The 115,343-nt window shown below is 44.5% G+C and carries 105 protein-coding genes, 4 tRNA genes, 3 rRNA genes and 1 other annotated feature (2 of these 113 running past the window's edge); of the genes, 50 read left to right on the forward strand and 62 right to left on the reverse strand.

All coding sequences use genetic code 11. The annotated features are described in order from the left end of the window. From lepA to acpS, 7 genes are all read left to right on the forward strand, one after another. Positions 1-635, forward strand: the end of a protein-coding gene (gene lepA, locus SNR28_RS11725; protein WP_375752600.1) for a translation elongation factor 4. It extends 1,159 nt beyond the left edge of the window; the window shows 635 of its 1,794 coding nt (coding positions 1,160-1,794); the start codon falls outside the window, past its left edge; the stop codon is at positions 633-635. A gap of 116 nt (positions 636-751) precedes the next feature. Further along, on the forward strand, positions 752-1,648 hold the full coding sequence (gene lepB, locus SNR28_RS11730; protein ID WP_375752602.1) for a signal peptidase I: 897 nt from the start codon (positions 752-754) through the stop codon (positions 1,646-1,648). A gap of 10 nt (positions 1,649-1,658) precedes the next feature. Beyond that, the gene (gene rnc, locus SNR28_RS11735) at positions 1,659-2,336 is read left to right on the forward strand and encodes a ribonuclease III (RefSeq protein ID WP_375752604.1); all 678 of its coding nucleotides are present in this window, start codon (positions 1,659-1,661) and stop codon (positions 2,334-2,336) included. After that, positions 2,329-3,309 (forward strand): GTPase Era, encoded by a 981-nt coding sequence (gene era / locus SNR28_RS11740; RefSeq protein ID WP_375752607.1) that lies wholly within the window; start codon positions 2,329-2,331, stop codon positions 3,307-3,309. The genes rnc and era overlap by 8 nt, the downstream gene beginning before the upstream one ends. Before the next feature lie 106 nt (positions 3,310-3,415). Continuing rightward, positions 3,416-4,153 (forward strand): DNA repair protein RecO, encoded by a 738-nt coding sequence (gene recO / locus SNR28_RS11745; protein ID WP_375752609.1) that lies wholly within the window; start codon positions 3,416-3,418, stop codon positions 4,151-4,153. A 7-nt stretch (positions 4,154-4,160) separates the two neighbouring features. Then, entirely contained in the window at positions 4,161-4,892 is a 732-nt protein-coding gene (gene pdxJ, locus SNR28_RS11750; RefSeq protein WP_375752611.1) for a pyridoxine 5'-phosphate synthase, read from the forward strand. 240 nt (positions 4,893-5,132) lie between these two features. Beyond that, positions 5,133-5,519, forward strand: coding sequence for a holo-ACP synthase (gene acpS / locus SNR28_RS11755; protein WP_375752613.1), 387 nt, complete (start codon positions 5,133-5,135; stop codon positions 5,517-5,519). 76 nt (positions 5,520-5,595) lie between these two features. Here acpS and barA read toward each other — a convergent pair whose 3' ends face one another. Beyond that, a complete protein-coding gene (gene barA, locus SNR28_RS11760; RefSeq protein ID WP_375752615.1) occupies positions 5,596-8,373 on the reverse strand; it encodes a two-component sensor histidine kinase BarA in 2,778 nt (925 codons plus the stop codon). A gap of 116 nt (positions 8,374-8,489) precedes the next feature. Here barA and rlmD point away from each other — a divergent pair, with 116 nt between their 5' ends. The 11 genes from rlmD (at position 8,490) to SNR28_RS11815 (ending at position 22,542) form a co-directional block, all read left to right on the forward strand. Beyond that, entirely contained in the window at positions 8,490-9,806 is a 1,317-nt protein-coding gene (gene rlmD, locus SNR28_RS11765; RefSeq protein ID WP_375752617.1) for a 23S rRNA (uracil(1939)-C(5))-methyltransferase RlmD, read from the forward strand. Positions 9,807-9,988: 182 nt separating this feature from the next. Continuing rightward, positions 9,989-12,211 (forward strand): GTP diphosphokinase, encoded by a 2,223-nt coding sequence (relA, locus tag SNR28_RS11770; RefSeq protein ID WP_375752619.1) that lies wholly within the window; start codon positions 9,989-9,991, stop codon positions 12,209-12,211. A gap of 170 nt (positions 12,212-12,381) precedes the next feature. Beyond that, positions 12,382-13,176 (forward strand): nucleoside triphosphate pyrophosphohydrolase, encoded by a 795-nt coding sequence (mazG, locus tag SNR28_RS11775; RefSeq protein ID WP_375752621.1) that lies wholly within the window; start codon positions 12,382-12,384, stop codon positions 13,174-13,176. Between the two features lie 185 nt (positions 13,177-13,361). Further along, positions 13,362-15,002: a CTP synthase gene (locus tag SNR28_RS11780; RefSeq protein WP_375752623.1), complete on the forward strand. Its 1,641-nt coding sequence runs from the start codon at positions 13,362-13,364 to the stop codon at positions 15,000-15,002. Between the two features lie 79 nt (positions 15,003-15,081). Next, positions 15,082-16,380, forward strand: coding sequence for a phosphopyruvate hydratase (gene eno / locus SNR28_RS11785; protein WP_375752625.1), 1,299 nt, complete (start codon positions 15,082-15,084; stop codon positions 16,378-16,380). 175 nt (positions 16,381-16,555) lie between these two features. Next, positions 16,556-16,921 (forward strand): YacL family protein, encoded by a 366-nt coding sequence (locus SNR28_RS11790; protein ID WP_375752627.1) that lies wholly within the window; start codon positions 16,556-16,558, stop codon positions 16,919-16,921. 219 nt (positions 16,922-17,140) lie between these two features. Continuing rightward, positions 17,141-17,479 (forward strand): P-II family nitrogen regulator, encoded by a 339-nt coding sequence (glnK, locus tag SNR28_RS11795; protein ID WP_375752629.1) that lies wholly within the window; start codon positions 17,141-17,143, stop codon positions 17,477-17,479. A gap of 18 nt (positions 17,480-17,497) precedes the next feature. Then, positions 17,498-18,727, forward strand: a complete 1,230-nt coding sequence (locus SNR28_RS11800; protein ID WP_375752631.1) for an ammonium transporter — start codon at positions 17,498-17,500, stop codon at positions 18,725-18,727. 148 nt (positions 18,728-18,875) lie between these two features. Next, positions 18,876-19,889: a Fe(3+) ABC transporter substrate-binding protein gene (locus SNR28_RS11805; protein ID WP_375752633.1), complete on the forward strand. Its 1,014-nt coding sequence runs from the start codon at positions 18,876-18,878 to the stop codon at positions 19,887-19,889. Further along, positions 19,889-21,511, forward strand: a complete 1,623-nt coding sequence (locus tag SNR28_RS11810; RefSeq protein WP_375752635.1) for an ABC transporter permease — start codon at positions 19,889-19,891, stop codon at positions 21,509-21,511. Before SNR28_RS11805 ends, SNR28_RS11810 begins: the two co-directional genes overlap by 1 nt. Further along, the gene (locus SNR28_RS11815; protein ID WP_375752637.1) at positions 21,511-22,542 is read left to right on the forward strand and encodes an ABC transporter ATP-binding protein; all 1,032 of its coding nucleotides are present in this window, start codon (positions 21,511-21,513) and stop codon (positions 22,540-22,542) included. Before SNR28_RS11810 ends, SNR28_RS11815 begins: the two co-directional genes overlap by 1 nt. Positions 22,543-22,646: 104 nt before the next feature. On the opposite strand, the gene SNR28_RS11820 is transcribed toward SNR28_RS11815, so the two are convergent. The 14 genes from SNR28_RS11820 to hemL all read right to left on the reverse strand — a co-directional run bounded on the left by SNR28_RS11820 (position 22,647) and on the right by hemL (position 45,452). Then, positions 22,647-24,059: a phosphoglucomutase/phosphomannomutase family protein gene (locus SNR28_RS11820; protein WP_375752639.1), complete on the reverse strand. Its 1,413-nt coding sequence runs from the start codon at positions 24,057-24,059 to the stop codon at positions 22,647-22,649. A gap of 207 nt (positions 24,060-24,266) precedes the next feature. Continuing rightward, a complete protein-coding gene (locus SNR28_RS11825) occupies positions 24,267-26,672 on the reverse strand; it encodes a GH36-type glycosyl hydrolase domain-containing protein (RefSeq protein WP_375752641.1) in 2,406 nt (801 codons plus the stop codon). A 12-nt stretch (positions 26,673-26,684) separates the two neighbouring features. Then, positions 26,685-28,661: a beta-N-acetylhexosaminidase gene (locus tag SNR28_RS11830; RefSeq protein ID WP_375752643.1), complete on the reverse strand. Its 1,977-nt coding sequence runs from the start codon at positions 28,659-28,661 to the stop codon at positions 26,685-26,687. Beyond that, positions 28,654-29,574 (reverse strand): BadF/BadG/BcrA/BcrD ATPase family protein, encoded by a 921-nt coding sequence (locus SNR28_RS11835; protein ID WP_375752645.1) that lies wholly within the window; start codon positions 29,572-29,574, stop codon positions 28,654-28,656. Before SNR28_RS11835 ends, SNR28_RS11830 begins: the two co-directional genes overlap by 8 nt. Then, positions 29,574-31,325, reverse strand: a complete 1,752-nt coding sequence (locus tag SNR28_RS11840) for a glycoside hydrolase family 9 protein (protein ID WP_375752647.1) — start codon at positions 31,323-31,325, stop codon at positions 29,574-29,576. The genes SNR28_RS11835 and SNR28_RS11840 overlap by 1 nt, the downstream gene beginning before the upstream one ends. A gap of 195 nt (positions 31,326-31,520) precedes the next feature. Continuing rightward, positions 31,521-32,516 carry an ABC transporter ATP-binding protein gene (locus SNR28_RS11845; RefSeq protein WP_375752649.1) on the reverse strand — a complete coding sequence of 332 codons (996 nt, stop codon included), beginning with the start codon at positions 32,514-32,516 and terminating at the stop codon, positions 31,521-31,523. A gap of 59 nt (positions 32,517-32,575) precedes the next feature. Further along, the gene (locus tag SNR28_RS11850; RefSeq protein ID WP_375752651.1) at positions 32,576-33,559 is read right to left on the reverse strand and encodes an ABC transporter ATP-binding protein; all 984 of its coding nucleotides are present in this window, start codon (positions 33,557-33,559) and stop codon (positions 32,576-32,578) included. A 4-nt stretch (positions 33,560-33,563) separates the two neighbouring features. Then, positions 33,564-34,586 carry an ABC transporter permease gene (locus tag SNR28_RS11855; RefSeq protein WP_375752653.1) on the reverse strand — a complete coding sequence of 341 codons (1,023 nt, stop codon included), beginning with the start codon at positions 34,584-34,586 and terminating at the stop codon, positions 33,564-33,566. A 2-nt stretch (positions 34,587-34,588) separates the two neighbouring features. Beyond that, positions 34,589-35,575 (reverse strand): ABC transporter permease, encoded by a 987-nt coding sequence (locus SNR28_RS11860; RefSeq protein ID WP_375752655.1) that lies wholly within the window; start codon positions 35,573-35,575, stop codon positions 34,589-34,591. Between the two features lie 159 nt (positions 35,576-35,734). Then, the gene (locus SNR28_RS11865; protein WP_375752657.1) at positions 35,735-37,408 is read right to left on the reverse strand and encodes an ABC transporter substrate-binding protein; all 1,674 of its coding nucleotides are present in this window, start codon (positions 37,406-37,408) and stop codon (positions 35,735-35,737) included. A gap of 616 nt (positions 37,409-38,024) precedes the next feature. Next, a complete protein-coding gene (locus SNR28_RS11870; protein ID WP_375752659.1) occupies positions 38,025-41,417 on the reverse strand; it encodes a response regulator in 3,393 nt (1,130 codons plus the stop codon). 147 nt (positions 41,418-41,564) lie between these two features. After that, complete coding sequence (rsmC, locus tag SNR28_RS11875) at positions 41,565-42,587, reverse strand: 16S rRNA (guanine(1207)-N(2))-methyltransferase RsmC (protein ID WP_375752661.1); 1,023 nt, start codon at positions 42,585-42,587, stop codon at positions 41,565-41,567. A gap of 86 nt (positions 42,588-42,673) precedes the next feature. Continuing rightward, entirely contained in the window at positions 42,674-43,759 is a 1,086-nt protein-coding gene (locus SNR28_RS11880) for an AI-2E family transporter (RefSeq protein WP_375752663.1), read from the reverse strand. Between the two features lie 403 nt (positions 43,760-44,162). Beyond that, on the reverse strand, positions 44,163-45,452 hold the full coding sequence (hemL, locus tag SNR28_RS11885; protein ID WP_375752665.1) for a glutamate-1-semialdehyde 2,1-aminomutase: 1,290 nt from the start codon (positions 45,450-45,452) through the stop codon (positions 44,163-44,165). 245 nt (positions 45,453-45,697) lie between these two features. On the opposite strand from hemL, the gene erpA reads away from it, so the two are divergent. From erpA to SNR28_RS11900, 3 genes are all read left to right on the forward strand, one after another. Continuing rightward, positions 45,698-46,039 (forward strand): iron-sulfur cluster insertion protein ErpA, encoded by a 342-nt coding sequence (erpA, locus tag SNR28_RS11890; RefSeq protein ID WP_375752666.1) that lies wholly within the window; start codon positions 45,698-45,700, stop codon positions 46,037-46,039. 118 nt (positions 46,040-46,157) lie between these two features. Beyond that, positions 46,158-47,258, forward strand: coding sequence for an efflux RND transporter periplasmic adaptor subunit (locus tag SNR28_RS11895; RefSeq protein WP_375752668.1), 1,101 nt, complete (start codon positions 46,158-46,160; stop codon positions 47,256-47,258). Positions 47,259-47,272: 14 nt separating this feature from the next. Continuing rightward, complete coding sequence (locus SNR28_RS11900) at positions 47,273-50,395, forward strand: efflux RND transporter permease subunit (protein WP_375752670.1); 3,123 nt, start codon at positions 47,273-47,275, stop codon at positions 50,393-50,395. A 58-nt stretch (positions 50,396-50,453) separates the two neighbouring features. On the opposite strand, the gene SNR28_RS11905 is transcribed toward SNR28_RS11900, so the two are convergent. The 3 genes from SNR28_RS11905 to ettA all read right to left on the reverse strand — a co-directional run bounded on the left by SNR28_RS11905 (position 50,454) and on the right by ettA (position 53,703). Further along, a complete protein-coding gene (locus tag SNR28_RS11905; RefSeq protein ID WP_375752672.1) occupies positions 50,454-51,494 on the reverse strand; it encodes a peptidoglycan DD-metalloendopeptidase family protein in 1,041 nt (346 codons plus the stop codon). A 9-nt stretch (positions 51,495-51,503) separates the two neighbouring features. After that, entirely contained in the window at positions 51,504-51,872 is a 369-nt protein-coding gene (locus tag SNR28_RS11910) for a PilZ domain-containing protein (protein ID WP_375752673.1), read from the reverse strand. 163 nt (positions 51,873-52,035) lie between these two features. After that, a complete protein-coding gene (gene ettA / locus SNR28_RS11915) occupies positions 52,036-53,703 on the reverse strand; it encodes an energy-dependent translational throttle protein EttA (protein ID WP_375752675.1) in 1,668 nt (555 codons plus the stop codon). Between the two features lie 274 nt (positions 53,704-53,977). On the opposite strand from ettA, the gene SNR28_RS11920 reads away from it, so the two are divergent. Both SNR28_RS11920 and trpR read left to right on the forward strand, forming a co-directional pair. Then, complete coding sequence (locus tag SNR28_RS11920; RefSeq protein ID WP_375752677.1) at positions 53,978-55,906, forward strand: transglycosylase SLT domain-containing protein; 1,929 nt, start codon at positions 53,978-53,980, stop codon at positions 55,904-55,906. Between the two features lie 70 nt (positions 55,907-55,976). Next, entirely contained in the window at positions 55,977-56,282 is a 306-nt protein-coding gene (gene trpR / locus SNR28_RS11925) for a trp operon repressor (RefSeq protein ID WP_375752678.1), read from the forward strand. Positions 56,283-56,311: 29 nt separating this feature from the next. On the opposite strand, the gene yjjX is transcribed toward trpR, so the two are convergent. From yjjX to SNR28_RS11950, 5 genes are all read right to left on the reverse strand, one after another. Next, on the reverse strand, positions 56,312-56,845 hold the full coding sequence (gene yjjX, locus SNR28_RS11930; RefSeq protein WP_375752679.1) for an inosine/xanthosine triphosphatase: 534 nt from the start codon (positions 56,843-56,845) through the stop codon (positions 56,312-56,314). Beyond that, positions 56,846-58,024 (reverse strand): prephenate dehydratase, encoded by a 1,179-nt coding sequence (gene pheA / locus SNR28_RS11935; RefSeq protein WP_375752680.1) that lies wholly within the window; start codon positions 58,022-58,024, stop codon positions 56,846-56,848. Between the two features lie 14 nt (positions 58,025-58,038). Continuing rightward, positions 58,039-58,160 (reverse strand) — a sequence feature (Phe leader region). Between the two features lie 105 nt (positions 58,161-58,265). Then, positions 58,266-58,607 carry a ribosome hibernation-promoting factor, HPF/YfiA family gene (hpf, locus tag SNR28_RS11940; RefSeq protein ID WP_375752682.1) on the reverse strand — a complete coding sequence of 114 codons (342 nt, stop codon included), beginning with the start codon at positions 58,605-58,607 and terminating at the stop codon, positions 58,266-58,268. Between the two features lie 365 nt (positions 58,608-58,972). After that, positions 58,973-60,406 (reverse strand): transglycosylase SLT domain-containing protein, encoded by a 1,434-nt coding sequence (locus SNR28_RS11945; RefSeq protein ID WP_375752684.1) that lies wholly within the window; start codon positions 60,404-60,406, stop codon positions 58,973-58,975. 164 nt (positions 60,407-60,570) lie between these two features. Beyond that, a complete protein-coding gene (locus SNR28_RS11950) occupies positions 60,571-61,296 on the reverse strand; it encodes an outer membrane protein assembly factor BamD (protein WP_375752686.1) in 726 nt (241 codons plus the stop codon). 176 nt (positions 61,297-61,472) lie between these two features. Here SNR28_RS11950 and rluD point away from each other — a divergent pair, with 176 nt between their 5' ends. The 11 genes from rluD (at position 61,473) to SNR28_RS12005 (ending at position 72,469) form a co-directional block, all read left to right on the forward strand. Beyond that, positions 61,473-62,444 carry a 23S rRNA pseudouridine(1911/1915/1917) synthase RluD gene (gene rluD, locus SNR28_RS11955; protein WP_375752687.1) on the forward strand — a complete coding sequence of 324 codons (972 nt, stop codon included), beginning with the start codon at positions 61,473-61,475 and terminating at the stop codon, positions 62,442-62,444. 2 nt (positions 62,445-62,446) lie between these two features. Next, positions 62,447-63,169 (forward strand): peptidoglycan editing factor PgeF, encoded by a 723-nt coding sequence (gene pgeF / locus SNR28_RS11960; RefSeq protein WP_375752689.1) that lies wholly within the window; start codon positions 62,447-62,449, stop codon positions 63,167-63,169. Positions 63,170-63,301: 132 nt separating this feature from the next. After that, positions 63,302-65,893: an ATP-dependent chaperone ClpB gene (gene clpB / locus SNR28_RS11965; RefSeq protein WP_375752690.1), complete on the forward strand. Its 2,592-nt coding sequence runs from the start codon at positions 63,302-63,304 to the stop codon at positions 65,891-65,893. Between the two features lie 496 nt (positions 65,894-66,389). Beyond that, positions 66,390-67,941 (forward strand): 16S ribosomal RNA (locus tag SNR28_RS11970). Positions 67,942-68,016: 75 nt separating this feature from the next. Continuing rightward, positions 68,017-68,093: transfer RNA gene (locus tag SNR28_RS11975), tRNA-Ile, on the forward strand. Positions 68,094-68,130: 37 nt separating this feature from the next. Then, positions 68,131-68,206, forward strand: a tRNA-Ala gene (locus tag SNR28_RS11980). Between the two features lie 312 nt (positions 68,207-68,518). After that, positions 68,519-71,408: ribosomal RNA gene (locus tag SNR28_RS11985) — 23S ribosomal RNA — on the forward strand. Between the two features lie 92 nt (positions 71,409-71,500). Then, a 5S ribosomal RNA gene (rrf, locus tag SNR28_RS11990) occupies positions 71,501-71,616 on the forward strand. The 16S, 23S and 5S rRNA genes sit together here with 4 tRNA genes alongside, the layout of an rRNA operon. Positions 71,617-71,647: 31 nt before the next feature. Then, positions 71,648-71,724: transfer RNA gene (locus SNR28_RS11995), tRNA-Asp, on the forward strand. A 36-nt stretch (positions 71,725-71,760) separates the two neighbouring features. Beyond that, positions 71,761-71,837 (forward strand) — tRNA-Trp (locus tag SNR28_RS12000). Positions 71,838-71,923: 86 nt separating this feature from the next. After that, entirely contained in the window at positions 71,924-72,469 is a 546-nt protein-coding gene (locus tag SNR28_RS12005) for a hypothetical protein (RefSeq protein WP_375752691.1), read from the forward strand. 210 nt (positions 72,470-72,679) lie between these two features. Here the strand turns inward: SNR28_RS12005 and SNR28_RS12010 are convergent, their stop codons facing one another. The 22 genes from SNR28_RS12010 to SNR28_RS12115 all read right to left on the reverse strand — a co-directional run bounded on the left by SNR28_RS12010 (position 72,680) and on the right by SNR28_RS12115 (position 83,387). Further along, complete coding sequence (locus SNR28_RS12010; protein WP_375752693.1) at positions 72,680-73,090, reverse strand: hypothetical protein; 411 nt, start codon at positions 73,088-73,090, stop codon at positions 72,680-72,682. Next, positions 73,087-73,518 carry a M15 family metallopeptidase gene (locus SNR28_RS12015; RefSeq protein ID WP_375752694.1) on the reverse strand — a complete coding sequence of 144 codons (432 nt, stop codon included), beginning with the start codon at positions 73,516-73,518 and terminating at the stop codon, positions 73,087-73,089. Before SNR28_RS12015 ends, SNR28_RS12010 begins: the two co-directional genes overlap by 4 nt. Before the next feature lie 47 nt (positions 73,519-73,565). After that, positions 73,566-73,739, reverse strand: a complete 174-nt coding sequence (locus SNR28_RS12020; protein WP_375752696.1) for a hypothetical protein — start codon at positions 73,737-73,739, stop codon at positions 73,566-73,568. Between the two features lie 2 nt (positions 73,740-73,741). Next, positions 73,742-74,473 carry a hypothetical protein gene (locus tag SNR28_RS12025; RefSeq protein WP_375752697.1) on the reverse strand — a complete coding sequence of 244 codons (732 nt, stop codon included), beginning with the start codon at positions 74,471-74,473 and terminating at the stop codon, positions 73,742-73,744. After that, positions 74,473-75,228, reverse strand: a complete 756-nt coding sequence (locus tag SNR28_RS12030; protein ID WP_375752698.1) for a hypothetical protein — start codon at positions 75,226-75,228, stop codon at positions 74,473-74,475. Before SNR28_RS12030 ends, SNR28_RS12025 begins: the two co-directional genes overlap by 1 nt. Continuing rightward, entirely contained in the window at positions 75,225-75,653 is a 429-nt protein-coding gene (locus SNR28_RS12035; RefSeq protein ID WP_375752700.1) for a hypothetical protein, read from the reverse strand. Before SNR28_RS12035 ends, SNR28_RS12030 begins: the two co-directional genes overlap by 4 nt. Next, on the reverse strand, positions 75,643-76,032 hold the full coding sequence (locus SNR28_RS12040) for a hypothetical protein (protein ID WP_375752702.1): 390 nt from the start codon (positions 76,030-76,032) through the stop codon (positions 75,643-75,645). The genes SNR28_RS12035 and SNR28_RS12040 overlap by 11 nt, the downstream gene beginning before the upstream one ends. Beyond that, positions 76,020-76,247, reverse strand: a complete 228-nt coding sequence (locus SNR28_RS12045) for a hypothetical protein (RefSeq protein WP_375752704.1) — start codon at positions 76,245-76,247, stop codon at positions 76,020-76,022. Before SNR28_RS12045 ends, SNR28_RS12040 begins: the two co-directional genes overlap by 13 nt. After that, on the reverse strand, positions 76,244-76,426 hold the full coding sequence (locus SNR28_RS12050) for a hypothetical protein (RefSeq protein ID WP_375752706.1): 183 nt from the start codon (positions 76,424-76,426) through the stop codon (positions 76,244-76,246). Before SNR28_RS12050 ends, SNR28_RS12045 begins: the two co-directional genes overlap by 4 nt. Further along, positions 76,423-76,587 (reverse strand): hypothetical protein, encoded by a 165-nt coding sequence (locus SNR28_RS12055; RefSeq protein ID WP_375752708.1) that lies wholly within the window; start codon positions 76,585-76,587, stop codon positions 76,423-76,425. Before SNR28_RS12055 ends, SNR28_RS12050 begins: the two co-directional genes overlap by 4 nt. 53 nt (positions 76,588-76,640) lie before the next feature. Beyond that, positions 76,641-76,946, reverse strand: a complete 306-nt coding sequence (locus SNR28_RS12060) for a hypothetical protein (protein WP_375752710.1) — start codon at positions 76,944-76,946, stop codon at positions 76,641-76,643. Between the two features lie 10 nt (positions 76,947-76,956). Next, positions 76,957-77,862 (reverse strand): major capsid protein P2, encoded by a 906-nt coding sequence (locus tag SNR28_RS12065; RefSeq protein ID WP_375752711.1) that lies wholly within the window; start codon positions 77,860-77,862, stop codon positions 76,957-76,959. 2 nt (positions 77,863-77,864) lie between these two features. After that, positions 77,865-78,011, reverse strand: coding sequence for a hypothetical protein (locus tag SNR28_RS12070; RefSeq protein ID WP_375752712.1), 147 nt, complete (start codon positions 78,009-78,011; stop codon positions 77,865-77,867). A 271-nt stretch (positions 78,012-78,282) separates the two neighbouring features. Then, positions 78,283-78,951, reverse strand: a complete 669-nt coding sequence (locus SNR28_RS12075) for a hypothetical protein (protein WP_375752713.1) — start codon at positions 78,949-78,951, stop codon at positions 78,283-78,285. Then, entirely contained in the window at positions 78,941-79,384 is a 444-nt protein-coding gene (locus SNR28_RS12080) for a hypothetical protein (protein WP_375752714.1), read from the reverse strand. Before SNR28_RS12080 ends, SNR28_RS12075 begins: the two co-directional genes overlap by 11 nt. Further along, the gene (locus SNR28_RS12085; RefSeq protein WP_375752716.1) at positions 79,381-79,974 is read right to left on the reverse strand and encodes a hypothetical protein; all 594 of its coding nucleotides are present in this window, start codon (positions 79,972-79,974) and stop codon (positions 79,381-79,383) included. Before SNR28_RS12085 ends, SNR28_RS12080 begins: the two co-directional genes overlap by 4 nt. After that, on the reverse strand, positions 79,958-80,230 hold the full coding sequence (locus SNR28_RS12090; protein ID WP_375752717.1) for a hypothetical protein: 273 nt from the start codon (positions 80,228-80,230) through the stop codon (positions 79,958-79,960). Before SNR28_RS12090 ends, SNR28_RS12085 begins: the two co-directional genes overlap by 17 nt. 65 nt (positions 80,231-80,295) lie before the next feature. Continuing rightward, positions 80,296-82,173 (reverse strand): replication endonuclease, encoded by a 1,878-nt coding sequence (locus SNR28_RS12095; RefSeq protein WP_375752718.1) that lies wholly within the window; start codon positions 82,171-82,173, stop codon positions 80,296-80,298. A 212-nt stretch (positions 82,174-82,385) separates the two neighbouring features. Beyond that, the gene (locus tag SNR28_RS12100) at positions 82,386-82,568 is read right to left on the reverse strand and encodes a hypothetical protein (protein ID WP_375752719.1); all 183 of its coding nucleotides are present in this window, start codon (positions 82,566-82,568) and stop codon (positions 82,386-82,388) included. After that, positions 82,561-82,836: a hypothetical protein gene (locus tag SNR28_RS12105; protein WP_375752720.1), complete on the reverse strand. Its 276-nt coding sequence runs from the start codon at positions 82,834-82,836 to the stop codon at positions 82,561-82,563. The genes SNR28_RS12100 and SNR28_RS12105 overlap by 8 nt, the downstream gene beginning before the upstream one ends. 7 nt (positions 82,837-82,843) lie before the next feature. Beyond that, positions 82,844-83,083, reverse strand: a complete 240-nt coding sequence (locus tag SNR28_RS12110) for a hypothetical protein (protein WP_375752721.1) — start codon at positions 83,081-83,083, stop codon at positions 82,844-82,846. Positions 83,084-83,162: 79 nt separating this feature from the next. Then, positions 83,163-83,387 (reverse strand): hypothetical protein, encoded by a 225-nt coding sequence (locus tag SNR28_RS12115; protein WP_375752722.1) that lies wholly within the window; start codon positions 83,385-83,387, stop codon positions 83,163-83,165. Between the two features lie 162 nt (positions 83,388-83,549). Here SNR28_RS12115 and SNR28_RS12120 point away from each other — a divergent pair, with 162 nt between their 5' ends. From SNR28_RS12120 to SNR28_RS12130, 3 genes are read left to right on the forward strand one after another with little or no spacing between them, the layout of a single operon-like run. After that, on the forward strand, positions 83,550-83,969 hold the full coding sequence (locus tag SNR28_RS12120; protein ID WP_375752723.1) for an Arc family DNA-binding protein: 420 nt from the start codon (positions 83,550-83,552) through the stop codon (positions 83,967-83,969). A gap of 10 nt (positions 83,970-83,979) precedes the next feature. Then, positions 83,980-84,933 carry a tyrosine-type recombinase/integrase gene (locus SNR28_RS12125; protein WP_375752724.1) on the forward strand — a complete coding sequence of 318 codons (954 nt, stop codon included), beginning with the start codon at positions 83,980-83,982 and terminating at the stop codon, positions 84,931-84,933. Positions 84,934-84,958: 25 nt separating this feature from the next. Then, positions 84,959-85,411 (forward strand): hypothetical protein, encoded by a 453-nt coding sequence (locus tag SNR28_RS12130; protein WP_375752725.1) that lies wholly within the window; start codon positions 84,959-84,961, stop codon positions 85,409-85,411. Positions 85,412-85,860: 449 nt separating this feature from the next. On the opposite strand, the gene SNR28_RS12135 is transcribed toward SNR28_RS12130, so the two are convergent. From SNR28_RS12135 to SNR28_RS12145, 3 genes are all read right to left on the reverse strand, one after another. After that, a protein-coding gene (locus SNR28_RS12135; RefSeq protein ID WP_375751544.1) for an IS630 family transposase occupies positions 85,861-86,884 on the reverse strand; the annotation gives its coding sequence in 2 pieces (ribosomal slippage) (positions 85,861-86,431 and positions 86,430-86,884; 1,026 coding nt in all). Between the two features lie 36 nt (positions 86,885-86,920). After that, positions 86,921-87,923 (reverse strand): IS630 family transposase gene (locus SNR28_RS12140; RefSeq protein WP_375752726.1). Its coding sequence is split into 2 segments (ribosomal slippage): positions 86,921-87,470 and positions 87,469-87,923, totalling 1,005 coding nucleotides; the frame shifts between segments, so codons are not numbered across the junction. A gap of 85 nt (positions 87,924-88,008) precedes the next feature. Next, positions 88,009-88,239, reverse strand: a complete 231-nt coding sequence (locus tag SNR28_RS12145; protein ID WP_375752728.1) for a hypothetical protein — start codon at positions 88,237-88,239, stop codon at positions 88,009-88,011. Positions 88,240-88,612: 373 nt separating this feature from the next. On the opposite strand from SNR28_RS12145, the gene SNR28_RS12150 reads away from it, so the two are divergent. Further along, on the forward strand, positions 88,613-88,741 hold the full coding sequence (locus tag SNR28_RS12150; RefSeq protein WP_375752729.1) for a hypothetical protein: 129 nt from the start codon (positions 88,613-88,615) through the stop codon (positions 88,739-88,741). A gap of 344 nt (positions 88,742-89,085) precedes the next feature. On the opposite strand, the gene SNR28_RS12155 is transcribed toward SNR28_RS12150, so the two are convergent. Further along, positions 89,086-89,430, reverse strand: coding sequence for a hypothetical protein (locus SNR28_RS12155; protein WP_375752730.1), 345 nt, complete (start codon positions 89,428-89,430; stop codon positions 89,086-89,088). Between the two features lie 357 nt (positions 89,431-89,787). Here SNR28_RS12155 and SNR28_RS12160 point away from each other — a divergent pair, with 357 nt between their 5' ends. Further along, positions 89,788-90,816 (forward strand): IS110 family transposase, encoded by a 1,029-nt coding sequence (locus SNR28_RS12160; protein ID WP_375748275.1) that lies wholly within the window; start codon positions 89,788-89,790, stop codon positions 90,814-90,816. A 316-nt stretch (positions 90,817-91,132) separates the two neighbouring features. Here the strand turns inward: SNR28_RS12160 and SNR28_RS12165 are convergent, their stop codons facing one another. The 3 genes from SNR28_RS12165 to SNR28_RS12175 all read right to left on the reverse strand — a co-directional run bounded on the left by SNR28_RS12165 (position 91,133) and on the right by SNR28_RS12175 (position 93,634). Next, positions 91,133-92,098: a phage portal protein gene (locus SNR28_RS12165; protein WP_375752731.1), complete on the reverse strand. Its 966-nt coding sequence runs from the start codon at positions 92,096-92,098 to the stop codon at positions 91,133-91,135. Between the two features lie 17 nt (positions 92,099-92,115). After that, the gene (locus tag SNR28_RS12170; RefSeq protein WP_375752732.1) at positions 92,116-92,388 is read right to left on the reverse strand and encodes a P2 family phage major capsid protein; all 273 of its coding nucleotides are present in this window, start codon (positions 92,386-92,388) and stop codon (positions 92,116-92,118) included. Positions 92,389-92,498: 110 nt separating this feature from the next. Then, positions 92,499-93,634 (reverse strand): IS3 family transposase gene (locus tag SNR28_RS12175; protein WP_375748130.1). Its coding sequence is split into 2 segments (ribosomal slippage): positions 92,499-93,385 and positions 93,385-93,634, totalling 1,137 coding nucleotides; the frame shifts between segments, so codons are not numbered across the junction. Between SNR28_RS12175 and SNR28_RS12180 the strand changes: the two genes are divergently transcribed. Then, the gene (locus tag SNR28_RS12180) at positions 93,635-93,877 is read left to right on the forward strand and encodes a nucleoside hydrolase (RefSeq protein WP_375754072.1); all 243 of its coding nucleotides are present in this window, start codon (positions 93,635-93,637) and stop codon (positions 93,875-93,877) included. A 100-nt stretch (positions 93,878-93,977) separates the two neighbouring features. On the opposite strand, the gene SNR28_RS12185 is transcribed toward SNR28_RS12180, so the two are convergent. After that, positions 93,978-94,976, reverse strand: a complete 999-nt coding sequence (locus SNR28_RS12185) for a succinylglutamate desuccinylase/aspartoacylase family protein (protein WP_375752733.1) — start codon at positions 94,974-94,976, stop codon at positions 93,978-93,980. 91 nt (positions 94,977-95,067) lie between these two features. Here SNR28_RS12185 and SNR28_RS12190 point away from each other — a divergent pair, with 91 nt between their 5' ends. The 3 genes from SNR28_RS12190 (at position 95,068) to SNR28_RS12200 (ending at position 99,034) form a co-directional block, all read left to right on the forward strand. After that, the gene (locus SNR28_RS12190) at positions 95,068-95,487 is read left to right on the forward strand and encodes a GNAT family N-acetyltransferase (RefSeq protein ID WP_375752734.1); all 420 of its coding nucleotides are present in this window, start codon (positions 95,068-95,070) and stop codon (positions 95,485-95,487) included. 163 nt (positions 95,488-95,650) lie between these two features. Next, positions 95,651-98,110, forward strand: a complete 2,460-nt coding sequence (locus SNR28_RS12195; RefSeq protein ID WP_375752735.1) for a bacteriohemerythrin — start codon at positions 95,651-95,653, stop codon at positions 98,108-98,110. A 153-nt stretch (positions 98,111-98,263) separates the two neighbouring features. Beyond that, on the forward strand, positions 98,264-99,034 hold the full coding sequence (locus SNR28_RS12200) for a hypothetical protein (protein ID WP_375752736.1): 771 nt from the start codon (positions 98,264-98,266) through the stop codon (positions 99,032-99,034). 72 nt (positions 99,035-99,106) lie between these two features. Here SNR28_RS12200 and SNR28_RS12205 read toward each other — a convergent pair whose 3' ends face one another. The 3 genes from SNR28_RS12205 to SNR28_RS12215 are packed head-to-tail and all read right to left on the reverse strand — an operon-like array spanning position 99,107 to position 101,926. Then, the gene (locus SNR28_RS12205) at positions 99,107-99,496 is read right to left on the reverse strand and encodes a GtrA family protein (protein ID WP_375752737.1); all 390 of its coding nucleotides are present in this window, start codon (positions 99,494-99,496) and stop codon (positions 99,107-99,109) included. Next, positions 99,483-100,904, reverse strand: coding sequence for an ArnT family glycosyltransferase (locus SNR28_RS12210; protein ID WP_375752738.1), 1,422 nt, complete (start codon positions 100,902-100,904; stop codon positions 99,483-99,485). The genes SNR28_RS12205 and SNR28_RS12210 overlap by 14 nt, the downstream gene beginning before the upstream one ends. Further along, positions 100,901-101,926: a glycosyltransferase family 2 protein gene (locus SNR28_RS12215; protein ID WP_375752739.1), complete on the reverse strand. Its 1,026-nt coding sequence runs from the start codon at positions 101,924-101,926 to the stop codon at positions 100,901-100,903. Before SNR28_RS12215 ends, SNR28_RS12210 begins: the two co-directional genes overlap by 4 nt. 124 nt (positions 101,927-102,050) lie before the next feature. Between SNR28_RS12215 and SNR28_RS12220 the strand changes: the two genes are divergently transcribed. The 3 genes from SNR28_RS12220 (at position 102,051) to SNR28_RS12230 (ending at position 104,577) form a co-directional block, all read left to right on the forward strand. After that, positions 102,051-102,728, forward strand: a complete 678-nt coding sequence (locus tag SNR28_RS12220) for a response regulator transcription factor (RefSeq protein ID WP_375752741.1) — start codon at positions 102,051-102,053, stop codon at positions 102,726-102,728. Beyond that, a complete protein-coding gene (locus SNR28_RS12225; RefSeq protein ID WP_375752743.1) occupies positions 102,725-103,981 on the forward strand; it encodes a sensor histidine kinase in 1,257 nt (418 codons plus the stop codon). Before SNR28_RS12220 ends, SNR28_RS12225 begins: the two co-directional genes overlap by 4 nt. 125 nt (positions 103,982-104,106) lie before the next feature. Further along, complete coding sequence (locus SNR28_RS12230) at positions 104,107-104,577, forward strand: Dps family protein (RefSeq protein WP_375752744.1); 471 nt, start codon at positions 104,107-104,109, stop codon at positions 104,575-104,577. Between the two features lie 79 nt (positions 104,578-104,656). On the opposite strand, the gene SNR28_RS12235 is transcribed toward SNR28_RS12230, so the two are convergent. From SNR28_RS12235 to rdgC, 4 genes are all read right to left on the reverse strand, one after another. Next, a complete protein-coding gene (locus SNR28_RS12235; protein ID WP_375752745.1) occupies positions 104,657-104,914 on the reverse strand; it encodes a YfhL family 4Fe-4S dicluster ferredoxin in 258 nt (85 codons plus the stop codon). A 136-nt stretch (positions 104,915-105,050) separates the two neighbouring features. Then, positions 105,051-105,284 (reverse strand): hypothetical protein, encoded by a 234-nt coding sequence (locus SNR28_RS12240; RefSeq protein WP_375752746.1) that lies wholly within the window; start codon positions 105,282-105,284, stop codon positions 105,051-105,053. 202 nt (positions 105,285-105,486) lie between these two features. Continuing rightward, the gene (gene yegQ / locus SNR28_RS12245; RefSeq protein WP_375752747.1) at positions 105,487-106,839 is read right to left on the reverse strand and encodes a tRNA 5-hydroxyuridine modification protein YegQ; all 1,353 of its coding nucleotides are present in this window, start codon (positions 106,837-106,839) and stop codon (positions 105,487-105,489) included. A 151-nt stretch (positions 106,840-106,990) separates the two neighbouring features. After that, positions 106,991-107,899 (reverse strand): recombination-associated protein RdgC, encoded by a 909-nt coding sequence (gene rdgC / locus SNR28_RS12250; RefSeq protein WP_375752749.1) that lies wholly within the window; start codon positions 107,897-107,899, stop codon positions 106,991-106,993. A 239-nt stretch (positions 107,900-108,138) separates the two neighbouring features. Between rdgC and phoB the strand changes: the two genes are divergently transcribed. From phoB to SNR28_RS12265, 3 genes are all read left to right on the forward strand, one after another. Then, positions 108,139-108,828 (forward strand): phosphate regulon transcriptional regulator PhoB, encoded by a 690-nt coding sequence (gene phoB, locus SNR28_RS12255; protein ID WP_375752751.1) that lies wholly within the window; start codon positions 108,139-108,141, stop codon positions 108,826-108,828. Between the two features lie 23 nt (positions 108,829-108,851). Beyond that, on the forward strand, positions 108,852-110,150 hold the full coding sequence (gene phoR, locus SNR28_RS12260) for a phosphate regulon sensor histidine kinase PhoR (RefSeq protein ID WP_375752752.1): 1,299 nt from the start codon (positions 108,852-108,854) through the stop codon (positions 110,148-110,150). Between the two features lie 65 nt (positions 110,151-110,215). Then, entirely contained in the window at positions 110,216-111,136 is a 921-nt protein-coding gene (locus tag SNR28_RS12265; RefSeq protein ID WP_375754073.1) for a PstS family phosphate ABC transporter substrate-binding protein, read from the forward strand. 39 nt (positions 111,137-111,175) lie between these two features. Here the strand turns inward: SNR28_RS12265 and ppx are convergent, their stop codons facing one another. After that, on the reverse strand, positions 111,176-112,687 hold the full coding sequence (ppx, locus tag SNR28_RS12270) for an exopolyphosphatase (RefSeq protein ID WP_375752753.1): 1,512 nt from the start codon (positions 112,685-112,687) through the stop codon (positions 111,176-111,178). Continuing rightward, entirely contained in the window at positions 112,680-114,782 is a 2,103-nt protein-coding gene (gene ppk1 / locus SNR28_RS12275; RefSeq protein ID WP_375752754.1) for a polyphosphate kinase 1, read from the reverse strand. The genes ppx and ppk1 overlap by 8 nt, the downstream gene beginning before the upstream one ends. A gap of 347 nt (positions 114,783-115,129) precedes the next feature. Here ppk1 and SNR28_RS12280 point away from each other — a divergent pair, with 347 nt between their 5' ends. Beyond that, positions 115,130-115,343, forward strand: the start of a protein-coding gene (locus SNR28_RS12280; protein WP_375752756.1) for an ABC transporter permease subunit. It continues 2,012 nt past the right edge of the window; 214 of the gene's 2,226 nt are visible here — the first part of the coding sequence; it begins with the start codon at positions 115,130-115,132; the stop codon falls past the right edge of the window.

Here is a 115,343-nt window from a genome sequence, read left to right on the forward strand (position 1 = left end):
CAGCTAAGCTTCCGGCAGTAAATGACCTCGAAGAAATTCGTGAGCCGATCGCTCGCTGTAATATTTTGGTTCCATCTGAATATCTGGGTAATGTAATTACGCTTTGTGTTGAGAAGCGTGGTGTTCAGGTTGATATGGTTTATCACGGTAATCAGGTTGCGGTTACTTACGACATTCCAATGGCTGAAGTGGTTCTGGACTTCTTTGACCGTCTGAAGTCAACCTCTCGTGGTTATGCTTCTCTGGATTACAATTTCCAGCGTTTTGAAGCGTCCAACATGGTTCGTGTAGACGTATTGCTTAACGGTGATACGGTGGATGCTCTGGCTATCATTACTCACAAAGATCAGGCGCAGTCTCGTGGTCGTCTGCTTGTAGAGAAGATGAAAGAGTTCATTCCTCGTCAGATGTTTGATATCGCTATTCAGGCAGCAATTGGTAACCATATCATTGCCCGTTCTACGGTTAAGCAGCTACGTAAAAACGTAATCGCTAAATGTTACGGTGGTGACGTGAGCCGTAAGAAGAAGCTACTGAAGAAGCAGAAAGAAGGTAAGAAACGCATGAAGCAGATTGGTAACGTAGAGCTACCACAAGAAGCGTTCCTGGCTATTCTTCATGTTGGTAAAGATTAAACCTGACCAAAAATGTTAGGTTATCTGATCATTATTTTATAAAGATAAGTGAGAGGGTTTCGGCTCTTTCACTTTCGTATTTTTAGAAACGGCTTATTTTTTGACAAGGAAAAGTGATGGCTAATACATTCTCGCTCATTCTGGTTCTGGTCACATTGGTAACTGGTGTTGTATGGGTACTTGAGAAGCTTGTGTGGGCAAAAAAACGCGAACAGAAACTGGCAGACGTTCAGGCTCAAACTAGTGAGCTGGGTGATGAAGTAGCAGCCAAGGTTGTTGCTCAGCCTTGGTGGATAGAGAACAGTGTCTCCATCTTCCCTGTTATTGCCTTTGTATTGGTTCTTCGTTCATTTATTTATGAACCTTTCCAGATCCCTTCCGGCTCTATGATGCCAACTCTATTAGTTGGTGATTTTATTCTGGTAGAGAAATTCTCTTATGGGATTAAAGATCCGGTTTTCCGTTCTCAGCTTGTTGAGACTGGTAAGCCTGAGCGTGGTGATATTGTGGTATTCAAATACCCACCACAGCCAAACATTGACTACATTAAGCGTGTTGTTGGCTTGCCAGGTGATACGGTTCGTTACAGCCCCAAAAAAGAGATTTGCATCAAGCAACAAGGTGAGAGCACATGTAAGCCAGTGAAACTCTCTAATGTAGTCGAAAGTGAATTTTTACAGCGTGGTGTTCCACTGATTCAGCTTAATGAAAAGCTGGGTGAAGTTGAACATCAGGTTCTGGTACATCCTCTGCAAACGGACAACGTCGCTATGTATCAACCTCGTCCGGGTGTCAATGAGTGGGTAGTACCAAAAGGTCAGTACTTTGTGATGGGTGACAACCGTGATAACAGTGCAGACAGTCGCTTCTGGGGGTTTGTACCTGAAGCAAACTTAGTTGGCAAAGCTACCGGTATTTGGATTAGCTTTGAGTTTGAACGTGGCGCAGACAGTGTGCTGCCTTCTTGGATTCCTACCGGTGTGCGTTTCAATCGCATCGGTGGCATTGATTAGTTGAGAGAGCATGAATTCTCCGTTAACAAGACTGGAAAAAAAGCTCGGTTATCAGTTCAATGATATCGAGCTTATCAATCTAGCGCTGACTCATCGCAGCGCCAACAGTAAACATAATGAGCGTCTTGAATTTCTGGGCGATTCAATTTTAAGTTTTGTCATTGCAGATGACTTGTACCACCGTTTTCCTAAGGTAAACGAAGGTGATATGAGCCGTATGCGTGCAACACTGGTAAGAGGTAATACTCTTGCTGAGTTAGGTCGTGAATTCGATCTTGGAGAGTACTTAAAATTAGGTCCAGGCGAGCTCAAAAGTGGTGGTTTCCGTCGTGATTCAATTTTGGCTGATGCCGTTGAAGCGATCATTGGTGCGGTGTATCTGGACAGTGATATTGAGAAGGTTAGGGAGATTGTCCTGAGCTGGTATCAGTCCCGTTTAGATTCCATTAAGCCGGGCGTATCTCAAAAAGATCCTAAAACACGTCTTCAAGAGTTTCTGCAAGGGCGTAAAAAACCACTACCTGTGTATACAGTGACTAATATTAAAGGTGAAGCACACAATCAGGAATTTACTGTTTCGTGTGATGTAGCAGGTGCGGATAAACCTGTAATTGGTAAAGGCACCAGCCGCCGCAAGGCAGAGCAAGCGGCTGCTGAATTAGCACTAGAGCAACTGACTAATGAGTGAAGATAACAACGAATTCGATTTGGATGCATACTTTGCAAACCATGGTAGTGAAAGCACAACGTCTGAAAATCAGCACTGTGGTTTTATTGCGATTGTAGGTCGTCCGAATGTAGGTAAGTCAACGCTTCTGAATCATATCCTTGGTCAGAAGATTTCAATCACTTCCAGAAAGCCTCAGACAACCCGTCACCGCATCATGGGTGTGGACACTGATGGTGATTATCAGGCGATTTACGTTGATACTCCGGGTCTTCATATTGAAGAGAAGCGAGCGATTAACCGTCTTATGAACCGTGCTGCAAACAGTTCTCTAAGTGACGTAAACCTGGTTTTCTTCCTTGTTGATGGTACTCACTGGACAGCAGACGATGAGATGGTGCTGACTAAGCTTCAGAAATCCAACTTCCCGGTTGTGCTTTGTGTAAACAAGGTCGACAACGTGAAAGACAGAAATGACGTGATGCTTCATATGATGGAGTTGTCTAAGAAGATGGATTTTGTGGATGTTGTGCCAATTTCCGCGAAGCATGGCAAGAACACAGATGTTCTGCGTAAGCATGTGCGTGAGCATCTTCCTAAAGCAGAACATCACTTCCCTGAAGAATACGTTACAGACCGTTCTCAGCGCTTTATGGCCTCTGAAATCGTACGCGAAAAACTGATGCGATTTACTGGTGAAGAACTGCCTTACTCAGTAACGGTTGAGATCGAGCGCTTTGACTATAACCCTGAAACAGACGGATTCCATATCAACGCTCTTATTCTGGTAGAACGAAATGGCCAGAAGAAGATGGTGATTGGTAAAGGTGGTGAGAAGATCAAAACCATCGGCCGTGAAGCTCGTTTGGATATGGAAGAGCTGTTTGAGCGTAAAGTCTATCTTGAAACCTGGGTTAAGGTTAAATCAGGTTGGGCTGACGACGAACGTGCACTTCGTTCTCTGGGTTATATCGACGAGCTGGAAAACAAGTAATCTTAAACCTTGTTCTTACGCTCTCAAAGCCTCGTTCCCACGGGGACCGTGGGAACGAGGCTAATTTATACTCAGCAGTAATTACGATTAATTGGAGGACGATACAATGAGTGAAGGGTCTGAACTTCAACGTTGTTTTGTTCTCCATCGTCGTCCATACAGTGAAAGCAGCCTTATTCTAGATGTATTCAGTGAAGAATATGGCCGGCTATCTATCATGTCTAAAGGCTCCCGTAGTAAGCGCTCTAACCTGAAAGGGGCCTTGCAACCTTTTACTCCTCTTCTATTGAAATGGTCTGGTGGTGGCTCAATGAAGACACTGCGTCAGGCTGAACCCATTAGCTTGGGTTTACCTCTGACAGGAGTAAACCTGTATTCGGCCATGTATGTGAATGAGCTACTAGGCAGAGTGCTTGAAAGTGAAACCCCTTATCCCGCGCTTTTTCATGACTACCTGAATGTACTGACTGAACTAGCTCAATCAGATAATCCAGAGCCTGCACTTAGACGTTTTGAGCTCGCTTTGCTTTCTGCTATGGGGTACGGAGTGGATTTTTTACACTGTGCCGGTACGGGAGAATCGATCGATCCTGATATGACTTATCGATACCGTGAGCAGAAAGGGTTTATTGCGAGTGTGCGAAGAGATAACCTTACTTTTCTCGGTAACGAACTGATTGCTATTGCAGAAAGACGATTTATGACAAAAGAGCAGTTGATCGCTGCAAAACGCTTTACACGAATAGCACTTAAGCCTTATCTTGGCGGCAAACCTTTAAAAAGTCGGGAGTTGTTTACGAACAGGGTTCGTAAGCAAATTAATTTATCCCAGAGCACGGAGTAGATAAAAAATGAGCTCTATCCTTCTTGGTGTCAATATTGACCATATCGCAACACTGCGCAACGCCCGTGGAACCAAATACCCAGATCCTGTACATGCAGCAGAAATCGCTGAGCGTGCAGGTGCTGATGGCATTACTATTCACCTTCGTGAAGATCGTCGTCATATTCTTGATCGCGATGTAAGAATCCTGAAAGAAACGATCCAGACTCGTATGAACCTGGAAATGGCAGTAACCGATGAGATGGTTGAAATTGCCGTTAAAACTAAGCCTGAGTACGTTTGTTTAGTTCCTGAAAAGCGTGAAGAACTGACAACAGAAGGTGGTCTGGATGTAAAAGGTCAGCTTGAAAAAGTGAAGGCTGCGACTAAGACACTAACTGAAGCTGGTATTAAGGTCTCTCTGTTTATCGATGCAGACAGAGAGCAGATTGACGCAGCAAAAGCGTGTGAAGCACCATTTATCGAGCTACATACTGGTCACTATGCGGATGCGGAAACTGAGCTGGATCAGCAGAATGAACTTAAGAAGATTGCAGCAGCAGCAAGCTATGCAGATGATCTGGGCATTACAGTAAATGCTGGTCATGGCCTGACTTACCACAATGTAGGTCCTATTGCGGCTCTGCCTGAAATATACGAACTAAATATCGGTCACTCTATTATTGGGCGCGCGGTGTTTGATGGTCTGAGCAAAGCAGTCGCTGATATGAAAGCGGCTATGGCTGCGGGACGTTCGTAAACGCTTTCTTTCTCGTTCTTATTGTCTCTAGCGTAATGCATTGTTTAAATTCGATATGCATTCCTACGTGGAGCGTGAGAACGAGAATATAGCCTGGGAGTTTTGAGGGTATCTGGCTGCTTTGAAGTAAAGCCTACTTTTCAGGGAAGAAAAGTTGGAGCGTACATGGATGTACTTGCAGCGTCTTTACGGAGAAGTAGTCAGGTGCCCGGTTGTTTTTAGTCGTTGGAATTAAGAAATTTGGCAATTATCGGTTTAGGAACAGATATCGCTGAAATAGAGCGAATTGAAAAAGCACTTTCCCGAAGCGGAGAGGCATTTGCTGCGCGGATACTATCTGAGTCTGAGCTTGAAACCTTTCATGCTTTAAAGCAAAAAGGCCGGTTTCTGGCAAAACGATTTGCGGCTAAAGAAGCCGCTTCAAAAGCTCTGGGAACAGGTATTGCTCATGGCGTCACCTTCCATGACTTCGTTGTTAGTAATGATGAGAATGGAAAACCAATTCTTACCTTAAACAATAAGGCCAAAGAGATCTCTGAATCCATGGAGGTTTCGAGCATCCACCTTTCTATTTCAGATGAAAGAAACTACGCAGTTGCAACGGTAGTCATGGAAAATAGGCATTAGGCATTAGGCATTAGGCATTAGGTAAATTTGCATTTATAGCCTGTAGGACGAAGTCCGTGCTATAGCTCATCGCCTATCACAAATACAACTTCGCTGTTTCTTGTACCTTTTCCATCTCGTCCTGAAGTTCAAAGAGCTCTGGCTCAATATCCACTACGCTCATACCAGAACGCAAAGATTTCTCTATTAACGCACAGATGGCTTTAAGCTTTGGAACACCACTGTAAGAACAACTGCCGTGTAGTTTATGGATATGGTGAATCAGGTCATCGACAGGATAGTCATCTTGCTCCAGAGCTTTATCAACAATTTCATTCACCTCGGTAATAAAGTCGATAAGCATCTGCAGCATCTCTTTTGCTAGATCTTCTTTGTTGGCCGCTTGTTTTAGAGCTGCCTGCCAGTCGACAATAACGCTGGTGTTTTTATTCTCTGGTTCGGGCTCGGTAGAAGGCAGTTCAAGCTTATCTACCTCATCACTATTAGCATTTGGGTTCCAGTGAACCAAAACCTGCTGAAGAATATGTTCTTCGATGGGTTTAGTCAGATAATCGTCCATACCCGCATTCAACAACCGGTCTCTTTCCCCCGTCATTGCATGAGCGGTTACCGCGATAACAGGAGTGGATTGGTTAAGTTCTGTTTCCTTGATATATCGACATGCAGTAACCCCATCCATGTGTGGCATTTGAATATCCATCAGAACCATATCGAAGTGCCGTTCAGTCGCTTCGCGCACCGCATCTTTACCGTTCGTATGTGTAACAACAGTTTCCACACGCTCGCGAAGTAACGCAGCAATCAGCTTTAAGTTTGCTGGGTTATCATCCACTGCCATTACAGTCAGAGGCAATTTATGAACAGTGCTTTCTTCAGGTTGCTGAGGTGGAGCCTCGAGCGGGCCACTATTTTGTTGATGCTTAGCCAGTATAGAGAGTAACTTTTTACGTGATAGAGGTTTGGTCATGCACTGAACATCGCACTGATTAATAAGCTGTTCTGCCAGCGCAAGCTCAGTACTTGGAACTCCCACCAGAATTTGCTCTGAATAGTGACTTATCTTGTCGATATGAGACTGTACATCTTCAACCGTATGTTTGTTTTTCGGTGGAAGGCACAGTAGGACACTATCTTGCTGCTCAAAATTATCAGGAGTGCTCGTCTGATATGTTACGCTCAGCCCTTCCTGAATCAGCTGTTGTTGTATGACCGAACCTGCCTGCATATTTGGCTCAATAATCAGAACTTTACGGTGGATTAAGTACTGAGTCTCAGGCTTAGTGCCCATTGGAAGATCAGTTTTATCCAGTTTGAGCGTGAACCAGAATGTGGAACCCTGGTGTAGACGGCTGGTCAGGCTAATCTCTCCGCCCATCTGAGCGACGAGTTTCTGGGTGATGACAAGACCAAGCCCTGTACCACCGTATCGGCGGGAAATACTTGCATCTGCCTGACTAAACGCCTGGAATAGCTGAGATTGCTGACGTTCAGAGATACCAATACCTGTATCTCTGACCATAAATTGAAGTTCTACAGAATCGTCTCGTTGTGCTCTTAGTTCAACGCTGATGTCGATATTACCTCGTTCGGTAAACTTAATAGAGTTACCAACCAGGTTAGTCAGGATCTGTTGTATACGTAATGGGTCACCAATAACACCTGCCGGTATTTTTGGATCGATTCTCAGGGTCAGCTCAAGGCCTTTTTCATGCGCGCTGGTGGCCTGAAGTGCCACAACTTCCTCAAGGCTTTCCTGAAACTCAAACGGAATATTTTCTAGCAACAACTTACCGGCTTCCAGTTTAGAGAAGTCGAGTATGTCATTGATGATATTCAGAAGGTTGTTGGCTGAACGTTCGATAGTTTGAAGATAATCAGTCTGACTCGATGAGAGCTGGGTTTTCAGCATCTGTCGGGTAAATCCGATAACACCGTTTAGCGGAGTACGAAGTTCATGGGACATATTTGCCAGAAACTCAGATTTAACCCTGGCAGCTTCCTGCGCTCTTTTCTTAGCAATATCCAGTTCTACGTTTTGAATCTCCAACTGCTCAAGTGTTTCCCGTAAATCTGAGGTGGCCTGATCGATACTGTTTTGCATCTCTACATGATATTCAGAAAGAGAAACGGCCATTGCGTTGATACCGTTTTTCAACGAGTCCAACTCTCCATGCATCTTGCCTTCGATTCGTGAATCGAGATGACCGCGACGAATTCTGTCGACGGTTCTTTTCATATTTGTGATGGGTTGTGTTACGTCATGCATCAGGCTGTAAGCAAATATACCTGACAGGCCGACACCAAGAACCAGAACCAATAGTGCGGCAAAGATTTCCTGATATTGTTGCAATCGCAGAGGAGACATATCCAACTCCATAGCGATGTAACCCAGTGGCTGATTAGGCTCTGTTTTTGTACCATCTTTTTGAGAGAACTGTCCTTCTGCAATGATAGGTGCTCGCAGGATGAGTTGCGTGTCTTGCCGCTCAATATCAGTAAGCATTGGTATTGGCATGCCTTGCGGAAAGGTAAGTGCCTCAAAGTTTGGGTGGAAGTTAGACGTAACGAATAGCTGATGATCGCTGTCAAATACTGCGATACTGCGAACGATTTCTGAGTTTTTCCTATGCGCGTAGCTGATAAGGCGTCTTACTGCTTCACGGCTTTGAGATGTCATCCCATATTCGCTGGCAATGGCGATAGGTTCCAGAATGCTTGTTCCTGAAGCAACGAGTTGGGTTTCCAGATCGTTGTAACGATTTGAAGTAAAGAATGCACTCAATAAAAGGCCCACAATCAAAGTTGGGGCTAGAGTTAAAGTGATTACGCGGGCGCGTAAGCCGTATCTGGTCATGTTCGTTGATTACAATGGAATCTGGATATGGGAAAATAGTATCAAAGCATTGAATTTCTACAAACATTGCTCATCGAAATAGTGATGTATTGTGACTTTATAATTGGATTACTCAAATGGCTCGTTTCTTTCAACCGAAAAAGAAAACTCAGATAGAGAAAAAGCATCAACAGATTAAAGTTGAAAGGCTGGATCATCATGGTGCCGGGATTGGCTACATAGGTAAAAAGCCAGTTTTTATAGAAGGGGCACTTCCCGGTGAGGAGGTACTTACTCAGCTTACAGAAAGTAAAAGTAAGTATTCGCGGGGTAACTTAATCAAAATACTTAAAGAGAGTCCAAAGCGTGTTGCACCGTTTTGTAAACATTATGGTGAGTGTGGTGGTTGTAATATGCAGCATTTACCACATGAAGAGCAGATTGCTTATAAGAGTGAGTCGCTAAATCAGTTGTTCAAGAAGTTTGCTGGTGAGTCTGTTGAACTGGAATCGCCAATAACAGGTAGCGAACAAGGTTATCGTCGCAGAGCCAGAGTTAGTCTGCTGAAAGATAAAAAGAGTGGAAAACTGTTATTTGGATTCCGTAAAAAAAAGAGTAAGCAGATAGTACCTGTGACAGACTGTGCCGTCTTGGAAACAGAGCTGAACTCACTACTTCCTGAGCTAAACTCTTTACTGGCTAATTTAAAGGGCATTGCTAACTTGGGGCATTTGGAGTTGGTGTCTGGAAAAGATTCGCCAGTGGTTTTATTGCGTTACGTTCGGTCTTTACAACAAGCCGATATAGATGTTTTAAGGCGCTGGGCAGACGAAAAATCGGTCGCTTTTTACCTGCAATCTGACAACGCTTTGGAACGAATTCATGGTGAAGAGCCTTTTTATGATGAAGCTGGTGTAAAGGTCCCGTTTCTTCCAACGAACTTTATTCAGGTTAACCAGAATGTGAACCAACAGATGGTTGAAAAGGCGTTATCCTGGCTTGAGTTAACGCCGGAAGACAGAGTATTGGATCTGTTTTGTGGTTTGGGGAACTTTAGTCTACCGATAGCCAAGCAGGTTAGTGCTGTTGTTGGTGTTGAAGGTGTTCAGGAGATGGTGGATCAGGCGGCTGAGAATGCTCGTATTAACGGCATAGACAATGTGGCGTATTACCAGGCAAATCTGGAAGATGAGCTGACAGATAAAGTATGGGCTCAGTCTAAGTTTGATAAGGTGCTGTTAGATCCAGCAAGAGCAGGAGCAGCGGGCGTTGTAGATCAACTTTCTCAATTTGATACAAAGCGCGTAGTTTACGTTTCCTGTAATCCTGCTACTCTAGCGAGAGATAGCCAGAGCTTGCTGAATCAGGGGTTCCGACTGGTAAAACTGGGTATGTTGGACATGTTCCCACATACCGGTCATTTGGAATCTATGGCTTTATTTGAAAAAGAGTAACTATAGATAGTTAACTGGACATACTTCCGCAAAACGCTCGTGCCATCCATGGGCGCTTAGAAAATGTGCTTCCATGCACATTTATATTTGCTCCAGTACATCCAGCCAACTATCAATTAGCCAATCTAAATATTTAAAAGTGGCATATACGTCACGGAAGAACAAAAACGCTAGGAAAGAAAATGGTCGCAGTACGCGGTGCGCATTTAAATGCAGATGAAAAGTTTGAGCTGGAGTCATGGATTGCCAGCCTGGAACAAGAAAAGAAAACCAGTAATAAGCTGACCAAAGTTTATCAGCAGTGTGAAATGCTGCTTGAAGGAAAGGATGATGCACAACTGCTGTTGTGGCGTGGCCGTGAGATGATTGAGATTTTAATTACTCTCTCCATGGACCGTGCAACACTGGTGGCTGCTCAGTTGTTTCCTGTTGTTTCCGCCGGCTACTTCGATAGAGAAGAGTTTGAAGAAGCTTACGGAAAAGAAATTATCAAGCTGATTGATGGTGTAGAAGAGATGGCCGCCATCGGTCAGTTAAACGTAACGCTAGAAGGAAGCGCTGCATCCGGGCAGGTGGATAACGTTCGTCGTATGCTGCTTGCTATGGTGGATGACTTCCGTTGCGTTATCATCAAGCTTGCAGAGCGAATCTGTAATCTTCGTGAAGTTAAAGATGAGCGGGATGAGGTTCGTCAGGCGGCAGCAAAAGAGTGTGCCAACATCTATGCTCCGCTGGCAAACCGACTTGGTATCGGTCAGCTAAAATGGGAAATTGAAGACTACGCTTTCCGTTACCAGCACTCAACTACTTACAAGCAGATAGCTAAACAGCTTTCTGAGCGCCGAATTGACCGCGAACAGTACATAGAAGATTTTGTTACTGATTTGGAAGACGAAATGAAGTCTTCCGATATCCGTGCCGAGGTTAGCGGTCGACCAAAACATATCTACAGCATCTGGCGTAAGATGCAGAAGAAAAGCCTGGCCTTTGATGAGCTCTTTGATGTCCGTGCTGTGCGTATTATCGCAGAGCGCTTGCAGGACTGTTATGCCGCTTTGGGCGTAGTACATACCAAATACAAACACCTTCCAAGTGAATTCGACGATTACGTAGCGAACCCGAAACCAAACGGCTATCAGTCAATCCATACCGTTATTCTGGGTCCCGAAGGCAAAACCATAGAAATTCAGATTCGTACCAAGCAGATGCATGAAGATTCTGAACTGGGAGTTGCCGCGCACTGGAAATACAAAGAAGGCGGCAGTGGTGGCCGCAGTGGCTACGATGAAAAAATCACTTGGCTGCGTAAGCTTTTGGACTGGCAAGAAGAGATGTCAGATTCTGGCGAGATGCTTGATGAACTTCGTAGTCAGGTATTTGATGACAGGGTTTATGCGTTTACACCTCGTGGTGATGTAGTCGATCTGCCAATGGGCGCAACACCACTGGACTTTGCTTACCATATTCACTCGGAAGTAGGGCACCGCTGTATCGGTGCTAAAGTTGCGGGAAGAATCGTACCATTTACTCATAAGTTAGAAATGGGTGACCAGGTTGAGATCATCACGCAAAAAGAACCAAACCCTTCCCGAGACTGGCTAAATCCTTCACTGGGATTTGTTCTTTCAGGTCGTGCTCGTGCCAAGATTAACGCCTGGTTCCGTAAGCAAAGTCGAGAGAAAAACCTAGAAGCTGGCCGTGAGATTCTGGAAGCCGAACTAAACAAGATTGGTGCAACCTTAAAAGATGCCAGCGAGTATGCGCTCAAGCGTTTTAACGTCAACACCCCAGACGAGCTTTATATTGGTATTGGTAGTGGTGACCTGAGAATTAATCAGGTAATCAACCACATTAATGCGCTGGTAAACAAACCAACCGCGGAAGAAGAAGACCAACAGGCGCTTGAGAAGCTTCAGGAAAGCGAGGCGAAAGCACCAGCTCAAAGCCGACCTCATAAAGATGCGGTCGTTGTTGAAGGTGTCGATAACCTGATGACTCATCTTGCCCGCTGTTGTCAGCCAATACCGGGGGATGAAATTGCCGGGTATATCACTCAGGGACGCGGAATTTCGGTTCACCGTGCCGACTGTGAACAGCTTGCAGAACTAAGAATTCATGCTCCGGAACGTATTATCGATACCGTGTGGGGTGGTGGTTTTGTTGGTTCTTATATCCTGACTCTGCGTGTTGAGGCTCTGGAACGTAGTGGCCTTCTGAAAGATATCACCACGCTTCTGGCAAATGAGAAGCTAAAGGTATCCGGAATGAAGAGCCGTACTGACTTCAAACGTCAAATCTCAGTTATGGACTTTGATATCGAAGTGAAGAGTGTTGAAATTCTAGGACGTATTCAAACGCGTATCGAACAAATTAAAGACGTTGTCTCAGTAAAAAGGTTGAGTTAATAGTCTTTTGTAATTTGGGGTTGGCGGGCGGGCTTCAATAAGCAGACCCTGTGCGGCAAGGATGCCGCATCGGAGCCCCAAGGACGGGTTTATGCGTGTCTGCGTTTGACGTGTGCTTGCCAACTATGACAACTAAACTAAACATTTCTGTTTGAACTAAGAATCACATCATGAGCCAATCAATCGACCAGCTAATCGAAATCATGTCCACCTTACGCGATCCTGAAAAAGGTTGCCCGTGGGACTTAAAACAGAGCTTCGACACCATTGTTCCTCATACTATTGAAGAAACTTACGAAGTTGTTGATGCCATTCAAAAGCGAGACTGGAGCAACCTCCAGGAAGAGTTGGGCGATCTGCTGTTTCAGGTGATTTTCTATAGCCAGATAGCCAAAGAGCAAGAGCTATTTGATTTTAACGATGTAGTGGAAACGGTAAACGAGAAACTGATTCGTCGTCATCCCCATGTATTTTCAGATGCTGAGTTTGCCTCAGATGATGAAATCAATGCCAACTGGGAGCTTGAAAAAGCTAAAGAGAAAGCGGGGCAGGGCAAAAGCGAAGAGAGTATTTTAGATTCTGTACCTGATTCACTTCCGGCACTATCAAAAGCTAACAAGATTCAAAAGCGATGCGCTAAATATGGATTTGACTGGAAAACCATCGGTCCTGTAGTTGATAAAGTTCGTGAAGAGGTTGATGAAGTGCTTGATGAGGCGCTCCAGGTCACACCAGATGAAACTAAGGTAGAAGAAGAGTTAGGGGATTTATTGTTTGCTACTGTGAATTTGGTAAGACATCTCGGAAAAAATCCAGAAGTTGCACTAACAAAAGCTAATCTTAAGTTTGCGAATCGCTTTAAAGGTGTCGAAGCGCTGGTCAGAGCAGAAGGAAAATCATTAGAGGACTATTCTCTGGAGGAGCTAGATGCTTTCTGGGACCAGGTCAAAAAGGATGGAAAATAACCACTCTTGATAGATTTGTATGAGAAATTACGTAATATTCCTACAAATCCTCATTTGATTTGAAGCAAGAAATTATTTAACTGAGTGTGATAAGTTTCACGTTGTGGTGGTAAAGGGCTTCTGGTATATTTACGTCCCGTCCAGAAAGTACTCATTTCCCTCATTCAACCAATTTCAGGTTAAACATGACGACAAATTACATTTTTGTTACTGGCGGGGTTGTATCCTCACTAGGTAAAGGTATTGCAGCAGCATCTCTAGCGGCTATTTTGGAAGCTCGTGGTCTAAAAGTGACCATGATGAAGCTTGATCCTTACATCAACGTTGACCCGGGTACTATGAGCCCGACTCAGCACGGTGAAGTGTTCGTTACGGAAGATGGCGCAGAAACCGATCTAGACCTTGGTCACTATGAGCGATTCATTCGCACCAAAATGACTAAGCGCAACAACTTTACTGCCGGTCGTGTATACGCTGACGTACTTCGTAAAGAGCGTCGTGGCGATTACCTTGGTGCGACTATTCAGGTAATTCCTCATATCACTAACGCAATCAAAGACCGTGTAATCGCGGGTTCTGAAGGCCATGACGTGGCTATCGTTGAAGTTGGTGGTACGGTTGGTGATATTGAATCTCTACCATTTATGGAAGCGATTCGTCAGCTTGCTGTAGAACTAGGTCGTGAGCGCGCAATGTTTATGCACCTTACTCTTGTTCCTTACTTGGCAGCAGCAGGGGAAGTGAAAACTAAACCGACTCAGCACTCTGTTAAAGAACTTCTATCGATCGGTATCCAGCCTGACATTCTTGTTTGTCGTAGTGATCGTATGATCCCTGCAAACGAGCGTAAGAAAATTGCTCTATTCTGTAACGTTCCTGAGAAAGCTGTTATTTCAATGAAGGATGTAGATTCTATCTACAAGATTCCTCAGCTTGTTAAAGCGCAAGGTCTTGATGATTTGGTTTGTCAGCGCTTTGGTATTACAGCTCCTGAAGCTGACCTGTCTGAGTGGGAACAGGTAATTTACGAAGAAGCGAACCCAACTGGCGATGTCGTTATCGGTATGGTTGGTAAATATATCCAGCTTCCGGATGCTTACAAGTCAGTTAACGAAGCACTTAAGCACGCAGGGTTGAAAAACCGCCTGAACGTTACTATTAAATACGTAGATTCAGAAGACGTTGAGACTAAAGGTGAAGAAGCACTGGAAGGTCTGGACGCAATCCTTGTACCGGGCGGCTTCGGTGACCGCGGTGTAGAAGGTAAGATTCGCGCAGCTCAGTATGCTCGTGAAAATAATGTCCCTTATCTTGGTATCTGCCTTGGTATGCAGGTTGCTCTTATCGAGTACGCGCGTAACGTAGCAGGTCTTGAAGGTGCACATTCAACAGAATTTAACAAAGAGACTAAGTACCCTGTGGTAGGCTTGATCACAGAATGGGTAGACGGCGAAGGTAAAGTTGAAGAACGTACTGAACAGTCTGACCTTGGCGGTACAATGCGTCTTGGCTCTCAACTTTGTCACCTTGAAAAAGGGACTAAAGCATTTGAGCTATACGGCAACGCTAAGATTCATGAGCGTCACCGTCACCGTTATGAAGTTAACAACAATCTTCGTCCACAAATTGAAAAAGCAGGTCTTAAAGTATCTGGCCTGTCAGCAGACAAGAAGCTTGTTGAGGTAATTGAGAACCCAGCTCACCCTTGGTTTGTAGCGGCTCAATTCCATCCAGAATTTACCTCGACACCTCGTGATGGCCATCCGCTATTTGCAGGTTTCGTAAAAGCCGCTGGCGAATACCAGCGCGGTGAATTTGAGAAGTAAGTAAGGATACGGGCGGCTGAGATTAGTTGTGCAGCTGCTCATTAGTTATGACATTTAAATTGAAACGAGAGGAAACATAATGTCTAAGATCGTTAAAGTTCTAGGTCGTGAAATCATCGACTCACGTGGTAACCCAACTGTAGAAGCTGAAGTACACCTAGAAGGCGGTTTCGTAGGTATGGCTGCTGCTCCATCTGGCGCATCTACTGGTTCTCGCGAAGCTCTTGAGCTACGTGACGGTGACAAAGCACGTTTCCTAGGTAAAGGTGTTCTTAAAGCTGTTGAAGCTGTAAATGGCGCAATCGCTGAAGCACTAGTTGGCAAAGATGCAAAAGCACAAGCTGACATCGACCAGGTAATGATCGACCTAGACGGTACTGAAAACAAGTCTAAGTTTGGTGCAAACGCAATCCTAGCTGTTTCTCTAGCGAACGCTAAAGCTGCTGCAGCGGCTAAAGGCATGCCTCTATTTGAGCACATTGCTGAACTAAACGGCACTGCTGGTCAGTTCTCTATGCCTCTACCTATGATGAACATCATCAACGGTGGTGAGCACGCAGACAACAACGTTGACATCCAGGAATTCATGATCCAGCCAGTTGGCGCTAAGACTCTTAAAGAAGGTCTACGTATCGGTGCTGAAGTATTCCACAACCTAGCTAAAGTTCTTAAGTCTAAAGGCTACAGCACTGCAGTTGGTGATGAAGGTGGTTTCGCTCCTAACCTTAAGTCTAACGCTGAAGCTCTAGAAGTTATCGCAGAAGCTGTTGCTGCTGCTGGTTACGAACTAGGTAAAGACGTTACTCTAGCTATGGACTGTGCTGCTTCTGAGTTCTTCGACAAAGAAGCTGGTATCTACAACATGAAGGGTGAAGGTAAAACTTTCTCTTCTGAAGAGTTCAACCACTACCTAGCAGAGCTAGCTAACCAGTTCCCAATCGTATCTATCGAAGATGGTCTTGACGAGTCTGACTGGGATGGCTTCAAGCACCAGACTGAACTACTAGGCGACAAGCTTCAGCTAGTTGGTGACGACCTATTTGTTACAAACACTAAGATTCTTGCTGAAGGTATCGAGAAAGGCGTTGCTAACTCTATCCTTATCAAGTTCAACCAGATCGGTTCTCTAACTGAAACTCTAGCTGCTATCAAGATGGCTAAAGACGCTGGTTACACTGCAGTAATCTCTCACCGTTCTGGTGAAACTGAAGATGCAACTATCGCTGACCTAGCGGTAGGTACTGCTGCTGGCCAGATCAAGACTGGTTCTATGAGCCGTTCTGACCGTGTTGCTAAGTACAACCAGCTAATTCGTATCGAAGAAGCTCTAGGTGAAAAAGCACCTTACAACGGTCTTAAAGAAGTTAAAGGTCAGTAAGAATTAAAGCTATTTAGCTTAATACTTATTAGCTTTAATTAGACTATGAAGAGCTCCCATTTACCGGGAGCTCTTTTTTGTTAATTGGTTATACGTGACAGGACGGATTTCATCCTACTGGTGACAGGTGGTTGATAATCTAGATGGTAACCGTAACCCGTAACCCGTGACTTTTATGGAATTCCAATTTACTAAAAATAGCCTAACAGGTGGCCTCCGCATCAAATGCAGCATGGGTCATGAGGTGGTTGCACGTTTTCTGGAAGAAGAAGTAACAACAAGCAAACCAAAGATTGTTGAGCTCCTAGAATCTGTGCAAAAGATCAAATCAGGGGAAATGACTGAGCTGACCATACGTGCTACCGAGATCTCTGCCTATTTGACGGCTGATGAAGTTGTTATTCAGGAAAACGTATTGGCTTATGGTGAAGAAATGGACTCAGACAGTGAGTTTGACTTCTACGATAGTGAAAGTACATCTGCATGTGGTCTTGAAGACTTTGAAAAATTACTGAGTTCTCTGCTGGAATTTATCTCCTAATCTCTCCTTTTTAAGTGTTCCCGTGCCTCTGTGCACAACCTTAGGGCACACCCAAAACTCGCATCAAAAAAGTGAATGCGTTGCACCAAGTTGGTGCGATGGGTTTTCTTGTTTTTAACAAAATTTCTTCATTTTATTTAAAAACAATAACTTAAAAAATTGGCACACCTCTTGATTGTTATCTCACTGTTATAGGACTTAATGCTCAGAGGGGATGCAATGAAACTTATTAACGCAATAATCAAACCATTCAAGTTAGACGACGTACGTGAAGCGTTGTCTGATGCAGGTATCGAAGGGATGACGGTATCAGAGGTTAAAGGTTTTGGTCGTCAGAAAGGCCACACAGAACTGTATCGTGGCGCTGAATATCAGGTGGACTTCCTACCAAAGGTAAAACTTGAGATCGCGACACAGGCTGAAAATGTTGACCGCGTTGTTGAAGCAGTTTCAAAAGCAGCGCACACCGGAAAAATCGGTGACGGTAAGATATTTATTTACGACCTGAGCCAAGTAGTGCGTATTCGTACGGGCGAAATGGATACAGAAGCACTTTAAGGGATTGGAGATTTTATAATGGAATTAGCAACTACAGTAACTGAATTACGATACGCACTGGACACTTTTTTCTTCCTCATTTCAGGTGCACTTGTAATGTGGATGGCAGCGGGCTTTGCAATGTTGGAAGCCGGTCTGGTTCGCTCCAAAAACACAACTGAAATTCTGACTAAGAACTTCGCGCTTTATGCTATCGCTTGTACGATGTACCTGCTCATCGGTTACAACATCATGTATGTTGATAACGCAGAAGGTGGCTTCATCCCTTCAATTGGTGCTTTAATCGGCACTCAGGGTGAAGGCGCAGACCACTCACTAGAGTCTGACTTCTTCTTCCAGGTTGTATTCGTAGCAACAGCAATGTCAGTAGTATCTGGTGCTGTAGCAGAACGTATGAAGCTATGGGCTTTCTTAATCTTCTCGGTTGTTCTTACTGGTGTTATTTACCCAGTAGAAGGTTACTGGACTTGGGGTGGCGGTTTCCTATCTGAAGCTGGCTTCAGTGACTTTGCTGGCTCAGGTATCGTTCACATGGCTGGTGCAGCAGCAGCGCTTGCAGGTGTACTGCTACTAGGTGCTCGTAAAGGTAAATACGGTAAGAATGGTCAGATTAACCCAATCCCAGGTTCAAACATGCCTCTTGCAACGCTTGGTACATTTATCCTGTGGTTAGGTTGGTTCGGTTTCAACGGCGGTTCTCAGCTAATGGTTTCTGACTTTGAAAATGCAACAGCAGTAGGTCAGATATTCCTGAACACCAACGCAGCAGCAGCAGCGGGTGCAATCGCAGCACTACTAGTATGTAAAACAACATGGGGTAAGGCCGACCTTACTATGATTCTGAACGGTGCACTGGCTGGTCTGGTTGCTATCACAGCAGATCCACTATCTCCATCACCAATTGCTTCTGTAATTATCGGTGTAGTAGCAGGTGCGTTAGTCGTATTCAGCATCATCGCTCTGGATAAAGTTAAGATTGATGACCCTGTGGGTGCTATCTCTGTACACGGTGTATGTGGCTTCTTCGGTATTATGATTGTGCCAATCAGTAACGGTGACGCTAGCTTTGGTGCTCAGCTACTGGGTGCTGCAGTAATCTTCGGTTGGGTATTTGCGGCGAGCTTAGCGGTATGGGCTGTATTGAAAGCAACAGTAGGTATCCGAGTATCTGAAGAAGAAGAGCTAGAAGGTATGGATATGCAAGACTGCGGTGTGGTTGCTTACCCAGAGTTCGTATCACTTAAGTAGTAATTGGTTATAAATGTTGACAAGGCTCACAGAAATGTGAGCCTTTTTTTTGTTTGAAATCATTGTTTACAAAAAGAAGATTGAATACAATAATGTAATTGATAATTATTACTATTCGTAAAAAATAAGCTCACATTAGGTGTATTCAATGAAAAAATCTCTATCTCTACTTGCAGCAGTTATTGGTGCTTCAAGTTTTTCAGCTATCGCAGCAGACGAAGTTAATGTTTACTCTTACCGCCAGCCGTTCCTTGTAGAACCAATGTTCAATGAGTTCACCAAAGAAACTGGTATCAAAGTAAATGTTAAGTTTGCTAAAAAAGGTCTTGCTGAGAAACTAGTGCAAGAAGGTGAATACAGCCCGGCAGACGTGATTCTAACAACGGATATCAGCCGTCTGGTTGAGCTGGTTGATAAGAAAGTAGTTCAGCCACTAGATAGTGAAGTTATTGAGTCAAACGTACCAGCTCAATACCGTTCAACGGATGACAACTGGTTTGCACTGACACTAAGAACGCGTAACGTGTACTCATCTCGTACTCGCACTGGCAAACTAGGTAACGAGTTCAACTATGCAGATCTGGCTAACCCTGAATTCAAAGGCAAGATTTGTACTCGTTCAGGTAAGCACCCTTACAACGTATCTCTAATTTCTTCAATGATCGCTCACAAAGGTGAAGCTGAGACAAAACAGTGGCTTGAAGGCGTGAAAGCTAACCTTGCTCGTAAGCCACAAGGTAATGACCGTGCACAGGTTAAAGCGATTAAAGAAGGTCTTTGTGACGTTTCTCTAGGTAACAGCTACTACCTAGGTAAGATGGTGAACGATGAAAACCAGAAAGCTTGGGCTGATTCTGTTTACATTAACTTCCCTAATCAGGAAACAACAGGCACACATGTAAACGTAAGTGGTATGGCGATGGCTAAGTACTCTCCAAACAAAGAGAATGCGCAGAAGCTAATGGAATTCCTGACAGGTGATAAAGCTCAGCAGATGTATGCAGAAGTAAACTACGAATATCCTGTTAAAGAAGGTGTCCAACGTTCAGATCTTGTTGCTTCATGGGGTGACTTTAAAGCTGACGATGTTAAGCTGGAAGATATTGCGAAGTACCACAGCACAGCAGTTAAGCTACTGGATGAAGTTAAATTCGACCTTTAATGGAAACACATAAAGTAATTAAAACCAGCAGTGGGGCATTATCCCTGCTGCTGGTTTTGCCGATTTTGGCGATCTTCTATTTATCGTTTGGTGAAACAGATAATCTGTTTGCCCATCTTTTTGATACCGTTTTACCTACCTATACCTATAACACTATTGCCCTTGTTATCGGAGTGATGGTGCTTGCACTGATTTTTGGCGTGCCTTCTGCGTGGCTAATGGCGATGTGCCGATTACCCGGAGAGAAAATACTTCAGTGGGCTCTGGTGCTTCCTTTGGCAATGCCGGGTTACATTGTTGGATATATTTATACTGACTGGTTTGATTTTGCGGGCCCTATCCAACTCATCTTACGCGATATCACTGGTTGGAGTGCGGGGGAATACTGGTTCCCTGATCTAAGAACACTTCCAGGAGCTACGCTAATTCTGGCTATGGTGTTCTACCCTTATGTTTACCTGATGGCCAGAGCCGCGTTTATGGAGCAAAGTGTTAGCCTGCTTCATTCAGCCCGCTTGCTAAAGTGCTCACCATGGGAAAGCTTTAAACGAATTTCTTTACCTCTTGCCAGACCATCCATTGCAGTCGGTTTATCTTTAGTAGCAATGGAAGCCTTAGGTGACTTTGGTACCGTAAGCTACTTTGCGGTAAACACGTTGACCACAGCTGTTTACGATACCTGGCTTGGGTATTCGAACCTGAATGCTGCAGCAAAGATCTCTGCCATTATGCTGGTGGTGGTGGTTCTTTTACTCAGTGGTGAACGCTATAGCCGTCGAAAACAGAAACTATTTCAAACCAGTTTTAGTGCGCGTGAAGATATCCGCTACGAGCTGACTGGTGTCAAAAAGTGGCTGGCGCTGACCTGGTGTTGGGGTTTGGTTGCAGCGGCATTTATCCTGCCACTAATGCAGCTGAGCTACTATGCGATTGAGTATTTTGCCCAGAGCTGGACCGCAGAATTCCAGCAGTACGCGATAAACAGCCTTAAGGTGTCATTCGCAGCGGCTATTATTGCTGTTGCTATCGCTCTTGCTGTTAATTTCGCGAACAGAGTTGAGAAGAGCAAATTAACTCTAGGCTTTATGCGTATCGCCTCTCTTGGTTATGCAGTTCCAGGCACGGTATTGGCGATTGGTGTAATGGCGCCTGTTTTAACTATGGATCACTGGATAAATGATGTAGCCAAATTTATGGAGTGGGGCAGGCCAGGTCTTATCCTTTCAGGCTCTATGTTCGCCATCATATTTGCTATGGTGGTTCGTTTCTCCGCTGTCGCTATTGGTAGTGTTGAGAGCAGTATGAACAAGATATCTCCTTCAATGGATATGGCGAGCCGTACCATGGGGTGCAATGCAAGCCAGATGCTAAAACGTGTGCATCTGCCGCTTGTCAGAAGAGGCATATTAGTTGCGGGCTTACTGGTGTTTATCGAATCAATGAAAGAGTTGAATGCGGCACTACTGTTGAGACCTTTTAACTTCGAAACGCTGGCGACTTATGTCTATAACTTTGCATCAGATGAGCATCTTGAGCTGGCAGGATTACCTGCAGTTTTGCTCATTCTTGTTGGGCTTATTCCCCTTATTGTTGTAAACCGTTCTCTGGAGCAGGCACACTAATGAGTAGTACTCTTTCTATCAACAATCTAACCTGCCAGTACGAGAAGCAGGTTGTATTGGAGTCTCTAAATCTAAGCGTTGAAAAAGGCGAGATAGTTTGTCTTTTGGGGGCAAGCGGATGCGGTAAGACTACCCTGCTCAAGGCGATAGCTGGGCTTATTCCACTGAGCACCGGGAAAATGAGCCTGAACGATCAATTGCTTGATGATGGAAACCTTTGGATTCCACCAGAGAAACGTAACATTGGTATGATCTTTCAGGACTACGCACTGTTTCCTCATCTGACCGTTGCTGAAAATATCTCGTTTGGGCTTAAAGGTGTCTCAGCGTCAGAAAAGCAGAGCAAAGTAGAAGAGATGCTGTCTCTGGTTCATCTGGATGGTTATGGCGATCGTTATCCCCACCAGTTATCAGGAGGGCAGCAACAGCGTGTGGCGATTGCCCGTTCACTGGCTTATCACCCGGATCTTCTTTTGCTGGATGAACCCTTTTCAAATATCGATACTCAGGTAAGACACGACCTGATCCGCGAGATCCGTAAGATATTTAAAAGTCAGGGTGTGACGGCTATTTTTGTCACCCATAGCAGAGAAGAAGCTTTTGCTTTTGCCGATAAAATGGCTGTGATGAACCACGGTGTCATCGAACAGTTTGGTAGTGCCAGTGAGCTTTACTACCAGCCATCAAGTAAGTTTGTTGCAGATTTTCTAGGCGGTGGTAGTTACCTTGCTGCGACCATGATAGCTGAGAGCAAGTTTAAAACGGTACTAGGTGAAGTATTGGCACTACCAAGGGTTGAGCTCGTTTCTGGTCAGGAGTGTACGCTCTTGTTAAGACCGCAGCATGTGATTATTCGTCCGGATGAAACCAGTGAAACCAAGGTGCTGGAACAGCAGTTTATGGGTGATCACTGCCGTTATGTTATTAAAGTGGGCAAGAGCCGCTTAATTGCGACCTCTTACGATCCTCTTTCTGTTGGTGACAAAGTCTCGATTGAGTTGGATCAGGAAGGTATTCTGGCGTTCGCTTAAATAAACGCAAAAAAGCCCGGCGATACAGCGGCCGGGCAAACTCTCTGCCTATAGGGTAGGTTAGAGATTTATCAGGATAAAAGGACCTACAAAAACCCTAAACGTTATAAAGAAAGAAAAGACTTCATCTGATTCAGAATACCCTCCGCAGTTGGTTGATCTTCCATCTCCGCAAAGATTCGGAGCAGTGGTTCGGTGCCTGAGAACCGGGCAATGACCCAGCCACCATTTTTGAAGTAAACCTTCAGCCCATCGGCATAGCTTACTTTTTCTATCTCATACTCAAACTCAGGCAGTAGCTTTTCGACGTAGAGTTTGTTGTATAGAGAATCCTTTTCAGAAGGCTTAAAGGTACAGTCACCTTCAGCAGTGTACGCATAACCATATTTGGAGTAGATCTCTTCTAGCAACTCAGAAAGCTTCTTCCCGGTTGCGCTGATCATTTCAACCAACAGGCTGGAGGCGAATACACCGTCTTTACCCTTGATATGACCGCGAATGGTTAAACCTCCGGAGCTTTCACCACCGATAAGAGAGTTATCAGCCTCCATTTGCGAGCTGATATGTTTAAAGCCTACCGGTACCTCAAAGCTCTTTTCACCATAGTCTACAGCGATTTTGTCCAGAATATGGGTGGTTGCGATATTGCGAACTACGGATCCTTTCCACTGTTTGTATTCCAGCAAGTAGTAGTAGAGCAGGATCAAAACTTCATTTGGATGAACAAAGTTGCCCTTTTCGTCAATGATACCCAGACGATCCGCATCACCATCGGTGCCGATGCCTATATCGTATCCATCATGAGCCACCATATGTTTCAGGCGATATAGAGTGGCAGCACTTGGTGATGGCATTAGCCCTCCAAATGCCGGGTTTTCACTGTCATTAATTACATCTACATCGCAACGACCATTGATCAACACAGTTTGAAGAGCGTTCTTTGCCACACCAAACATTGGATCGATCAGTACCCGAAGATTTGCCTTCTTGATCGCCTCGATATCAATAAAGTCGATGATCGAATCAACAAACTCGTTCATTGGATTGATTATATTGATCTGACCTTGCTCTACAGCATTGTCGAAGTCGGTACTACGAACATCAGAGGGCTGAATTACCGCGATCTGTTGCTCGATCTTCTCTGTGATGATTTCATCAGCATCACGACCACCCTCAATAAATACCTTGATGCCGTTGTAGTCCGCTGGGTTGTGAGAAGCTGTGATGCAGGCTGAATATGCACAGTTCATCTGCTTCGCTTTAAACATCACTATTGGGGTCGGAACGTACTTGTCGATAAAGCTGACAGGTACATTGTTTTCAGCCAAAACTTCAGCAAACCACTCGGCAGCCTTATCTGAAAGGAAACGTCGGTCGTAGCCAATCACAAACCCACGATCAGCGACTTTCTCATTGTTGATGATATTAGCCACCGCCTGAGCAACAATACGTACATTATCTTTGGTGAACTCTTCGCCAATAAAAGCGCGCCAGCCACCAGTACCAAATTTAATCATCTGTTATTCCTTATGTGTCGTGAGTCTTACTAGTTCCCACGGTCTCCGTGGGAATTCATACCTCACAGAACAAAGACAGCATTGCTTATTTATACTGCTTCTATATTGCTTGCTCTGGTCTGCATTCCCACGCAGGAGCGTGGGAACGAGGAGCAGTAATTTCTAGTTCCCGCGGTATCCGTGTGAACGAGGAAACTGCCGCTCTCGCTACCCCATCACCACCAAAACCTGATTCACCGAACCTGCAGGCTGTGCAGGGATTGCTCCCTGAATCTCCTCGCCATTCAGTGTCACTTTAACTACGCCTTTACTAACGCCATTCGGATTCTCTACTTTTATTTGGTAGGTCGCGTCTCTCCACTCACGACTTACTTCAAAGCCGGGCCAGTCTGTTGGAATGCATGGGTCAACAATCAGGCCATCAAAACCCAGTCTTACACCCAGAATATGATTGGTTGCAGCCACATAAGCCCAGCCAGACGTACCTGTTAGCCATGGGTGGTTTGCCCGGCCATGATCCTGATGATCGCGACCCATAATGAACTGAACATAAGAGTAAGGTTCAGTAATTCGGGTTTCGATCATGTCATTCTGGTTGTATGGATTTAGCGCATCGTAGAACTTCATGGCTCGGTCACCGCGACCAAGCTCTGCTTCCGCAACCCATGCCCATGGGTTTGGATGAGAGAAGATAGCGCCGTTTTCTTTCACACCCTGATAAACACGGGTAACAAAGCCAATGTCATCATTTGGTGTAGCAAACGATGGGGCGTTCAGGTGCAGGCCATAGTCGGAGTAGAGGTAACTATCGACGGCATCCATGGCTTTTTTACCGCGCTCTTCAGATACTGCACCGGAAACCACAGCCCAGGTATTGGACTCCAGATGGACCTTGCCTTCGGTTTGTTGGTTTGTGCCTACCTTGTCACCATGCTTGGTGATACCTCGAATATACCAGCCTCCCTCGTCATCCCAAAGGTGGGTTTCACAGGCATCTTTTACCTTGTCTGCCATCACTTGGTAGCGGGTTACGTCTTCCTGCTTATCAAGGAACTTCGCCAGCTCAACAAACTCGTTGATAGACCAGTAGTGCAAGAAGGCCACCATAGAAGACTCACCGCCACCTAAGTTCAGGCAGTCGTTCCAGTCTGCGCGAAGACCCTTAGCAATCCCGGTTTCACCAACATGCTTTTCAGTAAAGTTCAGAGCCGCTTTCATATGTTCGTAAACCGTAGCGTCACCACCATCAGCGTATGGGATCACTTCATCAAAGAAGCCAGTTTCACCAGTCTCCATTACATAGCGACAGATGGTTGGTACCAGCCACAGATGATCGTCAGAACAGGTGTCATCTAGTCCGTGGATCTTATCCTCATCACTTGGTGTCGGAACCACCGTTGGTGACTTAGAAGGTTCAACATCTGCTTTTTCTGGATCAAACCAGTCTGGATCGAACAGGTGCAGGCCGTAGCCTTCTTTCACCTGTCCACGCAGTAGATCAACAATACGCTTTTTGGTCATTTGAGGATTAGAGTGAGGGACGGTCATTGCGTCCTGTGCGGTATCACGATAACCAAGACCGGTTCTTCCACCCACTTCAATAAAGGAAGCAAAGCGTGACCAGACCACACAGGTCTCTGCCTGATAAAGGGTCCATGTGTTAATCATGGTATCCAGCCCTTTATTTGGTGATGAGACTTGGAATTTACGACAACGCTCATCCCAGTGGGCTTTGATCTCTGCAAATGCTGCGTCAACATTCTCAACCTGCTGATATTTTTCTCTAATCTTGTCGCCGTTACCTTTGCCTAAACCAAGAATAAAGGCGAAACGAACTTCTTCGCCTGGCTGGATTACAAACTGCTTATGCAGAGAACCACAGTGGTTGTAACAGGTCTGAGTTTTGTTTGAACAGCGTCCTTTTTCTACCGCGATAGGGTTCGATTCATCACGGTATAAGCCAAGGAAGTTGTCACGCTGACCATCGTAGCTATCAGGATCAAATGTTGATGCCAGATAGTAGAATCCTTCGAAGTCATTGGTGTTGTAGTAAAGATCGTACTCAATCACACCTTCCCGATACTCAGTACCCGCTGAGTAGAGCGACATCTGGTGGTTCTGGTTATCTGATGCGATATGGCTGAAGGAAAACTCAACAAAAGAGAAAGCACTGATAGTGCGAGGCTTATCGGAATCATTACGGATAACCACATCCCAGATTTCTGCATCTTCACCCTTAGGTACAAACAGCGTTTTGGTTGCGGTGATTCCGTTGTACTCGCATTTAAATTTGGAGTAAGAAAGCCCGTGCCGAACTTCGTAATTTGCTTCATCAAGGCTTTTAGCCACAGGCTGCCATGAGATAGACCAGTAATCTCCTGTTTCATCATCACGCAGATACACATAGTGTCCCGGGCGATCGAAAGTAGCGTTCGGACGAAACTTGGTTACCCGGTTGTATTCAGGAGAATTGTAAAACGAGTATCCACCAGCATTGTGTGAGATAACGGTGCAGAACTTCTCTGTCCCCAGATAATTGGTCCATGGGGCAGGAGTGTCTGGACGTGTGATGACATACTCTCGGTTGTCGTTGTCAAAGTAACCGTATTGCATTGAAACTTTCCTTTATTCTTGTTCTTCTTTAGCGAGAACATTTGGGGTGATCTGATTAACTTCCCACGGATTCCGATAGTTGATTTTCAGGGTATCCAGATGGGGGAGGTGTCCTTTAAGTCTGGAAAGAAATTCTTCCCAGTTTCTGTTTTCTGAGTCGGTCCAGGCAGCCTCAGCGCTGGCGAGCAACCTTGGATAAAGCATGTATTCAAGGTGCGCGTTATCAGGAATAAACTCGCACCAGATAGCACACTGAATCCCAAGTACTTTTGAGTGAATTGCATCGATTGAGCTGACTTCTGAAAGAGGCTCGTAGCTGTAGGCTTTTTCAAGAGAAATTGGATTTGCCCAGTCGGTGCCGTGCTCATCGGGAGCCTGGCTTTGAGCCATATCGAAATATAGGTATTGAGCGGGCTGAAGAACAACGTCAAAACCTTTACCAGCACACTTAATTGCGGCCTCTTCACTCAGCCATGAATAGATAACGGTTTCGGTACTGACCTTTTCTCCGTGATGGGCCTCTTCCCAGCCAAGCATTCTCTTGCCCAGCGATTTCAGTTTGTCTTCGGCGTGTCTTAATATGTGCCCCTGAAGCTCCTTAGGCTCATAGTCGTCAAGGCGGTTCATTAGCTGAGTGCAACCTTCACTGCCTTCCCATGCTCCGGCTGGTACTTCATCCCCACCGATATGAATGTATGCAGAAGGGAAAAGCTCACAGATTTCCTCCAGTACAGTGTCAATAAACTGATAAGTCCCCGGAAGGCTTGGATCCAGGATATTGTCTCTGTATCCCTGAACGCTTTGGTAGTCTGATTTGTCGGTTGGATCAACCAGCAGATCCGGCAATGATTTAATGGCTGCCCGGCAGTGCCCTGGAATGTCGATTTCTGGGATCACCGTGATTCCTCGTTCATCGGCAAACTCGATGATCTCTCTGATCTCAGTTTTGGTGTAGTAACCACCGTAGACTTCGGATAAGTGAGTGTACTGAGCTTCGAGCCCACTGTTTTTAAGAGAGCTTTCTGGGCCTCGCCATGCTCCTATTTCCGTGAGTTCCGGATAAGCATCAATCTCGATTCTCCAGCCCTCATCATCAGTAAGATGCCAGTGAAATACGTTGTATTTGTAGTAGGCGAGCTGGTTTATCAGGCGCTTGATATTAGCAACTGAGTGAAAATGTCTGGCACAATCCAGCATCATTCCCCGGTAGTGATAGCGAGGCTGATCTTCTACGGTGATACATGGAAGATGTCCATGTGAAGGACCAGCCAGAACGAGTTGCAACAGGCTGGCGCAGCCGTGTATAAAGCCCTCTTTTCCGTTGGCCTGAATCAGGATGCGGCTGTCACGTATATCTAGCTTATAAGCAGAGCCTGACAGTTCACTGTTTAGTGAGAAACACAGCTTTCCTTTGGTTGTGTCGCGGAGTTCAAGCTTTGTATTATATGAAAGCTCATCGCGTAGCCATTTAATGGCGGGAAGAGCAATTTCAGTATCCGCAGAAAAAGTCAGATCATTGCTGAGCGTTGTTGTACAGCCATTTGTAGAAATCTTGTTTGGTCGTGGAATGATGGAAATTGGAGATGCTTCTACCTCGGTAACCTTATCTTCGATTGCTTCATTTGTAGCAAAAAGCGATATTGGCGAGAGTTCTACCGTAAAGTAATTACCATCAACTACTACGGCAGCATCCTGAACGCCCCATGTCTGATTACGTAGCAATAACGCACTGATACTAAAATCAAACTGAAACGCTTCTCCCGGTTCCAGACATTTGTTGTGCTCGGGAGTGAAAAGGCAATATGTACCTACCTGTTCAATAGATCCATTGGTTACTGAATCCGGATTAATAGCCAGAGTAAAGGTGAAATTCAGCTTCCAGTCTCTCACTGTTTCGTCGCTGCGATTTTGCAGTGTCAGGTGGATTAGCGACGCTTTATCCTGCTCTGATACGACTTCAGTGGTTACCTTAAACTTACTGTTACGCATAGCACGGCTCCTGATCCAGTTCCTCTGTTTTGGAGTTGGAATAGAGGTTATGTTCAGGTTTACCAGCAAACATCACTGCGCCCTCAATGGCATCGGAGTGAGGCTCTACAATCCAGCTCTGGACCGGAGGAGAGAGCCAATCCTTAATGCGTTCAGCGATGCCACCCATCAGAGCGATGCTTGTCGCCCCTCGCTTATTGAGGGCTATCAGGAACATCTCGATATCTGCCGCAGTCCCTTTCAAAAGCTCAATAGCCAGTTCGTCACCGTTTTGGGCAAACTGAAAAATTTGAGGAGAAAACTGACCATAATCTCTTGGCTTAGCGGTTTTCGACCACTCAACAATAGAGTCGATACAATTTTCAAAGTGGTTTAGAACATAGGTTGCTAATGGTGTAACAGGGCGAATACCGTCAGACGCCAGTAATACCCGTTGGATCAGCCTTAATCCCATTACTGCGCCACTACCCTGATCTGAGATTGGGAACTCGCGGCCACCAACAACAAACTGTTCGTTACCCCGAATGTAAATACCGCAGGAACCGGTTCCCGCAATCATGATTGCCCCATCATCACCGTTGTGCGCACCAATGCATGCACCGTAAGCATCAGTGTTTAATGTGATGCTGGCAAAAGGGTGGGGCAGAGACATAAACTGATGCCAGGCTGACTTTTGCTCTGCACCGGCTAATGCCAGCCCAACGTGCATCTGTGGAAAATCTGCTTTAGTAAGTCCGCCTTGCTCTGATGCCTCTTCAATAGCCTCAATAATCGAGCTCATCGCCAGTTCTACGCCTAACAGTATGTTAGCGCTGCCGCTTTTACCTTCTCCAATAAGCTGTCCGATGTCGTTTCGGATACGGGCGCGACAAGAAGTCCCGCCACCATCAATGCCAACATAGTAGTTCGTCATTAGTTAATCTCCTCCGCTGCTTGTTTTACTGGCTCTAAAGAGGCGTACTGGCTGATAACTGCCAGTAGGAACCAGGCTCCGTGAGGAATCCACTGTTCACCCCAGCGCCAGTTTTGCAGCATGTCGTTTTTCTGTTTTTCCGGGTTAAATGCAATATCCTGCTCGTCCTCAAATCCGGCGGTTACACCGTTGCAGATACCACCCTTCGCATTTGAGAAGCCTAACTCTGGTAAGTAGTCCGGGTTGTTATGCCCATGTCCATCCATCATGCAGATATCAAAAGGGTTAAGGCCGATGACCCAGTTCAGTGAATCCTGAGCATATTTTTCTAGCTGTTTTGCTACTGCCTTAATTTCAATATGTTCACGAGACAGGTAGGCCGCACAAGCCAGGGACGCTAGCCGGGCATTTTCTCCCTGCCACCAGTATCCGGACTCGTTTTCCTGAGCAATAAAGAAAGCATCGCGCTTTTCACCGTTAACTGACTTTACGTACTGCCTTGGGTAACCAAATGGATTAGCTACCTTTTGGGTTATCATGAGCTCAAAGATCATGGCAAACCCAACTGTTGATTTTATTGATTTTTTTCTCTCAGAATCTGGTTCGGTAGAGAGGTATTCACACAGAGCGATAACAGGCAGTCCTGCCTCCGATGCGTGGAAGTATGGTCGTGTGCCACTGCTATCTGCTGACCAGTAGTTGGCAAACTCGGTATCGGATTTTTGTCTGCGGGAGAGCTTCAGTGCCCAGCGACGAGCTTCGTTCAGATAGAAAGATTGTTCGGTGGTTTTGTACAGCTCAGTTGCTGCCATAAGAGCGCAGTATTCATCTATGATGTTTTCAGCCCCGTCCGGCAGGTAGGAAATGTTATTCTCAAGTAGATGTCGGTAACCTACCTCTGCGCATTCAAGGTAATGCGATTGACGATACTCTCCCTGCTGATCCAGACGAGCAGCGGATGCCAGTGCAGCGATCGAAATGCCGCCACCTTGACGGAAGGCGCTCTGATAATCTGCAGACTTAATGCCTTCCTGAGTAGAGTAAGCGCAGATCTCCCGTTGCTCAGTATCCTTGCTCCACTTATCAAATACCGTCATGTAGAAGTAGCCTTCAGGGCTCTGCATACGTACCAGAAAGTCAGCACCATGAAGAGCTTCTTCAATTAGACGCACTTTAAGAAAACCAGGAACTTCTTCTTTTGACTCCAGTTCTTTTGATTCAAGAAGCTGTAAACCTTTTAGCATGTTCCAGACAACCATAGGTGTCTGCTGTGGATTCAGATGGTTGGCATAGGAGAGGTGACTGAGGTATTTGCTGACATCGCCAGATGCGTCATACCAGCCACCGCTGACATTCACCTTTCTGTCTGAGTTCAGTAGTGATACCGATTTATCTTTCTGCTCGAAAATACCGCCACATCTCTGAGACTTAAAGTAGTGAAGCAGGTCTGAAAAGGTGTGGTTAAATAACAGACCTTGTCCAATTTTAAACACGTGAGAACGAGTCTCTTCAAACTGCAAATAGAAAGAGCCCTTTTGCGTAAAGCCCGTAAAATTGATGCTGTAGAAGAGACCACAGTGCCAGTTAGCCACACGGCCGTGACAATAAAGCGGAAACTCTTTAATCAGGGCGTCCGTTACACTATCAAACAGTTGGACGGATAGTGGCAATATAAGCTCACGATCAGTCATTAGAACTGCCTGTTTCTCTCCCGTTAACTCGTAACCGATATGGTTAGTCAGCAACTGCATGTCGTTCTCCGGTTTAAATTCACTGGGGAAACGGTTTACTCGGTAATGGTTCCGCAAACCGCTCAAGACGTCCCTGTACGCTTAAACATGGACATCCATGTCCATGTATGTTTGCTCCACCACAACCGAGCAAACCTTAACTACCTTCCTCGTTCCCACGGTCTCCGTGGGAATACATATCAGGCTTTTTTCGACTTAACTTTCATGCAAATAACAACGAACAAAGTGGTTCTCAGATAGTTGAGTCACTGCTGGTAGTTGTTCTTTACAACGATCCGTTGCGTGTGTGCATCGCCCGGCGAATGGACAGCCATTTGAATCTGGAGTCCATAGCGGGATCTCACCCTTGTTGCCTTTTAGCTTTTCGTGGATCGACTTCTTCGGATCCGGAACCGCTGAAACCAGAAGTTGAGTATATGGATGCTGCGGATCGTGAATGATCTCCTCGGTATCACCCCACTCGACCATGTGGCCAACATACATAACTGCAAGATCTTCAGCGATATAACGGGCTGTAGCGATATCATGAGTTATGTAGAGAAGTGACATCTCCTTCTCAAACTTCATCTCTTCCATCAGGTTAAGAACACCTGCACGGATAGAAACGTCCAGCATCGACGTGGGTTCGTCGGCAAGTACCACTTCAGCGCCTACCGCAATATTGCGGGCAAGGTTTACGCGCTGGCGCTGACCACCAGAAAGCTGATGAGGGTATTTCGCCGCAGTCTCTTTTGGTGGGATTAGGCCAACCTGCTCAAGCAGATCGTATACGCGCTCTTCCAGCTCTTTCTTATTGCTCTTAGTTACCTTCTTATGGATTAAAAGCGGGCGTGCAATATGGTGAAAGATAGTATGCGTCGGGTTCAGAGAGCCAAACGGATCCTGCCATACCATCTGGATACCTTCGCGGTACGCCATCAGGTCTGCTTTTTTCTTGATGGTCTGAATATCACGACCTTTATATTCAATTACACCGTTTGTTGGCGCGTACATCTTGGCGATCATCTTTGCTGTTGTAGATTTACCCGAACCGGATTCACCTACTACTGCCAGACCACGGCTTTTATACATCTTGAATGACACATCGTTGATCGCGCGCATCATTGGCTGTTTAAGTGCATTACTGCTGATTGGGAAATCTTTTACCAGGTTGTTGCCTTCAACCAGTAACTGTCCGAAATTGTTGCTCATAATAAATTCCTGTTCTTATTCCTGACTCTGCTCCTGACCCTTACTGCTTATTCAGGCGATTAAGCCGGAACCTGAACAATTGGCTCACCAAACAGGTGACAATTGGAGAAGCGGTTCGCCTCTATCTGACGCAGCACGGTCTGATCTCGTCTGCATCTCTCTTCTACACGGTCACAACGAGCCTGGAATCGGCAACCTTGAGGGATTTCCAGCAGGTTCAGCGGGTTACCAGGAATACCTTTCAGCTTTGGTTTCGGACCTGTTAATGGAGGGAATGAACTACCTAAACCTCTGGTGTAAGGGTGGAATGGGTTCTCCAGAATCTCTTTTGATGGTGCAACTTCAATCAGCTCACCCGAGTACATGATTCCGATACGATCCGAGAACTCCACCATTAGTGAAAGATCGTGGGTGATAAACAGGATGGAGAAGCCAAACTCCTCTTTCAGTGCGTAGATCTTCTGTAAGATCTCGCGCTGAACGACCACATCAAGTGCTGTTGTTGGTTCATCCATAATGATCATCTTAGGGTTCAGAGCCAGAGCGATGGCAATAACCAGACGCTGCCTCATACCACCAGAGAACTGGTGTGGATAGTCAGTCAAACGGCTAGGGTGGATATCAACGATTTCCAGTAAACCCTCGGCTCGAACTATTGCTTGCTGACGAGTCATATTGGTATGACGCATAATCACGTCACAGAACTGCTCTTCCATAGTCAGTACCGGGTTCAGAGCGTTCATCGCGCTCTGGAACACCATCGACATCTCGCTCCAGCGGAAGCCTTGCATACGGCTGTCGCTATATTGGAGGATATCTTCACCATCAAAGATAACCTCACCACCGGTGATAAATGCTGGTGGCTTGTGCAGGCGCATCAGTGAGAAGGCGACGGTTGATTTACCACAGCCGGACTCACCCGCCAGACCAAAAACTTCACCCTTACCAATATCGAAACTTACGTTATTACAGGCGCGGACATCACCAGCATCGGTTATATAGTCCACACACAGATTACGAATTGAAATCAATGGATTAGTCATACTGTTACTCTCCATTCCATAATGCTTTTTGTTCAGGTACTACTTCTTTGCGCTCTTTCTTGTCTTGTTTCGCCATCTTCTTCCAGCGCTTCATGCCTTTGTGAGAACGAAGCTGCGGGTTAGCGATTTCATCAACAGCGAAGTTAAGCAGAGCAAGGCCAGTAACCAATACTGTTAGTGCGATACATGGTGCCAGTAGCTCCCACCATGCGCCGATTAGCATTGATGAAGATGTCTGAACGTTGTAAAGCATGATGCCCCAGCTCACTGTGTTCGGGTCGCCAAGACCCAGGAAGGAAATAGTCGCTTCCATCATGATTGCGTACATAACTGAGCCGATAAAACTTGCACCTACGATAGAGATCAGGTTCGGCAGGATTTCTACAAAGATGATGCGCCATGAAGATTCACCTAGTACTTCGGCTGCTTTTACAAACTCTTTTTCACGCAGGGCCAGTGTTTGTGAGCGCACGACTCGGGCACCCCAGGCCCAGGAGGTACAGCCTATTATGAGGGCGATGGTTAGTGGCCCTGCCTCACCGATAAATGCTGCTACTACAAAGAGAAGCGGGTATTGCGGAATAACCAGCATGATGTTCATACAGGCAGTTAAGAAGTCATCGACCTTTCCGCCGAAGTAACCTGCGGATACACCGATTACTGTTGCCAGAAAACATACCGTCAGACCAGCACCGAAGCCCACCGCTAGCGATACGCGAGCACCGTAAGCAACCTGCGCCCAGATATCACGACCCATGCGTGATGTACCCAGCAAATGGTCAGCTTTTTTGGACATATGCATAGTGCGTCGATCAGTTGCCAGATTCTGCGCAATCCAGCCATCGGGGTTTGCCTTTGCAGATGTCACAACAAAGCCAGGATATTCGTGCGGGTTGCCTGATCTTTTGTCTGGTGCATGCTTGGTGAGAAGTGGTGCAAACAGTGCGATAAAGACAAATATGCTCAGGATGCTGACACCAATCAGTGCCATACGGTTGCCAAGAATAAGATTGAATAAGTTTTTCATGATTATTTACCTCCCTTACGCAGGCGAGGGTCAAGCACGACATAAAGCATGTCTGCCAGTAAGTTAAAGAACAGCATAAATAGCGTCATGATAAGAAGCTGTCCCTGAAGAACCTGATAGTCACGGGCATGGATAGCGTTGAAAAGCACTGAGCCCAGACCCGGATAGTTAAAGATGATTTCGATAATCAGCTGACCACCGATAGCCATACCTAAGGACATAGAAAGTGCAGTCACACTTGGTAGCATGGCGTTACGAGCGGCATAGTTGAAAACAACACGGTTTTCACTTAGGCCCTTACCCTTAGCCATTGTGATGTAGTCTTCTGCCAGCAGGTTAATCATGTTGTTACGCATATTGACCAGGAAGCCGCCAATCTGAACAATCGAGGCACAGAACAGAGGCAGAACAGCGTGGTAGGCTACGTCTTTAATAAAGGTCCAACTTGTCCAATCTGGCATTGTGCCTGCGGTATAGGCGTAACCTGTCGGAAACCATTTAAGACCGATTGCGAATGTGAATACCGCAATCATGGCGATAACCACCTGCGGTACAGCCTGAATAATCAGCATGCCCGGAGTTATGATTGCGTCGTATTTGCTGCCTCGTTTCCATGCTGCGAAGATACCCAGAATAGAGCCGATAGAGAAAGAAAGAACAACAGCAGTACCTGCCAAAAACAGAGACCAGCCAAATGCACCGCCCAGCAGTTCATTAACACTTAGCGGGTAAAATTTGATAGATGTTCCCAGTTCCCAGCTCAGAATGCTTTTTATATAGGTTAGGTACTGGACCCATAGTGGCCCGTCAACAAAACCAAGAAGCTGTTTCATCGCTTCAATTCGCTCAGGGGTTACCTGAGTGGTCGCGTTGGCAAACATCATTGTGACTGGATCACCCGGCATTGCCCGGGGAATAATAAAGTTGATTGTTGCTGCAACCAGCAGTGCAATCATATAGAACGACAATCGTCTTAAAAAATAACCCATAACTTACACCTTGCATTGTCCCAGTTTTTTTACCTGATACTGGCTTCAGACATCCGAAAAAAGGACGAGTTATCCCCTGACGACGAGCGCCATATGTTTAATAGGAGTAGGGGAGTTAAGTAGCAGCGCGCGGCTTGCGCGCTGCCGGGAGTGTTAAAACTATTTAACTGGTTTCAGGTCTAGCACGTGTAACAATCGCTCAGGGATACCAGCCCAGATATTTGGACGGCCCTTAGCATTGTCTTTGCTCCACCAGCCAGTGAAACGAGTCGTGTTGTACTGGTACATGTATGCTCCAGACATCACAGGAATCGTCACCTGATCATCTGCGATAATCTTCTGAATACCATGAGCGATAGATAGCTGCTCATCTTTGTCAGCGGTTTTGTAGAAGCTGTCTAGTAACTTATCTAGCTGCTCATTCTTGTAGAAGTGCATCGCAAAGCGAGGCATTCCATCACCACCTTGAAGTGCTGAGTTGTACGCACTGTTCCAGTAAAGATGAGGGTCCGCGCCGTGGAAGTAGTTTGTGTAGGCTACGTCATAGTTTGCTTCAAGCATCGCTTGGTTATAAACCGCGAATTCCGGAGTTCGAGCACGAGACTTGATACCGATTTCGTTTAACTGCTCAACAGCAAGCTGTACCGTGTTGTTGAAGTCAGTCCAGCCATTAGGGGACTGAATCAATAGCTCGAAAGATTTACCCGACGGAGTTTCTACGAAACCGTCTTTGTTTGTGTCTTTAAAGCCAGCTTTTGCAAGTAGTGCTTTCGCTCCTTCTGGATCATAAGAGTTAAACTTCTGGTATTTTTTGTGAGTTGCTTCATCAGACCACGCTTCGAATGCATATCCAAGACCTGATGCGAAGTCATTTACGGTACCACCACCATAGAATGCAATATCAATAATAGTCTGGCGATCCAGAGCCATAGAGAATGCACGGCGGAAGTCTACGTTTGAAAGCGCTTCAGATTTTGCTTCATCTTTGTGATTGAAGTTAACAACAAACGCTTGTGTGCCTGCTGCCGGGTACCAGTAGTGGTGATTTGGGCTTGCAGCTGCATATGTACGGTCTATGTCTGGTACGAATGAGGAAGTCCAGTCCAGTTCAGAGTTTACGATCTTGCCAAGTAGCTGGTCGTTGTTTGCGATCTGAGGTACGCGCAGACAATCAACTTCAAGGTTATCATTGTCCCAGTACTGAGGGTTACGACACTGGATGTATAGCTGTGGAGTAAATGTGTCGATTTCAGTAAACGGACCAGTACCAACAGGGTTTTCGTTAGTGAAGGTTGTTGGGTCTTTTACTTCTTTCCATACGTGCTCTGCAACGATAGGCACCAGAGAAATCTCATATGGCACGTTAGAGTTTGCTTCTGTCAGAGTAAACACTACTTTGTTGCTGTCTACTTTCTTAACGTCTTTAACCCACTTATTGATACCACGCTGATCAAGCTCAGGCTTGTTGCGAAGCAGGTCATAAGAGAACACGACATCATCAGCATTGAAAGCTTCACCGTCTGACCACTTAACACCATCACGCAGTTCGAAAGTAACGGTTAGAAGGTCATCAGACATATAGTAGTTTTCAGCCAGACGCATTACCGGCGTATTACCGTGCATCTCGTTGAACACAACCAGAGGTTCGTAGATAAAGTCAGTTGTGGTTCTTAGATTTGTTGCAAGGTAAGGGTTAAAGTTTCTAACCATGGTCGGATAGAAGTCGGGTACAATAGTTAGCTCACTTCTTGCGAATGCTGGAGCTGAGACGCTTGTAGCTGCTGCAGCGATTACTGCGGATGCAACGATCGTCTTTTTAATATTGGTAAGCATAGCTGTTCCTTACTATTTATTTTGTTTCAGTTATTAGCAGGCTCTCTGCTAAAACGAACTTTCTGAATTGCTACCCCAAATCCTTTAGGAAGTGGATGGCCTGTAGCGATAATTCATGAGTAAGAAAACACTCTGATGCTCAGATCGTCAATTTGCTCATCCGTCAAAAACGTCAAAACTACTTTTACATACGTGTAAAACGTTAAAAAAAGGGCTATATCCATATAAAAAGTGACGATTATTAATGTGATATAAACACAGTTTCGTATTTGAGAATTAGTTTGTGTAAGTGCTTACTATCGCACTTTGCTTATCTTTATGGGTGTATTAGTAGTGGAGTTAATAATGGTGATATTGATCACCTCACTTGTTGAAATGTTATTTTTAACCGGCAATTAAATCTGACGATTCGTCGTGATTTACATCCCAATATTGGTAAATTATTAACCAGAACGCTAATGGAGAGCATAGGAAATGCTATTTCAGTAAGTGTTTTAACGGAGTGAGATAGCTTGTTTTTTATTGCGAAATTTGATTCTCAGAGCGATTGTAAGAGCACAAAAAAAGCCTTACTAAGGTCAGTAAGGCTCATTGAGTTTGAAGGGGTGTATCGTGTTTACGATGTCACCAAACGATTTAAACGCTGCTTAATCTGCTCTAGCTCTTTCCTTTGTCCGCTCTCTTCATGGCAATGTTCCAGAATAAAATCGATAGAGCTAAGGACAGTTCGCCATCGAGGTGTTTTAGGTACGGTTTCCACTCTTAGGTACTTATCCAGTGTTCTTGTCTGAAGAGTACTGCGGTCGAGGTAAACCTTCCATAAACCACTCTCTTCAGCAAAGTTGAACTTGGTTTTTCCTGTTGTATGTTCCCAGTACGACAAAGCTGTGGTCATTGCAGCAACGAGCGTTTCTCTAATGAGAGTCTGTTTGTCTTTCGTGTTACCAGTGGCTTTGTCTGCAATGCCTTTAAACTCGTCACCGAGTTGTTTGAGTTTATCCAGATTATCTGAACCACCTTCAAAGGCGTAACTGGATAGTGCCTCTACAGCGGTTTCGAGCTTGCGTACTCGATGCGTATTCACCTCTCCGTCGATATCAAAAATAAACATGGTGCTGATGCCTGAACTTTTCGGAAGCCTGATTATATCTCCTGAAACATGAAGACGCTGTGTACCTGAAAATATCTCAATATCACCACAGTAGTGCTCCTGGCTCGAATTGAGATACTTTGTCGCGATAACTTCTTCAGCATTTGAGCGCTTGAGTTGTTCTGCTGTTCTGCGGAATAAGACAGACGCAGCTTCATTGGCAAACCGGATTTCTTGCTCGTCCTGAAGACAAAGGATCGCTTCTGGAGCACCATCGAGTTGCTCTATCAGGCGCTTTTGCGTTGCAAGTAACTCATTTTCTGCCTTCGTTCTTTTCTCAATTTCTAGTTTAAGCTGATGGTTTCTCTGTTTTTCTTGCTCTGTTTGGCTCGCTGAAATATGAACATGAATTCTCGCTGCGAGTTCCAGACGATTGAATGGCTTGCTAAGGTAATCATTGGCTCCCGACTTAAACCCTTCAATTCGGTCTTCTGCCTGATTGAGGGCCGTTAACATGACTATTGGCAGTTCAGTATGACTGTATTCAGTTCTTATTGAACGGCATACTTCATATCCATTAAGGCCGGGCATCATAATATCCAGTAATACTATGTCTGGTTTTTCTTCATCGACTAGCTGAAGCACCTCAGTCCCTTTGGTTGCTGTTTTTACCCGAAATCCTTCTAATGCCAAGAAGTTCTTTAAAACACTCAGGTTTACCGGCTCATCGTCAGCAGCGATAACCAAAGGACCATCGAAGTTTTCCTGAACAATATCAGAAGGTGTATCTGGTAATGCTTGTACAGAAGGAAGTTGATAATGAAGCTGAGCCTCTTCTGACTCGTTTGGTATCACGTTTTCTCCGGCGAGCGGCAGTGTAAAGCTAAACGTTGTACCTACTTCCGGCTGACTGCTCACATAAAGTGAACCACCCATGAGTTCGATTAACTGGCGACTGATAGAAAGACCAAGACCAGCGCCTTGTTTATAGCTCGCACTCTTTCCTCCCGCTTGAACTAGTGGCTCGAAGATGTGTTCTAAATATTCAGCAGGGATTCCCTGGCCGGTATCTACTATCTGGATACGCATCTGATGTTCTAGTGTTTCAGCGGAAATAACGATTTTACCTTCATCGGTATACTTAATAGCGTTCCCGACTAAATTGTATAGAACCTGTTCCAAACGCTGCGGATCTGCAACCACCGGTGGTAATTCAATCGGGAGTTGGTTGATGATCCGAATTCGTTTCTTACCTATCAGGTGCGTTGAAAGCTGTAACACAATGCTGGTAGCGTGGAACAGATCGGTTGCTTTATGGCTAATCTCTAGGCTGCCATAGCGCATTTTGTGATAATCCAGAAGGTCATCGACAAGGTTTGCCAGTCTTTGACCGCTGTTTATTATGATGTCGAGTTGGTATTTTTGGTTTGCAGGAACAGATCCACTGGCACCAGCGCTAAGAGCTTCAGCAATGCCTATCATACCGTGAAGTGGTGTTCTGAGTTCGTGAGAGGTTGTGGCCAGAAATTCATCTTTTAATTTATCAGCGAGCTGTAGTTCATTGTTTTGCTGCTGAATGACTTTGAGGTTTTCTTCCAGCTCCTTATTTTGTTTTCGTATAGTGAGTATTTTTTCCCGGATAGAGCGTTGCATCCTTTCGAAGCTTACCGCCAGCCTTCCTATTTCATCACTTCTGTCGGTGTTGATTACTGGCTCATCCCAATCACCGGCAGAGACTTTCTCGGCTGCCCATGTGAGTCTCAGTAAAGGTGCAGTAATGAAGTTAGAAAAAATATGGGACGCAATAATGACAAGAGCAGAAGCCAGTAGCATCGCCAGAATAAATACTTTCTCTAGTTGATGGATACGAGCGTGCGCTTCATCCTCAGACAACTGAACAGAGATAGCCCAGTGCGTACCTTTCATCGGTATAGGTGTCAGCGCAGCAATGATTTTTTGACCATCCTGATTTTCGTATGTTTTTACCTCAGTATTTCCTTCGATAGCAGAGCGCAGGATACTCGCATGGTTATCAATGACATCTTGAGTTAGGTGCTGAGACCGAGGCGTCAGATCCGGGCCTGCTACGAGAATTTCAGCAGATGTATTGTCATCTTCTACGAGCTGGGTAATGCCTTCAATAGGTAGTCGCAGTAACGCGTAGCTATGCAGAAAGCCTTGTTGCACGATAGGGGCTGCGAACCAGGCATAACTCGTATCATCGTTTTTAACAAAGTCTGACATGGCAACCGGGATATGATCTTCAGGCTCATTTTGCTCTGTTCCAAGAGTTTGTCTTATGTTGAAAAAGGTCTTTCCAAGATTGGAGCTCTTAAACTTGCCATCCAGTAGGTTTGTTCCGTAATAGGCATTTTTTCGAACCGAGTAGGTGACGTTTCCTTCCATGTCCACAAGAAGAATGTCGTCAAAATCCGACCTTTTTAACAACTCAATAAATGCCCAGTGATAACGTTTATGCAGCAGTCTATAGCGTTCACTACCGGTATAATTATCTGAATTTCTGGTTACAGGATTGGCAATTTGATTACCTGAACCTTCGACATATCTTGATTGAGCATTATTGCGAGCGCTCTCAATATCTGCGCCCAAACTTCGGAACGCATTTACAAGGCCATAAAATCGCCCCCCGCTGGCATAGGCTAATTCCGAGCGTACAAAGCCCATAACTTCCGACTCTTTAGCATCGATATAGTCTTGTATTTGTTGCCTTTTAGTTTCTCTGACTGATATCAGATAGGAGTGGCTTTGCTCTTGTAAATCCTGACTATGAGAGTTCAGAAAAAACAAGGCGATAACGGTCAGGGGAACAAGGCTAAGGATTAAAAATGCCACCATTAAGGTGTTGCGGAGACGATTGAATAAAATGTGTTTCTGTTTTTTCAGCATTCTTCTGCGCATATATCTAAGGAATGCTTTAAATGTACTACCTTATTTTGTTTCAACAAGAAAGTTTTGTTGGTTCCGTGGAGGGTAGCGCAAAAAACGGCCAGAAATACGATTTTTCTGGCCTTGGTATGCTTAAAACGATTGGTGAGTCGTTATTTTTTATCTTTCAGCATGATAAATAGCGAACTTTTTTGTCTTATTTATCGTCGCGTAATTAGAGAAGGTGTTCTGTATAATGGGCTGATACTTGAGAAAACTATTTGCAACTATGTAGAGTTCACCGTTCTTTTTCATATGTGAAGGTGCTTTCTCTAACAACGTCTCGGCAGCCGTATAACTGGTATCGAGGCCTGCATGGAAAGGCGGGTTACTGATTATAAAGTTGTAGTCTTTGCCAGTATCAGAGTAGATATCAGAGGCAAAAACATGACCTGTCAAACCATTCGCTTTGAGTGTTTCTTTGCTGGAAGCGATTGCAAATGCGCTGATATCACACATTTCCAGTTCTACCTCTGGGTTTTTTGATGCGATAACAGCACCTAATACGCCAGCACCACAACCAAAGTCGAGCACTTTTCCTTTCAGCGATGGCAGCGAGTCAATCAGCAACTGACTACCTACATCTAACTCACCGTGACTAAAAACTCCGGGTAGGCTTTTTACAGTAAGCTCACTATCGGCAACATTAAGTGTATAGGTCTTAAACCAGTCAGAAAGGTTGAACTCTGGTGATTCATTAGTCGCTTGTCCCCAATAAAACGAGCAGCGACGTGCAGAATCGAATTTATTGATTGGTCCATAGGGTTTAAACATTTTTTCGATGCTTTTTACACCAGAGCGATTTTCGCCAACGACGCAGATTTCTGTATCGGTGCCAAGCTTGTTAATTAACATTTTTAGCAGATAGTCTGCTTCTGCTTTGGCTTTTGGCCAATAAAGCAGAATCATGTCTGCACCAGTCTCTTCTGTAAGCTCGACATCGAAGATGCGTTTGATATCAGAGTAGTTTTCTAACTGTCTGAAATATCCATAGTTAGTTGTAAAAACAGTGACTGATTCGCAGTGCTTTGCCAGTTCAACCGGGAAGAGATCTTCAGCTTCGCCAGCAACCAGAACATTTTTACCTTCAAAGTAAGCAAGTTGGCGCTGTGCTATTTGGCTTGGTGCAATATACGTGGACATGATTCGTCTCTGATAAAAAAAGTGGGCAGATTTTCGCACAATCTGCCCAACTCATGAAGTGGTTTATATCTGGTTGCTAAACTAATCTAACTATTGTCCTGATCCCTGAGGAATCCGTGGAACTCTTCTTCGTAGATGTTAAATAGTACAATGGTGATAGCAAAAATAAGTGGCCCATAGATCAGTCCTATTAGTCCAAATAGCTGAATACCACCAAGCAGCGAGAAGAATATCATTAGGGTGTTCATACCTGCGCTTCCCTGCATTAATAGTGGTCGCAACACGTTATCGATAGAACCGACAACGACAGCACTCCATACCGCTAAGAAAATACCCCAATTCACATCACCTGTGATGAGAAGATACAGGGTTGCAGGAATCCAGATAAGTGCGGTTCCTACCACGGGGATAAATGATGCAAAGCCGAACATTGTTCCCCAGAACAGTCCTGGGAAACCAACAATCCACATACCGACGCCACCTGCAATCCCCTGAGCGATTGCAGTGAGGAATGAACCCAAAACAGCTGATTTAGATACTTTTTCAACCTCATCTAGCAATTTGTCTTCCTGACTTCTTGAAAGAGGAAGGACGTGTCGAAGAGCAACGATGATCTTCTCTTTGTCTCTTAACAGGAAGAACAGAACAAACAACATCAGAAAGAAATCCATCAAAAAGTTTGTTGCATCTCCCAGTATTTTGGCGCTGATTGATACCAGGTTTGTACCAAATGATGTTGCAAACTGGCCAATTTTTTGTGCGATATTTTGAGGGTTGAGCTCATCAAATGGGAGGTACTCATTAGCAAATGCGAAAAGCTTGACGACCCATGGGAGGTCAAAGAACTTCTGTACTCCGCCATCCGTGACCCATTGATATACGCTTTGGGATGCCACGGAGCCTTGCTGAACAATCGCTCCAAACACAGTAAGTAATGGAATAACAATGATAAAAGTTAAAACAAGACATGACAGAAATGACGCGAAGTTTTTATGCTTTGGCATCTTTTTCTGAATCCACTCGTGTATCGGGAACATAAGCATTGAAATGATAAACGCCATTACAATGGAGTTAACATAGGGTTGAACCAGCAGATAACAGGCGTATCCTGCTATTAATAGGGCAACAATTAAAACCCAGTGGCTGGAAGAGACTTTTAGTTTATCTGACACACGGTGTTCCTTTTCTGTCTTTTGTAAGATTACATAGTGCGTGTTAGCTCATCATGGTTTCAGTATGATGGCTGCAATTCAAGACGTTATCAAATGATTGTCATAAATTTTGGGAGAAGTTATGGGGTGTTGTAACAATGAAAAAGGGTGTTGTGACACCAAAGCTGAAAGAAAGGGATTTAGTTTGAGCAATGTTCCGTGGTTTAAAGTGCTACTCGGTACATTGGTTTTGTTGGTGATCTTTAATTGGCAGTAGTTGTGGTGTATCCGGATTCAACTAGCTTGCCCGTCGAGTATACTCGATTCCACTAACCGCTTTTTGATGAGCAACGCACCACAGCGAAGCTCATTGCGATAGCATGTTAGTTCCATCGAGTACACACGACAGACAAGAACAGTTTATTTAGTCAGCCGCTAGCTTAGCAAAACACTTGTCGGCTGCTTCTAGTGTCTTCTCTATATGCTCATCGGTGTGAGCAAGAGAAGTAAAGCTTGCTTCAAATGCAGACGGTGCAAGGTACACACCTTCTTCGAGCATGTAGTGGAAGAACTTCTTGAAGCGTTCGATATCACACTGACTGACTTCAGCAAAAGTTGTCACTTTATCTTGCTCAGTGAAGAAGAAACCAAACATACCGCCTACCTGACTAACAAGTAGAGGGATGTTGTGTTTGTCTGCACAAGCTTTAAAGCCATTTGCCAGCTTCTTAGTTACCTCTGCCAGGCGAGCTTCATTACCTTCTTTTTTCAGTTCGTTCAGGCATGCGAAACCAGCCGCCATTGCGATTGGGTTACCAGAAAGTGTACCAGCCTGATAAACAGGGCCCGTTGGCGCGATATATTGCATAACATCTTTGCGACCACCGAAAGCACCTACTGGCATACCGCCACCAATGACTTTACCTAGGGTAGTCAGGTCTGGTTTGATGTTGTAGTAAGCCTGAGCACAACCTTGAGCGACACGGAAACCTGTCATTACTTCATCAAAGATAAGCAGTGCACCTTCCTGATCACAGATTTCGCGTAGACCTTCCAGGAAACCTTCAACTGGTGGAATGCAGTTCATGTTGCCTGCAACTGGCTCTACGATGATACATGCGATGTCATCTTTGTTTGCCTGGAACAGCGCTCTTACTGATTCTAGGTCATTAAATGTTGCTGTAAGCGTGTGCTTAGCAAAGTCGGCAGGTACACCCGGAGAGCTTGGCTGACCAAGTGTTAGCGCACCAGAACCGGCTTTAACAAGCAAGCTATCTGCGTGGCCGTGGTAGCAACCTTCAAACTTCAGTAGTTTATCGCGGCCGGTAAAGCCACGAGCAAGGCGGATAGCACTCATGGTTGCTTCAGTACCTGAGCTCACCATACGAACTTGTTCCATCGAAGGTACAAGCTCAGAAACCAGTTCAGCCATTTCAATTTCCATTGCTGTTGGTGCACCGAAGCTAAGCCCGCGGTGTGCAGCTTCGATTACAGCATCACGAATAGCTGGATGGTTATGGCCAAGGATCATTGGACCCCAAGAGCCAACATAGTCAATGTACTCTTTACCATCGGCATCTGTAATCAAAGGGCCATCGGCTTTTTCGACAAATATTGGTGAACCACCAACACCATTAAACGCCCTCACCGGCGAGTTAACACCGCCTGGAATTTTTTCCTGAGCCTTTTGATAGAGTTCCGCTGATTTGGTCATTAAATCATCCTCATTATGTTACCTGGACCAAGTAAAAGCATTGTAACCAGTGCTTGTTTTTTTGCATTAAGTGGGCTGATGTTTTTTACCTAAATGTCTAAAAAAGAGAGATAAAACATGTGATACTTATTAATTGGTGGTAGGAATACTTGAACGATTCACTCAGGTATTAGATAATCATCGAGAATACGTGCGCAAATAAATAATAATGATTCTGTCCGCACAGCAATTTTAGAGAGGCCCTTGTGAGCGAAGTAAACGTACCAATTACATTTTCTGATGCTGCTGCATTACGAGTAAAAACATTAATTGCAGAAGAAGATAATCCAGAACTGAAACTAAGAGTTTATATTACTGGTGGCGGTTGTAGCGGCTTCCAGTATGGCTTTACATTTGACGAAAAAGTCAATGATGGCGATATGACGGTAGTAAACAGTGGAGTAACACTTGTCGTGGATCCAATGAGTTTGCAATACCTTGTTGGCGGTGTTGTTGACTATACCGAAGGTTTAGAGGGATCTCGCTTTTTTGTGAATAACCCCAATGCCACAACAACATGTGGGTGCGGTGCATCTTTTAGTGTCTAACTTATAGTTGAGAAATGTGGCACTTAATACGTCATTGATTGATTAGTTAAGTTAAAATTAAGGCCTTGCGTTACTTATTGTTATGCAAGGCCTTTTATATAATTATAAGGATTTAGTTATGCCACGAATCCGGCCGCTGGCCTTTTTCTCACATCGTCCCTGGCTTATCTCATTAGTCATTATTGTTGCACTCTCTTCCTGGTTAGGAACGGGGATGCTTAAGGCTGAAGAAAACTCAAAAGAGAAAGCTAAGAAAGAACATATCGATGCACCTTTGGCGAAAGTGGTGTATGAAACTTTTCAATCTAAGGCGACCGCAAAAAAGGTCGATCTTTATGGTAGGACCGCTCCCGATCGTCAAGCCAAGTTAGGTGCAGAGGTTGCCGGTAAAATCACCCAGCTCATTGTCAAGAAAGGTGACTTTGTTAAAAAAGGGCAGGGGATTGTCCAAATCGATAAAGTGACGCTGGAAACACAGCTTGAGCGAGCTAAAGCTTCACTGAAGCTCAGAGAGAAAGAGTACAAAGCGGCTCAGTCGCTCAAGAGCAGAGGACTTCAGGGTGAAGTTGCTTATACTCAAGCGCAGTCCGCTCTTATAGAAGCAAAAGCAGCAGTAAAAGATGCTCAAACTGCGTTACGCAACTCTTTGGTAAAAGCACCTTTTGACGGCATTGTTGATGATATTCACGTTGATTTAGGTGACTTTATTAGTGTGGGTGATCCTGTTGCTGCATTTATTGACCTGAAAAAGTTGGTTATTGAAGCGGATGTGAGCGAGCGCCATGTTCAGGATCTGAAAATGAACCAGGAAGCCCGCATCCGACTGATTAATGGTGATGTGGTTACAGGCACACTTCGATACATTTCCCGTGTATCTTCTGCGTCAACCAACACCTTCCCTATTGAAATCGAAATAGAAAATATTGATGGCAAAGTACCTGCTGGTATTAGTGCTGAGGTTGAACTGGAGCTTGAGACAACAACAGCGATCAAAGTGACACCGGCAATGCTTGCGTTGGATGAGGCTGGTAACTTAGGAGTCAAAACCCTTGAAGAAGGAATCGTTCATTTTGTACCTATTCAACTAGTCAAAGCAGAGCAAGACGGCGTCTGGCTATCTGGGTTTGACGAATCGGTTGACATCATTACTGTAGGACAAGGCTTTGTTCGTGATGGTGACTCGGTTATTGCGGTAAAACGTGACACAGTAAACCAGTAAGGGCGGAGGCAGATATGTTTGCGATTATTGACGCTGCTCTTTCGCGCTCAAGAACCATGATGACGCTCTTGCTACTTATTTTGGTAGCAGGTGCACTTACTTACATTGCGATTCCTAAAGAATCTAGCCCAGATATTACGATTCCTGTTATCTATGTCAGCGTTGGACATGAAGGGATCTCTCCCGGAGATGCTGAGCGTCTTCTGGTTCGCCCGATTGAACAAGAGTTACGGTCTATCGAAGGCGTTAAGGAGATGTCCTCTACGGCTTCAGAAGGTCATGCTTCTGTCACTCTGGAATTCAATGTTGGTATCGACCTAGATAAGGCTATGGCTGATGTTCGGGATGCAGTCGATCAGGCAAAACCTAAACTACCAGCCGATAGTGATGAACCTTCCGTTCATGAAGTGACGCTTGCTTCATTCCAACCCGTACTTTCTGTGGTTTTATACGGTACTGTACCGGAAAGAACAATTGTACAGCTAGCCAGAGAGTTGAGAGACAAACTTGAAGGTTACAAACAGGTACTGGAAGTCGATATCGCGGGTGATAGGGAAGACATTGTCGAGATTCTGGTTGATCCGCTTTTGATGGAAAGCTACAACTTGGATCAAGGGGATATTTATAATCTTATATCTCTAAACAATCGCGTCGTCGCTGCGGGATTTGTTGATACGGGATATGGACGATTTTCCGTTAAGGTACCTTCTGTATTTGAATCGCTGAAAGATGTGCTTGAAATGCCTATTAAGGTAGATGGTAAGCAAGTCATTACTTTCGGTGATATCGCTACGGTTAGACGTTCGTTCAGAGACCCTGAAAGTTATGCAAGATTAGATGGTGAATCTGCAGTCGTGCTTGATGTTAAGAAGCGTGCAGGTGAAAACATCATCGAAACCGTTGAATTAGTCAGAACGGTAATTGCGGCAGCTCAGGAGAGAGAAGAGTGGCCAAATAACTTGTTGGTTGAGTACACCTGGGATGAATCTGAAGACGTTAAAATGATGCTTAACGATCTCCAGAACAATATCCTTTCAGCGATTATTCTGGTTGTTATCGTAATCATCGCTATATTGGGTGTCAGGACTGCTTTATTGGTCGGTGTTTCAATCCCTGGCTCATTCCTTACTGGACTGTTGGTTTTGGCGATATTTGGTTTAACGGTCAATATTATCGTCCTCTTTGCACTGATCATGGCTGTAGGTATGCTGGTTGATGGTGCCATCGTTGTTACCGAGTTCGCAGACAGGCGAATGCATGAAGGTATGGGGAGACGTCAGGCTTATCAAGACGCAGCAAAACGAATGGCCTGGCCAATTACCGCTTCTACCGCAACGACGTTAGCGGCGTTTGCCCCGCTGTTGTTCTGGCCAGATACGACGGGTGAGTTCATGAAATATCTTCCCATGACTCTGATTGCGACCTTAAGTGCATCTTTGATCATGGCATTGATATTTGTACCTGTATTGGGGAGCCTGATTGGTAAAGAGCAGTATATAAAACCAGAGTACAGAGCAGAGATGGTCGCTCTGCATGATGGAGACTTTTCAAAGGCAACAGGCGTAACTAAGTTTTACTTCCTGACACTCTCTTTTGCCATTAAACACCCATTAAAGATCTTTATTGCAGCTGTGCTGCTCGCTGCAGGTGTTGGATTTGCTTATGTTAAAGCTGGATTGGGAATGGAATTCTTCCCAGAAGTCGATCCACCATCTTTCACTATTAAAGTTCGATCTTACGGTGATCTCTCTATCAATGAGAAAGACGTGATCATGCGTGATATTGAGTCTGTGGTTTTGGGTGGTGAGGAGTTTGAAAGTGTTTACACCCGAACTGGTGGAGATGACTCTATCGGTCAAATTCAGGTAACACCTGTAGATTGGCAATATCGTCGCTCTGTAAAAGAGATCATTGATGAGCTACATCAGAAGCTTGATGGTTTTGCTGGCGTTGAAATTGAGTTTAAGAAACCAGAAGCTGGTCCACCAATAGAGCATGATCTCATCATTGAGTTATCGGCACGAGATGCGAGCAAGCTTGATAGTGCAGCTAAATATGTACGTCATTGGGCTGACAGCTACCCCGCATTCACCAACTTGAGTGACAACTCAAGCAAACCGGGAATTGACTGGCAAATTGATATTAAACGAGATGATGCAGGCCGATTTGGGGCCGACGCGACTCTTGTTGGAAACACCGTTCAGTTTGTTACTAATGGTTTGAAGATTGGTGATTACTTACCAGATGATGCCAATGAAGAAGTAGATATATTGGTACGATTCCCGGCAGAACAAAGGGATATTGGTCGCTTTGATGAGCTTAGAGTCAAGACGCCAGCTGGTTTAGTACCGATTACAAACTTTGCGACAATCAAACCTGAACCTAAGCAAGATACCATACACCGCATTGATGGAAAGCGTGTAATTCAGGTCATGGCAGACATGAAGGAGGGTTATAACCTCGCACTGGAACTGCCTAAAGTTGATGAAGAGCTAAAAGCTTTGGGTTTAAAAGGTATAGATTTCACCCTAAGAGGAAAAAATGAAGATCAGGATAAATCTTCAGCTTTCCTTGGCAATGCCTTCATAGTTGCACTCGCGGTAATGGGATTAATATTGATTACTCAGTTTAATAGTTTCTATCAGGCTTTCCTGATCCTGAGTGCCGTTCTGTTTTCTACCGTAGGTGTCTTTGCCGGTTTACTTATATTCCAGAAACCATTTGGTATTGTTATGTCGGGCATTGGTGTTATCTCTCTTGCCGGTATTGTAGTGAATAACAATATTGTTCTTATCGATACCTTTAACCAGCTATTAAAACGTGGCTTTAGCAAGGAAGAAGCGATATTGAGAACGGGTGTTCAGCGTCTGCGCCCGGTTTTACTTACGACAGTAACGACCATTCTCGGATTGTTACCAATGGTATTGGAAATGAATATCGACTTAATGAATCAGAAGATTGAGTTCGGTGCTCCGAGTACTCAGTGGTGGTCACAGCTGGCAACAGCAGTCGCTGGTGGACTGGCATTTGCCACTATGCTGACGCTTGTTCTTACGCCGTGTTTGTTGATGTTAGGAAGAAATAAAAAGGATGCTAAAAAGGTCATAGCTGAAGAGTTGGAACAAACTGGCTCATAGTTTGATTGTTAGTTCATTCCCACGGTACTTGAGCTCGTGGGAATGAACGTTTTACTTCTTACTGAGCTTTAGACTCTTCTTCTATCTCAGTTGAGCTTGCAGTACTAATCGAAGTGTCTATGTAAGGGTTGTTTGTCAGGTTTACCTGAAGTCGAACAACGTTATCAATGACATCCACAAGGCTTGCCCATTTCACCTTCTTTTCCTTGAAAACTGTATCGAAGTTTTCTGGAGTCCAATTCATCATTGTTTTAGGGTTTAGGTATCGACCAAGGAATCTAACCTCATAATGAAGGTGTGAACCAGTAGAGTTACCAGAGTTTCCGCATGTCGCGATTTCCTCTCCCTTGGTGACAAATTGCCCTTTCTTTGCTTTAAAACCTTTCAGGTGAGCATAAGAAGTTGAAAATCCAAAAGAGTGTCTGACAATCAGGAAGTTACCAAATCCCTTTTTGCTTGGGCGTACCGTTTCCACCACCCCATCTGCAGGCGCATAAATTGGTTCGCCTTTTTTGCAGGTTAAGTCGATGCCAGTATGGAAATGTCTTTTATTGGTAATTGGGTTTAATCTGCGACCAAATGAAGAGGAAACACGGTTGTATGCTAGGGGTGTATCATTGGGAATTAAGCGGAACATGGTCGCTCGAACGGCAGAGTTTACCGCTGCAGCATCTACTCGTTCTTCAAGTGGCTTTTCTTCCGCGTTGGCAAGGTTGTTTTCCTGTTCTACTTCAGTAATACCGAGTACTTTCTCAACATCGTAAACGCGTTTATTCAGGATAAGGAGTTGACTGTTTCGGGCCTCTAACTCCTGATTCAGGTGAAGTTTATCGCTGGATAACTGTTCAATATCCGTGTTCAGTTTAGCGATATGGCTTTCTTTATCACTGATAGTTTGTTCTTTATTACCAATGCGCTCTATCAGCTCAGAGAATGTGTTTTGAGCTTGAGTCTGCTGGACGTTGTTCTGGTAAATAAAGTATCCGGCTACCAGAGGCGAAACCAAAAACGTTGTTAATAGAGTAAATACGGCTTTTTTGCCAACAAAAAAGTGCTTATCCCCGTCAGATGAAGGGATGGTTATTGTTATTTTGGACATATAAAGTGGTTAAGAGTTAGTTTCCAGGTCTGAAAGTTGCTCGATTTCCCGGTGTAATAACTGTTCATCACCAACATTCAGTTCAACCAGACGTTTTAAGTGGCTGATACTGTCTATATCGATATGTTGAATCTTCACTCGCATAAGTTTGTCTGTGCACTCAACAATATCGGCTTGCAATGAAATGATAATGTCACTTTCAGGGATATGAAAGAAAACATCAGTCGGGCGATCACTGTCTAACGGTTCGCTAGGGGAAGAGAGTAGCAGGCCGTGTAACGACAGGTCCTTAATCGTGCATTTGGCTTTTACTGTACCTTGGTGCAGTTCTGCCGGAGCTTGATATAGGATTCTGGAAAATCGACGTCGTTCACTCATGATTCCTCACTTACAATTTCGTTGATAGCCTTAAGCTAGATTTACATCAAATTAATTCTAAACAGAAGGTTAACTTATGGCGGTGTAACCAAATTGCTGGAGTGCTCTCACTTCGGGAATAAAAGAGCTGCCATAAAAGCAGCTCTCACAATGGTATTAAGCGTTACTTAGCGATTCGCTTGTACTTAATACGATGAGGTTCAGCTGCCTGAGCGCCAAGAGTCTGTTTTAACCACTCTGTATACTCAGTATAGTTGCCCTCGTAGAAGTTCACCTGACCTTCATCGCGGTAATCAAGAATATGAGTCGCGATACGGTCCAGGAACCAACGGTCGTGCGAGATAACCATTGCACAACCAGGGAACTCAAGTAGTGCCTCTTCAAGTGCACGAAGTGTTTCTACATCAAGGTCGTTGGTTGGTTCATCGAGTAATAGTACGTTACCACCAGCTTTAAGCAGCTTAGCCAGATGAACACGGTTACGTTCACCACCAGACAGCTCACCGATAATTTTTTGCTGATCCACACCTTTAAAGTTGAAGCGTGAGCAGTATGCACGAGCAGGAATCTCGAAGTTGTTGATCTTAATGATATCCGCGCCTTCAGAGATCTCCTGGAATACCGTTTTACTATCGTCCATGCTGTCACGGAACTGATCGACAGAAGCCAGATTAACTGTGTCACCCAGAATAATAGAACCAGAATCCGGCTGCTCAGTGCCACTTAGCATCTTGAACAGTGTTGATTTACCTGCACCGTTGGCACCAATGATACCTACGATAGCACCTTTAGGCATAGTGAATGATAGGTCATCAATAAGTACGCGGTCACCGAATGACTTAGTTAGGTTGTTTACTTCAATAACCTTATCACCTAAACGCTCACCTGGCGGGATAAACAGTTCGTTAGTTTCATTACGCTTCTGATGATCTGAGTTGTTAAGTTCTTCAAATCGAGCCATACGTGCTTTTGACTTCGCCTGACGACCTTTTGGATTCTGACGAACCCACTCAAGTTCTTTCTCGATGGTTTTCTGGCGAGCTTTTTCTTGTGCAGCTTCTTGCTTCAGACGAGCATCTTTCTGCTCAAGCCATGAAGTATAGTTACCTTCCCATGGAATACCTTCACCACGGTCAAGTTCTAGAATCCAGCCAGCAGCGTTATCAAGGAAGTAACGGTCGTGGGTAATGGCCACAACAGTACCTGTGTAATCGACAAGGAAGCGTTCCAGCCAAGCTACTGATTCTGCATCAAGGTGGTTGGTTGGTTCATCAAGTAGCAGCATGTCTGGTTGCTCAAGAAGAAGACGACAGATCGCAACACGGCGACGCTCACCACCAGACAGGTGTTCGATTTTCTGATCCCACTCAGGAAGACGAAGTGCATCAGCAGCGCGCTCTAGAGAGTTTTCTAGGTTGTGTCCGTCTTTTGCCTGAATCAGTGCTTCAAGTTCGCCTTGCTCTTTTGCAAGAGCATCGAAGTCCGCATCCGCTTCAGCATAAGCAGCATAAACAGCGTCCAGACGTTTTAGCGCGTCAGCTACATCGGCAACAGCTTCTTCAACCACTTCACGAACTGTCTTTGATTCGTCTAGTTTTGGTTCCTGTGGAAGGTAGCCAACATTGAGTCCAGGTTGTGGGCGTGCTTCACCATCGATATCAGTATCGATACCAGCCATGATACGTAGAAGAGTAGATTTACCTGCACCATTAAGGCCTAAAACACCGATTTTAGCGCCAGGGAAAAAGCTTAGAGAGATGTCCTTAAGAATTTGACGCTTAGGTGGCACAATTTTGCTCACCCGCGACATGGTATAGACGTATTCAGCCATTGCCGATCGTTCCTGTATTCAGAAAAGGGAAAGCTGCATTTTATATAACTGGCCCTTTAACCACAAGGTGCAGAAATATACATGAGACAGCCGTGTAAATTAATCGCAATTTAACTTGAAACATAGTGCAGAATCTTTCTAACATTAGTTTTACATACCGCAATTTCTTTTGATCTAAATTGATGGTTTTCGGCTTTAGTTTTTCTGGAAGGTTAAACGATTGCGGCACAGTGTAATTGAGATTACACAAACTACAGAATTGGAAGTATTACAGATGCAAAGGTTAGCAAAACTTGTTTCTGCTGTTTTGCCATTATTGGCTATATCTTCTGGTGCTTATTCGGCACCAGCGTCTCTTGCACAGCAGCGAGTTATTTACCAAAAAGCTCAAGACTATTTGGATAAAAAGCAGGTAGATGAATACATGGAGATCCGTGATCAAATAGCGGATTATCCTCTTACACCTTACGTTGACTACAGGACGTTTTTGATTGGCATTGGTAACCGAACTCCTGAAGAGGTGAATGCTTTCGTAGAGCAGCACAACTCTTTTCCTTTCTCAAACCGTGTTAGAGCTGCTTATCTGGATGCGTTAATCAAAAAGAAAAAGTGGCAGACGTTCTATGAGTACCAAACCTACGAACCTAAGATGGAGAAGTATCAGTGTAGCTACTACTACTCCAAATACGTAAACGGAGATACCTCGGAAGCCTTTAAAGGTGCAGAGAAGCTTTGGCTAAGTGGCAAGAGTGTGTCTGATAATTGTTCCCCATTGTTTGATGCATGGAAAAACGCAGGTTTGCGCACAGACGATATGGTGCTTCGCCGTATGTTGCTCAGTTTTGAAAGCAGCAGCAATAACATGGTGAACTATCTAGCCAAAATGACAGAGAGTAATAAGAGTCGTCTTCAGGCAAAAGAGATGAAAAAGCTTGCGAGGAACCCAGGCTACGTCGTTGAGTTTTCACAAAAGTATCCACCAAGTGACTTTAATCGAAGACAATCTGAAATTGCACTTAAGAAGCTTGCCCGAAAAGACACTAATCTGGCTCAACGCAATTTGGCGATTGTTCTTGATGCTCAAAACTTTAAACCTGAGCAGGCGCAGAAAGTTTCTGAATATATTGCTGTTAGGTTGATGAATACCGATGAAAACTATTTGGCGGTTTGGCGAGACTCTGTACTTGCAAAGAGCACCAACGTCAAAGCGCTAGAGAGTCGTGCGCGTCTTTCTATTCGTCAGGCAGACTGGCCAATGATCGCTTACTGGATTTCTGTGTTACCAGAAAGCAGTCAGGACTCAATGCGTTGGCAATACTGGCAGGCAAGATCTGAGCTTGCGTTAGGACAGCGAGAAGAAGGCATTAAGCGGATGCAAAGCCTTCTGGGGCAGAGAAATTTTTACAGCGTAGCTGCCGCTAAGTCGCTGGATAAACCTGTCTACTACAAGACTCAAAAAACGAACACCAGTACGGATATTCTGAAGCCTTACAATGTAAGCCTGTTGCGTATTAACGAACTGATTGATGTAGATAAAATACAGGCGGCAAAAAGCGAATGGAACTGGCTTCTGTGGCAGGTTGGAAAAGAGGAACAGAAAGCCCTCGCTGTCTATGCTGCGAACAAGGATTGGCACCATTTAACGGTTAAGGCAACCATACAAGCGAAAATGTGGGACGACACCGCACTCAGATTCCCGGTTGCTCATCAATGGTGGTTTAACTTTTATGGTGACAAACACAAAGTAGATCCTATTACCTTAATGTCTGTAGCTCGACAGGAGAGTGCGCTGGATGCAGAAGCCCGTTCACCTGTGGGTGCAAGAGGGATAATGCAGATAATGCCGAGAACGGCAAAATACACAGCAAACAAGTATAAGCTTTCTTATCAGGGAGCAGGCCAGCTTTATGATGTAGGGAAAAATATCGAGATTGGTAGTAAGTATCTAAATAGCCTTTTAAATCAGTATGATAATAATCGGGTGTTTGCTTTTGCTGCCTATAATGCAGGACCAAACCGTGTGAAGACATGGCGCAAAAGATCAGATGGAAACCTGGATGTATTTGCCTTTATTGAAGCAATTCCATTTAACGAAACTCGTGGATACGTTCAGAACATATTGATGTTTGAAACCTACTACAGAGACCTGATGAATGTTAAGGGTGAGTTCTTGAGGCCAAACGAGTTACTGACAAAATACTGAGTCAGGAACTCGCAAATTGAGCACAGTTAAGTATACAATGCGAATTATTATTAACTACTGAGCTTAGTTTATGTCTTCAAAGCCTGACTACAATGATTGGCAACAGTTATTGGATTTGGTCCAGAAAGCAACGGAATCAGGACAACATGAAATGTTGCTGACCATGCTGATGACTCCCGATGAAAGGGAATCGCTGGTAACCAGAGTGAACATTCTGAATGAGTTGTTAAAAGGGGATGTATCACAACGTCAGCTTAGTCAGATGCTTGGGGTGGGTGTTGCAACCATCACCCGAGGCTCTAATGAGCTAAAAGGGCATACACAAGAAGAGAAGGATGCATTATTTCAGCTTCTCTCTGAAAATAATAAAGGGTAGCGCTTGCTACCCTTTTGAGTTGTTAAAGCTTAAATGTTCGCAGGAAACTGCTCAGAGTTAATAAATGGTATGAGGGCGAGTATCAGGGCCTGATGGTAAACAGAACTGCGAGTAAGCAGGTGGTTTGTGAGTAAGCCGATAGCCCCACCTTTTTGCTTAATGTTTTCAGTTGAATACACCTCGTCCATAGCATCGCCAAGCTCTTTTCCTTCATGCAATTTTTCAATCACGACAGGTGGAAGCATCAAGCTAGCAGAGCGAGATTCGCCTCGTTTGTCCTTAGACTCAATAACCATCCATGCAAAGGTGATGTTATCTTCATTACCAGCCTCTATACCTACGTAATAATCGGCATCCAGAATCACAGCTTTGGCATTTTTAACTCGATTGAGAGCGCCTTGCTTGGTCTCTTCATTTGAAATAGGTTGATCTGGTACTTCACTTGGTACGCTAACACCTTCAAAGATAAACTCCTGTTCAGGAAATACCTCACCAAACGCACTTTCTACCGCTTTAATCTTTGCCGGGTTCAGTGAAGTTACAATTACCTTTTTCATCGTCATTTAGCTTACCTTAACTTCAGTTGGTGTTACGTTCTCGATTGGGTAACAGCCCAGAACCTTCAAGTGAGTTGTGATCCGGGTAAGTTCAGCTATCGATTTCTGCATTTCTTCAGATTCAAGGTGTGCCTGTAAGTCCACGTAGAACATCTCCTCCCATGGGTTCCCCATGATTGGACGGTTTTCCAGCTTCGTCATATTGATACCGTACTTTTGCAGAATAAGTAAGGTCTGTACCAGTGAACCGGCTTCTTGTGAGGTAGACATAATCAGCGTTGTTTTCGCTGGAATTTGAGTCGAAACTTCAACCGGTTTACGAGCGACAACGATAAAGCGAGTGTGGTTCTCTGTCTGGTTTGCGATATTGCTTTGAATTGGCTGTAAGCCATAAAGCTTACCACTGGTTGCATTGCCAATAGCGGCTACTTTATCGCTATCCATATCTTTCACTTTCTGCATAGCATCTGCTGTGCTGGCACAAGACTCAAGAGTCACACCATTAAGCTGACTCAGGAACTCGCTGCACTGTTCATGTGGCTGCGGGTGAGAGTAAAGGGTATGGATATCTTCCAGGTGAACCTCTGAGTTTGCCAGAATACAGTGCTCAATTGGCAGAGTAATTTCACCAACAATGTACAAGGTCGTATGTTGAAGCAAGTCATATACTGCGTTAATAGAACCCGAGCTGGTATTTTCAATTGGCAAAACAGCGTAGTCAGCATGTCCGGATTCAACGGTCTTGGTGACTTCTTTAAAGTGCTCACAGTTCAGTTCTACCAGTTCGGTGTTTCTTCGGCTGAAATACTCACGACTTGCAAGGTGAGAGTAAGAGCCTTTTGCTCCAAGATAAGCAACTCGGGCAATTGGCTTGCGACTTAACTCAGGATTAGCCAGATTTTGTAAATAGGACTGCTGTAATAAAACAGAGTCTTCAATGATGGTGTGGTAAAGCTTAGTTATGTAAGGAGCATCTAAGTCGTACTTAGTTTTCCCATTCTCAATCAGTTTGACCAACAGCTGTTGCTCTCTTTTTGCATCGCGAACCGCTTTGGATGTCTCAATTTTACTTTTTGCTACTTCTATACTCAGTGCTCGTCGCTCTGAGAGTAAGCTAAGTACTTGGTCATCAAGCTCATTTAAGCGAAGTCGAATCTCATCGAGAGAGTATTTACTGTCTGTCATCGTGAATTATCCTTATAAAAAAAGCCTCCCTTTGGGAGGCTTTCTGTTCGTTTTTGACTTGTTTTTCCTAAAACGACTTAAGCCTCCTGATTAGGAGTGAAAAAAGAAGTCAAAAAAGAACAGGTTGAATTTATGCATGTTTAGTCATTTTCCTTGGTTGAGTAAACACAATAAGCAAGGGGATAAGTTCCGTCAAGCAAAAAAATAGCGCCCGAAGGCGCTTCGTAAAGGATATCTGTTTTTATACTGCCTCGTCCACTTCAGGGACTTCTGGTTTATCGGCATGTGTTGCGCGTCGGGCTTCTGGCTTATGGATAAGCTTATTTAGTTGTCTCTCCAGTTTCTGTTCTACTTCAGTAACCGCCGCGTATAAATCGTCATGTACAGAAGAAGCGTTTAATTTGCCTTTCGGAACGGTAATGCTCGCTTCAAATTTCTTCTGTTTATTGGGTTCCTCGCTGATTGCTGTCTTACAGCTAATGATGTCTACTTGCCACTTTTCTAGTTTTTTGAACTTCGCTTCAATATGAGCTCGGATTGCAGAGGTGATCTCGATGTTTTTGCCAGTGATGTTTACTTTCATATAGTTTTCCTCTGTTGCATCCCTTATGGGTTAACTTCAGATTACCCTTCTAAGTAGAAAATAATGTGACTCAGATCACTTAAATTAGGCGTATTCAAAGGCAAAAAGACAAATGTGATCTGTAACAAAAAGTGCCAATATTTTTGTACGAAAAAGCTTGTAGAACATTTAAATCCCGTTACATTGGTAAGAAGTAGCGTACTGAAAATAATCTGTTTTTAGGGATTTTTTAGTGCCTCAGAGTAAGGCTGGCTAATTTCTGTGCACTTATAAAGTGTGATATAGATCCTATTTAAATTACTCTGTTATGAATGCAAAAAAAGAGCTGCATTGTGATTTCAATGCAGCTCTTTTTTCAATCAAATCTAATCCTCATCAGGCAATACCAGCTCCACTAAAGCTGCATTTTGTTCTGCTCTCAATTGACTGAGCTCATTCATTTGTTTGTAGATAACGTAATAACGGTTGATGTTTGCTACGTAGTGAACGGGTTCTCGACCGATATTTCGTCTTGTTATGATTTCTACATTTTTAAACCAGATGTTTGGGTCATAACCATGCTTTTCCGCCAGCCTTCTCATCTTCCTTATATTTCCTGGCCCAGCGTTATATGCCGCTAGAGAGAGATAGACTTTGTTTTTCTCTGTTATTTCGTCGCCAGAGAAGTAATGATCCTGTAGCCAACGCATATACTTAGTTCCCGCGTGAATATTATTTTCCAATTCTTTGATATCCGGTATGTTCACTTTAGGATCATTCGCAGTCGATGGGAGTACCTGCATAATACCCACAGCCCCTTTATGAGACACCTTGCGATTATCGAATCCTGACTCCTGAAACGCCTGTGCAGAAAGCATCAGCCAGTCAAACTCATATTCTTCGGCGTATTTTTTGAATAGGCTTGAAAGCGTATGCATCTTTTCGACTTTACCAGGGTTAAGTGCTCTGGAAAGCCAGTTAGTTTTTTCGATATATTTTTCGTAAAGAACATTGCCTAACAGAGTTCCAGATTTAGCGGTTTTCAGGTAGTTGTTAACGATCTTTTCTAATTCTGGACTTTCTTTCCTAAAGGCCCAGGCAATTTTACCTTCGTAGTGAAGTGGTACATCTTTGTGTACCTTTATATTGTCCATCACTCCTAACCATAGCTCAGTTTTGTGACTGTCTAGTACGGTCGAGTAAATGTGTCCCTGATTAACCATATCAATAACTTCATAATCCTGAAGTGCCTCCTCCAGAAAATGCACATTCATTGGAGGGAATCCAGCTTCATTCAAAAGTCGGTTTACTTTTTCAATATGTTCAAAATAACTCGAGCTGGCACGAATCCAGATTTCTTTACTACTTAGCTGCTCTAATGTCGTGATAGCCGGCTCGTCTTTATGGGTGACAAGATACTCGTTGATTCCTGTTAGCATCGGAGTGCTGAAATCAATCTGTTTCTTTCTCTTATCAGTAACCGTCAGATTGGCAACAATAAGATCACCATGACCAGAGATTAGAGAAGGAATTAAAGCATCTCGTTCTACAGGGATAACCTGAAGGTGCAGGTAACTGCTTTTCTGTTTTAGCTGTTTTTCAAAATGGTAGAGAAGTTCGGCTAACATCCCTTTTGGTTTGCCACCTTCAATGTAATAAAAACCGAGGTCGGCAGAAATCAGAACTCTGATGCCTCCCTTTTTCTCTAGGACGTCAAAGTCACCAATATAAGGAGAATTTGTTAATGGGCTCAGTTCTAAGGCAAGGGAGTTCAAAGGCATAAGGACAAAAATGACCAGCCAGTGATATAGCTTATTCATACAACGATCCATGTTGATGTTTTATTAAGCAATTATAGATGAAGATTTACTGGGTATATTTAATGTTCGAAGGTAATAGGTAAATATGTGAAAGGATACGCAAATGTTTGTATAAAAAGAAAAAGCCGCTTTGAAAGCGGCTTTTTGATGACTCATGCGATAGCTTATAAAGGGTTCAGCTCAATTAACTCTTCTGTTCGTGCTATGGCATCATCCAGTTTCAGTTGCTTGTAGGCTTCTAACTGAATCTCGAGCGATTTCTTCGCCGCGAGTGTGTTCGGGTAGGTCTTTTGGATTTCCTGACAACGATTGATTGCAGCGATCCAAGCTTCTCGTCTTAAATAGAAGTCTGCTGTTGCCAGGTCGTAGTTTGCCAGTCTGTTTTTTAGCGCAACCATGCGTTTTTCTGCATCGGCAGCATATGGGCTATTCGGATATCTCTGCAATAGACGTTTGAAATCAGCAAAAGCAGATTTTGCTGGTTCAGGATCTCGATCTGAACGATCAGTATTGAAGATATCATGCATCCAGTTGCGATCCTGAGCCATATAGGTCAAGCCACGCATGTATAGCACCCAATCAATTTTAGAGTGAGTTGGGTTTAGACGAATAAAACGTTCGATGGTCGCAAGACCCAATGCAAGATCGTTATTTTTGTAGTATGCGTAAATAAGATCCAGTTGCACCTGCTCAGAGTACGCACCAAATGGATAGCGTGAATCCAGTGCTTCCAGCTTTTCTACGGCGGAAAACCAGTTGCCACTTCTTAAAGCATCTTGAGCTTCTGAGTACAGTTCTGCTGCTGGGATATCAGGTACAACTTCTTCACTGCTGGAGCAGCCAAACAACAGGGATAATGCGAGCAAGCTGGATAAAGTGCGGTATTTCATGTCAGGAGTTTATTCCTCAGATATAAATAAATGTTCTGTTGCCGTTACTTCTGTGTAGTTAACGGATAGAATAGTGGCGTATTTTTCCATAGTCTCGAGAAATATACCAATGCCAATATTCATATTATGCAGTTAGAGCCTTGGTATTAGTCTCATAGTTTTAAAAAAAGTTCGATATGGCACAGCAGATAGAATTAACCAGTACCGTAAAAGATAGTCAACTTGGTCAGCGATTAGATCAGGCAATAGCAGAGTTATTTGCAGATTTCTCTCGTTCAAGACTAAAAGAGTGGCTATTAGCCGGTAAAGTTCAGGTGGATGGAACCGTTGTTACCAAACCAAGAACCAAAGTGATGGGCGGTGAAGTTATCACGCTACAGGCTGAGCTTGAAGATGAAGAGCGTTGGGAAGCGCAAGATATTCCTCTGGATATTGTTTACGAAGATGATGACATCATTGTTATCAATAAACCTCGAGACTTTGTTGTTCACCCTGGTGCTGGTACTCCTGACGGCACAGTTTTGAATGCGTTACTGCACCATTACCCTGCAATTGCGGAAGTGCCTCGTGCAGGTATCGTGCATCGTCTTGATAAAGACACTACAGGTTTGATGGTGGTAGCGAAAACAGTACCAGCACAAACCCGACTAGTTCGTGCGCTTCAGAAACGAAATATTACGCGTGAGTATGAAGCAATCGCGATTGGCAAAATGACCGCGGGTGGTATGGTTGATAAGGCTATTGGTCGTCACTCAACTAAGCGTACCTTGATGGCTGTTAACGAATTGGGTAAACCAGCGGTAACACATTATCGTGTTGCTGAGCATTTCCGCGAACACACACGTATCAGACTTCGTCTTGAAACAGGCCGAACTCATCAGATTCGTGTACACATGTCTTATCTTCAGCATCCGCTACTTGGTGATATCGCTTATGGTGGTCGTGCTCGTATACCAAGAGGCGCATCTGAAGAGTTAACACAGATGATTCGCTCTTTCGATCGTCAGGCTCTTCATGCGGTAATGCTGAAGTTTGAACACCCAATTACTGGTGAAGAGATGGAGTTCCACGCTCCGGTACCGGATGATATGGTGGCAATGGCAGAAGCACTTCGAGAAGACACTCAGCTCAATAAAGAGGAAGAGTAAATATGGACATTATCCTCCCAAACTGGCCAGCACCAGCTAATGTGAAAGCCTTTAGTTCACTTCGTGATGGTGGTGTTTCTCAGGGGCCTTACCAAGGCTTAAATCTGGGAATGCATGTGGGGGATAGTGTTTATGATGTTGAAGCGAATCGTCAGCGTTTAATTGAAGCTAATGATATGCCATCTGCTCCAGTATGGTTGAATCAGACACATTCAACAGTTGTCGCTAATATGACAGCACCAACCTCAGAAGTTGTCGATGCCGATGCAGCAACGACAACTTCTAAAGGTGTGGTTTGTAGCGCGATGACCGCGGATTGCTTGCCTGTGTTGCTAACCGATATTGAAGGTACTCAGGTTGCTGCTGTCCATGCCGGTTGGCGTGGGTTGGCTGGTGGCATTGTGGAGAATGCGGTAAAGCTGTTTGATAAACCAGTGATGGCATGGCTTGGCCCTGCTATCGGCCCAGATGCTTTTGAAGTAGGCGAAGATGTACTGAAAGCTTTTGTTGAACATGATCCAAATGCTGTTAAAGGTTTTGTAGAAAAAGGCGATGGTAAGTACTGGGCCAATATGTCTGTACTGGCGGCTCAAAGGTTAAACTCGATTGGTGTTGAGTCCGTCTATGATTGCGGGCTGTGTACCTATAATGATGCAGATCGTTTCTACTCTTATCGTAGGGATGGTGTAACCGGTCGTCAGGCTACGTTTATCTGGATTGAGTAAAACGGCTTCTGATTTTGAGGTGCAGAACATCTTCTTCGCACCTCATCCCCTTGAAAAAAATCCCTTTCGTATCCATCTTTCTAGCATAAGTTACTTGAGTATATTCATCTCTCACGATGTTTCGGGGTTACTATGCGATTAGACAGATTCACCAGTAAATTTCAGCTTGCCATCTCTGATGCTCAGTCATTGGCTCTTGGTCGTGACCATCAGTATATAGAACCGGTACACCTGATGGTGTCACTGCTTAATCAGGATGGTTCTACGATCAGGCCACTATTAACCATGTTAAGTGTTGATGTGGTTCAGCTTCGTTCAAAGCTATCCGAGATGCTTGATCGTTTACCAAAGGTAAGCGGTATTGGTGGTGAGGTTCAGCTATCCAGCCAAATGGGTGTGCTATTCAATCTTTGCGATAAAGTCGCTCAAAAGAGACAAGATACCTACATCTCATCAGAAATTTTCCTGTTAGCTGCAATAGAAGATAAAGGCCCGCTTGGAGATTTACTTCGAGAGTTTGGGTTATCTGAAGAAAAAGTTGCTCAGGCTATCGAGCAGGTGCGTGGGGGTCAGAAGGTTGATGATCCTAACGCGGAAGAAAAACGTCAGGCATTAGAAAAGTTCACCATAGACCTGACCGAAAGAGCAGAGCAGGGGAAGCTTGACCCTGTTATTGGTCGTGATGACGAGATTAGACGTACTATTCAGGTCCTTCAACGTCGAACCAAGAATAACCCGGTCATTATTGGTGAGCCAGGTGTAGGTAAAACCGCCATTGTTGAAGGTTTGGCACAACGCATCGTTAACAATGAAGTGCCAGAAGGTCTTCGTAATAGAAGAGTACTGTCTCTGGATCTTGGTGCGCTGGTGGCTGGTGCGAAATATCGTGGTGAGTTTGAAGAGCGTTTGAAATCAGTTTTAAACGAACTCTCTAAGGAAGAGGGAAACATCATCCTCTTTATAGATGAGCTTCATATCATGGTTGGTGCAGGTAAAGGTGAAGGCTCGATGGATGCGGGTAATATGTTAAAACCTGCATTGGCACGCGGTGAACTTCATTGTGTGGGTGCGACAACCTTAGACGAGTATCGCCAATATATAGAGAAGGATGCCGCGCTTGAGCGTCGTTTCCAGAAAGTCATTGTTGATGAACCAACGGTAGAAGATACCGTTGCTATTTTGCGTGGACTAAAAGAGCGATATGAACTTCACCATCATGTAGAGATTACTGATCCGGCTATTGTAGCGGCAGCCAGTCTTTCTCATCGCTATATCTCAGATCGCCAACTGCCAGATAAAGCCATTGACCTTATTGATGAAGCGGCATCAAGCATCCGTTTGCAAATCGATTCGAAGCCGGAGTCACTAGACAAACTTGAGCGAAAAATTATCCAGCTGAAGATTGAGCAACAGGCGTTGGTTAATGAAGTTGATGATGCAAGTACTAAGCGTCTTGAAACACTGAATGAAGAACTCTCTGAGAAAGAGCGAGAATATGCCGAGCTTGAAGAGGTTTGGAATGCAGAAAAAGCTGCACTCTCCGGTACCCAGCATATAAAAACGGCATTAGAACAGGCAAGAATGGATATGGATATCGCCCGAAGAGCTGGCGACCTTAACCGTATGTCTGAACTTCAGTATGGTCGAATTCCGGAACTAGAAAAGCAGCTTGATTTAGCGACTCAGGCTGAAATGCATGAAATGACTTTGCTTAGAAACAAGGTGTCTGATGCTGAAATAGCAGAAGTACTTTCCAAGCAGACGGGTATACCTGTATCTAAAATGCTGGAAGCCGAAAAAGAGAAGCTGCTTCGTATGGAAGAGGTCATGCATAAGCGTGTTGTTGGGCAGAAAGAAGCAGTAGAGGTTGTAGCCAATGCGATTCGAAGAAGTCGCGCTGGCTTGTCAGATCCGAATAAACCAATCGGCTCCTTCCTATTCTTAGGCCCAACAGGTGTGGGTAAAACGGAATTATGTAAAACCCTGGCTAATTTTATGTTCGATAGTGAAGACGCTATGGTTCGTATCGATATGTCAGAGTTTATGGAAAAGCACTCAGTGGCTCGTCTTGTGGGAGCGCCTCCTGGTTATGTTGGGTATGAAGAAGGCGGCTACTTAACTGAAGCGGTGAGAAGAAAACCTTATTCAGTCATTCTTCTGGACGAAGTGGAGAAAGCGCATCCGGATGTATTCAATATTCTTCTTCAAGTATTAGATGATGGAAGATTAACTGACGGACAGGGCAGAACAGTCGATTTCAGAAACACAGTGGTTATCATGACTTCTAACCTTGGCTCTTCTCGTATACAGGAAAACTTTATGCATCTTGATTACGAGGGTATAAAGAATGAAGTGATGGACGTGGTGACCAAGCATTTCCGTCCAGAATTCCTGAACCGAGTTGATGAGAGTGTTGTGTTCCATCCTCTAGGACAAGAACACATTAAGTCGATAGCCTCTATACAGCTACACCGTCTTTCTAAACGAATGGCTGAAAATGGATATCAATTGGAGATCTCTGAAAAGGCTCTGGATCTGATTGCGCAGGTAGGTTTTGACCCGGTTTATGGTGCAAGGCCATTAAAGCGTGCGATTCAACAGAGCGTAGAGAATCCACTTGCGAAAGCGATATTGGCTGGCAAGGTTGATGCGGAGAAGCCAATACAACTGTTAGTGAATAACGATAGAATCATTGCTCACCAAATGTTTTCAGACGATAAGTAGCAATAAAAGGGGCTTAAATGCCCCTTTTTACATCAAATTGACTGAAATCTAATCGAACAACTCCTTTTTTATAAAAAAACTAAAAATAGGGGTTGTGCAAACCTAATTTCTCCCTATAATGCGCCTCCGTTGTCACGAAGAAGTCATCAAAACTTCGAGTGGCAAAGAGGACTGAAAGCCTTGAGAAATAAAGTTGAAAAAAGTGTTTGACACTGAGACTTATCTCGCTAAAATGGCCGTCCGTTTTGAGAGTTCTGTAACAAGAACGTCATCAAAACAATGCTCTTTAACAATTTAAACCTATCAATCTGTGTGGGCACTCGTTGATGATAATCTAAAAGATTTATCAATGAACTGAGTGACCAAGCGAAATAACTTTATGTTATTCGGCACAGTCAATTCATTATCGTTCTGTTGGAACGATAATAGCTTTGAAATTACTTATGTAGTTTTGAAGTCAGTATTCATTGAGCCGGTCGCAAGACCACAAAAACTTTAATTGAAGAGTTTGATCATGGCTCAGATTGAACGCTGGCGGCAGGCCTAACACATGCAAGTCGAGCGGAAACGACTTAACTGAACCTTCGGGGAACGTTAAGGGCGTCGAGCGGCGGACGGGTGAGTAATGCTTAGGAAGTTGCCCGGTAGAGGGGGATAACCATTGGAAACGATGGCTAATACCGCATACTCTCTTCGGAGCAAAGTGGGGGACCTTCGGGCCTCACGCTATCGGATACGCCTAAGTGAGATTAGCTAGTTGGTGAGGTAAGAGCTCACCAAGGCGACGATCTCTAGCTGGTCTGAGAGGATGATCAGCCACACTGGAACTGAGACACGGTCCAGACTCCTACGGGAGGCAGCAGTGGGGAATATTGCACAATGGGCGCAAGCCTGATGCAGCCATGCCGCGTGTGTGAAGAAGGCCTTCGGGTTGTAAAGCACTTTCAGCAGTGAGGAAGGTGGTGAGTTTAATACGCTCATCATTTGACGTTAGCTGCAGAAGAAGCACCGGCTAACTCCGTGCCAGCAGCCGCGGTAATACGGAGGGTGCGAGCGTTAATCGGAATTACTGGGCGTAAAGCGCATGCAGGTGGTTAATTAAGTCAGATGTGAAAGCCCGGGGCTCAACCTCGGAAGGCCATTTGAAACTGGTTAACTAGAGTACTGTAGAGGGGGGTAGAATTTCAGGTGTAGCGGTGAAATGCGTAGAGATCTGAAGGAATACCGGTGGCGAAGGCGGCCCCCTGGACAGATACTGACACTCAGATGCGAAAGCGTGGGGAGCAAACAGGATTAGATACCCTGGTAGTCCACGCCGTAAACGATGTCTACTTGGAGGTTGTTCCCTTGAGGAGTGGCTTTCGGAGCTAACGCGTTAAGTAGACCGCCTGGGGAGTACGGTCGCAAGATTAAAACTCAAATGAATTGACGGGGGCCCGCACAAGCGGTGGAGCATGTGGTTTAATTCGATGCAACGCGAAGAACCTTACCTACTCTTGACATCTACAGAAGCCAGCGGAGACGCAGGTGTGCCTTCGGGAACTGTAAGACAGGTGCTGCATGGCTGTCGTCAGCTCGTGTTGTGAAATGTTGGGTTAAGTCCCGCAACGAGCGCAACCCTTATCCTTAATTGCCAGCACTTCGGGTGGGAACTTTGGGGAGACTGCCGGTGATAAACCGGAGGAAGGTGGGGACGACGTCAAGTCATCATGGCCCTTACGAGTAGGGCTACACACGTGCTACAATGGCGCATACAGAGGGCTGCTAGCTTGCGAGAGTCAGCGAATCCCAAAAAGTGCGTCGTAGTCCGGATTGGAGTCTGCAACTCGACTCCATGAAGTCGGAATCGCTAGTAATCGTAGATCAGAATGCTACGGTGAATACGTTCCCGGGCCTTGTACACACCGCCCGTCACACCATGGGAGTGGGCTGCAAAAGAAGTAGGTAGTTTAACCTTCGGGGGGACGCTTACCACTTTGTGGTTCATGACTGGGGTGAAGTCGTAACAAGGTAGCCCTAGGGGAACCTGGGGCTGGATCACCTCCTTAACGATATAGATTGTGCATTGATGAGTGTTCACACAGATTGATTAGGTTTAGAAAGTTTAGAAAAGAAGCAAACGTGGGTCTGTAGCTCAGGTGGTTAGAGCGTTCGCCTGATAAGCGAGAGGTCGGTGGTTCAAGTCCACTCAGACCCACCAATTTTTGCTTAAAGCAAAATAAGCAACACCACTAGATGGGGCTATAGCTCAGCTGGGAGAGCGCCTGCCTTGCACGCAGGAGGTCTGCGGTTCGATCCCGCATAGCTCCACCATCTTAAAGCACATTTGCTTAAGTGTACTTTGAAATGGTTTCTTTCTTTAAATAGAAAGTAAATCTTTGCTCTTTAACAATTTGGAAAGCTGACGAATAACAACAATCCCCATATCTTTAGATATGCGTTGTTATTCAATTAAAAGTTCTCAAATCCTAAGTCTTTATGATTTAGGTACCAACACACATTCAAGTGTTCTTGGAATTTGAGTCCGGCAAAATCGAGTCTGCATCATGTATAAAAATTGCAGACAACTTTGGTTGTTTGATTGAACAATCTTAAAGGTTTCTTGGAAACTCTTTGGGGTTGTATGGTTAAGTGACTAAGCGTACACGGTGGATGCCTTGGCAGTCAGAGGCGATGAAGGACGTATTAACTTGCGATAAGCGTAGATAAGGCAGTAAAAGCCACTTGAGTCTACGATTTCCGAATGGGGAAACCCAATTGCATAAGCAATTATCATTAACTGAATACATAGGTTAATGAGGCGAACCGGGGGAACTGAAACATCTAAGTACCCCGAGGAAAAGAAATCAACCGAGATTCCGAAAGTAGCGGCGAGCGAAATTGGATTAGCCCTTAAGCTTTTAATGGTTCAGGTGAACATGCTGGAAAGCATGGCAATAAAGGGTGATAGCCCCGTAACCGACAAACCATTTTCAGTGAAATCGAGTAAGGCGGGACACGTGATATCCTGTCTGAATATGGGGGGACCATCCTCCAAGGCTAAATACTCCTGACTGACCGATAGTGAACCAGTACCGTGAGGGAAAGGCGAAAAGAACCCCTGTGAGGGGAGTGAAATAGAACCTGAAACCGTGTACGTACAAGCAGTAGGAGCCTCCTTTGTGGGGTGACTGCGTACCTTTTGTATAATGGGTCAGCGACTTATATTCAGTGGCAAGGTTAACCGTTTAGGGGAGCCGTAGGGAAACCGAGTCTTAACTGGGCGTTCAGTCTCTGGATATAGACCCGAAACCAGGTGATCTAGCCATGGGCAGGTTGAAGGTTGAGTAACATCAACTGGAGGACCGAACCGACTAATGTTGAAAAATTAGCGGATGACTTGTGGCTAGGGGTGAAAGGCCAATCAAACCTGGAGATAGCTGGTTCTCCCCGAAAGCTATTTAGGTAGCGCCTCGGACGAATACTACTGGGGGTAGAGCACTGTTAAGGCTAGGGGGTCATCCCGACTTACCAACCCTTTGCAAACTCCGAATACCAGTAAGTACTATCCGGGAGACACACGGCGGGTGCTAACGTCCGTCGTGGAGAGGGAAACAACCCAGACCGCCAGCTAAGGTCCCAAATTATTACTAAGTGGGAAACGATGTGGGAAGGCTAAAACAGCTAGGATGTTGGCTTAGAAGCAGCCATCATTTAAAGAAAGCGTAATAGCTCACTAGTCGAGTCGGCCTGCGCGGAAGATGTAACGGGGCTAAGTAATAAACCGAAGCTGCGGCTGCAATCTTTGATTGCGGGGTAGGGGAGCGTTCTGTAAGCCGTTGAAGGTGAATCGTAAGGTTTGCTGGAGGTATCAGAAGTGCGAATGCTGACATGAGTAACGATAATGGGGGTGAAAAACCTCCACGCCGGAAGACCAAGGGTTCCTGTCCAACGTTAATCGGGGCAGGGTAAGTCGACCCCTAAGGCGAGGCCGAAAGGCGTAGTCGATGGGAAACGGGTTAATATTCCCGTACTTCTTACAATTGCGATGGGGGGACGGAGAAGGCTAGGTGGGCCTGGCGACGGTTGTCCAGGTTCAAGTGCGTAGGCTTAAGAGTTAGGTAAATCCGGCTCTTTTTAAGGCTGAGACACGATGTCGAGCTACTACGGTAGTGAAGTCATTGATGCCATGCTTCCAGGAAAAGCCTCTAAGCTTCAGATTGTAAGGAATCGTACCCCAAACCGACACAGGTGGTCGGGTAGAGAATACCAAGGCGCTTGAGAGAACTCGGGTGAAGGAACTAGGCAAAATGGTACCGTAACTTCGGGAGAAGGTACGCTCTTATTGGTGAAGTCCCTTGCGGATGGAGCTGACGAGAGTCGCAGATACCAGGTGGCTGCAACTGTTTATTAAAAACACAGCACTGTGCAAAATCGTAAGATGACGTATACGGTGTGACGCCTGCCCGGTGCCGGAAGGTTAATTGATGGGGTTAGACTTAGGTCGAAGCTCTTGATCGAAGCCCCGGTAAACGGCGGCCGTAACTATAACGGTCCTAAGGTAGCGAAATTCCTTGTCGGGTAAGTTCCGACCTGCACGAATGGCGTAATGATGGCCACGCTGTCTCCACCCGAGACTCAGTGAAATTGAAATCGCTGTGAAGATGCAGTGTACCCGCGGCTAGACGGAAAGACCCCGTGAACCTTTACTACAGCTTGGCACTGAACATTGAGCCTACATGTGTAGGATAGGTGGGAGGCTTTGAAGTGTGTACGCCAGTATGCATGGAGCCATCCTTGAAATACCACCCTTGTATGTTTGATGTTCTAACTTAGCCCCATTATCTGGGGTGAGGACAGTGCCTGGTGGGTAGTTTGACTGGGGCGGTCTCCTCCCAAAGAGTAACGGAGGAGCACGAAGGTGGGCTAAACACGGTTGGACATCGTGTGGTTAGTGCAATGGCATAAGCCCGCTTGACTGCGAGAATGACAATTCGAGCAGGTGCGAAAGCAGGTCATAGTGATCCGGTGGTTCTGAATGGAAGGGCCATCGCTCAACGGATAAAAGGTACTCCGGGGATAACAGGCTGATACCGCCCAAGAGTTCATATCGACGGCGGTGTTTGGCACCTCGATGTCGGCTCATCACATCCTGGGGCTGAAGTCGGTCCCAAGGGTATGGCTGTTCGCCATTTAAAGTGGTACGCGAGCTGGGTTTAGAACGTCGTGAGACAGTTCGGTCCCTATCTGCCGTGGGCGTTGGAGAATTGAAAGGGGCTGCTCCTAGTACGAGAGGACCGGAGTGGACGAACCTCTGGTGTTCGGGTTGTCATGCCAATGGCATTGCCCGGTAGCTAAGTTCGGAATCGATAACCGCTGAAAGCATCTAAGCGGGAAGCGAGCCTTGAGATGAGTTCTCCCTGGCACTTTAAGTGTCCTAAAGGGTTGTCGTAGACTACGACGTTGATAGGCAGGGTGTGTAAGCGTTGTGAGGCGTTGAGCTAACCTGTACTAATTGCCCGTGAGGCTTAACCATACAACACCCAAAGGGTTTTGTGGACTCGAATAAGAACGTTGAATGTGTATAGAACAGTTAATTAACATCAGTTTTCCGAATTAAAGAATTTGCTTGGCGACCATAGCGTTGTGGACCCACCTGATTCCATGCCGAACTCAGAAGTGAAACGCAATAGCGCCGATGGTAGTGTGGGGCTTCCCCATGTGAGAGTAGGACATCGCCAGGCTTTAAATTTAGACTTAAGGTCTAATCAGTGCGGAGCGGTAGTTCAGTTGGTTAGAATACCGGCCTGTCACGCCGGGGGTCGCGGGTTCGAGTCCCGTCCGCTCCGCCACTTATTTTGAGGGTCGCCTCTTAAAACACGAACCGCAGGGGTGTAGCTCCAATTGGCAGAGCAGCGGATTCCAAATCCGCGTGTTGGGAGTTCGAATCTCTCCACCCCTGCCATTATTTAATGCATATTTATGCAGAAAAAACCCGCTCAGAAATGAGCGGGTTTTTTGTGTTTGATGGAAACAAGGAGTCAAAGGGAAATGTTGGAAACAATCTTGGTATTCTTGGCTTTAGTTATAGCTGCGATGACGCTTTTTATTCAAAGGCAGCACAACAGAAAGCAAATGTTACCTCTAGTTCACCTCTTTTATCAGCAGCATAGGGGGGAAGAAGACAGGAAAGTTGAGCTAAAACTTATTAATGATGGTCAAGGGCCAGCAGTGTTTCAAGGTGTGTCCATAATCTCTGATGAAGTAGAAACTCCTATCGGAAACTATTTAGAGCTTGAGCGATACATAAAAAAAAATAGCCCAAAGGCTACAGCAATCACGACAAACTTACCGTTCTGCATTCAAGCAAACTCATCGATTTCTTTGTATAGTTACACAACGTCGCTTACTAAAGATCCTATAGAGGATTCTTTAGTCAAAATAATATCTAGTTCTTTATATGGAGATACTGTTATTACGACAAATTCGGGTCTTGATGTGAAAAGTAATAGCAACGATGCATATATAGAAGTTGTTATAGAGAAACTACTTCATTTGATAACTAAGATTATTAAGAAATTTAAGAAAACAGCTTAAGACCTTTTTTGCGCACGATAACGGGGGTGAAAATAGCTGCCTCCCTTTATCGTGCATGAGCGTCATATTCTGCTATCAATGATGGTTTTCTTTGCTTTCTAATAAAGTGATTCGCACATTGTGATTGCTCAAGACTCTTGTCATAGTGATCGCCAACCAAAGACTGATGAGTGTATCTGGTGTGATTTGCCACCCGCTTAAAAACTCCACCTACTTCCCCTTAAATCTATGTGAAAAGAATTCCAATAAGTACCGAACCATTGAACGCATACCCAACGTATCAATGACCACTGCTGCTACTACGTACCAATAGTAATCCGGTACATTCTTAAGGGCTTTAAACCCTGCATCCACGTACTGAGCGTAGTCAGGAATGAATGACAAAATCAAAGGGATGAAGATAACCAAAAGAATGAAGTCATCTTTATAACCTCGCTCTTTGATACTCATTTCATCCAGTGAAGCGGCCTTTTCATCACCGGACTGCAAACGCTGAACTTTTGCGTTATGTCGCTCTTGTTCAATTTCGTCTTTGCGTTTGAGCGCATTAGCCTTATTGATGCCGTGCTGCTTATACGCATCAATGCCGCCAGTAATGAGATTTGCAATTGCACTAATCATGCGTACACACCCTGTTTGAGTTCGATATGTGGGCCATCTTGCAGTGTTGCCCAATCGCCACCCCATGTAATCGGAATATTCAGCTCTTCGGCTGCACGTTTAAAGGCATCCGCTACCGCTTTGTAATACTTCATGTCCCAAGTAACCTTGCCGTTTTCGTCATAGACAACAAAATCAATAGCATGGCCTGTCTGGTGACGGCTAACTAGGTTAGTGCCGTCACAATTGCTTTTCTTATCCAGAAAGAGTTGGTACTGCTGCTCTGTGGTACGACTACCAGAAGTGATACCAAAATCATACGGTGAATAGCTCAAAGCCAGTCGAACGACTTTCTTTAAATCTTCATGCACACCTAACATGCGCGTTTCACTGCGGGCAGATAACACCCACTTGCTAACCGTCTGGTTAACCGTTTTGTTTTTGCTCATCAGATAGATTCCTATAATCAGTAATAGCCAGTAGACAGGTTTCATGGTTAAACCATTTCGGTTGTTGCTGGCTGTATTTCGCCATTAACTTCGGCTTCATCAATACCGAATTTCACCCACATTGGGTGGGGGTGTGATTTAGGCCAGCGTGGAACCGTCCAGTCTTGCCCATTGTTATCAGTGCAAATTACTGCGCTCTTTTCTTCGTTAGCGTATTTCATGGTTATGGCCTCGCGTCTGCGACGATATGATTGACGGCTACATAAGCGACTTGGTGGTCAGCCAGTGCCGTGTTGCGAATAATGGCGGTCATTCCATCTTTGGATGCTTGCACACGGTCACTAATCTCACTCCACCCAGAGCTTAAGGAACTAGCCGCGCTTGAAATCCAAATGTTGACCGCTGGAACCTTATGCATCCGTTGTGGAAAATCCAGAATATGCACCATCGCGTAACCTGATGCGTATACGCAAAAAGGGCGACGCATGGTTTCTTTGTTCACCACCAAAAAGCGAAGGCAAGGGGTCATTTCATCCCTTTCTTGTGTATAGACCGGAGGTTGCTTTGTTGGAGCCAATATCAAACGAGTGAACTTTGAGTTATCCCCTGAAACCTCAAGCCGGATGTACTCCGCATTGTTGGCTTTTTCGTTATTTGTCCCGCCATTAATAGACATCTGGGGAGTGCCTGACACAATATCTAAGCCACTTCGGATGGTTTGGCCTACATCTAATGAGTTCGGCACTAGCTGAACAATAGAGCCACTAACCAAACGAAAACCGTCTGAATCAACATAGACTTCGGCTCCGTTATCACCTGCTTTCCAACCATCACAAAAGTATTCCCCAGCACCAATGACACCTTGAGGCTCAGCAAGCTGGTTGATTTTTCCGCGTGGATTAATCAAAAGGTTTTCAGTCAGTTGCTTGCGTGGTGGTGTATAACGAAATCCCATTACATCACCTCACCACAGTAAACTTTGTCACCCTCCAGACCAGACAGAGAAACCACTTTCCATTCTTCAATGGAAGTTACGCCTCCTGGTTGCAGTCGAAAGAACCCTTGAATGATGATTTCCGATTGATTGGTTTCCGGTGCCTGAATGATGACTTCTTTTCGTCCTGCTTTTTCCGCAATGCTCGCGGTTCCGGTTGCGGTGAAAGTGATATCCGGTAGGCCGCTTGTGCTGCGGTCTTTTTCCCCATTAATCACGGCTTCAATCTGGTTCGTCATTTCCACTTTAAGCGGGGTAGAGTCATCAATAGAAAGCGTATTGCCCACGGTGACAGGTTGACTACCTTTAAAGGTCACCAGATATTCAGATGGGAAGTTTTGCACCTGTGTGGCAAACAATGAGCCCGCAGCCGGATAGATAGCTTGAGGTGTTGCAAACGTGATATTGCTAGGCAGGTTGATTTCATTGTCCACGGTCACCTTTTGGTGGTCGTTGGATTGCTTGAAATCACCAAAGCCTGTACGGATGACAATATCACCGATTTGCTCACCATTGACCACGGTCAGACTGGTGAAGGTTTCCCCTTTTGGTACATGGTTAGTCTCTCGCTCTTTCATGATGTACTCACGAACGCCCATTGAGGTTTCAGCGCGAACCGTAATGTATTTACTCGGACTACTTTCAATGAAAATGTATTCCCCTGTTTCAGGGAATCCGGTTTTCATCTCATTGGCTTTAAAGGTTTGATTAATCATTTACGTTTTCCTGAAAACATGACCACCAGAAGCAGAACAATGAAGATGACTGCAACCCCACCCATCATGTATAGGGTGGTTTTCTGATTGGCTTCGATTAAGTCCGTCGCTCCTTGGGTTTGGGTGTTCTTCACTAAGTTGCTCATTTGCCCAATGGAGTTTTCTGTGTTCTGGTTGGCTCGACTGTAGGCCGTATCAATGATGTCAAACGCATTCTCTGTCAGGTTTTCAACCATGTTGATTGCGTCATTGCCAAACCCAAACGCTTCACGAGTATTGAGCTCTGCATAGTCAAATACTCGGTCAGAGGCTTTGTCTGCAAAGTCAAAGGACTCTTCAATTGCACCACCGTCTAACTGGTTGTATTCATAGTTCGTGGTCGTGTTATACGTGGTGCTTTGGTTGGAGTTGGATTTACTGCCCATCTGGGTTAAACCTCTCTAATTCAAATCGATAGACGGTTTCAACAGGCTCTGCGCCATGCCTTTGCACCAGTCTCACTACTGCCCGCTCGGTTTCGTCACAGTGATAGCGAACGGACTTAAAATTCTTTTCTTTAATCCGGCCCAAAATGAACGGGATGTGTTTATTGAGGTTGCGACCAAACGAGATTAACCAGACAATTTCCCATCCGCTTCCATCGGCAAGGGGCTCAGGCCGGATAATGATGGTAAGCTCTTGGTCTATCTCGTAGATTTCAGCCCCGCGCTTTACTGAAGCTTTCAGGGCTGGAATGTTGTCGAACTGGTCACCAAGCTTTTGCTCAAGTGACTCGCTCCATGGAATGCGCTTTAACCTTTCCATACAGTGGCTACCACAATCACAATGGTGATGATGACGGCTGCGTAAATGGCTTTGTCTTCTGTAGGCGTTGGCGGGGTGCCGATTTGCATCCCCTGAATTGTTGGCCCACTTGCCCCAAAGTCACCGTTGGTAGCCGCAGCACTTGAACTGGGCATGACTGCGCCACCGCCCGTATTCAATCCGCCACCCAACATACCCGCAGCAGCTCCAATCATGCGCGCCCCCAGAAATACCAGCCAAGACACACCAAAATAAGTACGACGGCATAAGTCTTTTTCTGACTCACAACGACGACTTCGTTTTGGGTATTCTTCATGTTGCTGACATTATCGGACGCGGCATTGTCGTTACCTGTGTAACCACCGTTACCCGCGATAGGATAATAACTACTCATGATTTCTTACCTTTTCGAATGAAGAAGTACCACGCCAGCACGACCAGAATAACCACCATCAGAACCCCGTTCATGGAGGTGTTACTCTGACTGCCAACGTTAACCAGTGGGGTGTCGGTTTGGTTTGCTTCCAGCACATCCGTGACGGTTTCTTTGGTCACATACCAACCGCCCGCCGCGCCCACTGCCGAAGCAACCGGAAGCAAGAACCAAATCATTTTTTACCCCGCAGAGCGAAAACCAGAACCAGTACAAAGATAATCAATGCCGCACCTGCGCCCGCATAGAGCTTGGTTTTATCCTGTGCTGGAACGGTTTGAGGGGTTTGCACCGCCTCAGTAACCGTCTTAGCCGGATTTGCTGTGTTGGTTACTGTTTTTGGCTGGTTTTCCGCTTTGACTTTCTCAACATCACCGTACACATCAATGACATGATGGACGGTTTGTCCCGTCCAGCGTGCTAGCGCATCCAGAGACCATTCAGATGTGGATTCAAGCTCATTAGTTGATACATCTGCCATGCGCTACCCCTTATGCTCCGGTTGGCACTTCTTTGTTCTGAGTGATGTACTCGAAATACACCGGAATTTCTTCCGCTGCCGTGGTTTTCAGCTTGAGCTGTAGAGACTCATTCGCCACTGGAATAAACGCAGATTCGGACGCAAAGCCGTGGCTAATGAAATCGATACACACCCAACCCGCAGGGGCTTCTTTGCCTGTTTGACGTTTCACCATCGCTTTGATATCGGCCACCTTGCCCCACATCACTTTGGTACGGTCACGGATGATTTCAAAATCCGTCAATTTAGAGGTTTTCAGCCACATGCGGCGAATGCGGTGATTGATGCCCATCAGAGGAAACTTGTGTGTTTGCTCACCTGTTACCGTCTGGCTCAAAATGACATCGCTCAGACGCGGCACAAAATAGCGGTCCGCCTGTGCGGCTGTAGTGGTCATATTGGCGTAAAGCTCAATTGCATCAGGGTCACCGGATTGTTTCGCACCGATATGCACTTTCACTCGGATGATTTCACCCGGCAAAATCGCCAGCTCACCACGGCGAATACCATCAGTGGTTCGTAGCTGCTCATCAGCAAAATCTAGATAGATGCGTGAATAATTCACACCAGAGTCTGCCGCATCTGCATTGATTTTCTTGTCGTAAGCATCACGAGCAATCAGGAATGATGGGTCTGTGAAAAAGAACTCACTGCCGTCTTGATATTCCATGGAAATGCGAGAGATACGCGCCACAGAAAGATTCGATACGAACTCCAAACCCTGAACGGTACGAGCCACATCAAATTCCAGTGTTGCCTTTTGGTTGTAACCTACCGTTTTGAACGGGTCACATTGCTCAATGCGTGGAGCGTACGGGCCTTTTACCGCTTTTAGTACGGCGGCTGCCGCTGCGGATTGCTGCATAGGTGTTGCCATGGTTAGACCTTCACCCCTACTTTCGCGGCATTAGTTGTCACGAAAGAAACGTTGTTTAAAGCCCAAAGCGTCACGACAACGACAACCAGTGCAATACCACCAGTTACCATGTGTGCTTTTTTGATTGGGCCGCTTTTCTTTGCTGCCATGTTGTTGCCTCAACTCGTTATGTTGTTGTTTGAACGTTTATTAGATAAGCAGAGGTGAAAACGAAGGAAAAGCAGAGATTTAACACTCAACCTAATAGGTAGAACTTGCGTTAAAAGTGTGATTGAACCGTTGAAAATGCGGTTAGTGAAGAGATCTAAAGGAAAGTTTTAACCAGTTCAATATCAGGTGGTGATTGGTTCGGCTCGGTTGAGGGTAATCGGTTGAAGTGTTAACCGCGCGGTTAACGCTCCAACCAATAACGATGGGGCTTTAACTACCAATTGGACGTAGCACACCTCTTGAAAGTTGACCTAACTTTGCTCGTTTAATGTAGTACTCCAAATCTTCGAGTTGGGCGATATCTTCAACGGTTAGACCCATTTTTTTAGTCCAGTACTCAACGTCGTCAACATCATCTTGTCTGCCAATCCATTTAATTTGAGAGCCGCGTAATACGGTTTTTGGTACTTCTTGTCCACGCTGAAAAAGAGCATGGTTTACTAAGCCAAACTTACGCCCACCCTGATAGTTCTCCGCAAGTTGACCTTCAGCTTTTGCTATTGAATTTACAAAACGGATGAGCTCTTCATTGATGATATGAAGCGGCCTGTTCCCGTCCGCAAACTCCCAAGCAACCTTTTGAAAAAAATCGAACTCAGATTGAGTCCGTTTACCAACAAAAGAAGCAACAAAAGGCTTCGGTTGATTACGTAATTTGCTCAAATTACTGATAAGTTGCCTTGCACTGTTGGCTGTATAAACTCTCCTTTTTCCTAGTCTGTCAAAGGTGGAGTAAGTATCAAAGATAAGTACATCCTCGTTTAATGGAATCAAACCTAACTCATCAGCCTGATGCAACGCGGTAGTTTTACCACCCCCAGTACCTGCACAATACAGAGCATTCCGCGCTTTGAGTTTCTCATTGGGGTTAATCGCCATGTTTACCCCCTTTGTTCTCTAGTTGCTTTAGCTCATCTTCGGCGCGCAATTTTTTCACCTGGCTAGCACCACCCACGACAACAATCAAAGTCAGAATGATGACCACAATCTCTTCTTTGTATTGGCCTAGCTTTGATGGGGCTCTTTGACCGTATTTCCCTGCCAGCTTTGCGATACCACCCTCAAGCAAGGCTCTTTTGCTCTCAGATATCTCATAGCGTTCATGCCCAAACACCTGAAAAGCCAGCTCGATACCATCAACAACCAGCTCACCCGCTAAATCTTCGTCATCATCATCAAAAATGGAAGGTGCGGGCGAACTGAGCTCGGTGCTTTCACTGCCCACGCCGTCGATTTTGTCGGCTTCGCTTAGCAGGTCGTCACCCAGAGTGATACCAGAAGGGATATTTAAATCTTCAACTGTCATTGTCATAGCAAAATCCCCCGCTCAGTATCGGTTTCAACCTTTGACGGCTGCGGTTGCTGTGGTTGTTTTTCTTCCGGTTGACCGTTAACACTCGGTTTACCCTTTTTCAGTTTGCGATACAGCATGTAACCCGCGCCAGAGACCAGCAAAAACCCCAACAACAAAAGCAACACAAAACCGCCGCCGGATTGATTCGGCTCGTTTTCTTCCTGCTCGTTTTCAACAGGTTTAATCGGTTGACTGGTGTCATTGTCGATAAGCAGATTTTCCTCTGGTTCATCGGTGTCTAAAACCACATCATCATTGGTTTCACCCGTGGATATCACGGTTTCCAGTATTCCCGCGTTTTCCAGCTCACTACGAAGAGCCTGACACTCTTCCAAAGAGTCGTATTTCTCTGCAAAGCTATCTAAATCGGGCATCGTATGTTCAAGACAGTACTCATGCACACCGCTGCCTTGTTGGTTGCTGTGTTCAGAGCACACATAATATTGAGTGTCTTTTCGTGGACCACCTTTAGGAAGGTAAACCGGAGCAGGTTTACCGCAATGCTGACAGGGTACATAACCCTGAATTGGTTTATTGTTGTTCCGCATTGGCCTGACCTTCTAGAATCTGGTTCATCACATTGCGAATGGTTTTATTCAGCTCTTGATAGCGGCTGAGTTTATCCATGACGTTGGCCGGAAGCCCTAACGCCTCCGGTGAAATGCCACCGGACGTACTGAGCTTCATCAGCTTTTTGAGTAGCTGTTTCATGCTGACGTTTTGAAACTGCCCGCGCAGTTGGTCAATTTCGCTTTCCAGTGCATCCGCTTCACGAATTAATGCCTGTAGTTGTTCAACTTTCATAATGTTCCCCTGTCTCACGACGTTGATTTGGTAGGTGCGCCCCTGATTCACATCGTTGGCGGTTGTCAGGTCACCGATAACCTTCCATTTCTAAGGCTAAGGGTTGTATATCGGTCTATTGGGACTTTTGCCCCTTTCATAAGTGGAGAAATCAAACATTGAATACCTTCAATGCTCCACCCAGTAATATCTTTTAATGCTTGTTCCAGCCCAGAAATCTGTTTTTGTGGGGGCTGGTTACACTTATTTTCAGTGCTCCAAGGGAGTGCTCCGCACTCTTTTTGAAGACGTTTCACGTCTTTTTTCTTAACGAGCGCGTATTTCTCCGCGCACGTTTCAATGACCTTATCGAGCCATTGGATACCAATAACCCTTTTCACGGTGTCACCGTACTTGTTGTGCTTCTCTTCATAGGCCAGCTTTGCCTTAAAGCCCAAATCACAAAAGCCTTTCCAGCGGGAGTTATCTGCATGGTCTCGAAGCTCTTCCAGCTCTTTGTCGAACGCGGTATCCATTGCAGATGCTCTGCGAAGTTGCCGCCAGATACCCACCGAAGGTGCACCGGACTGTGAAAACTGTCTGATACGATGAACACTCGCCCATGCTCTTGCAGAAAATGCCGTGGTTTCGGCATCGTCTTCCGGCATGTGTGAGCCGTTAATGTTCTTGGAAATGTATTTGATGATGTAGCCTGTCGCGCTGCCTTTGGATGGATCTAGAAACTCAATCTTGATACGACGCTCTTTTTCCAGCTTGCCCGCTTTGTTATACAACTCGTACTTATCTTCATCACAGGCAATGCCCTCACAGATAGCTACCAAGTTATCTTTCTGGGCTGGGTGAACGTACAGGAACATGTGAGCATGTGGGGTACCGTCCTTGTGGGGTTCGGCTACCCGCAGACCAAACCATTGAATATCAATCTTTGGCTTTTTAAACCATGCCCGCGCAAGTCTCCACTGCTCCATAAGCCTTTCGTGGGCTTCTTTCGGTGTGCAGCCGTTCCACTTGTCAGAATTGCGGTGGTATTTACTCGGCAGTGTCCATGTGATGAACACACCCTCAAAACCTAAGTCAATCGCTCTCTCTTCATCACCACGAGAACGCACAACAAGCTCGATACGGCGATTTTCATGATTCGCCGTGGTTCGCTTAACCACTTCGTCTAAATCGAATGCTTGCCCCGTTTCTGGGTTAAATACAGCCATAGATTCTACGTATTCTTTGGCTTCAATCTGCTTTCGCTTCCAACGAGCAAAAGAGCGAGAGGAAACATACCTGCGTTGCCCCTTCTTGCCACCCACACGCTCAAGGGCGATTTGGGAATACTCAATGTACTGGTTACGGAGAAACATAAACTTTCGAACCAGATAATCCACATCCAGACAACGACGAATCGCGCGTTCAATCTCGCGCTCTGCATCTTCAATGGTCTTGTGTTTTTTCTTTAACACTGGTGGTTTGATGTGGACGGACGCCATCACATCAGAGATCTCTTTGAAGCCTTTTTTCAAGGCTCTGAGGTACTTCTGCTTAGAATCAGGGCTAACCAAGTAGCAATCGAAATCACTAGTAATCACGACTTGGTTAATCTGGATGTCCTGTAAGGTGCGAGTGAAACGCTCTGTCATGTTAAATGCTAGTCGCTCTAACGCCTCATCGTTCATCAAAGTGAAGTGGTCTAACTCAACAGCATCACGCATACCACTGGTAAAACGTGGTCTTTCTGATGCATTACTGCGCTCATCCACAAATGGATATTTCTTTTCGATAGTCGGAGCATGCCTTAGGCCATGACGAACAGCATCATTTGTGAAGTGTTGGATGTTCTCAGGTGTCGCATTGCCGCGCTGTTTACGTTTGGAAATAGCAAATTTCACATCGTCCTGAACGATACGAGGCAAGCGAGGTACAAAACGACGACTGAATGGAGTAGAAAGCAACTTAATATTCCTTATAACGCTTCAAAGGTTTTTGGTATTGTGGTGGGTTGTTCCAAAGTTTAACTGCCTCCTGATATGTTGAGGTTTCAATTCCCTCAAACTCACAGTCATGGCAATAAACGAAATGTCTCGGTTTCTCTTCCAAGGTTTGCTCACAAAACACATTCGTGCTTTTGCAGTTGCTGCATGGTTTGATTGCTTGAAGGCTTATTCTACAGCTCACGACAGAAGCCCTTCGCATAGCAGCTAGCAATCCATGACTTAAATTCAATCGGGTGGATTCCATCTCTAATCAATAACCAGCCAACGCCCATAAAAGTCACAACTAACAATGGGTCTTTTGCTTTCCTTCCTGTCTTGATAAGTAAATCAATTAACACTTTGTTCTTATCCATGCTCAACACCCAAGCGACCTAATGCACCGTACTTGTGAAAATCGTTAATATCTTCGGACTCGAACAGCCTTTCAGAATTCCGTTTTACTGGTTTAGCTCGTCTCTTTAACCCAAACTCTTTACGAATACTGCTCCATTCATTCAAAGCCCTTTCGGTTAGTTCTGGGTTGAAGTTCTCGCACCCTTCCATATCTGGGCAGGGTGCATGTATCGGGTCTGAAATTGGCAAATCTGCGATAGATTTTGCGGGAGTGAAATCAACGTCCATATCAAACCTATACTCTTAAGTATTGGGACATCAATCTGCCAGTAGCCTTGAAGTAAGACAGACGATTTTCTATTTCAACAGTGTGTCGCTCTTTTTGATATATGGTCATACTTGCGCAGTGTAGTAATCGTTTCTTTTCACGCTGACTCATATCCAGACTGTTAAGCAAGCAATGAACCTGCATGTATGAAGCAGATTTTGGACTAGTGCGCATTGCGCCATAAATTCGTTTAAATGCTGTTTTCATAAAGCCCTCAAGAAGTGATAGCCAAAGTATTGTCCTGCGCTAATCGCGAGCATAAAAAGGAATACTGCAAGCAAACCTTTCATGCCTCGCCTTCCTCTTCGTCTTTTTTGTTTTTGGCTGGGATAACGAATTGGTTAGCACCGACGCGACGGTCAAACTCAAGTTTATTGATAAGTACTAAACCACCTGATTTTTCCTGTGGAACAAGCGGAATTGCTCCCTCTTTGATTAGCTCATTCAGCTTTGAAAGGCTTACGCCAGTTTCCTCTGTAAACTTCTTCTTTGTCTGCACTGTCGCCGTCATTTGTAAATTACCTCCCGCTCATAAAGACCCACATGCAGTCATATTTGGGTTTATGCAAGATGACTACACGGTGAAATCATTACACCGTGTATCTATCTTGTCAATTATTTTTTGACTACACTGTGTAACCATTATTTGGTCGCGGAAATTTAAGGACGTGGAATGAGCAGAGATATTGCACCATTTGGACTGCGGATGAAGTCTGATTTAAAAGAAGCTTTAGATATGCAGGCCAAGGAAAACAAACGGTCACTAAATGCGGAAATTACATCTAGATTAGAGGGGACAATCTCAGATACTAATAACTTATTTATACCAGCTGAAAAAGCGCATCAATTGGTCGTTGAGTCGAGAGCAAAAGTCAAAGAGCGAATTCTAATAAAGACATTTCAAGATATTCATGAAGGCATTCAAAAAGGGGTGGATATCGTGTATGTGAATTTGGATGAGTTTCATCTTGACGAAATGAGCTACGAGCTCTTTGAAGAATTATTGAAGCCAACACTTTCAAAGCTAAGTGAATTGGGTTATCAGCACGATCTTTTTGATTTAAGCGTAAAGGTTACTCTTATAGAGGAATGAGTGAAGTAACATGATTCAATCTAGTGAGCAGGGGTTTTATACCACCCATGACCCAAACCGTTTTTTCAGTCTAAAGCGGGATGCAAAGAACCATGAAATTACCATCGGGTTGCGCAATGACGAACTGTACCCAAACAAGGATTTTCGAAGGCTTGATGAACTCATTACGCTTTGGTATCGGTTGCACGGAAAAACGCTAAAAGACCATATCCGGCTGAACAAGCTACTATGCCGAATATCAAAGGGCATGGGTAACCCGATTGCCAGTGAAGTGACCAGTGAAGCTTTTGCCCGGTATCGGGAGCAGCGAACCACAGAAGTGAGCACCACAACCGCGAACCGAGAACACGCTTATCTAAGAGCAATGTTTAATGAGTTAAAACGACTTGGTGTCATTAATTACGAAAATCCGGTTTCAAACATTCGGCAATTCAAAGAGCGGGAAGGAGAATTGCGCTTTCTGTCTCATGATGAAATTACGCATTTACTTACCGCTTGTGACAAGTCCAGCAATAAAAGCCTGATTTATGTTGTTAAGGTTTGCCTTGCGACTGGTGCAAGGTGGAGTGAAGCAGAAAGCCTAAAAGCTTCCCAGGTGGCAAACGGGAAAATCACTTACCTAAATACTAAGTCTGGTAAGAACCGCTCAATCCCCATCAATGACCAGCTTTATCAGGAACTAATCAGACTAGGTAAGAAAGGTGATGAAAAGCTATTTTTGTCCAGCCTGAGCGCGTTCAGAAAAGCGATACAAAAAGCAAGCATCAGCTTACCAAGAGGGCAAATGTCCCATGTTCTGCGCCATACATTTGCAAGCCATTTTGTTATGGCGGGCGGGAATATCGTTGTTTTAAAAGATATTCTTGGTCACAGCGAAATAACTACAACAATGAGATACTCGCACCTTGCGCCTAGTCATTTGACTGACGCAATTAAACTCAATCCATTAAATCAACATCAATAAAATCTAACAACATCAGAGGTAATTAATGAAACGCATTCTTCCACTAATTTTAGCTACATCTTTTTCAGTGAATGCAAGTGTATGGGACGACATAAAAAACACTCCTGCGACACAATTAGATGTAGGCAGAATCTATCTTGATATGTTTTCTACGATGTACAAGGAACAGTTTGTAGGTCAAAAAGTTGGTGACACAAAATACAAAGTGAAAAGCCTTGATAGCTTTGGTAGCGATGGAAAGTTAGGTCTTAAGGTTGGCTACGAAGCAAGAGGGAAGTACATCAATCCTCAAGAGTGCGGTATGTTCGTTAATATCTCTAAACAAGCCTTACCAGCGGGGAAGTTAGCTGAAGGTATATACCCTCAAATGAAACCTGAAAACAAAGAAGAATTCGCATCTACTTTTTTATATGAAGTTCAGTTAATTAATACTGATAACGGTGCGGTAATGGCTGAATGCAGAAGTGATAAACTTTAATTGGCAGCTCCTTAGCACTGAATAGTTACAGCATACATATTCAAATAATTTGATTTACAGAATTGCAGCCTTCGGGCTGTTTTTCTTTGCCTTTTTCTTTTCCTGCGGATACATGTGGACACATACGGATAAAATGCAATTTCCTCTTTTTTTAACCTATTGTTTTTACAGTGCTGTTATGGGTTTTCCAAATCCGCGTGTTGGGAGTTCGAATCTCTCCACCCCTGCCATTATTTAATGCATATCTATGCAAAAAGAAAGGCCGCTAGTTATAGCGGCCTTTTTCTTTATCAATTCTTGTGAAATTCTTTTTTAAAAATCAGTTTGAGCTCTGCTCTCTTACTCCCACTTTCGTTCACATTTCTAAATCGCTTGTATAATACCAATTCCATTAATTAAGTTATCAGGTTAATCCAATCTCTAAAGCAGAGTGATACCAATTCCATTAATTAAGTTATCAGGTTAACCCAATCTCTAAAGCAGAGTGAGATAACTCTGCTTTTCTCTGAACAGAACTTATTCCAGGCACGACAAAGCTTGTCGACAATATCGCCATAGTTTTCAAAACATCGATTTGCGAGTTCGTTTTGACGAAGCCAACTCCACACCTGCTCTATTGGGTTCAGTTCCGGGGAATATGGCGGTATATGAATGATACTGAGGTTGTCAAAATCATCTGCAAGATAGCTTTGGTGCCAACTCGCTTGATCCATAATGACAACAGAGTGCTTACCTGTTGGTGTGGCATGTGAGATAAGCCGAAGTTGTTCCTTCATTGCCTCCATATTACTAACAGGCACAACAATGGCTTCCGCATCACCAGTGGTAACGCATACGGCTCCAAACAAGTATGCATATTCAAATTGCTGCTGTTGTACCGCCCTCGGACGAGTGCCCTTGGGAGCCCATATTCGGGTTGTCGTGTTGCGCTGACCAAACCTGGCCTCATCCTGGAACCATATCTGAACATCTTTTAGTGCGACATGCCCGGGGATCTTAAGGATCGTTTCTATTGGGAATTTTTTTAAAAGTTTCTTGGGCTTCTATTGATTGCTTAGGATGCTTGGAGCGAGTCGTAATCCAACTCAAGCCAATATCGTGTAGCAGGCGATATATCCCTGACTGTTGATAGGTAATACCAAAATTGCTTTCTATAAAGAGGCCGATCTCCCTTGCCTGAAGGCGGCCCCCATCAGCATTAACAGCGTGTTCGGTGACATACTCTTTGAGCTGTTGCCTTTGCTCTTCGGTTAAGCGGTGAGGCCTCCCTGAATGACGCTTTTCTTGCAGTCCTTCAAGGCCGTGATCGAGATAGGCCTTAACCCATTTGTTAACGCTAACTCTGCTGACTTTGAGGAACTGAGCGATCTCTGTACGGCTTTTACCATCAACAAAGTGGGAAACAGCAAGGTAACGTATTCTAAGCCGAGCGTTAGATGTGGAGTTGATAAGGCTGGGGAAATCGTGCTTCATGAGGGCTCCTTTAAGAGCCTTCATTAGATCACAAAATTAATGGAATTGGTATGAGATAACTCTGCTTTTCTCTGAACAGAACTTATTCCAGGCACGACAAAGCTTGTCGACAATATCACCATAGTTTTCAAAACATCGATTTGCGAGTTCGTTTTGACGAAGCCAACTCCACACCTGCTCTATTGGGTTCAGTTCCGGGGAATATGGCGGTATATGAATGATACTGAGGTTGTCAAAATCATCTGCAAGATAGCTTTGGTGCCAACTCGCTTGATCCATAATGACAACAGAGTGCTTACCTGTTGGTGTGGCATGTGAGATAAGCCGAAGTTGTTCCTTCATTGCCTCCATATTACTAACAGGCACAACAATGGCTTCCGCATCACCAGTGGTAACGCATACGGCTCCAAACAAGTATGCATATTCAAATTGCTGCTGTTGTACCGCCCTCGGACGAGTGCCCTTGGGAGCCCATATTCGGGTTGTCGTGTTGCGCTGACCAAACCTGGCCTCATCCTGGAACCATATTTGAACATCTTTTAGTGCGACATGCCCGGGGATCTTAAGGATCGTTTCTATTGGGAATTTTTTTAAAAGCTTCTTGAGCTTCTATTGCTTGCTTAGGGTGCTTGGAGCGAGTCGTAATCCAACTCAAGCCAATATCATGTAGCAGGCGATATATCCCTGACTGTTGATAGGTAATACCAAAATTGCTTTCTATAAAGAGGCCGATATCCCTTGCCTGGAGGCGGCCACCATCAGCATTAACAGCATGTTCGGTGACATACTCTTTGAGTTGTTGCCTTTGCTCTTCGGTTAAGCGGTGAGGCCTCCCTGAATGACGCTTTTCTTGCAGTCCTTCAAGGCCGTGATCGAGATAGGCCTTAACCCATTTATTAACGCTAACTCTGCTGACTTTGAGGAACTTAGCGATCTCTGTACGGCTTTTACCATCAACAAAGTGGGAAACAGCAAGGTAACGTATTCTAAGCCGAGCGTTAGACGTGGAGTTGATAAGGCTGGGGAAATCGTGCTTCATGAGGGCTCCTTTAAGAGCCCTCATTAGATCACAAAATTAATGGAATTGGTATAATTGGTTTCGTGCATGAATAATCGAAATCAGTCTAAAATGTGTCATCGCGTAACCTATCTCTGCACTGTGATATGTGCTCTTGGTATTCTATATCCGATTCCAAGTGAAGAGATTTTTCAAATATACAGCAAAGATTCCATAACGCTCTTTCCTCTGCTTGATCTTCAATAGCAAGGACTTCTTTGTCGCTGAACCTACGTGTCAATTCGAATAACACCCATGCTTCATCATTGGTAAGTGTGATTTTTACTTGTTTACTCATAACATCCCACCGCACTAAAATACTTACACGACATAATCATGACCAAACATGGTACTGCATAAATCTTATGAAATCTCTCATAAGATGAAAGTCTACTATCAGAGGATAAGTGAACGGTATTGTCCAGCTCCGTGCATCTGGTCCGGCCCAAGAGACAAAATACTTCATGGTAACTTCCTCCCAAAACCTTTCAAAATCAGAATTAAAAATAGTAATCCCTTAAGTGAATGCGTATTCAGCTATGATTTCCAGGACACTAGTCTAACTTTTAAATCTATAAACTCGGTTAAATGTCATAGTGCTCCACCAAACCAATAAGTAAATGGTCAACGCAAATACAGGATAACTAGGTATCACAAACAACAGGTGAGCAATGAAAGGTAAGAGCCAATATGCTTTGGCAGAACGAATTAGCAGATACGGGATAGCTATCGAAGATATTACCGCAAATGAGACAAAAGCAGTAAGGCCGTACGCAAATATGCTTTCGCCTCCTGAGTAGTTTATAGCATTAGAGTAAACAACTGGTACATCCCTTACCAATAGTACTGCAACATAAATAGCTACGCCTATAGACAGAAAAATTGCACAATATCTAGTGTACTTATTCATATTTACCTTTTTTCTTATAGAACCACACGTGGTCACTCCCAAATATCGTTACTTTTTAACATCTAAGTCTCTACATTACATTTGTATAATAGTTCGCTTGGATAATTGTCCAGTTTGACTGGAGCAGAACAATTATGCCTTCAACACCGCCCACCAAAAGGAATGGAAAATGCCATGTGTTGGGAGTCAATCTTAGACGCTTGTATGTGTAATTTAGACCAGACTATCAAATATTTATTCGAAATACGGCAAACAAATATGCACTGCAATACTGGATATTCCTAATCCCCACCCAACTAACATAGTCAACTGAGAAAAATATTCATATTGGCCTTCGTTGTTCCGTTTATCGTAATGGCTCACCACAACAGATAATTGAGAAATAATTCCACATAAAAAGGCAGTCAACATCAGATATAAGGGTATACCCTCTAATATAAGCCCATATCCTCTACCCGGAACAACCATTTTCCCGTAATACGCTGATATACCACCATAAGAAGTTAATATTAGAGCTATTGATATTTTTTTGACTCTTGTCTTCAGTGGAACAACTGCAGGTACATACCATCTTCGCATCCGCCCCCCTTACACTTAATGCTTTCTGTTCGTTTTTACTCCGTCTAACAATCTCGTTCTTCTCTCTAAATCATTGACGGTGATAATGAATAATCATGATAAATATATGAATAATTTAGATAATACGTAACTCAAGTGAACTTGCCAAATATAGAAGGGCGAAAAGCATCCGTATATCAAAATAAACTTCACCAAGAGGCAGGTGAAGTTTTGCATACTTCAGTAAAACTACTGAATAAAGTTGAGTTAATAGCGGAAGTAGTAAATGAAAGAAAATGATGTGATGGACGCCCCCATTAACGGCTTCGATGAGCCAGAATTAAGGTGTTAGCACTTAATTACGAAGGAGCATCCATCATGAACATTAAAGTTGTTGGTATCGATATTGCCAAATCCGTCTTTCAGGTTTGTGTTCTACTTCATGATAACAAGGTGGCATGGAACAGAAAGATCACCAGAAGTGATTTGATGAAGAAACTGAGTCAGCTTCCTGAAAACACTCTCATCGCTATGGAAGCTTGCGCATCATCCCATCATTGGGCACGACAAATGAAGCAACACGGGTTTGAAGTCATACTGCTCCCAGCTCAATTCGTTAAACCGTTTGTTGGGCACCAGAAGAACGATGCCAATGATGCCAGAGCAATATGCGAAGCTTCCCAACGACCAGATGTTCACCCAGTTCAAGTAAAGACTATTGAGCAGCAAGACATCAAGGCGTTGCGAAACGTTCGCCAACGCCTTGTTGATAATCGCATTGCTTTAGTTAATCAATCTCGTGCTATGGCTGCTGAATATGGTGTGATATTCCCTAAGCACGTGACTAAATTTCAAGAACTTCTGCCATTAGCTATTGAAGATGCGAGTAATCAGCTATCTCACGTTATGAGGCGTGTATTGCTTGAAAACTACAATGAGCTTAGGCAGGTAAATAGGGATATTCAGCAAGTGGAACACGACTTACTGGAGCTGTGTAAAACCAATCCCCGTTTTAAAGCGTTACAAGAAGTTCCGGGATTTGGCCCCATTATCAGTTCTGCATTAATTAGTGAACTCGGTACTGGGAAGCAATTCTCTAATGGCCGTCAGTTTTCTGCTTGGTGTGGTTTAGTTCCGAAGCAACATAGTTCAGGCGGTAAATCCTGCCTGAAAGGTATTACCAAAAACGGCAATAGACAGCTACGAACGCTAATTTTGCATGGCGCACGAGCGGTTGTTCGGTATGCAGATAAACGTCAGGACAAGATGGGAATTTGGTTACGGGATCTTATTGCCAGAAGAGGCAAAGTTAAAGCTGTTGTCGCCTTGGCTAATAAGCTATGTCGAGTTGGATGGCATCTTTTAAGCTCAGGTGAACAATTCAACGTGAATAAAGCCTTTGCGTAACCGTTAATATATAGAGTTACTTACAAATAAACAGCAGTACCCGAGTTTGCAAGTATTGATGAACTAACGGTCAACGTCTCTGCGAAAACCTAATTTTGGACAAGGCATTACTGATGCCGTGAAAATGTAAAGGAAGCAGAGAGCAGATTACATCATGGCGCGAGCAGTAAAAGCTCATAGAGACGTCGGATATATGTCAGCGAGCCGAACCTAATCAGTTCTTGCAATCACAGGGGCGTCCATATATGTCCAAAAGCTTTCAAAAAGGCCGCTAGAAATAGCGGCCTTTGTCATTTTACGAAATGGGACTATACATCTATGTGTCTTTCATCTCGTAGGGATTGACGGTGATAACCTCTCTCCCTGTGAACTCATTAAGCTCCATGAAGGTATTTGCAAGAGGAAGCAGCTCATTCTTGTGAAACAGCCAATCCACCTTATTCAAATCCAATGAAGTAATGCCCTCTCTTCGAACGCTCATCAGTTCGATGGGAACGCGATGAAGGGCTAGAGCATCATTCATGGTTTGGTTCTTCACATCCCTAAACGAGTCCTTTGCTTCCACCTGGCCTATAGGTTTGAGCTCGGGGGCTTTGGTGTCTTTACCCTTGGCATTCACAAACATATTTTTGAATGCCAGACCTTCTTTCGCTCTTAACCTTTCCTTGATTTCCTGCTCTTGCTTATCCGTCATGGCCGGTTCGTTCATATACAGCAGATAACCCGCATGTTGACCATTGCGGTAATACTGACGACGAAACAAAGTCGCATCATCATTGAGCCAAATCGAAGTCAGGCCACTAACGTGGGAAGGAAGCCCATAAACCTCCTGAGCAACATCATAACCCGCGAGGTGGAATATCTGCCCGTTCTTAAAGTCAATGCGGCCATTATCGTCATACGCTTTCGGTTTATAGCTGTACCCAAGGTCACCACGTCTTCGCATATAGAGCGCAGGAAAGTGCTTGATTTGAACCACCTCCCCAAGTCCACCCCAGTTGCGGATAATTTGAAGATACCCATTCCCAAAGGTTAAGTAGTCCTGGATAAACTGTTTTAAGTCGCTTCTGGTTAAGAGTTCATTGGTCGACACTAAATACGTCAGCGTATTGCGCTTAAACTCAATGGCACTGAAATGCATCGGGTTTACTCGTAACGCCTTTGCTAATGTATCTAAAGCGATAGGTGGCTCGTACAAGCCATTTATCAGAGCGACTTCCAGATAGCCCAGAATGTCGCTGTTCATTACGCTGACAGGGCTAGAAAATTCAATATCAAGCACGATTCACTACCTTCCTGTTATTTCCATTCGCCGTTTTTGTTCAATTTAACGGTTTCAAAATCAATAACAGCAGCCTTATCTAGTTGTTCGACAACATAAGCCAGAGAAGCAGATTCATAATTTTCTAGTTGGTTTAATCCATCATTACGCTTGCCGAATGATTGTCTGAAAGCTCTGTCCAAGAAATAAATAGACAAGTTGTCAAGACTGGTCACCATGATGCCGCGAGCAGGAAAGCAAGAAGGCATAAAGGCTGGCATTGCACCATAAGACTCTTTAATTTGTCGCATTTCTATCTGATGGACAGGTTGTTTAGGGGCTACTTTTTTTGCTAGAAGCTCACACTGTCATTGGCAACCAAATCACTACCTGAATCGACCAGCCTCCTGTATACCAGCGACTAGTTGTAAATTCCAAGCTTTTCATACACCAGTGGAGGCATATTCTCAGCGTGGCTGTGCTTACGTTTAGAGTTATAAAACATCTCAATGTAATCGAAAATATCTGAACGTGCTTTTTCTCTTGTTTGGTAGATCTTTTTCTTAATCCGTTCACGTTTTAGAAGCTGGAAGAAGCTTTCTGCTACTGCGTTGTCATGACAGTTTCCCCTGCGACTCATACTAGGTATCAGGTTATGCTCTTTTAAGAACGCCTGCCATTCATAGCCCGTGAACTGACTTCCCTGATCAGAATGGATTAGCACTGTACTTTTAGGCTTTCGACGCCATACCGCAGCGAGAAGCGCTTGTGTTACCAACTCTGATTCCATCCTTGAACTCATTGACCAACCGACCACCGCTCTCGAATAAAGGTCGAGCACGACTGCTAGATACAACCAACCTTCGTGTGTTCTGATATAAGTGATGTCTGTTACCCAAGATTGATTCGGCTCAGATGGCGAGAATTCACGGTCTAATATGTTTTCAGCAATAAGTGCTGGCTGACCACTATACATGCCACGACGCTTCTTATATCCAACTTGAGCTTTCAGTCCCTCTTGTCGCATCAGGCGGGCGACTCGGTGCCTGCTGCATGTCTCCCCTAAATCCCGTAGATCACTTTGAACCTTGCGGTAACCATAGACACAACCACTTTCAAGCCAAGAGTGCTTAATCAAGCCCAGTAAGCGCTCGTCCTCAATAGCTCTGGCAGATTTTGGCTTCCTTATCCATGCGTAGAAACCACTGCGTTGAATATTCAAGACCTGACACATTAAACGTACGGGATATTTGTTGAGTCGGGATTTTATAAACGCGTATTTTTCTTTGACTCGCTGGCGAAAAATACAGTTGCTTCCTTTAGGATGTCACGTTCCTGTGTCACTCGTTTCAGCTCTTTTTCCAGCTCTCGTATTTTCGCTTCTTGCTCATTTGCTTGCTGGTAGTGCTTGCTGTCTGACCCGTACTTCTTCATCCAGTTGTAGAGACTATTGGTGGAGACTCCAAGGCGTTCTGACACACTTGCTACCGTGTAGCCTTGTTCGGTGACTTGTTTTACGGCTTGGATTTTAAATTCTTCGGTAAACTGCTTATTCATTTGCCCTCCTGTGGACTACTAATTGTAATTCAAATTAGTGGCTACAGGAGGCTGGTCGATTCATTATTTACGTCTCAGGATTGCTGGGTAGGTATAGAAACTAAAGGTGAATACACTCAAGGAATGACGGTAGTGGACAGGTACCTGCTAACAGGGAACGAACCAAATGCTAAGGTATTGTTCGATATCGACAGGGAAGGGTTTGTTGACCTGATAGTAGATTGCCTGAAAGCATATGACTGAAACAGGTAGCTATGTCTACAGGTAACTATGTTTACAGTGAACTATGCCTAGAGAGGACTATGTATTAAGGGGAGCTCTCCCCTTAATACAAAATACCATTTTAACGTATAAGTCTCACGACTAGTGAGCCAGGAGCACGAACAGACTCAACGTTGTGGCTGATAACCGTGCCATCTTCCGGGGCTTTGTAGATCTCCACTTCATCACCAAAGCTATTATATTGAGTTGCCAATAGCGTTCCTTTAGATACGAAATCCAGCAGTTCAACATGACAAATAACAAAACCACCCTGGTTGGCGCGGACACTGATAATTTCTGAACCCTCTACACACTCAGAGTTTGAAGGTGTCACTGAACCTTCAATCATTTCATAAGACTTAAGGATGTTTAATATCCCCTCGGTAGCACGATTGATCATCGCCAAATCTGTATAGCGACCAATACCTATCTCAATCGTGATTGATGGAATACCCGCACGGTTGTAGACGGTTTCGAGAATGCCCGGATCTCCCGGATCATTTAGGATGACATCTGGATTTATTAATCTCGCCATACGGATGGAGTCGCCTAAACGATAGTCGGCAAATGCGTAAAGAGGGTAAGCGGAACCACTCGTTTGAGAGTGAAGGTCAATCGCTAAATCTGCGTTCGGCTTCAATAAGTTCTCCCACAAGCTATAAGCATAACGGTGTGCATCATCACCCTGGGCTGTTCCGGGAAATACACGGTTTAAGTTAGCAGATGAGCTATCAGGAGCCGCTGAATGGAAATCGCGGCTATGACGTGCAATGCCCGATAAGTTGACGGTAGGCACAATGGTGACAGTACCAGCAAGCTCTTTATCAATGAGCGTTCTGGCTAGTTGCTGAGCTGTTAAGATACCGTTTTGCTCATCACCATGAATACCCGCGGTAATCATCAGTCGCTTACCCGTTTTTTTACCTTTGAACACCCTAACTGCTAATGTTTGAGGATGGCCAATGGCGTCTGTTGCGATTGCGAACCAGAATTTGTGCTCTCCTGCATCCAGTGCGTTAACATCTAACGCCTGAATAGTTGGATACATAGGAACAATGCATTCATTCAAAGATATGGTCATCAACCGCTCCGGTATTTATGGTAATAACTGTCTATGTTATCTGAATTACGGTATTTTAGCTTTCCTGAATTTTATGATGAGTAATAGGAACATGAATATTCACTTCGATTTACACCCTGAGAAAGAAATAGAAGACACTATTCTTAATGGGCTTATTGCATACAACGCGAACCATCTTCCCGATGGTGAGAGGATAAAAATAGCTTGTTATGCACGCAATGAATCGGGAGGGATCATCGGTGGTCTAAAGGGCGAGATTTATACCAATACGTTGTTTATTGCCCACTTTTGGATTGATGAAGAATCCCGGGGTGAAAAGCTTGGTTCTAAGCTGCTAAACAAAGTTGAGTCAGAGGTTAGAGAGAAAGGGGTCACCGATATATATCTGGATACATTCTCTTTTCAGGCCAGAGATTTTTATCTCAAAGTTGGATTTACAGAAGTTGGAAAATATAGCGGTTTCCCAGCGAAAGGAATCGATAAGTACTTCTTTCAAAAGCATATCGGATAGGTGATTTGCAGATCTTTGCAAACTACACCACCATAAACTAATTTTAACTAATCAGAATTAAATAAATAGCATAGACAAGTAGTAAATATTTTGGCTGGGGAAGGTTAAATCGGTAATACAGAACTGTATTGATTGAATCAGCACTTACCTGTGAGGGTTAAGCATGGAACGAATACTCTCTCCCTTAATTTTATTGCTCAACCGTTTTTCATTTCGCATTAAGTTTATGGCGATTGGGGCGATCTTTATTGCCCCATTGCTGGTGACTAACCTAATTTTGTGGTCACAACTCGATTCAAAAATCGCTTTCGCTGAAAAAGAGAGAGTAGGCACAGAATACATTCCAATACTGAGACACTTGGCAGCCAACATGGCGGGTCATAGAGGAACCACGCAGGGGTTGATGAGTGGCGATAATTCCTTCGCTCCCAAAGTTCAAAAACGTAAAGATACAGTCGATGAGTATTTTAAAGAACTCGCACTGGCAGATGATGAGTTAGGGGAGGTATTGGATAGTAAACCTGGTTCACAGGAGATATTGAGAACCTGGCAAAACCTAAAGAGTGCAACCGCCCTTTCTGCTCAGGAAAACTTCTTAGCTCACACCGAAATGATCGCTCTCGTTCTGCAACACATGCAGCATGTGGCTAACCAGTCCAACCTGATTCTAGATCCTGAGCTGGACAGTTATTACCTGATGGACACTGTCGTTAACCTGTTACCTGCGCTGGCGGAAAGCATGGGACAAGTTCGTGGTGCAGGTGCTGGAGCAATCGCTAAAAACGATCTTTCTTTATATCCGACGTTGAAACTCTCTGTGTTGAGTGACAGATTGATAAGCCACTTGGATAGATTGCGGATAGCGCTAGGTACTGCAGAGAAAGAGAACTCGACTCTGATAGCGAGTCTCTCGAAGCCCGGACAGGAAGCGGTAGAAGCCACTCATAAGTTCATAAAGATGACTGAAGAAGAACTGCTTGGCAGTCAGCTTGCTTCTGTCAGCGCAGGTGAATACTTCGAGGCTGGGACCAAAGCCATCGCAGGTTGTTTGGCGTTATACGATATCGTCGTCCCTGAGCTGGATCGCTTGCTGAGTGAACGCATTGCCGAGGATAAAGGTTATATGAATCTGGTTCTATGGATCTTTGTTCTCGTTATTATCCTGATATCGATCATCTTTGTTGCTCTCTATATTGCTCTTGGTCATTCGATCGATCATTTGAGTCATGTCGCCACTCAGTTGGCTGAAGGTGATCTGACTGCGCGCAGTGAATTAAATGTTAAGGATGAGTTTGGCAGAACCAGTATCGCACTAAACCGAATTGCCAATGACTTTGGACGGGCCATGTTCAATATCAAGCACTCTAGTGACAACCTGGATTCGATATGCGGCAACATGTACGAAGCGAATGAGAAGACTTGTGAAGGCGTATTAAAGCAAGAGACTGATATTGATATGGCTGCGACCTCTATCAATCAGATGACTCTGAGTGTGCAGGAGGTGAGCAACAGTACTGTTCAGGCAGCAAAAGCAGCTGAGAGTGCTAAGCAGGCGGCAGGTAATGGATTAGACGTTGTGAACTCAGTCGTTGGTTCAATCGAGACACTCGCTACTGAAGTTGAGAGGGCGGGTGAGGTAGTTATGACGCTAGAGAGTGATAGCAACAATATCACTGCGATTCTGGACGTGATAAGAGGTATTGCTGACCAAACCAACTTACTAGCACTCAATGCAGCGATTGAAGCCGCACGAGCTGGAGAGCATGGACGTGGATTTGCAGTGGTAGCGGATGAAGTTAGAACTTTGGCGCAACGAACTCAGGAATCCACTCATGAAATTCAGGAGATGATAACCAAGTTACAAAGTGGTTCTCAGGATGCAGCAGAAGCAATGAAATTAGGTGTGGAGCAGGCGCATCGAAGTGTAGAGCAGGCGTCCGGGGCAGAGCAGGCTCTTCAAGAGATTGTTGTAGCAGTTGATGTTATCAATAACATGAGTACGCAGATAGCAACAGCGGCAGAGCAACAAGGAACGGTTGCAGAAGAGATAAATCGAAGCATTATTAGTGTAAAGGATGTTGCGGCTCAGACATCACATGACGCCAATATTTCTCGTGAGTCTAGTGGTCGGGTAAGGGCGCTATCTTCAGAAGTACGCTCACTGTCTAATCGTTTTATTGTTGATGAAGGGCAAGTGGAAGCGGGGTGGGTTCCTCCGAAGAAATTGTTTGAATGGGACAGTTCATACTCCGTAGGTATTCAGGAGATAGACAGACAGCACCGTAGTCTGATGACCCTTGCTAATGAGTACCATAGAACTCAGATAACCAAGAGCGCCAGAGGTGCTATTGCACGTGTTATGGAAGGTGTTATTGAGTACACCAAGAGCCATTTCCAATATGAAGAAAGCCTGATGAAAAAATATGGTTATCCCGATTTAGAACCGCACAAAGCGAAACACCGCAAGCTTGAGGCGGAAGCTCAGAGCTTCAAAGACCGATTTGATCGAGGTGAAGATCTTGGTGAAGAGTTTTCTAAGTTCCTCGAAGGTTGGTTACTTAACCATATAAAGAAAGCCGACCAAGAATACTCGGAACATTTAAATAGCCGAGGTGTAAGTTAGAAGTCTCCAGTAGCGCTGATAAGTAACGCTTATCAGCGTTATAACTCCTAGTGTTTAGATCGTATTGATAGATCCGCTTAATATATCGACATCAGACAGAGGATGTCGACGTTGGTATGTGGAATTTCTGGTTCTTAAAAATACGAGTGAAACATGAAAAAATCGATCCTTTCTTTGTCTTTGATTTCTGTAATTGCATTAACGGGTTGTGTAAGCCCAGATGGTACTGATGATCCTAACGCTGCAACTAAACAAGGTGCTGCCGGTGGCGCGTTACTTGGGTTGACTCTAGGAGCATTGACAGGGGATGCTGATCTTGCTGTTAAAGGTGCGATAGCCGGAGGAGTCGCTGGTGGTGTGAGTGGGGCAGCTCACGATATCCAGAACAACCGTGAAAACATCCGCCACGATAGCCGAAATGATGCGATATCTGATATCGGTTCAGGACAAGCTCAGACTCAGACCACAGATACCAACCAGTATTGGGATGAAATCGATCGCTTTATTGGTAATTGGGACGTCTCTATTCGTAATACCACTGACGGAAGTAGTATCAGTGATATCAAAGCGAGCGGCTCACTGACTTCGATTGCAAATGCCAATGTAGCTATTACAACTGACACTGGCCTGGAGTTGGATGCAAACTTCTCTTACTCACAAGGTGAAGGATACCGCTTAGATATTATTAACCAAACTAAACAAGTATCAGTTGGCTTTGCTGGAGAGCAGCTGGATAGTAATCAGCGCTATAGCTTTTATCCAACCAATGTTCAGGATGTGATTTATGAGGGTGTAAATACCTCGGATATTCGCGTTGAACTGAGCTTTGTTGGTTCTCAGGTATGGCGAATTGAATCCTTTGTTTATCAGGATGGCAGTGAGCAGAAATTGCAGGAGTTCAGGTTCACTAAGTCAGAATCATAAAACTTAATACCCTATGAGAACTTAAATCACTGAGCTTAACCTACAAAAACATGTTAGCTCAGTGATTTTCTTTTAACGGCTAAACACCCATCTGTCACTCAAAATAAAGTTGCTTAACATTCCGACCAGTACGCCAGATACCAGAGCTATATAAACCCCAACAGGCTCTGCACTAAGTATTTTTGATACCAGATTAAACACAATAAAGTTAGGCACCGCAGAAATGGTGGCGACAAATAAGAATCTTTGCCACTGGTTTAGCTTTTTAGCCTTGTTTGCACTTTGGAAGGTAAACCAACGATTTCCTAACCAGGTTGCAGTTGCAGCAAACAGAAAGGCGATGATTCGAGCAATCATTAAATCCAATTGAACGACCTGATAACTAAAGTAAAACACAGAAGCATCAACCATAAATCCAAAGCAGCCCACAACCGCAAAGCTTGATATCTTAACCAGGTTCATGCGCAGCCCTGCATCGATACAATACTCGCTTAGACCTGGCAATATAATCGGCCGTACAGTTGAGTCCATTTTCCTCTAATACAGGAGTGACTTCTTTCGCTTTACCAACCAGGTAGTACTTATCCGGCAGATTGATACTAGAGTTCTCAACATCTAGCTTCTTTGCCTGACCGAAGCTGTAAAATTGTGCAGAGAAGGGGCGACTTCCAATGTAGAAGACGGGATCTGAACTTTGAATGTGGTCAAAAATTACACGGTCACTTTTTTCATCGGCTTTACCCAGATTAAGTACCAAAATCGCCAGCATTAGGAGAACGGGAAGTACTGCTGCTGTACCTGATATCCATCTTATGTCCTTATTATTTATCAGCATCGCAATTAAAAGACCTAAAGCCGGAATACCTGGAAGTACGTAGGCTGGCAGGATGTTTCCTGCCATGGTGAAAAGCACCATAGGGGATATAAGCCACAAGAAAAGAAAGCTAGCCAGACTTTTGTTTAAACTGCTTTGCTCTTTAATTATTGAACGTCGTTTCCAGAATAATATAGGCAGAACGAGTGACCAAGGAAGCGCAGACTGTAGCCAGAATAGCCAAATCATACCTCGTGGTTGATCATGCGCTGAACCGTACAGATCGCCTTGCCATCCACTGACAACAAATCGCTTGAAGTGCTCACCCACAATAAAGTAGTCAATGAAACCCGGTGTGGCGAGTTCTGCTAACACATACCAGGGAATGGCAATCATCAGCATCAGGCAAACACCTGACTTAATAGGGAACCGCCCCCAAAACTCTTTGAATGCACCAACAAAACCGTGTTGAAGAACTAACCAGGGAAAGATGGCCAATCCAGCTAACACAATGGCAACGGGTCCTTTGGCAAGCAGCCCACAGGCTAATCCGACAAAAAACAGATATCCCCACAACCGGGACCGATTATTCTGCCCTTCCCAACAGTAGTAGAAACCAATCATAGTCATTGTTGTCGACAAGGTTAGTGCCATATCCGTCATTACAGCCCCTGCCGCAATGGAGAAGATACCGCAGGTTGCCAGAACGATTGATGCAACCAGAGCATTGATTCCAGATTTTTTTGCAAAGAATGCGATCAGAGCAATAGTTACCACGCCAGCTATCCAGTGCGGAAGACGCACAGCAAACTCGCTTATACCCAATAGCTTGATACTTGCTGCACTCATCCAGGTGAATAGCGGTGGTTTTCCCCAGAATGGCACCCCGTAGTCGAACTGAGGTGTTAACCAGTTTCCGGTTTCAGCCATGAGCCTTGCCATCTCACCATAGCGCGCTTCTGTTGTGTCCATTAGCGGGTATGTAGCCAGTGAAATAAGCCTGAGTAGCAACGCAAAACCTAGTAGCAACCAAAGGTGATTTTTGTTGATACTCATGCGGTGCTTCCTAGTTTAACCTTGCGCTTTTTAGCGGGTTGGTTGTGAATGGATTTGATCAGATAGAGTGGCCTTTGCTTAGTTTCAGTAAAGATTCGCCCAACGTACTCGCCGAGTAGTCCGATGCAAAGAAGCTGAATGCCTCCAAGTGTTAGTTGGACTACCATGGATGATGGATAGCCAGTAACGGGCTCACCGAAGAACAGGGTTTTGGTTACGATGACCATTCCATAAATAAATGCAGATAGAGCGGTGATGCTTCCTAATACTGTTGCTATTCGAAGAGGGCGAATAGAGAAAGAGGTAATGCCATCCATTGCTAGTCCAACTAGCTTTAAGTAGTTCCACTTTGTATCGCCACAAAAGCGGGCATCTCGTTCAAACTGCAATGTGGTTTGAGAAAATCCAGGCCATGAGAAGATGCCCTTCATGTATCGGTTTCGTTCTGGCAGTCGATTGATATGATCGACCACTTGTCGGCTTAACAGCCTGAAATCACCTACATTTTCTGGTATATCAAGCTTGGCTAACTTATTAAGTAGTTTATAGAAACAACGGGCGGAGAACTGCTTAAACCAGCTTTCTCCTTCTCGGCTGGCTCGTTGCATATTTACAACGTCATAGCCTTCCTGCCATTTCTCGATCATTTCGGGGATCAGCTCTGGAGGGTCCTGTAGATCAGCATCTATCAGTATCACGGCTTCGCCATTGCTATGCTGTAAACCTGCACTCATGGCACACTCTTTACCGAAATTCCGGCTGAGTGAAACACAGTGAATTTGGCTGCTGGTGGCCTTGAATGATTGTACGATACTGGCGCTCTTATCTGTGCTGCCATCATCGACATACACAATTTCCGATTGAACTGCCAGCCCATCCAAAACAGCTACTAAGCGCTGGTGAAATTCAGGTAAGACATCCTGCTCATTCAAAAAAGGAACAATCACAGATAGTTCAGCAGCAGGCTCTGTTTCACGAGCTATAGTAAGTGGACCAATTTGGTGCAATAAGGGTGCATTCATCTTTCATTTCCCTGCAAATTTGACAGATAGAATGTAACTGGCCTTGTGTGAATGAGTTGTCGTCGACATATTTTTCACATAAAAAAGACGATCATATCAGTGGGTTTCTGGAAGGTAGTTTGAGATGAAGAAAGTTCTGTTAGTTGAAGATAACCGCGAGATTGCGGGTATGTTGTTTGACTATTTTGAGTGTATGGGGATGGAACTGGATTATGCCGACAATGGCGAACTGGGACTCAAACTGGCGATGGAAAATGAGTTCGATATCGTTCTTCTCGATCTGATGCTTCCCAGAATGGATGGGCTAACTGTCTGTAATAAACTCAGAGAAGCGGGAAACAGTACTCCGGTACTGATGTTAACGGCTTTAGACAGCAGAGAAGATCAGCTTAAAGGCTTTAAGCATGGTGCAGATGACTATCTCACCAAACCTTTTGATCTGGAAATTCTATCTGCGCGAATGGATGCACTGCTTAGGCGCTATAAAGGGGCCGTAGCCAACACTAAGCTGACGTTTGGTGAAGTGACTATAGATCAGATCAGCAGGCGAGCTTACCGACAAGATAAGCTACTGGCCCTCAATCCAACAACCTACACTATTCTGGAAATGTTGGTTATTAAAGCCCCTGAAGTGGTAACCCGTAAGCAAATCGCGACAAAGCTTTGGAGTGAAGAGGAGCCAAACAATGATGTATTGCGCAGCCACATCTATCAGTTGCGAACTCAATTAGATAAACCTTTTGAATCTTCGATATTAACTACGATTCCTAAAGTCGGTTTTCGGCTGGAGAGGTCGTTATGATTAATCAACTGTTTTCCAGCACTCGCAGCTTAACCGGAAGACTGGCCGCTTTCTTTCTCCTGCTCTCTGTTTCCGTAGGTCTGTTTTGCTATGCAATCTTTATTGTCGCTTTAGTCTGGTCTGAAGACAGAGTTGGTGAACGAAGAATTTTGCTGGATCGGGACATTGCTGTTGAGCGCTTTATTGCTGGAGAAAAGGGCCCCATCGACGTAGATCTTCTGACTGTTGCATACAACGATCTTTCCGATGTTCCGGGAGTATTTGATAAGTACCTAGTCGGTAATAAACATTTTTTGGGAGAGACTGACGAAGAGCCTATCTCTCACATGCTCTACTTAGGGGAGTATACTCACAACGGTAAAACTTACCCGATAGTTCTTTCTACAGAAATAGATCGTATTGAATTTACTTCTGAAGAGATGATGTTACCCATTGTTGCTGTGCTGGCAATGGTGTCAGTACTGATGTTCTCTTTCGGTACACTGCTTTATAAGTTATCCCAGAAACTGATTGAGCCAATCAATTCGCTGACATCCCAACTTGAAGAGCATCGGGGAGAAATAGGAAAGGCCTTTGAAGTCCCGGAAAACGCAGCGATTGAGTTTGTTACTCTCACTAAGGAACTAAACCATTATCGCTCAGAAATAAAATCCGTTATTCAACGTGAGCAAGCATTTGCCCGCTACGCCAGTCATGAGCTAAGAACTCCACTAACAGTGATGCAAGGATCAACCAACTTGTTGGCAAGAGGGGAGAAAAGTGAATTTCAGGCTCGACAAGTAGGACGTATTGCAGAAGCGACTTATCAGATGCGAACTATGGTTGATGCACTGCTCAGTCTGGTTCGGTATGAAAGAAGCAAAGATGATACACCCGACAGAAAAGTGAGCAGAGAGGAGCTAGAGAAGATAGTAGCTCAAAATTCTGCTCAGGCATCGGATAAGCAGCTGGCGTTTGACATCCATGTAACGGGTTTTCCTTCGATACCAGCCAGCGAAGCAGTAATGAATATGCTTGTTGGCAACCTTATCAGAAATGCTATCGCGGCTACTCCACAGGGAATGATTCGTATCGAAATGACGGATAAAAACTTACTGGTGATAGATGAGGGAGAGGGCTTACAAGCTATTCCTAGTGAAGATGGTCATGGAATGGGACTCTTAATAGTCGAGCATTTGTGCCAGAGGTTTTCATGGAGATTCTCACTGCAAAACCATTCTGATGGAGGTTGCGTCGCGGCAATATTTTTTTAATAGTAATTAGCTATTGAATCTATAAGTTTAATCGTTTTTATCTTTTTTGTAACTCCGAGTATTCTTAACCCATACAAGAGATTAAGAAGCAAAATAAACAATTTAAAGAATACTTCGGAGGATTTATGGAAAAGAATATCATCGGACTCGACAAAGCACAGACTCTAGAACTGACCGATAAGCTAAATACTCTTCTGGCTGACTATCAGGTTCTTTACATGAACGTTCGTGGTTATCACTGGAATATAAAAGGTCGTGATTTTTATGAATTACACGCAAAGTTTGAAGAAATTTATAACGACCTGATCGTGAAGGTTGATGAAATTGCAGAACGTATTCTGACTTTGGAGTCGACACCGGTACACGGTTACTCAAAGTACCTGGAGGTTTCTGAAATTAGCGAAGCACTGGATGTGACAAATGGTGCTGTGGCTATTGAGCAGATTTTGGACGCTTATAGAGCTCTTTTGGTTAAACAGCGCAACATTCTTTCAATGGCTTCGGAGCTGGGTGATGAGGGGACGGTTTCACTTCTTAGTGATTACATCAGCCAGCAGGAAAAAGAAACTTGGATGATGAACGCTTATCTTCAGTAAATTGCAACGCCAATAATACATGCCTTTTTGCCTCACATTGTTTGTGAGGCTTTTTTAATTCAGGCATTGGTAATATTGGTTATTTGTCTAACCCCTGAATAATCACAAATTTTTCCAACAATTCTTCTTCTGTTTCTATGTTGTCCGGGTCGGTGATAATACACTTGGTAATTGGGCAAACAGATTGACAGGTCGGGGCTTCATAATGGCCTTTGCATTCCGTGCATAGTAGTGGGTCGATCTCATAGATCTCATCACCCATTGAGATAGCACTATTCGGGCATTCCGGTTCGCACATATCACAATTGATACAACTGGCTTGGATTAGCAGCGCCATCGGTAACTCTCTCTATATAGACTGTGTGTGTTTGGATAAACACGGAAAATTTAATGGGCGCGAAGTGTAGCACAAGTGAAGCAATAATCACCAGTTTCTGGGAATAGAAACTGGTGACTATAGGGGGATATGAAAACTAAGCAGCAACCTTCGTTGACGTTGACCAGCAATATATGTCGTGCTCACTCACGTCATCACTGATGCATGAGATGCTTGGTAGTAGCTCTAGAGATTGTTGAGAGTTGAACACATAGTCAGTAACTATTGACCAGCCCAGAACAACACATGCTCCACCATTATTATTAATATACCCGGCAATTTGACCGGCACACGACTCGCTATAGGTCTCGATTTTGTAGATATCGCTCATGAGAGAATCCACCTATATGTCAGTTTACATAAAAAAAGTACCAGTAGTTTTGCTACTGATACTTTTATTGTATGCATTTCTGGTGCCACTGCAATACGGTTACATCACACTCTTGGAGTTGTTACACTAAGTTACAGTATTTAGTGCTTATTACCTGTTTTTAGGAAACATTTAGTTGCAAATAGTGTTGTAATCGTTTGCATTAAACAGGGTTTCGGGTGTTTTTGCCGTCATTTAAATTACGCATTAGCAAACCATATTGCAAATCCATGTCTTCTGGGACAGGAATAAACACAAAGTGACCATTGCCTTTTGCGTCTTCAATTGACTCTGATTTGCGGTTTTCCATCGTATCTAAAGTAAAGATAACATTGCCTTGCGGGGTCATCAGCTCAAGGCTATCACCTACCACAAACTTGTTTTTAACCTCTACTTCCGCAAGATTGCCGCGACGTTTACCTGTGAACTCACCAACAAACTGCTGGGAATCTGACACTGAGTAGCCATAGTCATAGTTTTGATAAGCGTCATGAGTATGACGGCGAAGGAAACCTTCGGTATAGCCACGGTGAGCAAGGCTTTCAAGCGTACCCATCAGGCTTTCATCAAATGGCTTGCCGGCAACAGCATCGTCAATTGCTTTACGGTAAACTTGTGCCGTTCTAGCACAGTAATAGAAAGACTTGGTTCGGCCTTCAATCTTAAGCGAGTGGACACCCATCTTAGTTAAGCGCTCAACATGCTGAACTGCACGAAGATCTTTAGAGTTCATGATGTAGGTACCATGCTCATCTTCAAAAGCGGCCATTTTTTCTTCAGGACGATGGCTTTCTGAAAGCAGAACTACTTCATCCGTTGGTTTGCCAAGGCCAATAGTGTTGTCTGGGCGTTCTTCTGCTTCCTGAATCTCTACGATCTGACCTGCATCATTTTGCTCAGCGCCTTCCACTTTGTATTCCCAACGGCATGCGTTGGTGCAAGTACCCTGGTTTGGATCTCGTTTGTTTATGTATCCAGAAAGCAGGCAACGACCAGAGTAAGCCATACATAGTGCACCGTGAACGAAGATTTCGATTTCGGTTTTCGGGCACTTTTCACGAATTTCTTCGATCTCTTCCAGAGATAACTCGCGTGAAAGAATCACACGTTCAACACCTTGGGTTTCCCAGAACTTAACGGTAGCCCAGTTAACTGCGTTTGCCTGTACTGACAGGTGAATTGGCATTTCCGGGAAGGCTTCACGAACCATCATGATAAGACCTGGGTCAGACATAATTAATGCGTCTGGGCCCATATCGACAACGGGTTTAAGATCACGGATAAAGGTTTTCAGCTTAGAGTTGTGAGGCTGAATATTACATACAACATAAAGCTTTTTGCCTTGTGCATGTGCTTCATCAATACCGATCTTTAGGTTTTCGTGGTTAAACTCGTTGTTACGTACACGAAGGCTGTAACGAGGTTGTCCGGCGTATACTGCGTCAGCACCATAAGCGAATGCGTAGCGCATATTCTTAAGGCTACCCGCAGGGGATAGTAATTCTGGTTTAAACATTGCTTTATCTCTAGTCTGATATCAAGTCAGAATTACGCTACCTGATAGCGTAATTGGGAGCGCGAATTTTACGCGAAAAGAAGGTTGTTGGATAGAGGGAAATTTAAAGCCTAATCACCACTAAATGTGTGGTAATCAGGCTTTAGTGAGATTACGCTTCTGGTAGTCCACCAAGAGCTTCATATAGCCCTGGCAGGAAAGCACCGAATTCAGAACTCATCAGAGAGAAATCTGCGTCAAAGCGAGCAGCCTGATCTTCTCTTGGGATGTCTTCATTCTGATCTTTGATATCGTCGCTGAATTTAAGGCGTTTGATGCTGCCGTCGTCAGCGAGCAGGAACTCAATGCGCTCTTGCCAGTTCAGCGCCAGTTTCGTTACTACTTTGTCTGACTCAAGGTGGTTCAGGATCTCTTCTGCACTCAGTTCTTGTTTCTTACAGCGAATAATACCGCCATCTTCCTGAACAGAGCGTAGTTCAGCTTCATCAAGAACTTCCAGTCCCTGAGGTGCGTTGCCACTCTTAACCCAGTCGGTCATTGAGTCTTCAACGGCTCTTTCCGGGAATGCCAGAACAACAGGCAGACTGCCCATTGTTTTACGTAGAAGGGCAAGAACATCTTCCGCTTTTTTATGGCTGCTTGCATCAACCAGAATAAAGCCTTCTTTTGGCAGGATAAGAACGAAAGTGTTCTGACTTTTACTAAAAGCGCGAGGAAGAAGATCGACAATGATGTCTTCTTTGATGTTGTCTTTCTCTTTCTTATTCAGAGGACGGCCTTCTTGCTGTTCCATCATCTCAACTTTTTCATTCATCGAGTCTTTGATAACAGATGCCGGAAGCATTTTCTCTTCTTTCTTTGCGCAGATAAGAATGCGGTTTTCGGAAACATGCGTCATCATATCTCCATGCTTACCCATAACATTCGTCCAGCCGAATTTACTCTTATCCTGACTGCCGCAAGGTGTAAAGCGGAACTCCTCAAGCTGTTTTTCGAGTTTATCTGCGTTAAATTCGATCTCGCGATTGAAGCGATATACCAGACAGTTTTTAAACCACATAATTTTTCTCATGTATCCAAATCAGGATCGCAATGATAGTGGAAATCGACGGTTTTGTTGAGGAGTTTGTTTCGTACTTTGTACCTTCTGACAAGAAGTTATGCATTAGAGCAAAATTAAAAAATAACAATGAATTGAATACGACAGTTATATGAAAAATAGTTTGCAAAGGTCACAAAAGTGTCATACTAAGTAAAGATAATGCGTAGCGTTGATAGAAACTTAAAGGTTGTTCAATTATGTCTAGAAGGATTCTGGTGGTTGAAGACGAAGCTCCTATTCGTGAGATGTTGTGCTTTGTTCTTGAACAGAAGGGGTATCAAGCAGTTGAAGCAGAAGATTACGATACTGCAATAAACAAACTGTGCGAACCATACCCAGACCTCATTCTTTTGGATTGGATGCTACCAGGTGGTTCTGGTATCAATCTGATCAAACACCTCAAGCGAGACGAGCTTACCCGTAACATTCCAATTGTTATGCTGACTGCTCGTGGCGAAGAAGAGGATAAAGTTCGTGGCCTTGAAGCCGGAGCGGATGACTACATTACTAAGCCGTTTTCACCTAAAGAGCTGGTGGCACGTCTGAAAGCGGTAATTCGACGCGTCACTCCTACAGCACTAGAAGATATTATTGATGTTCAGGGCTTAAGGCTTGATCCTGTCTCTCACCGGGTAACAGTGAATGACGATGCGATTGATATGGGACCAACCGAGTTCAAAATGCTGCACTTTTTCATGACCCATCAAGAGCGTGTATATAGCCGTGAGCAGTTACTAAATAATGTTTGGGGCACAAACGTTTATGTTGAAGATCGTACAGTAGATGTACATATTCGTCGTCTACGCAAAGCTTTGGAATCCGATGGTCACGATAAGCTTATTCAGACTGTACGAGGTGCAGGCTACCGTTTCTCAACCAAGGCGTAAGGATTCCGGATTCGGAGATTTAAATGGTTGAAAGGTTAACCTGGAAAAAGCTAGCCTGGTCGCTAGTTTTTTTTTACACCCCCTGGGTCATCATTGGATGGCTCTTCGGTTACATGCCGTGGCTTTTACTCGCTGCTACGGTAATTCAATTGCTGTGGCATCTCCATAATCAGGTACGTTTGTCTACCTGGTTATGGGATGAAAAGCGTTTATCTCCTCCTTCTGGAAGCGGTCACTGGGAAAGCCTGTTTAACGGTATTTACCGACTGCAACAAAGACAGCGAAACCGAAGAAAAGAGTTGGCGAATCTGATTCGCCGATTCCGTATTGGTGCTGAAGCACTGCCCGATGCGGTCGTAGTATTTCGCTCTGAGGGGAATATCGTTTGGTGCAATAAGTTAGCACAGCATCTACTGGGTTTTCGCTGGCCCGACGATTCCGGACAACCTATCTCTAATCTTATCCGTACTCCTGATTTTATTAAGTACCTGAACAAGAATGACTTCTCTGATCCTTTAGAGATGCGTTCTCCTCTTAATATTGAACGTATGCTTGAACTGCGTATCGTTCCTTATACCGAGGGGGAGTATTTGATGGTTGTACGTGATGTCACTCAGTTGAAGCAGTTAGAAGGCATGCGCAGCAACTTCTTTGCTAACGTCTCCCATGAACTTCGTACACCGATGACCGTTCTTCGTGGCTACCTGGAAATGACCGAAGATCCGGATATGGTGGTGGGTCCTATGTGGACCAAAGCGCACGGTGTGATGACTGAGCAGTTGGATAGAATGAATAGCCTGGTGAGCCAGTTACTGACTCTGTCAAAAATTGAAGCGGCTCCGATGCATGAACTGGATCAGGTGGTCAATGTTCCCCGGATGCTTGAAGTTCTTGAGAAAGAAGCAGTCACACTAAGCGGAAGTGAAGGGCACGTTTTTGATTTTGATATTGATGAAAAGCTTAAGGTGCTTGGCGATGAAGATCAGCTCCGAAGTGCGATATCAAATCTTGTTTACAATGCAGTGAAATACACACCTGCTGGCGCCGAAATTCATGTTCGTTGGTATGAAACGAAGAAAGGTGCTCATCTGGATGTTGAAGATAGCGGTGAAGGTATTGAACCTCAGCATCTGCATCGTCTTACGGAGCGCTTTTATCGGGTAGATAAAGCTCGATCAAGGGATACCGGAGGAAGCGGACTAGGGCTCGCGATTGTAAAGCATGCACTTAACCATCATGATTCAATGCTGGAAATCAGTAGTGAAGTGGGAGTTGGTAGCCAGTTTGCATTTATTTTGCCTAGTAAGTTAATCGTGAAGTAACAAGCCCTAACATCTGACAGGAGTTATCTTTGCATAAGTACATCAGGAAAACGGTTTTATCTGCGATGTTAATATCGGTGTCTGCTAGCGCGTGGGCAGAACCCCTACCTGATTACAATAAAGTTCAGGGGCTTTCCGGCAATTTGATCTCTATAGGCTCAGATACCTTAGCAAGCATGATGTCTCGCTGGAGCGAAGAGTTTCAAAACATCTACCCCAATGTGAATATTCAGGTTCAGGCTTCTGGTTCTTCAACCGCAACACCTGCGTTGACGGAAGGAACAGCACAGCTTGGGCCTATGAGTCGCCAAATGCGGCTTAAAGAGATCGAAGCCTTTGAAAATGAACACGGTTATAAACCTACAGAGTTGAGAATTGCGGTAGATGCTATTGGTATCTTTGTGCATGAAGACAACCCTCTCAAAGGCTTGAACTTCCAACAAGTCGACAGCATTTTTTCTTCCACAATGCTTTGTGGTGGTCATTTCCCTATTGAGAGATGGGAACAGCTGGGGATTCAAGCTGACTGGGCGAAACGACGCTTTCAGCTTTTCGGGCGAAACTCTGTATCCGGAACGTATGGGTATTTTAAGCAAAACGTATTGTGCGGAGGCGACTTTAAGAAGTATGTGAATGAGCAACCAGGTTCTGCTTCGGTTGTTCAGTCTGTCGCATCTTCTATCAACACTATTGGCTATTCCGGTGTTGGGTATCGTGTCGCGGGAGCTCGTTTACTTCCTATTGCCAAGCAAGGTGAAGATTACGTTTCTCCAACGGAAGAAAATATTCTCAATAGTAAGTACCCACTATCCCGTTACCTATACATATATGTTAATAAACATCCAGGTAAGCGTATGCCAGCGGTCGAAAAAGAGTTTATAAGATTTATTTACTCGAAGCAGGGGCAGGAGATGGTAAAAAGTGAAGGCTATGCACCTCTGTCAGAAACGTTTGCCGATAGCGAGTTACAAAAAATCGGCCTGTAGCTGGGCCGATTTTTATGTTTATTCATAGAGATTTAGTGGCTAACTCAATACCAGTTTCCAGTCGGCTTTCTGCCAGTACTCCTGTTCAGTTACTAAATCGGCATGTAGCAGTTTATTATTTCCCAGCCACTCGCTTTCTTCGCACTCCAGCATCCACTCGTTGTCATCTGTCACTCTTATCTTGATTGCAGGAAGCTTTTCTTCATTTCGTTGCCCATTAAGCAGAACAGCCAGACGAAGAATTCGGATCAGAGTCAAAATGTGTTTTTTCTTGAACAAGTTAAACTCAGGCATCTCTTGTAGTTTAAGAGATTTTCGATGAAATCTCGCCAAGGTTGCCAGCAGCAACTGCTGCTCCTGATTGAAACCAGGCATGTTGGTGTGTTTAAGAATGTAAGATGAGTGACGATGAAACCCCTGATAGCTGATGCTAAGACCAACTTCATGCAACATAGCGCTCCAGCCAAGCAATGACGCTTGTTCACCATGCTTAAGGATGCCTTCTTTCCCAACCACTTGCTTTAGGAACTTATTTGCCTGTTTTCGGATTTTATCAGCGTGGTTTAGATCGACCAGATGCTTGCGAGCCAGATTTTCGGTAGTACGCATACGAATATCTGAGCGTTCAAAGCGCTCCTCCATTTCGTATAACAAACCTTCCCGTAGTGCGCCATCTGAAAAGTGAAGCTCTTTAATCTTAAGTCGATTGATGATGGCATCTAAAATAGCGACACCTGCTGCGAAAACAGGTTTGCGTTCATCGTTCAGTCCCTGAAGTTTGATCTCTTCGATAGAGCTAAACTCGCATAGAGCATCAATTAGCTTAGCCATGCGTTTAGATGTGATTACACCATCTTCATAACCAATACCGATTAGAACTTCTTTGATCGCCTTAATCGTGCCCGAAGACCCCAGAGCAGCATCCCATCCTTTTTTCTTATATTGCTCAATTAACGACTCAAACTGTTGTTGAGCGGCAATACCGGCTTTGGAAAAGTTCTTCTTTGACAGCTTTCCATTCGCAAAGAACTGATTGGTGAAGCTCACGCACCCCATCAAAGTACTGTTTACTAACTCAGGCTCGAAATCATTACCGATGATCATCTCGGTACTACCACCACCAATATCAATCACGAGCTTGGTCTTTGATTCTGGTTGGGTGTGGGCAACACCAGCATAAATCAGACGTGCTTCTTCAACACCGGAAATGATTTCTATTGGAAACGGGAGGACTTCTTTGGCTCTTCGCATAAAGAAACTTGCGTTGCGAGCCTGGCGAAGTGTGTGGGTTGCGGCAATACGAACGTTGCCAATGTCAAAACCCTGAAGCCTTTCGGCAAACATGGCCAGACAATCCACACCTCTTTGTATGGCTTCTTCTGAAAGAAGTTTGTCTTTGCCTAGCCCTGAAGCGAGCCGGACACGTTGTTTGTGCCGGCTTACTATTTGTAGGTCTTCTCCGACAATCTTCGCCACAACCATGTGGAAACTGTTGGACCCAAGGTCAATGGCGGCAATGTCACGAGATTGCAGACCCAGTTTTTCATTCATTCTTTGCTTCTAACCGTTTTTCGTTTTCTTTTCGGCTCTGTTTTTCCACTTGTTTTATATAGTCATAAATAGCGATTTGAGAGCGTATTTTCTTACGGTTACCTCTTGGCACATAATTGTTGCTCATCTCGCCATCTATCCAACGAGCTTTTACAGTATCCGTAAAGTGAATCGCGATTATATCCATAATTCGCTTCTTAAGTCTCTCGTCCTTTATTGGAACTGCAACTTCGATTCGATGATCAATGTTACGGGTCATCCAGTCAGCAGAAGAGATATACACCTGCGGATCGCCTGCATTCTCTGTGATAATGACACGAGGGTGTTCCAGGAAGCGGTCAACAATACTTATGATCTTGATGTTATCACTGATACCTTTTACTCCCGGTACCAGAGAGCACATACCACGAATGATCATTCTGATCTTCACACCAGCAGTACTTGCACCGTATAGCTTGTTGATCAGCCCTTTATCCACCAGATTATTGACTTTCAGTGTGATGCTTGCCGATTTCCCTTCTTTTGCATTCGCAATTTCATTATCGATTAAGCGATATAGCTGTTTACGCGAGTTTCGTGGGGAGACGATAAGGTGGTCAAACCGTACAGGACGATATGGATTCTCAATGTATCCAAACACATTACGTACTTCGTCGGTGATCTCTCTATTTGCTGTTAGCAGCGAGAAGTCAGTATAAATTCTGGCAGTTCTTTCGTGGAAGTTACCAGTACCAACGTGAGCATATCTCACAATGTCATCACCTTCACGACGCGAGATAAGTAACAGTTTAGAGTGGATCTTCAAACCAGGTGCACCGAAGTGAACATGCACCCCTGCATCTGTCAGTACTTTAGACCATTCAATATTGGCTTCTTCATCGAAACGGGCCTGAAGCTCAACAATAACGGTCACCTCTTTACCTGTGTGAACCGCATCAATAAGAGAGTTCATCAGCTTAGAGTTTTTCGCAACACGGTAGATGTTGATCTTGATACTTCGGACTTTCGGGTCGAACGATGCCTGGCGTACCAACTCAGTAATATGTTCAAAGGTATGATAAGGATAGTAGAGCAGGATATCCTTCTCTCTAATTGCATCAAAGCTGTTGTTGTAGTTATCGAAGTCCGCGCTTGGTAGTGGCGGTAGTGGTTTGTTTTCCAGGTATTCACGTCCAACATTCGGGAAGCCCAGGAAATCTTTAAAGTTATGATAACGGCCGCCTGGAAGCAGACTGTCGTAGTTGGAGATTTTCAGTTTATCGCACAGCACATTGATCATGTTCTTAGGCATGCCGTTCTCATACACAAATCGAACAGGCATTGCAGTCAGACGCTGTGCTACACCTTCTGACATCTGCTCCAGTAGACTGTGTTCAACCTCGTAACCTAAGTCATACTCCGCATCTCGTGTCATTTTGAACGAGTAGCAGCTTAGCTCATCGTATTCGAAGAAGCCGCGGAAGATATCATCCAGACAGTACCGAATGATGTTATCCAGAAGGATAATGGTTTTTTTGCGCTTTCCTTTTTCTTCCGGAACCATAATGAACCGAGGCATATGCTCGGTAGGAATCTCAAGTAGTGCGTATTGGGTATCTGTATCGTCTTTCTTAATTTCAACACTCAGATAAGCATACTCATCTTTAAGAAACTGGAGTACATCGATATCTTCAGTCATCAAAAGTGGCGTGATATGTGGAAGAACTTCTTTACGGAAGTATTTTTTTACCCACTTCTGTTGATGCTCATTGAGCTGAGTTTCGTTGACAAGAAAGATTCGTCTTCTTGCCATTTCCATCAAAAGTTCGTTGTACAGGTCGTTGAATCTTTCATCCAGCTCGGCTGCTTTCTTCTGCATTTTCGCCAGTAGTTCTTTGGCGTTATCTTTTCGACCGCTTTCCTGACTAATAAGGATTCTGCGTTTTACATCGGCAAAACGAACCTTATAAAACTCATCAAGGTTATTTGAAAAGATACCCAGGAAGCGAACTCTTTCGATTAGGGGGACATTTTTGTCTGCAGCTTCTTGCAACACTCGCTCATTAAATGAAAGCCAGCTTAGTTCTTTTTCAATATATAGCGATTCAGCGCTCATGATACCTTCCGATTTATGTCAACTAGCGTTGGGATATAGGCAATATCCCTAAAATCTAAATAGAGGGGTAGAGGATGAAGGGTAGACTGTTTTTATTACATAAGTGTGTCGCCCCTATAGAAATCTTAGCGTAAATTTCAGTTAGTTACAGACTTTTTGACGCACTATTTTTGAGATGAGAGTCGACTTTGTAATATAACTGTCACCGAATCGAAATATTATTGGTGAGATTTAAACTATCAGATTTCGCAATGTCTATGAGACTCGATATCCAATCGGGTCTCATGCGGGACTTTAAGGTAGAATTAATACAGCCATCTTCTTATAGAACAGGTAATTATCACGCTATGCCGCAGGCCGAATTTTCACTAAAAGAGAGAGACCGCACCCGATATGTTAAAGATCGGTTAGCTCGATTGATGGTCACTTCTGGTGGTGTTGGTGTGTTATTGGCGTTAGTACTCATGTTTATCTACCTGTTTACCGTTGTAACTCCCATATTTTCCAGCGCAGAGATCAAACTCATTGAGCAGGGAAAGCTTGATTCTGAGCATGCCATTA

This window comes from Vibrio iocasae, assembly GCF_042245395.1.
GTDB classification, from domain to species: Bacteria; Pseudomonadota; Gammaproteobacteria; order Enterobacterales; family Vibrionaceae; genus Vibrio; species Vibrio iocasae.

Coding starts and splice junctions, on each gene's coding strand:
- SNR28_RS11855 (WP_375752653.1), bottom strand. CDS start 34,586: ATGAAAAACTTATTCAATCTTATTCTTGGCAACCGTATGGCACTGATT.
- SNR28_RS12145 (WP_375752728.1), bottom strand. CDS start 88,239: ATGAGTAAACAAGTAAAAATCACACTTACCAATGATGAAGCATGGGTG.
- trpR (WP_375752678.1), top strand. CDS start 55,977: ATGTCTTCAAAGCCTGACTACAATGATTGGCAACAGTTATTGGATTTG.
- SNR28_RS11900 (WP_375752670.1), top strand. CDS start 47,273: ATGTTTGCGATTATTGACGCTGCTCTTTCGCGCTCAAGAACCATGATG.
- SNR28_RS11825 (WP_375752641.1), bottom strand. CDS start 26,672: ATGCAATACGGTTACTTTGACAACGACAACCGAGAGTATGTCATCACA.
- recO (WP_375752609.1), top strand. CDS start 3,416: ATGAGTGAAGGGTCTGAACTTCAACGTTGTTTTGTTCTCCATCGTCGT.
- SNR28_RS12105 (WP_375752720.1), bottom strand. CDS start 82,836: ATGGACGTTGATTTCACTCCCGCAAAATCTATCGCAGATTTGCCAATT.
- SNR28_RS12200 (WP_375752736.1), top strand. CDS start 98,264: ATGAAAAAATCGATCCTTTCTTTGTCTTTGATTTCTGTAATTGCATTA.
- SNR28_RS11835 (WP_375752645.1), bottom strand. CDS start 29,574: ATGACGAACTACTATGTTGGCATTGATGGTGGCGGGACTTCTTGTCGC.
- phoB (WP_375752751.1), top strand. CDS start 108,139: ATGTCTAGAAGGATTCTGGTGGTTGAAGACGAAGCTCCTATTCGTGAG.
- SNR28_RS11800 (WP_375752631.1), top strand. CDS start 17,498: ATGGAATTAGCAACTACAGTAACTGAATTACGATACGCACTGGACACT.
- era (WP_375752607.1), top strand. CDS start 2,329: ATGAGTGAAGATAACAACGAATTCGATTTGGATGCATACTTTGCAAAC.
- SNR28_RS12060 (WP_375752710.1), bottom strand. CDS start 76,946: ATGGCAGATGTATCAACTAATGAGCTTGAATCCACATCTGAATGGTCT.
- SNR28_RS11865 (WP_375752657.1), bottom strand. CDS start 37,408: ATGCTTACCAATATTAAAAAGACGATCGTTGCATCCGCAGTAATCGCT.
- SNR28_RS12265 (WP_375754073.1), top strand. CDS start 110,216: ATGTTAATATCGGTGTCTGCTAGCGCGTGGGCAGAACCCCTACCTGAT.
- SNR28_RS12040 (WP_375752702.1), bottom strand. CDS start 76,032: ATGGAAAGGTTAAAGCGCATTCCATGGAGCGAGTCACTTGAGCAAAAG.
- SNR28_RS12035 (WP_375752700.1), bottom strand. CDS start 75,653: ATGGGCAGTAAATCCAACTCCAACCAAAGCACCACGTATAACACGACC.
- SNR28_RS12100 (WP_375752719.1), bottom strand. CDS start 82,568: ATGGATAAGAACAAAGTGTTAATTGATTTACTTATCAAGACAGGAAGG.
- SNR28_RS12125 (WP_375752724.1), top strand. CDS start 83,980: ATGATTCAATCTAGTGAGCAGGGGTTTTATACCACCCATGACCCAAAC.
- SNR28_RS12020 (WP_375752696.1), bottom strand. CDS start 73,739: ATGAAATACGCTAACGAAGAAAAGAGCGCAGTAATTTGCACTGATAAC.
- SNR28_RS11910 (WP_375752673.1), bottom strand. CDS start 51,872: ATGAGTGAACGACGTCGATTTTCCAGAATCCTATATCAAGCTCCGGCA.
- SNR28_RS11820 (WP_375752639.1), bottom strand. CDS start 24,059: ATGATTAAATTTGGTACTGGTGGCTGGCGCGCTTTTATTGGCGAAGAG.
- eno (WP_375752625.1), top strand. CDS start 15,082: ATGTCTAAGATCGTTAAAGTTCTAGGTCGTGAAATCATCGACTCACGT.
- SNR28_RS12190 (WP_375752734.1), top strand. CDS start 95,068: ATGAATATTCACTTCGATTTACACCCTGAGAAAGAAATAGAAGACACT.
- glnK (WP_375752629.1), top strand. CDS start 17,141: ATGAAACTTATTAACGCAATAATCAAACCATTCAAGTTAGACGACGTA.
- SNR28_RS12210 (WP_375752738.1), bottom strand. CDS start 100,904: ATGAGTATCAACAAAAATCACCTTTGGTTGCTACTAGGTTTTGCGTTG.
- ppx (WP_375752753.1), bottom strand. CDS start 112,687: ATGAATGAAAAACTGGGTCTGCAATCTCGTGACATTGCCGCCATTGAC.
- SNR28_RS12075 (WP_375752713.1), bottom strand. CDS start 78,951: ATGGCGATTAACCCCAATGAGAAACTCAAAGCGCGGAATGCTCTGTAT.
- SNR28_RS11850 (WP_375752651.1), bottom strand. CDS start 33,559: ATGACTAATCCATTGATTTCAATTCGTAATCTGTGTGTGGACTATATA.
- pheA (WP_375752680.1), bottom strand. CDS start 58,024: ATGACAGACAGTAAATACTCTCTCGATGAGATTCGACTTCGCTTAAAT.
- rnc (WP_375752604.1), top strand. CDS start 1,659: ATGAATTCTCCGTTAACAAGACTGGAAAAAAAGCTCGGTTATCAGTTC.
- SNR28_RS12230 (WP_375752744.1), top strand. CDS start 104,107: ATGGAAAAGAATATCATCGGACTCGACAAAGCACAGACTCTAGAACTG.
- SNR28_RS12235 (WP_375752745.1), bottom strand. CDS start 104,914: ATGGCGCTGCTAATCCAAGCCAGTTGTATCAATTGTGATATGTGCGAA.
- yegQ (WP_375752747.1), bottom strand. CDS start 106,839: ATGTTTAAACCAGAATTACTATCCCCTGCGGGTAGCCTTAAGAATATG.
- SNR28_RS12150 (WP_375752729.1), top strand. CDS start 88,613: ATGAAAGGTAAGAGCCAATATGCTTTGGCAGAACGAATTAGCAGATAC.
- SNR28_RS12090 (WP_375752717.1), bottom strand. CDS start 80,230: ATGAAAGTTGAACAACTACAGGCATTAATTCGTGAAGCGGATGCACTG.
- SNR28_RS12085 (WP_375752716.1), bottom strand. CDS start 79,974: ATGCGGAACAACAATAAACCAATTCAGGGTTATGTACCCTGTCAGCAT.
- SNR28_RS12130 (WP_375752725.1), top strand. CDS start 84,959: ATGAAACGCATTCTTCCACTAATTTTAGCTACATCTTTTTCAGTGAAT.
- SNR28_RS11815 (WP_375752637.1), top strand. CDS start 21,511: ATGAGTAGTACTCTTTCTATCAACAATCTAACCTGCCAGTACGAGAAG.
- SNR28_RS12080 (WP_375752714.1), bottom strand. CDS start 79,384: ATGACAATGACAGTTGAAGATTTAAATATCCCTTCTGGTATCACTCTG.
- pdxJ (WP_375752611.1), top strand. CDS start 4,161: ATGAGCTCTATCCTTCTTGGTGTCAATATTGACCATATCGCAACACTG.
- SNR28_RS12025 (WP_375752697.1), bottom strand. CDS start 74,473: ATGGGATTTCGTTATACACCACCACGCAAGCAACTGACTGAAAACCTT.
- rluD (WP_375752687.1), top strand. CDS start 61,473: ATGGCACAGCAGATAGAATTAACCAGTACCGTAAAAGATAGTCAACTT.
- SNR28_RS11790 (WP_375752627.1), top strand. CDS start 16,556: ATGGAATTCCAATTTACTAAAAATAGCCTAACAGGTGGCCTCCGCATC.
- SNR28_RS11780 (WP_375752623.1), top strand. CDS start 13,362: ATGACGACAAATTACATTTTTGTTACTGGCGGGGTTGTATCCTCACTA.
- SNR28_RS12220 (WP_375752741.1), top strand. CDS start 102,051: ATGAAGAAAGTTCTGTTAGTTGAAGATAACCGCGAGATTGCGGGTATG.
- SNR28_RS12030 (WP_375752698.1), bottom strand. CDS start 75,228: ATGATTAATCAAACCTTTAAAGCCAATGAGATGAAAACCGGATTCCCT.
- SNR28_RS11870 (WP_375752659.1), bottom strand. CDS start 41,417: ATGCGCAGAAGAATGCTGAAAAAACAGAAACACATTTTATTCAATCGT.
- SNR28_RS11950 (WP_375752686.1), bottom strand. CDS start 61,296: ATGAAATACCGCACTTTATCCAGCTTGCTCGCATTATCCCTGTTGTTT.
- barA (WP_375752615.1), bottom strand. CDS start 8,373: ATGACCAGATACGGCTTACGCGCCCGCGTAATCACTTTAACTCTAGCC.
- SNR28_RS11920 (WP_375752677.1), top strand. CDS start 53,978: ATGCAAAGGTTAGCAAAACTTGTTTCTGCTGTTTTGCCATTATTGGCT.
- ettA (WP_375752675.1), bottom strand. CDS start 53,703: ATGGCTGAATACGTCTATACCATGTCGCGGGTGAGCAAAATTGTGCCA.
- SNR28_RS12195 (WP_375752735.1), top strand. CDS start 95,651: ATGGAACGAATACTCTCTCCCTTAATTTTATTGCTCAACCGTTTTTCA.
- SNR28_RS11840 (WP_375752647.1), bottom strand. CDS start 31,325: ATGCAGTTGCTGACTAACCATATCGGTTACGAGTTAACGGGAGAGAAA.
- SNR28_RS12005 (WP_375752691.1), top strand. CDS start 71,924: ATGTTGGAAACAATCTTGGTATTCTTGGCTTTAGTTATAGCTGCGATG.
- clpB (WP_375752690.1), top strand. CDS start 63,302: ATGCGATTAGACAGATTCACCAGTAAATTTCAGCTTGCCATCTCTGAT.
- SNR28_RS11810 (WP_375752635.1), top strand. CDS start 19,889: ATGGAAACACATAAAGTAATTAAAACCAGCAGTGGGGCATTATCCCTG.
- yjjX (WP_375752679.1), bottom strand. CDS start 56,845: ATGACGATGAAAAAGGTAATTGTAACTTCACTGAACCCGGCAAAGATT.
- hemL (WP_375752665.1), bottom strand. CDS start 45,452: ATGACCAAATCAGCGGAACTCTATCAAAAGGCTCAGGAAAAAATTCCA.
- SNR28_RS12045 (WP_375752704.1), bottom strand. CDS start 76,247: ATGATTGGAGCTGCTGCGGGTATGTTGGGTGGCGGATTGAATACGGGC.
- SNR28_RS12225 (WP_375752743.1), top strand. CDS start 102,725: ATGATTAATCAACTGTTTTCCAGCACTCGCAGCTTAACCGGAAGACTG.
- mazG (WP_375752621.1), top strand. CDS start 12,382: ATGAGCCAATCAATCGACCAGCTAATCGAAATCATGTCCACCTTACGC.
- ppk1 (WP_375752754.1), bottom strand. CDS start 114,782: ATGAGCGCTGAATCGCTATATATTGAAAAAGAACTAAGCTGGCTTTCA.
- hpf (WP_375752682.1), bottom strand. CDS start 58,607: ATGAAAGTAAACATCACTGGCAAAAACATCGAGATCACCTCTGCAATC.
- SNR28_RS12110 (WP_375752721.1), bottom strand. CDS start 83,083: ATGAAAACAGCATTTAAACGAATTTATGGCGCAATGCGCACTAGTCCA.
- rlmD (WP_375752617.1), top strand. CDS start 8,490: ATGGCTCGTTTCTTTCAACCGAAAAAGAAAACTCAGATAGAGAAAAAG.
- SNR28_RS11905 (WP_375752672.1), bottom strand. CDS start 51,494: ATGTCCAAAATAACAATAACCATCCCTTCATCTGACGGGGATAAGCAC.
- SNR28_RS12050 (WP_375752706.1), bottom strand. CDS start 76,426: ATGAGTAGTTATTATCCTATCGCGGGTAACGGTGGTTACACAGGTAAC.
- SNR28_RS11945 (WP_375752684.1), bottom strand. CDS start 60,406: ATGAATAAGCTATATCACTGGCTGGTCATTTTTGTCCTTATGCCTTTG.
- SNR28_RS12215 (WP_375752739.1), bottom strand. CDS start 101,926: ATGAATGCACCCTTATTGCACCAAATTGGTCCACTTACTATAGCTCGT.
- SNR28_RS12160 (WP_375748275.1), top strand. CDS start 89,788: ATGAACATTAAAGTTGTTGGTATCGATATTGCCAAATCCGTCTTTCAG.
- relA (WP_375752619.1), top strand. CDS start 9,989: ATGGTCGCAGTACGCGGTGCGCATTTAAATGCAGATGAAAAGTTTGAG.
- SNR28_RS12070 (WP_375752712.1), bottom strand. CDS start 78,011: ATGGCAGCAAAGAAAAGCGGCCCAATCAAAAAAGCACACATGGTAACT.
- SNR28_RS12010 (WP_375752693.1), bottom strand. CDS start 73,090: ATGATTAGTGCAATTGCAAATCTCATTACTGGCGGCATTGATGCGTAT.
- SNR28_RS11895 (WP_375752668.1), top strand. CDS start 46,158: ATGCCACGAATCCGGCCGCTGGCCTTTTTCTCACATCGTCCCTGGCTT.
- SNR28_RS12185 (WP_375752733.1), bottom strand. CDS start 94,976: ATGACCATATCTTTGAATGAATGCATTGTTCCTATGTATCCAACTATT.
- lepB (WP_375752602.1), top strand. CDS start 752: ATGGCTAATACATTCTCGCTCATTCTGGTTCTGGTCACATTGGTAACT.
- phoR (WP_375752752.1), top strand. CDS start 108,852: ATGGTTGAAAGGTTAACCTGGAAAAAGCTAGCCTGGTCGCTAGTTTTT.
- SNR28_RS12065 (WP_375752711.1), bottom strand. CDS start 77,862: ATGGCAACACCTATGCAGCAATCCGCAGCGGCAGCCGCCGTACTAAAA.
- rsmC (WP_375752661.1), bottom strand. CDS start 42,587: ATGTCCACGTATATTGCACCAAGCCAAATAGCACAGCGCCAACTTGCT.
- SNR28_RS12205 (WP_375752737.1), bottom strand. CDS start 99,496: ATGAACCTGGTTAAGATATCAAGCTTTGCGGTTGTGGGCTGCTTTGGA.
- SNR28_RS12240 (WP_375752746.1), bottom strand. CDS start 105,284: ATGAGCGATATCTACAAAATCGAGACCTATAGCGAGTCGTGTGCCGGT.
- pgeF (WP_375752689.1), top strand. CDS start 62,447: ATGGACATTATCCTCCCAAACTGGCCAGCACCAGCTAATGTGAAAGCC.
- SNR28_RS11845 (WP_375752649.1), bottom strand. CDS start 32,516: ATGAGCAACAATTTCGGACAGTTACTGGTTGAAGGCAACAACCTGGTA.
- SNR28_RS11860 (WP_375752655.1), bottom strand. CDS start 35,575: ATGGGTTATTTTTTAAGACGATTGTCGTTCTATATGATTGCACTGCTG.
- SNR28_RS12120 (WP_375752723.1), top strand. CDS start 83,550: ATGAGCAGAGATATTGCACCATTTGGACTGCGGATGAAGTCTGATTTA.
- SNR28_RS12115 (WP_375752722.1), bottom strand. CDS start 83,387: ATGACGGCGACAGTGCAGACAAAGAAGAAGTTTACAGAGGAAACTGGC.
- rdgC (WP_375752749.1), bottom strand. CDS start 107,899: ATGTGGTTTAAAAACTGTCTGGTATATCGCTTCAATCGCGAGATCGAA.
- SNR28_RS12170 (WP_375752732.1), bottom strand. CDS start 92,388: ATGCGACAAATTAAAGAGTCTTATGGTGCAATGCCAGCCTTTATGCCT.
- SNR28_RS11805 (WP_375752633.1), top strand. CDS start 18,876: ATGAAAAAATCTCTATCTCTACTTGCAGCAGTTATTGGTGCTTCAAGT.
- SNR28_RS12155 (WP_375752730.1), bottom strand. CDS start 89,430: ATGCGAAGATGGTATGTACCTGCAGTTGTTCCACTGAAGACAAGAGTC.
- SNR28_RS12015 (WP_375752694.1), bottom strand. CDS start 73,518: ATGAGCAAAAACAAAACGGTTAACCAGACGGTTAGCAAGTGGGTGTTA.
- SNR28_RS11830 (WP_375752643.1), bottom strand. CDS start 28,661: ATGCGTAACAGTAAGTTTAAGGTAACCACTGAAGTCGTATCAGAGCAG.